General features: G+C 71.5%; 88 protein-coding genes. 34 read left to right on the top strand and 54 right to left on the bottom strand.

Annotation, left to right across the window (positions count from 1 at the left end; all coding sequences use genetic code 11):
* Nucleotides 1-69: 69 nt before the first annotated feature.
* Nucleotides 70-462, bottom strand: coding sequence for a universal stress protein (locus AC6CH6_RS17705; RefSeq protein WP_498256139.1), 393 nt, complete (start codon nt 460-462; stop codon nt 70-72).
* Between the two features lie 44 nt (nt 463-506).
* Entirely contained in the window at nt 507-1,496 is a 990-nt protein-coding gene (locus AC6CH6_RS17700) for a 2-hydroxyacid dehydrogenase (protein ID WP_498256138.1), read from the bottom strand.
* A gap of 285 nt (nt 1,497-1,781) precedes the next feature.
* On the opposite strand from AC6CH6_RS17700, the gene AC6CH6_RS17695 reads away from it, so the two are divergent.
* The 6 genes from AC6CH6_RS17695 to AC6CH6_RS17670 are packed head-to-tail and all read left to right on the top strand — an operon-like array spanning nt 1,782 to nt 8,326.
* Nucleotides 1,782-3,380 carry an ABC transporter substrate-binding protein gene (locus AC6CH6_RS17695; RefSeq protein ID WP_133411618.1) on the top strand — a complete coding sequence of 533 codons (1,599 nt, stop codon included), beginning with the start codon at nt 1,782-1,784 and terminating at the stop codon, nt 3,378-3,380.
* Nucleotides 3,381-3,439: 59 nt separating this feature from the next.
* The gene (locus AC6CH6_RS17690; RefSeq protein WP_133411619.1) at nt 3,440-4,453 is read left to right on the top strand and encodes an ABC transporter permease; all 1,014 of its coding nucleotides are present in this window, start codon (nt 3,440-3,442) and stop codon (nt 4,451-4,453) included.
* A 9-nt stretch (nt 4,454-4,462) separates the two neighbouring features.
* The gene (locus AC6CH6_RS17685; protein ID WP_498256137.1) at nt 4,463-5,476 is read left to right on the top strand and encodes an ABC transporter permease; all 1,014 of its coding nucleotides are present in this window, start codon (nt 4,463-4,465) and stop codon (nt 5,474-5,476) included.
* The gene (locus tag AC6CH6_RS17680) at nt 5,473-6,522 is read left to right on the top strand and encodes an ABC transporter ATP-binding protein (RefSeq protein ID WP_498256136.1); all 1,050 of its coding nucleotides are present in this window, start codon (nt 5,473-5,475) and stop codon (nt 6,520-6,522) included. The genes AC6CH6_RS17685 and AC6CH6_RS17680 overlap by 4 nt, the downstream gene beginning before the upstream one ends.
* The gene (locus AC6CH6_RS17675; RefSeq protein ID WP_498256135.1) at nt 6,519-7,610 is read left to right on the top strand and encodes an ABC transporter ATP-binding protein; all 1,092 of its coding nucleotides are present in this window, start codon (nt 6,519-6,521) and stop codon (nt 7,608-7,610) included. Before AC6CH6_RS17680 ends, AC6CH6_RS17675 begins: the two co-directional genes overlap by 4 nt.
* The gene (locus tag AC6CH6_RS17670; protein WP_133411622.1) at nt 7,607-8,326 is read left to right on the top strand and encodes a sulfite exporter TauE/SafE family protein; all 720 of its coding nucleotides are present in this window, start codon (nt 7,607-7,609) and stop codon (nt 8,324-8,326) included. The genes AC6CH6_RS17675 and AC6CH6_RS17670 overlap by 4 nt, the downstream gene beginning before the upstream one ends.
* On the opposite strand, the gene AC6CH6_RS17665 is transcribed toward AC6CH6_RS17670, so the two are convergent.
* On the bottom strand, nt 8,312-9,343 hold the full coding sequence (locus tag AC6CH6_RS17665; RefSeq protein WP_498256134.1) for a 2-hydroxyacid dehydrogenase: 1,032 nt from the start codon (nt 9,341-9,343) through the stop codon (nt 8,312-8,314). The two genes, AC6CH6_RS17670 and AC6CH6_RS17665, sit on opposite strands and share 15 nt — an antisense overlap.
* Nucleotides 9,337-10,656 carry a glucarate dehydratase family protein gene (locus AC6CH6_RS17660; RefSeq protein ID WP_498256133.1) on the bottom strand — a complete coding sequence of 440 codons (1,320 nt, stop codon included), beginning with the start codon at nt 10,654-10,656 and terminating at the stop codon, nt 9,337-9,339. Before AC6CH6_RS17660 ends, AC6CH6_RS17665 begins: the two co-directional genes overlap by 7 nt.
* 121 nt (nt 10,657-10,777) lie before the next feature.
* Between AC6CH6_RS17660 and AC6CH6_RS17655 the strand changes: the two genes are divergently transcribed.
* A complete protein-coding gene (locus tag AC6CH6_RS17655) occupies nt 10,778-11,728 on the top strand; it encodes a LysR family transcriptional regulator (RefSeq protein WP_498256132.1) in 951 nt (316 codons plus the stop codon).
* A 70-nt stretch (nt 11,729-11,798) separates the two neighbouring features.
* Entirely contained in the window at nt 11,799-12,899 is a 1,101-nt protein-coding gene (locus AC6CH6_RS17650; protein WP_498256131.1) for an alanine racemase, read from the top strand.
* Between the two features lie 81 nt (nt 12,900-12,980).
* On the opposite strand, the gene ulaA is transcribed toward AC6CH6_RS17650, so the two are convergent.
* Nucleotides 12,981-14,528, bottom strand: coding sequence for a PTS ascorbate transporter subunit IIC (gene ulaA, locus AC6CH6_RS17645; RefSeq protein WP_498256130.1), 1,548 nt, complete (start codon nt 14,526-14,528; stop codon nt 12,981-12,983).
* 14 nt (nt 14,529-14,542) lie between these two features.
* Nucleotides 14,543-15,364 carry a PTS sugar transporter subunit IIAB gene (locus AC6CH6_RS17640; protein WP_498256129.1) on the bottom strand — a complete coding sequence of 274 codons (822 nt, stop codon included), beginning with the start codon at nt 15,362-15,364 and terminating at the stop codon, nt 14,543-14,545.
* A gap of 185 nt (nt 15,365-15,549) precedes the next feature.
* Here AC6CH6_RS17640 and AC6CH6_RS17635 point away from each other — a divergent pair, with 185 nt between their 5' ends.
* Nucleotides 15,550-16,764 carry an MFS transporter gene (locus AC6CH6_RS17635; protein WP_498256128.1) on the top strand — a complete coding sequence of 405 codons (1,215 nt, stop codon included), beginning with the start codon at nt 15,550-15,552 and terminating at the stop codon, nt 16,762-16,764.
* Between the two features lie 208 nt (nt 16,765-16,972).
* Nucleotides 16,973-18,196 carry a chorismate-binding protein gene (locus AC6CH6_RS17630; protein ID WP_498256127.1) on the top strand — a complete coding sequence of 408 codons (1,224 nt, stop codon included), beginning with the start codon at nt 16,973-16,975 and terminating at the stop codon, nt 18,194-18,196.
* Between the two features lie 47 nt (nt 18,197-18,243).
* On the opposite strand, the gene AC6CH6_RS17625 is transcribed toward AC6CH6_RS17630, so the two are convergent.
* The 4 genes from AC6CH6_RS17625 to AC6CH6_RS17610 form a co-directional block, all read right to left on the bottom strand.
* Nucleotides 18,244-18,783 carry a hypothetical protein gene (locus tag AC6CH6_RS17625; protein WP_498256126.1) on the bottom strand — a complete coding sequence of 180 codons (540 nt, stop codon included), beginning with the start codon at nt 18,781-18,783 and terminating at the stop codon, nt 18,244-18,246.
* 109 nt (nt 18,784-18,892) lie between these two features.
* Nucleotides 18,893-19,927 (bottom strand): hemolysin family protein, encoded by a 1,035-nt coding sequence (locus AC6CH6_RS17620; RefSeq protein WP_498256125.1) that lies wholly within the window; start codon nt 19,925-19,927, stop codon nt 18,893-18,895.
* A complete protein-coding gene (locus AC6CH6_RS17615) occupies nt 19,924-21,342 on the bottom strand; it encodes a hemolysin family protein (protein ID WP_498256124.1) in 1,419 nt (472 codons plus the stop codon). Before AC6CH6_RS17615 ends, AC6CH6_RS17620 begins: the two co-directional genes overlap by 4 nt.
* Nucleotides 21,343-21,607: 265 nt before the next feature.
* On the bottom strand, nt 21,608-21,982 hold the full coding sequence (locus AC6CH6_RS17610) for a hypothetical protein (RefSeq protein WP_498256123.1): 375 nt from the start codon (nt 21,980-21,982) through the stop codon (nt 21,608-21,610).
* 218 nt (nt 21,983-22,200) lie between these two features.
* On the opposite strand from AC6CH6_RS17610, the gene AC6CH6_RS17605 reads away from it, so the two are divergent.
* Together AC6CH6_RS17605 and AC6CH6_RS17600 are read left to right on the top strand one after the other, a co-directional pair.
* Entirely contained in the window at nt 22,201-23,628 is a 1,428-nt protein-coding gene (locus AC6CH6_RS17605; RefSeq protein WP_498256122.1) for a hemolysin family protein, read from the top strand.
* Nucleotides 23,625-24,671, top strand: coding sequence for a hemolysin family protein (locus tag AC6CH6_RS17600; RefSeq protein ID WP_498256121.1), 1,047 nt, complete (start codon nt 23,625-23,627; stop codon nt 24,669-24,671). The genes AC6CH6_RS17605 and AC6CH6_RS17600 overlap by 4 nt, the downstream gene beginning before the upstream one ends.
* A gap of 82 nt (nt 24,672-24,753) precedes the next feature.
* On the opposite strand, the gene AC6CH6_RS17595 is transcribed toward AC6CH6_RS17600, so the two are convergent.
* The 10 genes from AC6CH6_RS17595 to AC6CH6_RS17550 all read right to left on the bottom strand — a co-directional run bounded on the left by AC6CH6_RS17595 (nt 24,754) and on the right by AC6CH6_RS17550 (nt 35,185).
* A complete protein-coding gene (locus AC6CH6_RS17595) occupies nt 24,754-25,878 on the bottom strand; it encodes a sensor histidine kinase (RefSeq protein WP_498256120.1) in 1,125 nt (374 codons plus the stop codon).
* 8 nt (nt 25,879-25,886) lie between these two features.
* Complete coding sequence (locus AC6CH6_RS17590; protein WP_498256119.1) at nt 25,887-26,606, bottom strand: response regulator; 720 nt, start codon at nt 26,604-26,606, stop codon at nt 25,887-25,889.
* Nucleotides 26,607-26,827: 221 nt separating this feature from the next.
* A complete protein-coding gene (locus AC6CH6_RS17585) occupies nt 26,828-27,847 on the bottom strand; it encodes a metal ABC transporter substrate-binding protein (protein ID WP_498256118.1) in 1,020 nt (339 codons plus the stop codon).
* Between the two features lie 59 nt (nt 27,848-27,906).
* Entirely contained in the window at nt 27,907-28,302 is a 396-nt protein-coding gene (locus AC6CH6_RS17580; RefSeq protein WP_498256117.1) for a Fur family transcriptional regulator, read from the bottom strand.
* Nucleotides 28,299-29,216 (bottom strand): metal ABC transporter permease, encoded by a 918-nt coding sequence (locus AC6CH6_RS17575; RefSeq protein WP_498256116.1) that lies wholly within the window; start codon nt 29,214-29,216, stop codon nt 28,299-28,301. Before AC6CH6_RS17575 ends, AC6CH6_RS17580 begins: the two co-directional genes overlap by 4 nt.
* The gene (locus AC6CH6_RS17570; RefSeq protein ID WP_498256115.1) at nt 29,213-30,034 is read right to left on the bottom strand and encodes a metal ABC transporter ATP-binding protein; all 822 of its coding nucleotides are present in this window, start codon (nt 30,032-30,034) and stop codon (nt 29,213-29,215) included. Before AC6CH6_RS17570 ends, AC6CH6_RS17575 begins: the two co-directional genes overlap by 4 nt.
* A gap of 74 nt (nt 30,035-30,108) precedes the next feature.
* Nucleotides 30,109-31,947, bottom strand: coding sequence for an ABC transporter permease subunit (locus AC6CH6_RS17565; RefSeq protein ID WP_498256114.1), 1,839 nt, complete (start codon nt 31,945-31,947; stop codon nt 30,109-30,111).
* 41 nt (nt 31,948-31,988) lie between these two features.
* A complete protein-coding gene (locus tag AC6CH6_RS17560; RefSeq protein ID WP_498256113.1) occupies nt 31,989-33,539 on the bottom strand; it encodes an ABC transporter substrate-binding protein in 1,551 nt (516 codons plus the stop codon).
* Between the two features lie 60 nt (nt 33,540-33,599).
* On the bottom strand, nt 33,600-34,373 hold the full coding sequence (locus AC6CH6_RS17555) for an ABC transporter ATP-binding protein (protein WP_498256112.1): 774 nt from the start codon (nt 34,371-34,373) through the stop codon (nt 33,600-33,602).
* The gene (locus AC6CH6_RS17550; RefSeq protein ID WP_498256111.1) at nt 34,370-35,185 is read right to left on the bottom strand and encodes an ATP-binding cassette domain-containing protein; all 816 of its coding nucleotides are present in this window, start codon (nt 35,183-35,185) and stop codon (nt 34,370-34,372) included. The genes AC6CH6_RS17555 and AC6CH6_RS17550 overlap by 4 nt, the downstream gene beginning before the upstream one ends.
* A 133-nt stretch (nt 35,186-35,318) precedes the next feature.
* Between AC6CH6_RS17550 and AC6CH6_RS17545 the strand changes: the two genes are divergently transcribed.
* From AC6CH6_RS17545 to AC6CH6_RS17535, 3 genes are all read left to right on the top strand, one after another.
* Complete coding sequence (locus tag AC6CH6_RS17545; protein ID WP_498256110.1) at nt 35,319-35,744, top strand: hypothetical protein; 426 nt, start codon at nt 35,319-35,321, stop codon at nt 35,742-35,744.
* A gap of 261 nt (nt 35,745-36,005) precedes the next feature.
* Nucleotides 36,006-36,413: a four-helix bundle copper-binding protein gene (locus tag AC6CH6_RS17540; protein ID WP_133409464.1), complete on the top strand. Its 408-nt coding sequence runs from the start codon at nt 36,006-36,008 to the stop codon at nt 36,411-36,413.
* Nucleotides 36,414-36,505: 92 nt separating this feature from the next.
* Complete coding sequence (locus AC6CH6_RS17535) at nt 36,506-37,135, top strand: DUF305 domain-containing protein (RefSeq protein WP_498256109.1); 630 nt, start codon at nt 36,506-36,508, stop codon at nt 37,133-37,135.
* 110 nt (nt 37,136-37,245) lie between these two features.
* Here the strand turns inward: AC6CH6_RS17535 and AC6CH6_RS17530 are convergent, their stop codons facing one another.
* The 6 genes from AC6CH6_RS17530 to AC6CH6_RS17505 all read right to left on the bottom strand — a co-directional run bounded on the left by AC6CH6_RS17530 (nt 37,246) and on the right by AC6CH6_RS17505 (nt 43,985).
* On the bottom strand, nt 37,246-38,727 hold the full coding sequence (locus AC6CH6_RS17530; RefSeq protein ID WP_498256108.1) for a multicopper oxidase family protein: 1,482 nt from the start codon (nt 38,725-38,727) through the stop codon (nt 37,246-37,248).
* Entirely contained in the window at nt 38,724-38,999 is a 276-nt protein-coding gene (locus tag AC6CH6_RS17525; RefSeq protein ID WP_498256107.1) for an SHOCT domain-containing protein, read from the bottom strand. The genes AC6CH6_RS17530 and AC6CH6_RS17525 overlap by 4 nt, the downstream gene beginning before the upstream one ends.
* Before the next feature lie 77 nt (nt 39,000-39,076).
* On the bottom strand, nt 39,077-39,748 hold the full coding sequence (locus AC6CH6_RS17520) for a DUF305 domain-containing protein (RefSeq protein ID WP_498256106.1): 672 nt from the start codon (nt 39,746-39,748) through the stop codon (nt 39,077-39,079).
* An 81-nt stretch (nt 39,749-39,829) separates the two neighbouring features.
* On the bottom strand, nt 39,830-42,043 hold the full coding sequence (locus AC6CH6_RS17515) for a heavy metal translocating P-type ATPase (RefSeq protein ID WP_498256105.1): 2,214 nt from the start codon (nt 42,041-42,043) through the stop codon (nt 39,830-39,832).
* A 98-nt stretch (nt 42,044-42,141) separates the two neighbouring features.
* Complete coding sequence (locus AC6CH6_RS17510) at nt 42,142-43,287, bottom strand: sensor histidine kinase (protein ID WP_498256104.1); 1,146 nt, start codon at nt 43,285-43,287, stop codon at nt 42,142-42,144.
* Nucleotides 43,284-43,985, bottom strand: coding sequence for a response regulator transcription factor (locus tag AC6CH6_RS17505; protein ID WP_498256103.1), 702 nt, complete (start codon nt 43,983-43,985; stop codon nt 43,284-43,286). Before AC6CH6_RS17505 ends, AC6CH6_RS17510 begins: the two co-directional genes overlap by 4 nt.
* Nucleotides 43,986-44,183: 198 nt before the next feature.
* On the opposite strand from AC6CH6_RS17505, the gene AC6CH6_RS17500 reads away from it, so the two are divergent.
* Entirely contained in the window at nt 44,184-45,149 is a 966-nt protein-coding gene (locus tag AC6CH6_RS17500) for a hypothetical protein (RefSeq protein ID WP_498256102.1), read from the top strand.
* A complete protein-coding gene (locus AC6CH6_RS17495; protein WP_498256101.1) occupies nt 45,149-45,595 on the top strand; it encodes a hypothetical protein in 447 nt (148 codons plus the stop codon). The genes AC6CH6_RS17500 and AC6CH6_RS17495 overlap by 1 nt, the downstream gene beginning before the upstream one ends.
* A gap of 87 nt (nt 45,596-45,682) precedes the next feature.
* Here AC6CH6_RS17495 and AC6CH6_RS17490 read toward each other — a convergent pair whose 3' ends face one another.
* Nucleotides 45,683-46,864 (bottom strand): MFS transporter, encoded by a 1,182-nt coding sequence (locus AC6CH6_RS17490; RefSeq protein ID WP_498256100.1) that lies wholly within the window; start codon nt 46,862-46,864, stop codon nt 45,683-45,685.
* A gap of 90 nt (nt 46,865-46,954) precedes the next feature.
* Here AC6CH6_RS17490 and AC6CH6_RS17485 point away from each other — a divergent pair, with 90 nt between their 5' ends.
* Nucleotides 46,955-47,536, top strand: coding sequence for a TetR/AcrR family transcriptional regulator (locus tag AC6CH6_RS17485; protein WP_498256099.1), 582 nt, complete (start codon nt 46,955-46,957; stop codon nt 47,534-47,536).
* Between the two features lie 78 nt (nt 47,537-47,614).
* Here AC6CH6_RS17485 and yczE read toward each other — a convergent pair whose 3' ends face one another.
* The 4 genes from yczE to AC6CH6_RS17465 form a co-directional block, all read right to left on the bottom strand.
* The gene (gene yczE / locus AC6CH6_RS17480; protein ID WP_498256098.1) at nt 47,615-48,253 is read right to left on the bottom strand and encodes a membrane protein YczE; all 639 of its coding nucleotides are present in this window, start codon (nt 48,251-48,253) and stop codon (nt 47,615-47,617) included.
* Between the two features lie 115 nt (nt 48,254-48,368).
* On the bottom strand, nt 48,369-49,130 hold the full coding sequence (locus AC6CH6_RS17475; protein ID WP_498256097.1) for an SDR family NAD(P)-dependent oxidoreductase: 762 nt from the start codon (nt 49,128-49,130) through the stop codon (nt 48,369-48,371).
* A gap of 189 nt (nt 49,131-49,319) precedes the next feature.
* On the bottom strand, nt 49,320-50,036 hold the full coding sequence (locus AC6CH6_RS17470) for an HNH endonuclease family protein (RefSeq protein ID WP_498256096.1): 717 nt from the start codon (nt 50,034-50,036) through the stop codon (nt 49,320-49,322).
* Nucleotides 50,037-50,178: 142 nt separating this feature from the next.
* Nucleotides 50,179-50,634 (bottom strand): Lrp/AsnC family transcriptional regulator, encoded by a 456-nt coding sequence (locus AC6CH6_RS17465; RefSeq protein ID WP_498256095.1) that lies wholly within the window; start codon nt 50,632-50,634, stop codon nt 50,179-50,181.
* Between the two features lie 123 nt (nt 50,635-50,757).
* Between AC6CH6_RS17465 and AC6CH6_RS17460 the strand changes: the two genes are divergently transcribed.
* From AC6CH6_RS17460 to AC6CH6_RS17450, 3 genes are read left to right on the top strand one after another with little or no spacing between them, the layout of a single operon-like run.
* On the top strand, nt 50,758-52,188 hold the full coding sequence (locus AC6CH6_RS17460) for a DUF6421 family protein (protein ID WP_498256094.1): 1,431 nt from the start codon (nt 50,758-50,760) through the stop codon (nt 52,186-52,188).
* A 3-nt stretch (nt 52,189-52,191) separates the two neighbouring features.
* Nucleotides 52,192-52,875 carry an SDR family NAD(P)-dependent oxidoreductase gene (locus AC6CH6_RS17455; protein ID WP_498256093.1) on the top strand — a complete coding sequence of 228 codons (684 nt, stop codon included), beginning with the start codon at nt 52,192-52,194 and terminating at the stop codon, nt 52,873-52,875.
* On the top strand, nt 52,872-53,945 hold the full coding sequence (locus tag AC6CH6_RS17450; protein WP_498256092.1) for a threonine aldolase family protein: 1,074 nt from the start codon (nt 52,872-52,874) through the stop codon (nt 53,943-53,945). The genes AC6CH6_RS17455 and AC6CH6_RS17450 overlap by 4 nt, the downstream gene beginning before the upstream one ends.
* Nucleotides 53,946-53,996: 51 nt before the next feature.
* Here the strand turns inward: AC6CH6_RS17450 and AC6CH6_RS17445 are convergent, their stop codons facing one another.
* The 4 genes from AC6CH6_RS17445 to AC6CH6_RS17430 all read right to left on the bottom strand — a co-directional run bounded on the left by AC6CH6_RS17445 (nt 53,997) and on the right by AC6CH6_RS17430 (nt 57,263).
* On the bottom strand, nt 53,997-54,533 hold the full coding sequence (locus tag AC6CH6_RS17445; protein ID WP_498256091.1) for a ferritin: 537 nt from the start codon (nt 54,531-54,533) through the stop codon (nt 53,997-53,999).
* 228 nt (nt 54,534-54,761) lie between these two features.
* Nucleotides 54,762-55,601: a ferredoxin family protein gene (locus AC6CH6_RS17440; RefSeq protein WP_498256140.1), complete on the bottom strand. Its 840-nt coding sequence runs from the start codon at nt 55,599-55,601 to the stop codon at nt 54,762-54,764.
* 67 nt (nt 55,602-55,668) lie between these two features.
* Entirely contained in the window at nt 55,669-56,874 is a 1,206-nt protein-coding gene (locus AC6CH6_RS17435) for a cupin domain-containing protein (RefSeq protein ID WP_498256090.1), read from the bottom strand.
* Between the two features lie 2 nt (nt 56,875-56,876).
* Entirely contained in the window at nt 56,877-57,263 is a 387-nt protein-coding gene (locus tag AC6CH6_RS17430) for a BatC protein (RefSeq protein WP_498256089.1), read from the bottom strand.
* A gap of 256 nt (nt 57,264-57,519) precedes the next feature.
* On the opposite strand from AC6CH6_RS17430, the gene AC6CH6_RS17425 reads away from it, so the two are divergent.
* On the top strand, nt 57,520-58,233 hold the full coding sequence (locus AC6CH6_RS17425; RefSeq protein ID WP_498256088.1) for a sulfite exporter TauE/SafE family protein: 714 nt from the start codon (nt 57,520-57,522) through the stop codon (nt 58,231-58,233).
* A gap of 31 nt (nt 58,234-58,264) precedes the next feature.
* On the opposite strand, the gene AC6CH6_RS17420 is transcribed toward AC6CH6_RS17425, so the two are convergent.
* The 4 genes from AC6CH6_RS17420 to AC6CH6_RS17405 all read right to left on the bottom strand — a co-directional run bounded on the left by AC6CH6_RS17420 (nt 58,265) and on the right by AC6CH6_RS17405 (nt 62,650).
* A complete protein-coding gene (locus AC6CH6_RS17420) occupies nt 58,265-59,167 on the bottom strand; it encodes a helix-turn-helix domain-containing protein (protein WP_498256087.1) in 903 nt (300 codons plus the stop codon).
* Between the two features lie 2 nt (nt 59,168-59,169).
* On the bottom strand, nt 59,170-60,285 hold the full coding sequence (locus AC6CH6_RS17415) for an NAD(P)-dependent alcohol dehydrogenase (protein WP_498256086.1): 1,116 nt from the start codon (nt 60,283-60,285) through the stop codon (nt 59,170-59,172).
* Between the two features lie 14 nt (nt 60,286-60,299).
* Nucleotides 60,300-61,580 carry an MFS transporter gene (locus tag AC6CH6_RS17410; protein ID WP_498256085.1) on the bottom strand — a complete coding sequence of 427 codons (1,281 nt, stop codon included), beginning with the start codon at nt 61,578-61,580 and terminating at the stop codon, nt 60,300-60,302.
* A 674-nt stretch (nt 61,581-62,254) separates the two neighbouring features.
* Nucleotides 62,255-62,650, bottom strand: a complete 396-nt coding sequence (locus tag AC6CH6_RS17405; protein WP_498256084.1) for a very short patch repair endonuclease — start codon at nt 62,648-62,650, stop codon at nt 62,255-62,257.
* Between the two features lie 290 nt (nt 62,651-62,940).
* On the opposite strand from AC6CH6_RS17405, the gene AC6CH6_RS17400 reads away from it, so the two are divergent.
* On the top strand, nt 62,941-64,110 hold the full coding sequence (locus AC6CH6_RS17400; protein WP_498256083.1) for a DNA cytosine methyltransferase: 1,170 nt from the start codon (nt 62,941-62,943) through the stop codon (nt 64,108-64,110).
* Here the strand turns inward: AC6CH6_RS17400 and AC6CH6_RS17395 are convergent.
* From AC6CH6_RS17395 to AC6CH6_RS17375, 5 genes are all read right to left on the bottom strand, one after another.
* Nucleotides 64,039-66,126: an AIPR family protein gene (locus tag AC6CH6_RS17395; protein ID WP_498256082.1), complete on the bottom strand. Its 2,088-nt coding sequence runs from the start codon at nt 66,124-66,126 to the stop codon at nt 64,039-64,041. The genes AC6CH6_RS17400 and AC6CH6_RS17395 overlap by 72 nt on opposite strands.
* A gap of 3 nt (nt 66,127-66,129) precedes the next feature.
* A complete protein-coding gene (locus AC6CH6_RS17390; RefSeq protein WP_498256081.1) occupies nt 66,130-67,119 on the bottom strand; it encodes a PD-(D/E)XK motif protein in 990 nt (329 codons plus the stop codon).
* Entirely contained in the window at nt 67,112-70,081 is a 2,970-nt protein-coding gene (locus AC6CH6_RS17385; protein WP_498256080.1) for a Z1 domain-containing protein, read from the bottom strand. Before AC6CH6_RS17385 ends, AC6CH6_RS17390 begins: the two co-directional genes overlap by 8 nt.
* Nucleotides 70,078-71,517, bottom strand: a complete 1,440-nt coding sequence (locus tag AC6CH6_RS17380) for an ATP-binding protein (RefSeq protein WP_498256079.1) — start codon at nt 71,515-71,517, stop codon at nt 70,078-70,080. Before AC6CH6_RS17380 ends, AC6CH6_RS17385 begins: the two co-directional genes overlap by 4 nt.
* A gap of 264 nt (nt 71,518-71,781) precedes the next feature.
* Entirely contained in the window at nt 71,782-72,888 is a 1,107-nt protein-coding gene (locus AC6CH6_RS17375) for a zinc-binding dehydrogenase (RefSeq protein ID WP_498256078.1), read from the bottom strand.
* Between the two features lie 223 nt (nt 72,889-73,111).
* On the opposite strand from AC6CH6_RS17375, the gene AC6CH6_RS17370 reads away from it, so the two are divergent.
* The 3 genes from AC6CH6_RS17370 (at nt 73,112) to AC6CH6_RS17360 (ending at nt 75,645) form a co-directional block, all read left to right on the top strand.
* Entirely contained in the window at nt 73,112-73,372 is a 261-nt protein-coding gene (locus tag AC6CH6_RS17370; protein WP_498256077.1) for a GlsB/YeaQ/YmgE family stress response membrane protein, read from the top strand.
* A 294-nt stretch (nt 73,373-73,666) separates the two neighbouring features.
* Entirely contained in the window at nt 73,667-75,223 is a 1,557-nt protein-coding gene (locus AC6CH6_RS17365) for a sulfatase-like hydrolase/transferase (RefSeq protein WP_498256076.1), read from the top strand.
* Between the two features lie 122 nt (nt 75,224-75,345).
* Nucleotides 75,346-75,645 carry an NIPSNAP family protein gene (locus tag AC6CH6_RS17360; RefSeq protein ID WP_498256075.1) on the top strand — a complete coding sequence of 100 codons (300 nt, stop codon included), beginning with the start codon at nt 75,346-75,348 and terminating at the stop codon, nt 75,643-75,645.
* A gap of 66 nt (nt 75,646-75,711) precedes the next feature.
* On the opposite strand, the gene AC6CH6_RS17355 is transcribed toward AC6CH6_RS17360, so the two are convergent.
* The 4 genes from AC6CH6_RS17355 to AC6CH6_RS17340 form a co-directional block, all read right to left on the bottom strand.
* On the bottom strand, nt 75,712-76,713 hold the full coding sequence (locus tag AC6CH6_RS17355; protein ID WP_498256074.1) for a CPBP family intramembrane glutamic endopeptidase: 1,002 nt from the start codon (nt 76,711-76,713) through the stop codon (nt 75,712-75,714).
* A 93-nt stretch (nt 76,714-76,806) separates the two neighbouring features.
* Entirely contained in the window at nt 76,807-77,883 is a 1,077-nt protein-coding gene (locus AC6CH6_RS17350; RefSeq protein ID WP_498256073.1) for an aldo/keto reductase, read from the bottom strand.
* 109 nt (nt 77,884-77,992) lie between these two features.
* Nucleotides 77,993-78,853: a class II fructose-bisphosphate aldolase gene (locus tag AC6CH6_RS17345; protein WP_498256072.1), complete on the bottom strand. Its 861-nt coding sequence runs from the start codon at nt 78,851-78,853 to the stop codon at nt 77,993-77,995.
* Between the two features lie 26 nt (nt 78,854-78,879).
* Nucleotides 78,880-79,599 carry a FadR/GntR family transcriptional regulator gene (locus tag AC6CH6_RS17340; protein ID WP_498256071.1) on the bottom strand — a complete coding sequence of 240 codons (720 nt, stop codon included), beginning with the start codon at nt 79,597-79,599 and terminating at the stop codon, nt 78,880-78,882.
* A gap of 257 nt (nt 79,600-79,856) precedes the next feature.
* On the opposite strand from AC6CH6_RS17340, the gene AC6CH6_RS17335 reads away from it, so the two are divergent.
* Both AC6CH6_RS17335 and AC6CH6_RS17330 read left to right on the top strand, forming a co-directional pair.
* Entirely contained in the window at nt 79,857-81,245 is a 1,389-nt protein-coding gene (locus tag AC6CH6_RS17335) for a four-carbon acid sugar kinase family protein (RefSeq protein ID WP_498256070.1), read from the top strand.
* Entirely contained in the window at nt 81,242-82,123 is an 882-nt protein-coding gene (locus AC6CH6_RS17330) for an NAD(P)-dependent oxidoreductase (protein WP_498256069.1), read from the top strand. The genes AC6CH6_RS17335 and AC6CH6_RS17330 overlap by 4 nt, the downstream gene beginning before the upstream one ends.
* A gap of 33 nt (nt 82,124-82,156) precedes the next feature.
* Here AC6CH6_RS17330 and AC6CH6_RS17325 read toward each other — a convergent pair whose 3' ends face one another.
* Entirely contained in the window at nt 82,157-83,071 is a 915-nt protein-coding gene (locus AC6CH6_RS17325; RefSeq protein ID WP_498256068.1) for a LysR family transcriptional regulator, read from the bottom strand.
* 177 nt (nt 83,072-83,248) lie between these two features.
* Here AC6CH6_RS17325 and AC6CH6_RS17320 point away from each other — a divergent pair, with 177 nt between their 5' ends.
* The 3 genes from AC6CH6_RS17320 to AC6CH6_RS17310 all read left to right on the top strand — a co-directional run bounded on the left by AC6CH6_RS17320 (nt 83,249) and on the right by AC6CH6_RS17310 (nt 87,283).
* Entirely contained in the window at nt 83,249-84,646 is a 1,398-nt protein-coding gene (locus AC6CH6_RS17320; RefSeq protein ID WP_498256067.1) for an MFS transporter, read from the top strand.
* Nucleotides 84,647-84,767: 121 nt separating this feature from the next.
* Nucleotides 84,768-85,688 carry a 3-hydroxyisobutyrate dehydrogenase gene (gene mmsB / locus AC6CH6_RS17315; RefSeq protein WP_498256066.1) on the top strand — a complete coding sequence of 307 codons (921 nt, stop codon included), beginning with the start codon at nt 84,768-84,770 and terminating at the stop codon, nt 85,686-85,688.
* Nucleotides 85,689-85,723: 35 nt separating this feature from the next.
* On the top strand, nt 85,724-87,283 hold the full coding sequence (locus AC6CH6_RS17310) for a CoA-acylating methylmalonate-semialdehyde dehydrogenase (RefSeq protein ID WP_498256065.1): 1,560 nt from the start codon (nt 85,724-85,726) through the stop codon (nt 87,281-87,283).
* A 72-nt stretch (nt 87,284-87,355) separates the two neighbouring features.
* Here the strand turns inward: AC6CH6_RS17310 and AC6CH6_RS17305 are convergent, their stop codons facing one another.
* Nucleotides 87,356-87,550 (bottom strand): CsbD family protein, encoded by a 195-nt coding sequence (locus tag AC6CH6_RS17305; RefSeq protein ID WP_498256064.1) that lies wholly within the window; start codon nt 87,548-87,550, stop codon nt 87,356-87,358.
* An 89-nt stretch (nt 87,551-87,639) separates the two neighbouring features.
* Nucleotides 87,640-88,191 (bottom strand): MarR family transcriptional regulator, encoded by a 552-nt coding sequence (locus tag AC6CH6_RS17300; protein WP_498256063.1) that lies wholly within the window; start codon nt 88,189-88,191, stop codon nt 87,640-87,642.
* 149 nt (nt 88,192-88,340) lie between these two features.
* On the opposite strand from AC6CH6_RS17300, the gene AC6CH6_RS17295 reads away from it, so the two are divergent.
* The gene (locus tag AC6CH6_RS17295; RefSeq protein ID WP_498256062.1) at nt 88,341-89,012 is read left to right on the top strand and encodes a hypothetical protein; all 672 of its coding nucleotides are present in this window, start codon (nt 88,341-88,343) and stop codon (nt 89,010-89,012) included.
* Nucleotides 89,013-89,085: 73 nt separating this feature from the next.
* On the top strand, nt 89,086-89,280 hold the full coding sequence (locus tag AC6CH6_RS17290) for a hypothetical protein (protein WP_498256061.1): 195 nt from the start codon (nt 89,086-89,088) through the stop codon (nt 89,278-89,280).
* Here AC6CH6_RS17290 and AC6CH6_RS17285 read toward each other — a convergent pair.
* From AC6CH6_RS17285 to AC6CH6_RS17275, 3 genes are all read right to left on the bottom strand, one after another.
* On the bottom strand, nt 89,259-89,717 hold the full coding sequence (locus tag AC6CH6_RS17285) for a DoxX family protein (protein WP_109243585.1): 459 nt from the start codon (nt 89,715-89,717) through the stop codon (nt 89,259-89,261). The two genes, AC6CH6_RS17290 and AC6CH6_RS17285, sit on opposite strands and share 22 nt — an antisense overlap.
* 33 nt (nt 89,718-89,750) lie before the next feature.
* Entirely contained in the window at nt 89,751-91,121 is a 1,371-nt protein-coding gene (locus AC6CH6_RS17280) for an acetamidase/formamidase family protein (protein ID WP_498256060.1), read from the bottom strand.
* 332 nt (nt 91,122-91,453) lie between these two features.
* Nucleotides 91,454-92,308: an acetamidase/formamidase family protein gene (locus AC6CH6_RS17275; RefSeq protein WP_498256059.1), complete on the bottom strand. Its 855-nt coding sequence runs from the start codon at nt 92,306-92,308 to the stop codon at nt 91,454-91,456.
* A 205-nt stretch (nt 92,309-92,513) separates the two neighbouring features.
* On the opposite strand from AC6CH6_RS17275, the gene AC6CH6_RS17270 reads away from it, so the two are divergent.
* Nucleotides 92,514-93,443, top strand: coding sequence for a LysR family transcriptional regulator (locus AC6CH6_RS17270; RefSeq protein ID WP_498256058.1), 930 nt, complete (start codon nt 92,514-92,516; stop codon nt 93,441-93,443).
* Nucleotides 93,444-93,489: the final 46 nt, after the last annotated feature.

The following is a 93,489-nucleotide window of genomic DNA, read 5'->3' as shown; positions in this document are numbered from 1 at the left end:
ACTGGTTCACGTGATGACTTCCTCTGCTCTGGCTCTTCGGGCGGTGGACGGCTTGCGAGGTGGGGGCGCTCAAGCCCGAGGGCCCACCCTGACCTTGACGGCGTGCACGGGGCATCCGGCCTCCAGCAGCACCCGCTGGGACAGGGATCCCAGGAGGAGCTTGCCGACGGGAGATCTGCGGCGGAGGCCGATGACCACCATCTGGGCGCCCGGCCGGTAGGACGCGTCGATGAGCGCATCGCCCAGGTCGTCGTCCTGACCCAGCGTGCGCAGCTCCAGGGCGATCCCGGATGCTTCGGCCTCGGCACGCAGGCCCGCCAGCACGTCCGCGTGCGGGACGGTGGCGTTCTCGGCCGGGACGAAGAGGGAGACGCCGGTGCGCCGGAGGACGGCTTCGGAGATGGCGGCACGGACCGCCGCCGATCCTTCAGGGGTGTTCGAGAAACCAACGGCGATGGCCATGGTCGACTTCCTTTCCCGGCCCCGGGAGGGCCGGAGCGCGGGACTCAGGAGATGGGCGTGAGGAGAGTGCCGCCGTCGAGAAAGCTGCGCAGATTGGCCAGCGTCAGCTCGGCCATGTCGCCCCTGGTCTCGACGGTTCCGCTGGCGAGGTGCGGCAGCAGGACCACGTTGTCCAGCTCCCGCAGGGCGGACGGCACGCGGGGCTCGTCGGCGAAGACATCGAGCCCCGCGCCGCCGAGGCGTCCGCCCAGGAGCGCCGCCACCAGGGCGTCCTCGTCCACGACCGAGCCGCGGGCGATGTTGATCAGGTAGCCCTCGGGTCCGAGGTTCGCCAGGACGGACGCGCCGACCAGCCCCACGGAGGCGGGGCCCCCGGCCGCGGCCACGATCAGGACGTCGACCGCCCCGGCCAGTTCCTCCGCGGAGTCCTGGTAGGCGTAGGTGGTTCCCTCGACCGGGCGGCGGTTGTGGTAGTGGATCTCGCACCCGAAGCCCTCGAGCCGGCGGGCGATGGCGCCGCCGATGCGACCGAGTCCCAGGATGCCCACTCTTCTTCCGGAGGCCCGCACGGCCAGCGGGAAGTTGCCCTTGGTCTCCCAGTCCCCGCGCCGGACGTAGCGGTCGGCCGCGGAGATCCGCCGCAGCACGTCCAGGTAGAGGGCCAGCGCGGTGTCGGCGACGCAGTCCGTGAGCACGTCGGGGGTGTTGCTGATCGGGATCCCGCGCGTCGCGGCCTGGTCGACGTCGGTCGCGTCGTAGCCGACGCCGAAGTTGACGATCGCGTCGAGGTTGCCGAGCCGGCGCATCAGATCGGTGTCGACTCCGACCTTGCCGGAGCAGACCGCGATCCGGACCTCGTCCGCGTGCTCCGCCAGGAACACCTCGCGCTCCCCCGGGGCGTCGGGCAGGCGCGCCGCCCCGAACTCGGAGGCCAGCACGGCCTGGACCGTGGGATTGACGGGGCCCACCTGGAGGATCCCGGCGCCGGCGCTCTGGACGGTGGACTCGGCCGCAGCCGGAGCGAAGTTGGTCATGAGTGCAACGTAAGGAGCGCATCGAATGCCGTCCAACACATAGATTGCATGGATCAATGCTGTTGAGGCATTGATTTGCCGTACGCCGCGGAATGTAGCGGAAGTCACATCCGGCGACCGCATCGAACTGCTCCTCCGCGGCCGTCCGGGGCGCCGTCACGGCCGTCCGGCTCCTTGACCGCCGTGTGGGCCGGTCCCACGCTGTCCATACGCCCGGCCGCCGGACAGCCCTCAAGGAGTCCGTCGAGGCCGGCATCCGCTCGATTCCCGTTCTCGGAGGACACCATGACGTTCGATCTGCCGCGCCCTGCCGCCACCACCATCGCGCCGAAGTCCGGCCGCCCCCGCCGACTGGTGTCCCTGTCGGCCGCCGCCCTCGGCACGGGGGTGCTGCTGAGCGGGTGCTCCGTCGCCAACTCCGAGAACGCCGCGGGATCCGGCGAAGCCTCGGACACCCTGCGCGTGGTCCTCCAGCAGGAGCCTCCGACGCTCGAGCCGTGCGAGGCGAACCTCACGAGCACGGGCGTGGTCGACCGTTCGACCATCACCGAGCCGCTCGTCGAGCGGAACCCGACCACGGGCGAGCTCGAGCCGAAGCTGGCCACCGAGTGGAGCTCCGAGGACGACCAGGCGTGGACCTTCACCCTCCAGGAAGGAGTCACCTTCCACGACGGGAGCGACTTCACCGCCGAGGACGCCGCGGCCACCATCGAGCGGGCCGTCAACTCCGACCTCGGCTGCAACGTCGAGGGCTACGTGTTCGGTGACGACGACCTCGAGGTGGAGGTCGTGGACGACACCACCCTGACGGTCACCGCGCCGCAGGCCGATCCGATCCTGCCCCTGCGGCTGTCCTTCCTCGAGGTGGTGCCCAGCGAGACCTCCATGACCGAGAAGGTGCGCGAGCCGATCGGCACCGGTCCCTATCAGCTGGACTCGTGGCAGCCGGGCCAGAACATCACCGTCTCGGCCTACGACGGCTACTGGGGCGAGCAGCCCGCCTATCAGAACGCCCGGTACGAGTGGCGGTCCGAGAGCAGCGTGCGCGCCGCGATGATCACCTCCGGCGAGGCCGACATCGCCACCGGGCTGAGCCCCGAGGACAACATCGGGGACCTCGGTGTCAGCTACCCCAACAACGAGACCATCGCCATCCGCATGCACGCCGACGAGGAGCCCTTCAGCGACCAGCGGATCCGCGAGGCCGTCAACTACGCCATCGACAAGGAGGGCATCGTCGCCAGCCTCTACGGCGGACGCGACCAGGTGGCCGCACAGCTCGTGCCGAAGGGCGTCGTCGGCCACAACGAGAGCCTCGAGGCGTGGCCCTACGACCCGGAGGAGGCCAAGAGCCTCGTCGCGGAGGCGAAGGCCGACGGCGTGAACACCGACGCCCCGATCAGCCTGGTGGTGCGTTCGGCACAGTTCCCGAAGATCGAGGAGCTGGGACAGGTGCTCCAGGAGCAGCTCAGCCAGGCCGGGCTCAACGTCAACCTCAAGATGCTCGAGACCAGCCAGCACCTCACCTACCAGGTCCGCCCGTTCGCCGAGGACGAGGGCAACATCGGCCTCCTGACGCAGCACGGCAACCAGGCCGGCGACGCCGCGTTCACCGTGGACCAGTACATGCTCTCCGACGGCGCCCAGAGCTCCTTCGGCACCCCGGAGCTGGACTCCATGATCGAGGAGGCGGGTGCCGCCACGGGCGAGGACCGGCAGGCCGCCTACGAGGAGATCTTCGAGTACCAGAACGAGAACGTCACGCAGTTCGCCCACATCGCGCACCAGACCGGCATGCTCGGCAAGTCCGCGGGCGTCGAGTACGAGCCCAACTCCTCGTCCGGCGACGAGCTGCGCCTCGCCGAGATGCGGCCCGCGCAGTAGCCGGCCGGCGCACGAGGACAGACGCCCGAGGACAGACACACGAGAACACAGGGGAAGTCATGCTGACCTATCTGCGCAAGAGGATCGTCTCCAGCGCCATCCCGCTGGCGGTCGTCATCGTCGGTGTCTTCGCGCTGGCCCGGCTCACCGGCAATCCGGCGAGCCTGTACCTGCCGCTGAACGCCACGCAGCAGATGCGTGACGACTTCGCGGCCCGCAACGGGCTGGACCAGCCGTTGCTGGTCCAGATGGCCGACTATTTCGGAGGGGTGCTGCAGCTCGACTTCGGCACCTCGCTCAGGACGGGGGAGTCCGCGGCGGCGATGGCGCTGCGGGCCTTCCCGGCCACCCTCCAGCTCGCCGCGATCACCATGGTCCTCGCCATCGTGCTCGCCGTGCTGGTGGGCAGCTGGGCCGCCCTGAAGCCCAACGGCGTCGCGGACCGGATCTCCAGCTTCATCTCCATGGCCGCGGCCTCCATCCCGGACTTCTGGCTCGCGATCGTCGGCATCTGGATCTTCGCCATCACCCTGGGGTGGGTTCCCACCTCCGGTGTGGGTGGAGCCGCCGCCTGGGTGCTGCCCATCGCCACGCTGGTCATGCGGCCGTTCGGGGCGCTGGTCCAGGTGGTGCGCGGCGCCATGGTCTCCGCGCTCTCCGAGCCCTACATCAAGCTGGCCCGGAGCAAGGGCGCCTCCCAGTCCCGGGTGGTCACCCGCCACGCGCTGCGCAACGCCGCGGCGCCCGCACTGACCGTCGCCGGAGACCTCACCGTGGGCCTGATCAACGGCGCGGTGGTCGTCGAGACGATCTTCGGCTGGCCCGGCATCGGCAAGCTCATGATCGACTCGATCCTGCAGCGGGACTTCGCCGTCCTGCAGGCCTGTGTGCTGCTGACCGCCATCGCGATCTTCGTCCTGAACATCGTCATCGACCTGGCCTACGCGCTGCTGGACCCCCGCGTCCGGCCGGCCTCCCCGGGGCCGAAGACCTCCAGGAAGCCCTCCGCCCCCACCGAGCCGCCGGCTCCCGCCGCCGTGGTCCCGGGCGCCCTGACCACCGCCAAGGCATAGGAGAAACCCATGAGTCAGCTCACCCAGGACGGACGGGCGGCGGACGGACCGCTGGATCCCGCGGAGATCGCGCCCCCGGAGTCCGCGCCCGCGGCGCCCCAGGACAGGAGTTCGGGGCACCCCAGCATGCTGCGCATGCTCCTGCGGGACAAGTTCGCCTGCACCGGTGCCGTCATCCTGGTCCTCGTCTTCCTGACGGCGATCTTCGGCCCGATGCTCATGGGCCCGCTGGACACCCGGCAGGACCTCATGTTCGCCAACAAGCCGCCGTTCGACCCCGCCAACGGCTGGGAGTACATCCTCGGCTCCGACTCGCTGGGGCGCTCCCTCCTGGCCCGCCTCGTCGTCGCCACCCGCACGACCCTGCTCGTGTCCGTGCCGGCGGTGCTGATCGCCATGCTCATCGGCTCCCTGTGGGGCGTGTGGGCCGGCTATCACCGGGGCTGGCGGGAGAGCGCCTCGATGCGGGTTGCCGACGTCATCATGAGCTTCCCCTCGCTGCTGCTCGCCGTCGTCGTGCTCTACGTCTTCAGCCCGTCGATCGCGAACATCGTGCTCATCCTGGCCATCACGCGCATCCCCATCTATCTGAGAACGGCACGTGCCGAGTCCGCCGAGCTCCAGAGCCGCACGTTCGTGGACGCCGCCAGGACCTTCGGGGCCCGGCCCAACACGATCATCCGCCGGCACGTGATCCCGGTGGTCATCCCCTCCATCCTGACGCTGGCCACGCTCGAGTTCTGCTACGTCATGCTCGCCGAGTCCTCGCTGAGCTTCCTCGGCATCGGCATCCAGCCGCCCGACATCAGCTGGGGCCTGCTCGTGGCGCAGGGGCGCCAGTACCTGCAGACGGCCTGGTGGCTGTCCATCTTCCCGGGTGTGGCGATCGTGGTCACCGCGATCTCGGCGAACATGCTGGCCGCCTGGCTGCGGATCGCCACGGATCCCTCCCAGCGCTGGCGGCTCACCCTGGCCAAGCGCAAGAAGTTCATCGTCCGGACCGATTCCCAGGAGTCCAAGTGATCACGAGCGCCCCCGTCGCCACCGAGCGCCGTACCGCCGTCGAGCACCCCGTGGTGCTCCGTGTCGACGGGCTCGACGTCGACATCCGCACCCCTGCCGGCACGGTCCGCGCCGTCAGCGACGCCGGCTTCGAGGTCCGGGCCGGCCGGACCCGCGCGCTGCTCGGGGAGTCGGGCTGCGGGAAGTCCATGACGGCCAAGGCCGTCGTCGGCCTCCTGGACCCCGTGGCCCACGTGGCCGGTGGCAGCATCCAGCTGAACGGCAAGGAACTGACGACCATGTCCCCGAAGCAGCGCCGCAAGGTCGCCGGAGCGGAGCTGGGCATCGTCTTCCAGGACGCGCTCACGGCCCTGAACCCGGTGTACCCGGTGGGGGTCCAGATCGGCGAGTCCTTCCGCATCCACCGCGGTCTCTCGGCGGCGCAGGCCCGGCAGGAGGCCATCGCGCTCATGCGCCGCGTGGGCATCCCCGAGGCCGAGCACCGGGTGGACGCCTATCCGCACCAGTTCTCCGGCGGGATGCGCCAGCGCATCCTCATCGCCGCCGCCGTGGCGCTCGGGCCGCGCGTGCTCATCGCCGACGAGCCCACGACCGCGCTGGACGTCACGGTCCAGGCCCAGATCATGGAGCTGCTGCGGTTGCTGCGCGAGGAGGAGGAGATGGCTGTCGTGCTCATCACCCACGACCTCGCCGTCGTCGCCGAGGAGGCCGACGACGTCACCGTGATGTACGCGGGCACCGTGGCCGAGAGCGGGCCCGTGGACGAGGTGTTCACCCGCCCCCGCCACCCCTACACCAAGGGCCTGCTCGAGTCGGTGCCGGTGGACGGGGAGCGCGGCGCCGCCCTGGCCTCGATCCCGGGCAGCCCGCCCGAGCTGAAGAACATCCCCCCCGGCTGCGTCTACCAGGACCGCTGCCCGCTGGTCTCCGCCCGCTGCCGCGCCGAACGCCCCGCCCTGCGCGAGATCGCCCCGGGCCACCGGGCGGCCTGCCACTACTCCGAGCTGCTCGCCACCGACACCGTTTCCGAGGGGATCGAGTCATGACCGCACTGCTGGATCGACCGCACTCCGACCACGGCGCCGCCCTGGAGGTCCGGGACGTCACCAAGACCTTCCACGTGGCCCGGAGCGCTTCGGGCCACAACCGTCTGCGCGCCCTGGACGGGATCGACCTGACCGTCGGCCGCGGCGAGACCCTGGGGCTCGTGGGCGAGTCCGGCTGCGGGAAGTCCACGCTCGCCCGGACCCTCATGCTGCTGGAGCGCCCCGACTCCGGGACCGTGTCCTTCGAGGGACAGGACCCCTTCGCGCTGAAGGGCAAGGAGCTCCTGGCCTGGCGGCGGCGCGTGCAGATGGTCTTCCAGGACCCCTTCGCCTCGCTGAACTCCCGGATGACGGCCGCGGAGATCATCTCCGAGCCGTGGACCACCCACCGGGACCTCTACCGCTCCGCCCGGGAGCGCTCCGCCCGGCTGCACGAGCTGCTCCAGCTGGTGGGTCTCCGGCCCTCCGACGCCAAGAAGTCCCCCCAGGAGTTCTCCGGGGGGCAGCGGCAGCGCATCGGCATCGCCCGGGCGCTGGCGCTGAACCCGGAACTGATCATCCTCGACGAGCCCGTCTCCGCGCTGGACCTCTCCGTCCAGGCCCAGGTGCTGAACCTGCTCAACGACCTGCAGCAGAAGCTCGGCGTCAGCTACCTCTTCATCTCCCACGACCTGTCCGTGGTCCGTCACGTGACGGACCGCGTGGCGGTGATGTACCTGGGCCGGATCGTCGAGACGGGCCGCACCGCGGACGTGTTCGAGCGCCCTCTGCACCCGTACACGGCCGCGCTGATGTCGGCCTCGCCGAAGCTGGATCCGGCGCAGCGTCCGGCGGAACGGATCGTCCTGCGCGGAGAGCTGCCCTCACCGCTGGACCCGCCCTCCGGCTGCCGCTTCCGGACCCGGTGCTGGCAGGCCCAGGACGTCTGCGCCACGGACGCACCGCCCCGGCAGGACGCCTCCTCGTCGGGCCGCACGACCCTGCCGATGCCGGGCCTGCGCGGCGACGTGGTGCACACGGCGGAGTGCTACTTCCCGATGGACGAGCCGGTCGCGGCCGGCTCCACCGCGCTGTCCGCCCGGGAATGAGTCTCGGCGTCTTCGCCGTCCTGGCGGCGACGTTCTTCGTCGCCGCCGCGCTGCAGGGGTCGATCGGGTTCGGCCTGGGGCTGGTGGCCGCCCCGGTCATCGCCCTGGTCGACCCCGCGCTGCTGCCCGCGCTCGTGATCATGCTGGCCACACTCGTGACGCTCCTGGTGGTGGTCCGCGAGCGCGCAGACCTGGACGTGCGCGGCGCCGGGTGGGCGCTGTCGGGGCGGATCCCCGGCAGCGTGCTCGGGGCCTGGCTGGTGGTCGTCATGCCGGCCACCGCCCTGGCGTGGCTCGTGGCCGGCAGCGTCCTGGTGGGCGTGGGCTCCGCGTTCCTGGGCTGGCGGCCCGGACCGCGCAGGCGGAACCTGGTGATGGCCGGAGCACTGTCCGGGGTGATGGGCACGGCGACGTCGATCGGCGGGGCGCCCATGGCGATCGTCTGGCAGGGACAGCCGCCCGCCCGGCTGCGGGGCACCATGAGCGCGTTCTTCCTCGTGGGGTCACTGGTGTCCATCGGACTGCTGACGGTGGCGGGGGCGGTCACCCCGGCCGTGCTGGCCGCGGTGCTCGGGCTCAGCCCCGCGGTGGTCGCCGGCTTCGTGCTCTCCCGGTGGGTGAACCGGCTGCTGGACGCCGCCCGGCTGCGGCTCCTGGCCCTGACGGCCTCGGCCGGCGGCGCGCTGCTGCTGGTGACCCGGCTACTGGTGGAGTGACCGTACGGGCGGGGTCCCGCGGCGCACCACGTTGCGGAGCTCCTCGCCGCGGGCGAGCCGGACGACGTTGTCGGCGATGTCGTCGGCGCGGCCCTCGAACGTGCTGCGGGCGTGCCCGGAGTGGTGCGGTGTGAGCAGCACGTTGTCCAGCTCCGCGAACGGCAGGTCGGCCGGTGGGGTGCGGCCCGGGGCAGGGGCGCCCCACCAGACGTCGATGGCGGCGCCGGCGATGTACCCCTGGACCAGCGACCGGTACAGGGCGTCCTCGTCCACCACCGGACCGCGCGCGACGTTGACGAGCACCGCCGTCGGGCGCATCGCGGCGAGCTCCGCCGCACCGATCATGCCCTCGGTGGCGGCCGTGAGCGGGACGGTGACGACGACGACGTCGGACTCCGCCAGCAGCCGGGGCAGGTCGGCCGGTCCGCCGACCCAGCGCGGGTGCACGCCGTCGGGCACCGGGGCGTCCGGGCGGTGCCGGACCGCGACCGTGGACATGCCGACGGCCTCGGCCAGGCGGACGGTCTCGAGACCGATGCTGCCGAGTCCGAGGACGCCGAGGGTCATCGTGTCCAGCGTCGGGTGCAGCGGGACGCCCGGGTCCGTCGCGATGGTGCGCCACGTGCCCGCCCGCAGCTCGCGGTCGGAAGGGAGCAGCCGCCGCGAGAGCGCCAGCACGGACATGAGCACGTGCTCGGCGATGGGGCGGGCGTGGTGGAAGGTGTTGGCCACCGACGCCTGCGCGGGCAGGGCCTGGACGGCGACGCGGTCCAGGCCGGCGCCGGTCACCTGCACCAGGCGGACCGCCAGCGCGGACGCCGCCTCCGCGGCCTCGAGACGGGAGCACACGAGGACATCGGCGCCGGCGACGGCCGCGGCCCTGTCGGCGGCGGAGGCGTCGGCCAGGAACCGCCACCGGTGCTCCGGGGCGGCCGCGGTGAGACGCTCCGCGAAGCGGCTGATGATCGGGTCCGTGACGACGACGTCCAGCACTTCGGGGGCCGGCGCGGTCACCACCGGGGGCTCGCGAGTTCGTAGCCGGGCTGGACGCGGCGCATGTAGCCGGTGTCGTCGCGCTCGCGGAGACCGCAGTCGAGGTACTGGCGGTGCAGGCGCTCGAGGCCGTCCGGGTCGATCTCGACACCGAGTCCCGGTCCCGCCGGCACGGCAACCGCACCGTGGGCGACGGACAGCACGCCCGGCTGGACGACGTCCTCGTCGTGGTCCTTCCACGGCCAGTGCGTGTCGCACGCGTAGTCCAGGTTCGGGGTGGCGGCGGCGAGGTGGACCATGGCCGCGAGGCTGATCCCCAGGTGGGAGTTCGAGTGCATCGACAGGCCCAGCCCGAAGGTCTCGGCGATCCCGGCGAGAGTCTGCGAACGGCGCAGACCGCCCCAGAAGTGGTGGTCGGAGAGCACGACGTCCACGGCACCGGCGGCGAGGGCGGGCGGCAGGTCCGCGAAGCTCACCACGCACATGTTGGTGGCCAGCGGCAGGTTCACCCGGTTCCGGACGGCGGCCATGCCCTGGATGCCGGGCGTCGGGTCCTCGAGGTACTCGAGGACCCCCTCCAGCCGGCGCCCGATGCGCACCGAGGTCTCGACCGTCCACGCCCCGTTGGGATCGATGCGCAGGGGCAGTGCGGGGAACTCCGCGCGCAGCGCCTCGACGGCCTCCGCCTCGGCGTCGGGCTCCACGACCCCGCCCTTGAGCTTGAGGGCCGTGAATCCGTAGTCGTCCACCATCCGGCGGGCCTGCGCCACGATGCCGTCCGGGTCGAGCGCCTCCCCCCAGGAGTCCTCGGCTCCGTCCGGGTGCCCGGCCCACTTGTAGAAGAGGTAGCCGCTGAACGGCACGGCGTCCCGGACCCGTCCGCCGAGGAGCTCGCTGACGGGCACCCCCAGGATCCGGCCCTGGATGTCCAGTGCCGCGACGTCGAAGGGCGAGAGCACACGGTCGGCGGTGGAGGAGCCCGTGACCATCCCGCTCATGCCGTGGCCGCCCGCGACGGTGTCCGCGGCGAGAGCACGGGTCACCCGGGCCCGCAGGTCGTTGGTGTTGAAGGGGTCCGCGCCCACGACGGCCTCGGCCGCCAGGCGCAGGCGCTGCAGGTGACCCGCGTCCCCGTAGGTCTCGCCCAGCCCCGTGACGCCGGCGTCGGTGGACACCTGCAGGACCGCCCGCAGCGCGAACGGTTCGTGCACGCCCACGGTGTTCAGCAGGGGCGGGTCGGTGAACGCCACGGGCGTCACGGTCACGCCCGTGATGACCGTCTGCCGGGAGTGGAGGGAGGGCTCCGCGACGTCGCGGTCTGCGTGGATGAAGGGCATCTCGGGTGGTCCTCTCCTGGGACGGCCGTGGAGACGGGCCGTCGGTCCTCTCCACGCTAGAGAGGCCCGGCCATGCCTGTCCAAGCTAAAATAGGCACTCAATCATTCAAGGAGTGGATTGATGTATTCCCTGATCCAGCTCGAGTCCTTCGTGGCCGTGGCGGAGGAGCTCCACTTCGGTGCCGCGGCGGCGCGGTTGAACATGACACAGCCTCCGCTGAGCCGGCAGATCCAGCTGCTGGAGCGTGAGCTCGACGCCCAGCTCTTCAAGCGCAGCAGCCGGAAGGTCCAGCTCACGGAGGCCGGTCAGACGCTGCTGCCGAGCGCCCGGCAGATCCTGGACCTGTGCGCCAAGACCGAGCTGGACGTCCGGCGGGTGGCCACGGGCGACGCCGGCTCCATCGTGATCGGCTACACCGCCATCGCCGGTCAGTCCAGCCTGCCGGGCATCCTGCGGCTCGCGCGGCAGCACATGGAGGGCGTGCACCTGGTGCTGCGGGAGGCCGTCTCCGTGGACCAGATGGACGCCCTCTCACGGGGCACCATCGACATCGGCCTCCTGCGGCCGATCGTCAACCGCTCCGGAGTGGTGACCCGGCCCCACATGGAGGACCGGCTCGTGGCCGCGCTCCCCGACGGGCACCTCCTCGCCACCGGTCACGGCGTGCGGATGCGCCAGCTCGACGGCCTGCCCCTGATGATGTACTCGACCTCCGAGGCCCGGTACTTCCACGACCTGGTCATGCGGCTGTACGAGAGCGCCGGAGCACATCCTGTGGTCACCCAGCTCGCCAGCCAGGTCCCCGCCCTGCTCGCGTTCGTGGCGGCCGGCCTGGGCGTGAGCCTGGTGCCCGCCTCGGCCATGGACTTCTCTCCCCCGGGGGTGGTCTTCGAGGAGCTGGCCGGTCCCGCCGGCCTGGCGGACCTGAACCGGGCCGATCTGCACGTGGCCTGGAACGAGACGAGCAACAACCGCGCGGTGGCCCGTCTGCTGAGCCTCATCCTGGAGGACGACGAGGCGGTCCGGGCCCTGGCCGATGACGACGGCCCCGGCGACGCACCGACCCCCTGACCGACGATTCACCGATCCACCGATCCACCGATCCACCGATCCACCGATCCAGGCACCGGCGAGGAGCCCCATGCACCGCATCCCCGAAGAGGTCGACACCCCGGACGTCCTGATCGACCGGGACGTGCTCGAGCGCAACATCGCGCGGATGGCCGCGGCCGTGCGCGAGCGGGGCTTGCTGCTGCGCCCGCACGCCAAGACGCACAAGGTCCCGGAGATCGCGGCGCTGCAGCTCGCCGCCGGCGCGGCCGGGCTGACCGTGGCCACGCTCGGGGAGGCCGAGGTCTTCGCCGCGCACGGGGCCGAGGACCTCTTCATCGCGTACCCGCTGTGGGTCGGCCCGCGCCAGGCGGAGCGCCTGCGCCGGCTGAGCGCCGCGGCCCGGATCAGCGTGGGGGTGGACTCCGCCGAGGCCGCCGCCGTCATGGGCGAGCAGCTGGGGGACGCGGCGGGGGACGTCGCCGTGGTCGTGGAGATCGACAGCGGCCACCACCGCAGCGGGGTCCGCCCGGAGGCCGCCGCGGACGTCGCCCGGGCCGCGGCCCGGGCCGGGCTGCGCGTCGAGGGCGTCTTCACCTTCCCGGGCCACGGCTACGCCCCGGGCATGCCGGTCGAGGCGGCCGCGCAGGAGCAGCAGGCCCTGGACCGGGCGGCCGGGCAGCTGGCGGCCGCGGGCTTCGAGGTGCTGCGCCGCAGCGGCGGCTCCACGCCCAGTGCGCTGCTGACCGACAGCGCCACGGCCACGGAGGTGCGGCCGGGGGTCTACGTCTTCGGCGACGCCCAGCAGCTGGAGCTCGGCCGGTGCGCTCTCGAGGACATCGCCCTCACCGTGGCCGCGACCGTGGTCAGCCGGCACGAGGGCGGGAACGGGGTGCCGCGGCGGACCGTCCTGGACGCCGGCAGCAAGGTCCTCGGCAGCGACCGACCCGCCTGGGCCACCGGCTGCGGGCGGTTGATGGACCACCCGGACGCCCGGATCACGGCCCTGTCCGAGCACCACGCCACCGTCGTCTGGCCGGAGGACGCCCCGCTGCCCACCCTCGGCGAGCGCCTGCGCGTCATCCCCAACCACGTGTGCCTGACCATGAACCTCGTCGACGACGTGGCCGTGGTGCGCGACGGCGCCCTGCTGGAGCGCTGGACCGTGGCCGCGCGGGGCCGCAACTCCTGACCCCGCGGCGCGCCGGGCGCCCGCAGAACGATCCCGGACCGGCGGATCGGCGCGAGGCGGCGGCGGAGCCGATCCGGCGGCTCAGCGCGGGGGCGGCGGCGGAGCGGGCGCGCCCTTCGGCGGCGCGATCTTGGGGAACGAGCGGGCAGCCCCCGGGGCCGCCGCGTCCTCGGTCTCCTGGGCGCCTGCGGTCCCGGGCCAGGCGCGGCCGGCGGCCGGGTCCCAGCGGGTGTCGACCACCTTGCGCTGCACCACGATCGCCAATACCAGCACCCCGAGCCCGATCAGGGAGATGACCGCGATGCCGCCGACGGACCCGATCTTGGCGGCGGAGCCCACCGCGATGCCGAACCAGCCGAAGTCGGCGTCGCCGAAGGTGGTGTTCTCCTCCCCGAAGGCGCCCAGGACGGAGAGCAGGAACGCGGGCAGGAACGTGATGATCAGGCCGTTGACGAAGCCGCCGGCGAGGGCTCCGCGACGCCCTCCGGTCGCGTTGCCGTAGACGCCGGCCGCGCCGCCGGTGAAGAAGTGGGGCACCAGGCCCGGCAGGATCAGGGCGAGGCCGATGGCGGGGTTGAGCCAGACGGAGAGGACGAGCAGCCCGATCAGGCCTCCCACGAAGCTGGAGATGAAGCCCAGCAGCACGGCGTTCTGCGCGTAGGGGAAGACGATCGGGGCGTCGAGGGCCGGGATGGCGCCGGGGACGACCTTGGCGGCGATGCCCTGGAAGGCCGGGACGAGCTCGCCCAGGATGGTGCGCACGCCGAAGAGGATGACCGCCACGGCCACGCCGAACTGCAGCCCCTGGGTGATCGACATCATGATGTAGTTGCCGATCCCGGTGGCGCCGCCCTCGAACGCGGTGAAAGCCTCTTCGGTCCCGGCCCGGGCGAGGAAGAGCACGGCGAGGACCACGTACATCAGTGCCATGGACAGGGCCGTGGCCACCATGGAGTCGCGGAGGAAGCGCAGCCCCTCCGGCAGCTTCGTGTCCTCGGTGGACCGGCTCTTCTTCCCCACGACCTGGCCCACGGCTCCGGCTGCGATGTAGCCGGCGGTGCCGAAGTGGCCGATGGCGACGCTGTCGTCGCCGGTGATCCTGCGGGTCCACGGGTGGGCGAGCGCCGGGAGGGAGACCATGAGGATGCCGAGGAGCACGGCGCCGAGCAGCACGGTCACCCAGCTGTCGTACCCGGCGGTGGCGAGGATGATGGTCAGCATCGTGGCCATGAACAGCACGTGGTGGCCGGTGAGGAAGACGTAGCGCAGCGGGGTGAAGCGGGCGAGCACGAGGCTCACGGCGAAGCCGAGGATCATCAGCCACGCGACCTGGGCCCCGTACTCGGCCTGGGCGATCCCGGCGATGGCCTCGTTGGTGGGGATCACGCCCTGGGCCCCGGTGGCGCCCAGGATCATGGCGCCCAGGGGTTCCAGGGAGGCGACGACGAGGGTGGCCCCGGCGCCGATCAGCAGGAAGCCGAGGGTCGCCTTGATGGCGCCGCCGATGATCTGGCCGGTGCTCTTGCGCAGGGCGGCCAGGCCCACGGCGGTGATGATGCCGATGAGGAACGCCGGGACGGCGAGGATCTCGCTGACCAGGAACTCGGGGATGCTGACGAGCCAGTTCACGGGAACACCTGCTTCTAGACGTCGTAGAGCTCACGCAGGGCGGCGTCGAGCTCGGTGGTGCTGGTGAAGTTCTCGATCACCTTCACGGGGACGCCGACGTCCCCGAGGGTGCGGGCGATCTCCCCGGAGGTGAGGATCAGGTCGGCCTCCTTGGCCTTGCCGCGGGCCGAGATGGTGTCGGTCGCCTCCACCGTGAGGTACTTGCCCCACCCCCAGTGGTCGAGCACTTGTTCCAGGGTGTTCTTGAGGAACAGGCTGGTGCCGAGCCCGTTGCCGCAGACGGTGAGGATCTTGTTCCGGCTGTCCGCGGCCGCCTCCGCCGCTGTCGTCGCCGGTTCTGCTGCCGGAGCCTCGTCCGTCGTCGACGGTCTTCCCGACGGCGCCGGGGCCTCCTCCGTCAGCACCGCGAGCACCTCCTCCGGGGTCCTCGCCTCGTCCAGGGCGGTCCGGGTCCTCGGCGAGCTCAGCAGCGTGGCCAGCGTCCGCATGGCCTGGAGGTGCTCCTTCTGGTCCTTCGCGGAGAGGGCGACGACGAGGGTCACGGGGTCGTTCGCCGCGTGCCCGAACTCTACCGGCCGGGCCAGCCGGACCCAGGACATCGCAGTGCGGTGGACCGCCTCCGAGGGCCGGGCGTGGGCGAAGGCGAAGCCCGGCGCCACCACGATGTACGGGCCGTTCTCCTCGACGCTGGTGATCATGGCCTGCGTGTACTCGGCGCTGATGGCACCCTGGCGCTCGAGGAGCCCACCGGCCAGCGCGATGGCGGCCCGCCAGTCCTCCGCCGGTTCGTCCAGGCAGATCGATCCGAGGTCCAGCAGCCGGCTGAGGTGAGACATACCTGACATGGTATCCCATTCCCGTCCGTTTATGTGATCCACATCACATTCATTTTGTCCGATCCGGCCGGCAGCAGGAGGGCCCGTCCCGAGGCCGGGCGCGGATCTGGCAGGCTGGCACCAGCACCTGCCCCGCCGGCAGGAGATCACTGCACCAGATCACCGCACTGTCGGGGAGGACCGAGATGAGCCAGCGTTCCGTGCCCGCGCACGCCCTGCCGTGGGTCGTCGTCGGCATCGTGCTCGTCGCGCTGAGCCTGCGCGGACCGATCATCGCCCCGACCCCGGTGATCACCGAGCTCCAGTCCGACCTCGGGCTCTCGGCGGCCACCGCGGGCCTGCTCACGGGCCTGCCGGTGCTGCTGTTCGCCCTGGCCACCCCGCTGGCCTCGAAGCTCATCGGCCGCGCCGGCCCGGAGGCCGCGGTCCTGGTGTGCCTGAGCGGCGTGCTGGCCGGGACCGTGATCCGCTCGGCCGGCCCCGCCCCGGTGGTCCTGGCCGGCACCGTGGTCATCGGTGCCGCGATCGCCGTGGGCAACATCGTGGTCCCGGTGATCATCCGCCGCGACGTCCCCTGGCGCCGGATCCCCACGGTCACCGCCGCCTACACCGCCGCCCTCAACCTCGGGTCGATGATCACCGCCCTGGGCACCGCCCCGCTCGCCGCGGTGATCGGCTGGCGGGCGGCACTGGCCTCCTGGGGCGTGCTGACGCTGGCGGCCCTGGTGTTCTGGCTGGTCGTGGCCCGCCGCCGGGCCGGCACACCGCACACCACCCCCGCCCCGGCCGAACCCGACACCGCCACCGGGGCGCTGCGCCAGGCCCGGGGCACCACGCAGATCCGGCGCATCGGCTGGTGGCTGACCCTGGCCTTCTGCGGGCAGGCCATCTCCTACTACTCCGTCACCGCGTGGCTGCCCACCCTGCTGGCCGACACCCGCGGGCTGAGCCTGGCCGCCTCCGGGGCCGGGGCCTCCCTGTTCCAGGTCGCCGCCATCGCCGGGGCCCTCGGGGTGCCCCTGCTGGCCACCCGCGCCCCGGCGTGGGCGCCGGTGGCCGTCATCGGGGCGCTGTGGATCACCCTGCCCGTCGGGCTGCTGATCGCCCCCGAGTACTACCTCGTGTGGTCCGCCGTCGGCGGCGTCGCCCAGGGCGGGGGCTTCACCACGATCTTCTCGATCGTCGCGCGCATCGTGCGCACCGACGCCGAGGCCGCCGCGACCTCCGCCCGCATCCAGGGCGCCGGCTACCTCGCCGCAACCGTCGGCCCGCCGCTGATCGGGGCCCTGAACACCGGCACCGGCGGGTGGACCGTCCCGCTGCTGGTCGTCCTGGCCGCCACCGTGGTGTTCCTGGTCGGGGGGCTCCTGGCGGTCACGGAGACCCGCCGCCGCCGATAGGGGCACCTCCCCCACGAGCAGCCCGCCGCCGGGCACCGCGGGACGCCGCGGCGGCACGGCCGCGCCACCGAGCACGCACCCCGGCGGCCGAATTGGGCATCGAATTAGAGCAGAGAAGTGTCAGCTATTCCGCGGACGGACTGCTACAGTCGAGCCACGAACCACTGAGGGTACCCTTACCCCGTCCGCTCGACCGAAGGCTCCGCCCATGCTCCGTGGCACGACGCCCCCCGCCGGCACGCCCGTTCCCCTGCCCCGGGGCGAGGCAGGGGGCGGCGCACAGGGCCTCGAGGGCGACTTCGCGTTCGCGGGCCGCCACGGGATCCTCCTCGCCCGCCGGGACCGGGAAATGTCCGCCGGACGGATCACGGACGGCGGCGTGGATCCGGTCCTGGCCCGCCTGGACGAGGTCACTCGCGCGGTGGCCGGCACCCGGCCCGGCGGGGGGACCCGGCCGGTGCTGTGCGGCACCATCCCCTTCGATCCGGACGAGCCGGCCGACCTGTTCCTCGCCGAGCGGCCCGTGTGGGCTCCCCGCCCGGCGCCCACGGCCCCGGTGCCCCTGGCGCGGCAGCTCGTGCCCACTGCCCCGGCACCGGACCCCGACCACCACGAGGCGCTCGCCGAGGCCCTGGACCGCATCGGCCGCGGCGCCGCCCCGCACCTGGTGCTGGCCCGCGCCCTGGAGCTGGAGCTCCCCGCACCCGCGGACCTGGACCGGCTGTGGGACGAGCTGGTGGCCCGCGCCCCCGGCGGCCACGCCTTCCTGGTGCGCCCCTGGGACGGCGGCACGGTCCTCGGTGCGGGCCCGGAGCTGACGGCCGAGGTGCGCCCGACCGGCTTCGCCGCCCATCCCCACACCGGCTGCGCCGCACGCCACCCCACGGTCTCGGGCGACGCGGCCGCCCAGCAGTCCCTGCTGCGCTCCCCCGCCGCCCGGCGGCGGCATCAGCACGTCGTCGAGCACCTGGCCCGCCGTCTGGCACCGCACGCCGCGTCCCTGCACGTACCCGGGCAGCCCAGCGTGCCGGGCACCGACGCCGCCTGGCACCTGGCGACCCGTCTCACCGGCAGGCTGCACCGGGGCACCAGCGCGCTGCACGCCGCGGTGGCGCTGCACCGTGCGTCCGCCGGCGCCCCGGACCGGGAGACCCTGTCCCTGATCCGTGAGCTGGAGCCGCGGCCCCGCGGGGTCTTCGCGGGTCTGGTGGGCTGGACCGACGCCGCCGGGCACGGCCAATGGGTGCCGGTCCTGCGCAGCGTCCACCTGCACGGCACGCGCGCCCGGCTGCACGCCGCCGCGGAGCTGGACGCCGCCTCCACCGTGGCCGGTGCGCTGGCGGAGACGGCGGCGAACTTCGGCACGGTGCGGGCGGCGCTCGCGGCCGCCGGCGCGCCGGCGCGGACCGGCGCGGTCCCGCACGCCGCCTGACCCGTCACGCCCGGGGGGCACCGGCCCCCGTCACCGGGGGCCAGCGGTCAGTCGAGCTCCACCACGGTGACCGGCAGGGGCAGGGACTCGGCGGTGAAGGTGGTCTGTTCGGAGAAGGGCACCCCCGCTTCGTCCCGGCCGAAGCACAGGGCGAGCACCTCCCCCGGCTCGGTGCCGGCCATGAGGGTCCAGTGCTGGCCGGTCGCGTCCACGGCGTGGGCCTGGTGGTCGAGGTCCGCCTCGCCCTCGACGTCGGCGAAGCGGGCCCGGTAGGCCTCCAGCTCCTCGGGGGTCTGGAGCACCCCGGCGGAGACGACCGCCTCCTCGTCGCCGGTGACAGCCGGGGCCACCGGATAGGCGATGCGGAACGGCGGCTCGAGGACCTCCAGCAGCTCCCGGGCGGGCGTGGCGTCGTCACCGCGCAGCCACAGACGGCCCGTGCCGTCGACGAAGCCCGTGTACTCCTCGTCGTTGGGGTAGAAGCAGAGGAACCCCGAGCCCGGGATGCGCGCGGCCAGCCCGGTGAGGTCCGCGGCGTGCTCCACGGTCAGGAAGCGGGTGAGGGGCTCCAGCAGCAGGGGTTCCACGGGCGATGTCTCCTAGCGGGGCGGCGGGGCGGTGGGACGACGACGGGGCGGTCGCGCCCGGACGCTCTACGCTACGCCGCCGCCCGGTCGTGGGACGACCCCGTCCTCCTCACCGGCCCGTGGGCCTGTCGGCGGCGAGCTCCCGGGGCAGGACCCGCCGCAGGACGTCGGAGAGGGTGATCACTCCCACGAAGCGGCCCTCGTGCACGACGGCCGCGAACTGCTCACCGGCCGCGCGGATCCGGGCCAGGGCCTCGTAGACCGGGGTGTCGGCGTCGAGCACGAACGCGGGGCGGGCCAGGTCCCGGACGGGCCGGTCCGGGGGCTCGAGCAGGGTGTCGCGCACGTGGACCACTCCGGGCGTGCCGGCGCCGGGGTCCTCCACGAGGATCCGCAGGTGCCCCGAGCGGGCGGCGGCCTCCTGCACGTCGGCCGCGGTGGCCCGGACCGGCACGGTGGTCGGCGTCGCGCCCGGTGCGACCAGGGCTTCGACGGTGAGCTGCTCGAGCTCGAGCACGCCGGAGAGCTGGGTGCGGAAGGACGGGTCGAGCGCGCCCACGGAGGCCGAGTGCTCCACGAGGTGCCGGATCGTGTCGACGTCCTGGCCGCCGACGGCCGCCCGGTCCACCGGGGTGACGCCGCTGGCCGCGACCAGCCGGTTGGCGATCGCGTTGACCCAGGTCAGCAGCGGCCGCACCAGCCAGATGAAGCCGCGTGAGGGCACGCCGATGAGCTTGGCCGAGGTCTCCGGGTAGGCGATCGCCCAGGACTTGGGCGCCATCTCCCCCACCACGAGGTGGAGGAACGTCACGAACAGCAGGGAGAGGCCGAAGGCGGCGCCGTCGGCCAGTCCCTCGGGCGCACCCCAGGAGGCGAACACGGGGCTGAGCCACGCGTCGACCGCCGGCTTGGTGACCGCACCGAGGGCGAAGGTGCAGGCGGTGATGCCCAGCTGCGCGCCGGCGAGCATGATGGTCAGCTCGTTGATGCCGCGCAGGGCGGCGCGGGCGGAGCGGTTGGTCGCGGCCTCGGCCTCGAGCCGGTGGCGGCGGGCGCCCAGCAGGGCGAACTCGACGATGACGAAGAACGCGCTGAGCACGATGAGCAGCACGGTCACGGCGGTGACGACCAGGGGATCGCTCATCGGCCCTCCTCCTTCTCGGCGCCGGTCCGGGCGGCGGCGTCCTGCACGGGGTCGGCGCCCTCGGCAGTGGTCTCGACGAGCCGCACGAGCAGCTCGCTGGGCACGTGCCGGGAGAGCTCCAGCACCTCGACGTCGAGCACCCGGTGGACGGGCCGGTCGAGGACGAGATCGCGGGGGTCGTCGAGCAGCTCGACCCGCACCACCTCCCCGGAGACCGGGAGCTCACCGCGCTGAGCGATGAGCAGGCCCGAGATGGTCTCGTAGTCGCCCTCGGGCAGCTCGTGGCCGACCGCGCGCTCGACCTCGTCGACGTGGATGTCACCGGTCATCCGCCAGGTGTCCCCGTGCTCGGGCGTGATGGTGGCGGGCGGCTCGTCGTCGTGCTCGTCGGTGAGCTCCCCGACCAGCTCCTCGGCCAGGTCCTCGACGGTCAGGATGCCGGCGAAGCCGCCGTACTCGTCGATGACGCAGGCGAGCTCGTTGCGCGACTCCGTCAGCTGCGCCAGGGCGTCGGGCAGCGACATGAGCGTCGGCAGCACCAGCGGGGGCGCCATCATGGTCGAGACCGCCGCGTCATCGGGCACGCCGCCGCGCAGCAGATCGGCGAGCTGGACGACGCCGAGGGGCTCCTCGGTCGCGGAGATCACCGGGTAGCGGGTGTGCTCCTGCGCCATGAGGACGCGCAGCTCGCCCACGGTGGTGTCCGGGGAGACCGTGCCGACCTGCGACCGGGGGATCATGGCGTGCTCCACGTCCTGATCGGGGAAGTCGATGATGCGGTCGATGAGCACCGAGAGCTCCTCGGGCAGGTCACCGCTCTCGCGGGAGTCGGCGACGATGCGCTCGAGGTCCTCCACGGTCGCGGTCGTGTCGACGTCGTGCACCGGCTCGATGCGGAACAGCCGGAGCAGCGCGTTGGCGGCGTGGTCGAACACGGTGATCAGCCACCCGAAGAGGCCGAGGTAGATCGTGGTGGAGCGGGCCAGCCCGCGGGCGAGCGGTTCGGCGTTGGCGATCGCCAGGTTCTTCGGGTACAGCTCCCCGAAGATCATCTGCACGACGGCGGCCACGACCAGCGCGCCCACCGTCCCCACCGAGATGCTCAGCGCGGCCGGCACCCCGGCGGCGCCGAGCAGCACGCCCACGGACTCCCCCACCATGGGCTCGGCCACGTAGCCGATGAGCAGGCCGGTGACGGTGATGCCCAGCTGGGCGCCGGAGAGCATGAACGACGTGCGGCGCGTGACCTTCAGGGCGCGCTGGGCGGCCTTGTCGCCGGCCTCGGCGCGCGCGCCGAGCTTGACGCGGTCGACCGACATGTAGGCGAACTCCTGGGCCACGAAGTACCCGTTGGCGGCGATGATCGCGAGGATCACGACGATGCCGAGGAGCAGGGTGAGGACTGCTCCGATCATCGGGGGCTCACCCCTGGTCCGGGGGAGCCGGGCCGGAGCCTGCGGCGGGGGTCAGCTGTTGCGGGGAAAGGACAACTGTCGCCCGGGTCGTCGGACGACCCGGGTCTCGCAGGCGATGGGCCCATCGTGCTGGTTCACACTCTCCGTGATCGGGGGTCTGAGACGTCCCACAGTCTATTGGCCGGCGCGCGCCCCGACGTGGGAGCGCACCACATTCGGGGCTGACGCACAGGTTCGGCGGTGCACGTGGGCATCGGGCCGGGGCCTACTGGAACAGCGGCATCAGCAGTCCCAGGAGCACCAGGCCCGCCCCGCAGACCGCCAGCACCCAGACCGGGCGGTGCGGGGTGCTCAGTCTCCACTGCTCGGGGTGCCGGGAGTGGAACCAGACGACCACCTCGGCCCCGGGAGCAGGGACGGGCACCGGCGGGTGGCGCCAGGGCTCCTCGTGGATCTCGTAGCGCGTGGTGTGCCAGCGCAGGCAGTGCGCCCCGTCCCGGAGGACGTGGATCGCCTCGGTCCGGTGCCACCGGACGTGCAGGCAGCGGATGATCACGGCCGCCGCCACCAGGGCCAGACCGGCGTTGGTCGCGGCGGCGCTGAGCACCTCGAGCAGGGCCGCTCCACTGAGTCCGGTCACGGCCCGAGCCTACTGGCGGGTTGCGCCGGTTCTCCTGCGCCTCTCATCTTTCCCAGCCTTCTCCCGGCTGGGGTTGCTAGATTTCCTGGTTCCTGTGGCCTGATGCTGGGCCGCCCTGTGCACGAGTGAGATACGGAGATCATGAGCGCCCACTGCGACGCGCCCTGTGACAGACCCTGGCCTTCGGGCCATGCAGATGTGACGAGGTGGTGGGGCTGATGGAAGTCCTGTCGATCCTCGTAGGGGCGGCGCTGATCGCCGCCTGCGGCGCCTTCGTGGCCGCCGAGTTCTCGCTGATCACCGTCAACCGCAACGACGTCGAGGCCGCCGCGGCCACGGGTGACCGCCGTTCGGGCGGGGTGCTGCGGGCGATGAAGACCCTGTCCACGCAGCTCTCCGGGGCGCAGCTGGGCATCACCGTGACGAACCTGGGCATCGGCTTCCTGGCCGAGCCGGCCATCGCCGCCCTGATCGTGGGCCCGCTCACCGACGCCGGGCTGTCCCCGGTGGCGGCCCGCTCCAGCTCCATCGTGCTGGCGCTGGTGCTGGCGACCGGCCTGACCATGATCTTCGGGGAGCTCGTGCCCAAGAACCTGGCCATCTCCAGGCCGCTGGCCACCGCCCGTGCGGTGAGCGGGTTCCAGCGCGGTTTCACCGGAGCCCTGGCCTGGCCGATCCGGCTGTTCAACGGCAACGCCAACCGCATCGTGCGCGCCCTCGGGGTGGAGCCGCAGGAGGAGCTGGCCTCGACCCGCTCCCCCGAGGAGCTCGCCGGGCTGGTGCGCCACTCCGCCGAGCGGGGGGCGCTGGCCGCGGCCACCGCCGAGCTGGTCGAGCGCTCCTTCGCCTTCGGCGACCGCCGCGCCCACGACGTGATGACCCCCCGGGGTCAGATGACCACCCTGGCCCCGGACGCGTCCGTGCACGAGCTGCTGGCCGCGGCCAAGGCCTCGGGGCACTCCCGCTTCCCCGTCCTCGACGCGGACGAGGGCGCGGTCCTGGGCCAGGTGCACGTGCGCCACGGCCTGGCCGTGCCCTACCGCGAGCGGAACGCCGTCACCGTGGGAGCGGTCATGGACGAGGTGACCTTCGTCCCGGACACGGTGGAGCTGGACGAGCTGATGGACACCCTGCGCGCCGGGGGCCTGCAGATGGCGGTGCTGATCGACGAGTTCGGCGACACCGCCGGGCTGGTCACCCTGGAGGACCTGGTCGAGGAGCTCGTCGGAGAGGTGCGCGACGAGCACGACCCCGAGCCGGAGCCCGTCACGGTGGAGCCGGACGGGTCGTGGGACCTCTCCGCGGCGCTGCGCCCGGACGAGGCGGCCGAGCACCTCGGCGCGGCGGTCCCCGAGCACGAGGACTACGAGACGCTCGCCGGTCTCGTGACCCTGCACCTGGGCCGTCTGGCCGAGGTCGGGGACCGGGTCACGGTGGCGGCCGCCCCCGCGCCCGGTGAACCGGAGGCCACGATCACCTTCGAGGTCACCGCCCTGGACGTCCACCGCATCACCGCGGTGCACGCCCGTGTCCACCGCCCCGGTGACGGGACGGCACCCGAGGACGGCGCGGAGGACCGCGCCGAGGACCGCGCCGAGGACCGCGCCGTGGAAGTGCCCGCCCACCAGAAGGAGTCCGTCCGATGAGCGAGGTCACCGGTCTGATCCTGACCGTGGTGCTCCTGGGCGCCAACGCGTTCTTCGTCGGCGCGGAGTTCGCCCTGATCTCCGCCCGCCGCACCATCATCGAGCCCAGGGCGCTGTCCGGGTCCTGGGCCGCGAAGGTGACCCTGGGGGCCATGGAGAACGTCTCGCTGATGATGGCCGGCGCGCAGCTGGGCATCACCATCTGCTCCCTGGCCCTGGGCTACATCAGCGAACCGGCCATCGCCCACCTGCTGGAGGTGCCCTTCGCCGCGATCGGCGTCCCGGAGGCCTTCGTGCACCCGATCGCCTTCGCGATCGCCCTGTCCCTGGTGACCTACCTGCACGTGGTGTTCGGGGAGATGGTGCCCAAGAACATCGCCCTGGCCGGCCCGGAGCGCATGGCCGTGGTCCTGGCCCCCGTCCTGGTGGGCATCGTCACCGCCCTGCGCCCGCTGCTGTGGCTGCTCAACGGCGTCGCCAACGTGATCCTGCGGCTGCTGAAGGTGGAGCCCAAGGACGAGGTCACCTCGGTGTTCACCCGTGACGAGGTCGCGGCCCTGGTCGAGGAGTCCCGCCACGGCGGCCTGCTGGAGGCCAACGACGAGCGGCTGCTGCTCGGGGCCCTGACCTTCGAGCAGCGCAGCGTGACCGGCATCGTGATCCCGCTGGACGGGGTCACCACCCTGCCCGCCGGGGTCACCCCCGCCCAGGCCGAGACGGTGGCCGCCGGAGGGTTCTCCCGGTTCCCCATCTTCGACGTCTTCGGGGAGCTCGCCGGGTACGTGCACATCAAGGACCTGATCGAGATCGACGAGGACGCCCGGGACACCCCGATCGACCCGTCCCTGATCCGAGCGCTGCCCACGATCGACCGGGACATGCCCCTGCGCCGGGCCCTGGCCCTGATGCAGAACTCCGGGGCCCACCTCGGTCTCGTGCTCGACGAGCGCGGCAGGACCGAGGGCATCGTCACCCTGGAGGACATGCTCGAGGAGCTCGTCGGGCAGATCCGCGACGACAGCCGCACGCTCAGGACCGTCTGAGCCCGCGGGCGGAGGCACCAGGCCCACGCGCAGTCCCCGAGAGGCCGGCGGCGGGTCCGGAGGTCGCCGGCGTCCGGCGGGCTCAGCCGGCGGGGCGACGGCGGGGCAGGTGGATCCGGAAGCTGGCGCCGCGGCCGGGCCCGTCGCTGGTGGCCTCCAGGGTTCCGCCCTGGGCCTCGACGAGGGCCCTGCTGATCGCCAGGCCCAGCCCCGAGCCTCCGCGGTGGGCCTCCCGGCCGGTGTTCGCGCGGTAGAAGCGCTCGAAGACGTGCGGGAGGCTCTCCGCGCTGATGCCCTCCCCGGTGTCGGTGACGGTGTAGGTGACCGCCTCGGCGGTGTGGTCGGTGCGCAGGACGATGGTGCCCCCGGTCGGGGTGTGGCGCAGGGCGTTCTCCAGCAGGTTGCTCAGCACCTGGCCCATCCGTTCCGGGTCCAGCGGCACCGGGGCGGTCTCCGGGCCGGTGCTCACCGAGGTGATCGACACGCCCTTGCCGGCGGCGTCGGGCTCGATGGCCGCGACCGCCTGGTCCGCCAGGTGCCGGGGGTCCTGAAGGGTGAGCTGCGGCCGGGTCATGCCCTCTTCGGCGGCGGTGAGCTGACGGATGTCGCGGGCCAGGCGCTCCAGGCGGGTGATCTGGGCGTTGAGGATCCCGGTGGTGTGCTCGTCGAGGGCGACCACCCCGTCCTCGATGCCCTCCAGATGGCCCTTGAGGCTGGCCAGCGGGGTGCGCATCTCGTGCGCCAGATCGGCGAGCATCCGGCGCCGCGTGGCGTCCACCGCACTGAGCTTGGCCGCCATCTCGTTGAAGGAGCCGGCCAGGGCGTCGAACTCCGGCCCCAGCTCGGCGGAGGTGACGCGCACGTCGTAGTTGCCCACGGCCACTTCTCCGGCCGCCGTGCTGAAGGAGGCCAGGGACCGCCCGATGGTGCGGTAGAGGTAGAAGCTGAGCAGCCCGGCGATGCCGAGGGCCGGGAGCACGCCGATGGCCAGGGCCGTGAAGCTCACCCAGCGGAAGATGTCCTCCAGGTGCACCAGCCCCTCGGCCTCGTCGGCGTGACCGACGTCGATGAGCTCCTCGTAGAACATGTTCGGCCCGATCAGCACCGCGGTCACGACGACGATGAGCAGACCCACGGCCAGCACCGCGGTCTGGGCCAGCATGAGGCGCACGGTCAGCAGCCCCCAGGCCCGCGTGCGGCGGGGCACGGCGGGGCTCATCGCCCCGTGCCCATCCGGTAGCCGACCCCTCGGATGGTGTGGATGAACCTCGGGCCGGCGGCCTCGTCGCCGAGCTTCTTGCGGATCCGACCGATGTGCACGTCCACCAGGTGCGCGTCCCCGGTCCAGGCGGTGTCCCAGACCATCTCCACCAGCTGCCGGCGCGAGAGCGCCAGGTGCGGGTGGGCCGCCAGGGCGGCCAGCAGATCGAACTCGATCCGGGTCAGCGCCACCGGCTCCCCGCCCACGCGGACCTCCCGGGCGGCCTCGTCCACCACCAGGTCACCGATCACCAGCTCCTGGGCCTGCCCCGCCGACGGCGGGGCGGGTGCGGGGCGGGTGTGCGCCCGGCGCAGCATGGCCTGGACCCGCGCCACGAGCTCGCGCGGGCTGAACGGCTTGGTCACGTAGTCGTCGGCTCCCACCGACAGGCCCACGATCTTGTCGACCTCGTCGTCGCGGGCGGTGAGCATCAGGACGTGGCAGTCCGAGAAGGTCCGCACCTGACGGCACACCTCGATCCCGTCGATCCCCGGCAGCCCGAGGTCGAGCACCAGCACGTCCGGGACGTATTCCCGCACCGCGGCCACCGCCTCCGTGCCGTCGTGGCGCATCACGACCTCCAGCCCGGCCTTGCGCAGATAGCCCGCGACCAGCTGCGCGAGGTCGACCTCGTCGTCGATCACCAGCACACGACCCGCGGGAGGTGAGGACATCGTGGCTCCTTCGTCAGCGGCGCCCGCTCAGGACCGGGCGAGGCCCGGGTCCACCGCGTCATGGTGCGGAGAGGCGGCGGCCACGGCGGTCCCCGTCGTCCTGTTCACGGTTCCCATTCTCCCCCACCGCGCCCGTGCGCGGTGGGGACCGCCGGATCCGTCTCGGGACGGTCCGTCACCCCGCGGGCGTCCCCGGGCCCGGCGGAGGCGGCTGCGCAGCCCTAGGCGCAGTCCAGCGCGGTGCGCAGCGCCTCGAGGTTGTTGCGCATGACCTGCTGGTAGTCGGCGCTCTCGTCGGACTGGTTCTCCACCGGGTCCAGGACCGCCGTCTCGATCCCGTGCTCGGCCGCCAGGGTCTCGGCGACCTTCGGGTTGACCAGGGACTCCGAGAACACGGTGGTGACGCCCTCGGCCTCGACCACCTCGCCGATCTCCGCGAGCCGGGCCGGGGAGGGCTCGGTGTCGGGGTCGAGCCCGGCGATGGCCACCTGCTCGAGGTCGTACTTGTCCGCCAGGTACCCGTAGGCGTCGTGCGAGACCACGATGGTGTCCCGCTCGCAGGTGGCCAGTCCCTCGGTGAACTCCTCGTCCAGGGCGGCCAGCTCCGTGGTGAGCTCCTCGGCGTTGGACTCGTAGGCCGCGGCGTTGTCCGGGTCGACCTCGGCCAGCTCGTGGGCGACCTCCGTGGCGACCGCGGCCAACCGGTCCGGGTCCAGCCAGAAGTGCGGGTCCTCACCGTCGTGGCCGTGGCCGTCGTCACCGGCGGCGCCCTCGGCCTCCTGCTCCCCGGCGGGGGCCTCGTCGCCGTGGGCCTCTTCGGTGTGGGACTCCTCCGCGGCCCCGTGCTCCTCGGCGGAGTGGGCCTCCTCGCCCTCCACCCCGGCGTGCACCGCGTCGAGGGCGTGCTCGGGGGCGGCCTGGGCCACGGCGTCGTCGACCGCCGGCTGGAACCCGGAGAGGTACACCACGGCGTCCGCGGTGCGCAGTCCGTCGACGGCGGCCGGGGACAGCTCCAGGTCGTGCGGCTCGGCCCCGGCGGGGGTCAACGACTCCACCTGCACGAGGTCCCCGCCGACGCGTTCGGTGACGTACTGCAGCGGGTAGAAGGAGGCCTGCACGCTCAGGGTCCCGCCCGATCCCCCGTCGGCGGTCGACGGGTCGCCCGCGCCGGAGGCGCAGGAGGACAGGGCGAGAGCGGCGGTCAGGGACAGCGGGACGGCGAGAGCACGCGACAGGGTCATGAGAACAATTCTCAGTCAACCTGAGAATCATTGTCAAAACAGGCGCGGCGGGCCGACCCTCAGGCGTCCTGCCGGCAGGTCTCGCAGGTCCCGTGGAGCTCGATGGCGTGGGAGACGTCCGTGAACCCGTGCCGGCGGGCGGTCTGGGCGGCCCACCGTTCGACCGCGGTCTCGGCCACCTCCACGGTGCGGCCGCAGCGGCGGCACACCAGGTGGTGGTGGTGCTCGGTGCGCCGGCACCGGCGGTACCGGGTCTCCCCGCCGGGGGCGGCGAGCGCGTCGACCTCCCCGGCCTCGGCCAGGGCGCCGAGGTTGCGGTAGACGGTGGCGAGGGAGACGGACTCCCCCTGCTCCCCCAGCATGGCGTGGAGCTGCTGGGCGGAGCGGAACTCCGGGGTGCGTTCGAGCAGCTCGGCCAGGGCGGAGCGCTGCCGGGTGGTCCGGGACACGTTCACGCTCCTCGCAGCTGGAGGTCGTCCTCGACGTCGTGGAGGCGGTCCGGTCCGCCGTGGCGCCGGGTGCGCCCCAGGAGGGGGCGGAGGAGCAGCGCCAGCACGTAGCAGGCGATGGCCAGCACCACGATCGTGGCCCCGGGGGACAGCGGGTGGAAGTAGGTGATGGACAGGCCGGTGACGCAGACCCCGACCCCGACGGCCATGGCCGTCCCCATGGTCCCGGCGAAGGAGCGGGTGACCAGCTGGGCCACGGCCACCGGGACGATCATCACGGCGGAGACCAGGAGGACGCCGACCACGCGCATCGACACGGAGACGGTCAGGGCGGCCATGACGGCCACCATGATGTTCAGCGCCCGCACCGGCAGACCGGTGGCGAGGGCGAACTCCTCGTCGTGGCACAGGGAGAACAGCGCCGGGCGCAGGCCGAGCCCGAGGCCGAGGACCACCGCGGCCAGCCCGGCGGTGAGCCAGACGTCCAGGGGGGTGACGGTGGCGATGGACCCGAAGAGGTAGCCGGTGAGGTTCGCCGACGTGCCGCCGGCCAGCCCGATGAGCAGCACGCCGCCGGCGATGCCGCCGTAGAACAGCAGGGCCAGCGCCACGTCGCCGCTGGTGCGCCCCTTGGTGCGCATCACCTCGATGAGCACCGCGCCGATGATGGCCGCGACCACCGCCCCGGGCACGGCCAGGGCGTCGTGCGGGGTGAGCCCGGCCGCGGAGCCGGCGAGCCAGCCCATGGCCACCCCGGTCAGGGCGACGTGGCCGATGCCGTCGCCGAGCAGGGCCAGGCGCCGCTGGACGAGGTAGGTGCCGATGACCGGCGCGGAGACGCCCACGAGGGCGGCGATCAGCAGGCCGCGCTGCATCAGCGGACTGGCCAGCATGGCGGCGAGGGTCTCGAGCATGGTCACTGGGGCTTTCCGTGGAGATCGGGGGCTGTCGGGACGGCGGAGTGCTCGTCCCCGTGGGGGTGCAGGTGCTCGTGATCGGGGGCGTCGTGCCCGGGGGCCGGCAGCGGAGGGCTGCCGTCGTGGACGATGCGCCCGTGGCGCAGCACCACGGCGCGGTCCAGCAGGGGGGCCAGCTCGCCCAGCTCGTGCAGCACCACCAGGAGCGTGGTGCCGTCGGCCTGCAGCTGCGCCAGGATGCGGGCCATGGCCTCCTTGGAGACCTGGTCCACCCCGGACAGGGGCTCGTCCAGCAGCAGCAGCCGGGGCCGCCGCACCAGCGCCCGGGCGATCAGCACCCGCTGCTGCTGGCCGCCGGAGAAGATCGCCACGCTCTCGCGCGCCCGGTCGGCCAGTCCCACCTGCTCCAGGGCGTCGAGGCACGCGCGCCGCGCCCCGGGGCCGGGGCGGAGGCGCCGATGTCCCGTCAGCCCCGAGGCGACCACCTCGAGCGCGGTGGCCGGCACCCCGGCGCCGACGCCGACGCGCTGGGGGACGTAGCCGATGCGCGACCACGGCACGGTCCGGCGCGCGCCGGTGACGTCGGCGCCGAACAGCCGGGCCTCGCCGGATTCGACGGGCACGATGCCGAGCAGGGACTTGATGAGGGTCGACTTCCCGGAGCCGTTGCCGCCCATCAGGGCCACGGCCTCGCCCTCGGCCACGGCGAGGTCCACCCCGCGCAGCACCGGGGCGGCGCCGAGGACCACGGTGAGGTCCTCCGTGCGGATCGCCGAGCGGTCCGCGGGAGCCGGTGCCTCCGGCGTGGATCGAAGTTTCATGAGAGCCATTCTCAAGAAAATGAGAACGATGGTCAATTCGGAACCGGTTCCGCGGTGGATCGGCGCCGCCGGGATCAGCGCCGCGCCGGCTGCACGGCGGGCCGCATGGCGTCCTCCCCGCGGCGCGGAACGGACAGCGCGGCAGGAGACGCCGTGGCGGCAGGTCCCGTCTCGGCAGGTCCCGCCTCGGTAGGCCCCCGCCCGGGACGGGCCGTCCGCCGCGCGACGTCGGCGCTGGAGAGGGAGACCGCCAGGACGGAGGCGAGCACCAGGGCCCCCGCGGGGCCGAGCACGGTCCAGGGGGCGCGTTCGACGTAGCCGATGCCCTCGGCCAGCAGCAGGCCCCACTCCGGGGCCGGCGGCTGCTGCCCCAGGCCCAGGAAGCCGAGGCCGGCGATGGCGAGGGCGGTGCCGGGCAGGCGCAGGACCGCGTGCCGGGTCACCTCCGGCAGCAGGGTGGGCAGGACGGTCCCGGCCAGGACGCGGGTCCGGCCCACGCCGAGCAGGGGCAGCACCCGGACGTAGGGCCGGGCCGAGATCTCGGCCACGAGGGCGGCGGTGTGGGCGGCCAGCGGTGCCCAGCTCACCAGGGTGACGGCCAGGGCGGCTCCGGCCGCGGAGGGGCCGGCCACCGCCACGACGAGGATGCCGGCGATGATCGGCGGTGCCGCGTTGGTGACCTCGACCGGCCCGGTGGACCACGTCCCGGTCATCCCGACGGCCAGACCGATGACCAGGCAGGCGGCGACCACGACGAGGGCCAGGCCCAGGGTGTCCAGGGCGCCGTGGCCCACGCGCGCCAGCACGTCGCGGCCGGACGCGTCGGCCCCCAGCGGGAGCGCCCAGGAGGGCGCTTCGAGCCGCCCGTGGGCGGCGGCGTAGGGGTCCCGGAGCAGCCCGGCGACGACGATCCCCAGCAGCAGGGCCCCCGAGACGGCCGGCACCGTCCACCAGGTCCGGCGCCGCCCCGGCGGGGGCCCGGGGACGGGCAGGTCCCCGGAGCGGGCGGCCGGCCCCAGCAGCGCCCGGCGGGCCAGGGCGGCCAGGGCCCCGCACAGCGCGGCGAGCACGAGCACGAGCAGGATCCCCGCCTGCAGGGCGGGGATGTCCTGGGCCGCCGCGGCCCCGAGCAGGGTCCGGCCCAGGCCGGGGATCGCGAAGACCTCCTCGACCGGCACCGCTCCGCCGGTGAGCCCGACGACGACGAGGGCGATCTGCCCGATCACCCCGGGCAGGGCCCGGTGCAGCGCCGCGAGCGCGATCCGTGGCCGGGAGTGGCCGGCCACGGCCCAGGTGTGCACCCAGCGCTCGGTGAAGGCGCCGGCCAGGGCGGTCGAGAGCAGCCGGCCGATCAGCCCGCCCCCGGGCAGGCCGAGCGCCAGGGCCGGGAGCACCACGTGCTCCGGCCCCTGCCATCCGTAGGGCGGGAACCAGCCCGCCCAGACGGCCACGACGATCAGCAGCACCGCCGCCAGCAGGAACTCGGGCAACGCGGTCAGCGCGGCGGCCGCCGCCCCGGCCCCGCGGGCGGGGCGCCCGGCGAGCCCGCTGCGGACTGTGGGCACGCAGATCAGGGCGGCCACGAGCAGGGCGACGAGCAGGGCCGCGCCCATCAGCGTCAGGGACACCCCCATGGCCTCCAGGACGCCGGGCAGGACCGGGCGCCCGCTGATCCAGGAGGTGCCGAGGTCCCCGGTGAGGACGCCGGACGCCCAGTCGGCGAAGACGCCCACCGGGCCGCCGTCCAGACCCAGCTCGGTCCGGATCTGGGCCAGCACCTCCGGGGTGGCCGGCCGGTCCGCGTAGCGGGCGCGCAGCACCGTGTACTCCGGGCTGTTGCCCGAGAGCCACGGCAGGGCCCCGATCAGCACGACGACGGCGGCGAAGGCCGCGGCGCGGGAGATCAGGGCCACAGCCCCTCCCCGTCCCCTCACTCGACTCGTCACTCGGTCCGTCACTCGGAGACGGCGGTCTCGGCCGTGATCAGCTCGCGCTCGCGCGGATCGCGGACCGCGCCCTCCACGCCGTCCTGCTCACCCTGGATGACGCGCTCGTGGAGCATCGGGATCGCCGCGTCCTCGGCCAGGATCGCCGCTTCGGCGGCCATGATCGCCTCCTGGCGCTCCTCGCCGGGAGCGGCCTGCTCCGCGGCGGTCAGGGCGTCGTCGACGGTCCCGGAGCAGAACCGGGAGAGGTTGAACGAGCCCTCGCAGCCGAAGTCGCTGACCATGTAGGCCACCGGGTCGCCCGAGTCGAGCACCGTGGCGCGGGAGAGGATGAAGGCGTCGAAGTCGCCGTCCAGGGCGTCGGCCTCGATGTACTGGTACTCGCGCACCTCGAGCTCGACCTCGAAGCCGGCGGACTCGAGCTGCTGCTGGAGCTGGACGGCGACCTCGGGCAGCTCGGCCCGATCGGTGAAGGTGCCGATGGTGATCTTCTGCCCGGCCGGGTCCCCGGCCTCGGCGCGGTCGGCCAGCGCCTCGCGGTAGGCGTCGGTGTCCCGCCCCTCCGCGGCGTAGGGGATCGCCGGGCCCAGCAGTCCCGCGGCCACGTCGGCCCGGCCCTCGTAGACCCCGTCCACGATGCGCTGCGGGTCCAGGGCCTCCCGGGCGGCGGCGCGCAAGGCGGGGTCGGCGAACGGTCCGTCCTCGGTGTTGAGGTAGAGCGTGTTGGTGCGCGGCATCGGCACCTCCTCGAGGAGGTCCTCCTCGACCTGGGCGGCCTGGCCCACGGGCACGGCCTCGACGACGTCGGCCTCGCCGGTGCGCAGCGCGGCGGCCCGGGTAGCGCCGTCGGGCACGAAGGACACGTCGATGCCGGCCGCCGCCGCGGCGCCGGCCCAGTGGTCGTCGTAGCGCTCCAGGGTGGCACCGGAGGTGCCGTCCACGGCGGTGAGCTCGAACGGGCCCGTGCCGTGGCCCACCGGTGTCACGACGGTGCCCTCGTAGGCGGCCGGGGCCAGGACGGACAGCTGCGGGCTGGACAGCCGCTGCGGGACCAGCGGGTCGGTCTCGGCGGTGGTGACCCGCACGGTGTCGCCCTCGGCCGCCACGCTCATCTCCACCCCGTCGAGGATGCGCGGGGCCGGCTCCGCCTCCACCGCCCGGGCCAGGGAGGCGGCGGCGTTCTCCGCGGTGAGCTCGGTGCCGTCGTGGAAGGTGACGCCGTCCCGGATCGTGAAGGACCAGGTGGTGTCGTCGAGCTGCTCCCACTCGGTGGCCAGCATCGGCTGGGCGTCCCCGGCCTCGTCCAGCCGGACCAGGGTCTCGGCGGTGGACCAGCGGGAGAGCTTGAAGGCGTCGTCGCTCAGCGGGGACAGCCCCGAGCGCGGCGGCTGCAGCATGGCGAGCTCGATCCGGGCGTCGGTCGAGCCGTCGGCTCCCCCGGCGGAGGAGGTGCCGGAGCCCTCGGAGAAGCAGCCGGTGAGCAGCAGCAGGCTGACCGCGGCGAGGCCGAGGCCGGTGCGGCGCGGGGCGGGACGGGAAGCGGAGGGGCGAGGTGGCATCAGGAGGCCCTTTCGGTGTGGTGATCGGTGGTGGGTGACAGGGACGGTGCGGCCGCCGGCTCAGGGGGCCAGGTGCGGAACCGCATCCACCAGCTCCTGCGTCGTCGGGTGGCGCGGCGTCTCGAGCAGCCGGTCGACGGGACCCTCCTCCACCACCTGCCCGTGGTCGAGCACCAGCGCGCGGTGGCACAGGAAGCGGACCGCGGTGAGATCGTGGGAGACGAACAGCAGCCCCAGTCCTTCCTGGACGTGCTGCTCCTGGAGCAGGTCCAGCACCTGGTGGCGCAGCGGCAGGTCGAGGCCGCTGACCGCCTCGTCGGCCAGGAGGATCCGCGGCCGGGTCACCAGGGCCCGGGCGATGGCCACGCGCTGGGCCTGACCGCCGGAGAGCTCGTGGGCGCGCCGGCCCAGGTGCTCGGCGCCGAGGCCGGCCCGCCCCAGGGCGTCCCGGACCATTCGGGCGTGGTCGCCCGCGATGCGGAAGCGGCGCAGGGGTTCCCGCAGCTGGCGTTCGACGCTGCGCCGCGGGTCCAGGCTGGACGCGGGGTCCTGCGGGACGTACTGCACGGCCTGCCTGGCCCGCCGCATCTGCTCCCGGCCGGTCACGGGAACGCCGTCGAAGAGGACCTCGCCCCGGTCCGGGCGCTCGACGCCCAGCAGCAGGGACAGCAGCGTGGACTTGCCCGATCCGGAGGGGCCCACCAGGCCCAGCGACTCCCCCTCGCGCACCGCGAGATCGACACCGCGCACCGCGGCCCCGCCGCCGGAGCGCGTGCCGTAGCTCCTGCTGAGCCCGACACCGTGCAGTGCGGCGGGTTCCGCCGCCCGGCTCACGAGGCCACGCCCAGCGGGGCCGCAGCCGGCGGAACCGCGGCGGACCGGAGACCGGTGCGGGCGGCCTCGACCAGGGCGGCCGTGAAGGGCGCCTGCGGCGATCGGACCACCTGCTGGATCGGGCCGGACTCGACCACCCGTCCCCGGTCCAGGACGACGACGTCGTCGCACAGGTCGGCGGCGACCGCCAGGTCGTGGGTGACGAACAGCAGCCCGCCGCGGCCTGCGCCGGTGCACCGGCGCAGGGCCTCGACCACGTGGCGCTGGCTGATCATGTCCAGCGCCGTGGTCGGCTCGTCGGCCACCAGCAGGTCCGGGGCGGCGGCCATGGCGAGCGCCAGGCACACCCGCTGCCGCTGCCCGCCCGACAGCTGGGAGGGGTGGGCCCGCAGGATCCGCGCCGGGTCCTCGAAGCCGACCTCGCGGAGCAGATCCGCCACGACCCGGCCGGCGGCCGCCGCACCGAGCCGGCGCCGGCGGGCCACGGCGGGCAGCAGCTGCCGGTCCAGGCGCACCACGGGGTTCAGCGCGGCCAGGGAGTCCTGGAAGACCGCCGCCATTCCCGGACGCCGCCCGGGAGCCTGCCGCCACGGCAGCTCACGGCCGGCGACCCGCAGGGAGCCCCGCACGTCGAATCGGTGCCCGAGCAGACCCAGCAGGGCCAGCACCGTCAGGGACTTCCCCGAGCCCGAGGCGCCGAGCAGGGCCACCCGCCGGCCGGGCGGCACCTGGAAGCCCACACCCTGCAGCAGCGGCCGTCCGGCCAGGGCGACCTCGAGCCCCCGCACGTCCACTCCGGTCGCACCGCGCATGCTTCTCCCTTGCCAAAACCGGTCTCAACAAGCTCTCATGGTAATGAGTTTCATTCTCAGCAACAAAACCGGCGGCCCCCTGTTCGGGAGCCGCCGGTCCGCCACCTCGTTCGCCGACCCAGGAGGGCATCCCATGACCCGCAAGAGCGCCCCGCGCAGGACCAGCACCGACGCCAGCGGTCCCCTGGTCGCGGTCTGCCAGGGTCACCGGTGCGCCGGCCTGCGCCGGATGACCGGGACCGCCGAGCAGGCGAAGGACCTCCAGGAGGTGGTCAGGGGCACGGCCGGGGCCGTCCTGATCTCGTCCCCGTGCCTGGGACGGTGCGAGATGGCCGCACTGGTCGCGGTCGCACGACGGGACGGGCCCAGCGGGCACGTGGGTCCCACCGTGTGGCTGAGCGGGCTCGAGGACGTGCAGCGGGCGGAGGCGCTGAACCGCTGGGTCGCCTCCGGCGGTCCGCAGCGGATCCACCAGCCCGAGCACGGCGCGCCGCCGTCCTTGCGGGACGCCGTGCGCGGCTTCGGCCCGCCGCCCGCGGTGTCCCGCCGCACCCGCTGAGCCGTCAGCGCGGCGGAGGCGGGAAGCTCGGCTCAGCGAGGCCGGAGTGCGCGCCGGAGACCGGGAGACGGCCCCGGCGTGACCGGCGGTGGCGGCCGGCGCCGACCGGTTCGCCCGCCACCCTCCGTGGCCAGGGATTTCTTCACGGAATCTTCAACGCCCAGGGCTTCACTCCGCCGGATCGGCAGTTTACTGTCGGTTGCACGGCGGTCCGGTTCCGACCGGTCCGCACCACGGCAGTACGGACGAAGGAGCGAGACCATGACCCACGTGACCTCGATGCTCGAGACCTACCCGAAGGACCTGGGGAACATCGACCGGCAGAAGCTGGCCGAGTGCATCGCGGCGTGCTTCGAGTGCGCCCAGACCTGCACCGCCTGCGCCGACGCCTGTCTGGCCGAGGACATGGTCGCGGAGCTGACCGAGTGCATCCGCAAGAACCTGGACTGCGCCGACGTCTGCGCCGCCACCGGCAAGGCGCTCTCCCGTCAGACCGGCAACAACGCCGAGGTCGGCCGGGCCCTGCTCGAGGCGTGCCGCACCGCGTGCAAGGCCTGCGGGGACGAATGCGCCGAGCACGCCGAGATGCACGAGCACTGCAAGGTCTGCGCCGAGGCCTGCCGCCGCTGCGAGCAGGCCTGCGCGGATCTGCTCGCCTCGCTGGGCTGAGCCCGGCGGAGCACTGAACGACCCCCCGCGGCAGCGGCTGCTCCGCCGCGGCGGGGGTCCTCGGACCGGACCACGGAGATCGGAGGAGTGCCGTGTCGAACACAGGAGACGACAGGAGCGACGGACGTCAGCACGGTGGGAGCCGGCCGGACGGGGACTCGCACGAGGAGCACCGGTCCCACGACGCCCCGAAGATGTACCTGCGCTTCGGCGCGATGATCCTGACGGCCATGGTGGTGATGTACGCCGCCATGTTCATCGGCTCCTGGGAGTGGGGCCACGTGCGCTGGAGCGAGAGCCGTCTGTTCATGACCCTGACCATGGGCGGGACCATGGGCCTGATCATGCTCGCCTGGATGCTGAACATGTACAAGAACACCAAGGCGAACGTGGCCATCGTGGTGGTCAGTCTCCTGCTGTTCGGCACGGGAGCGTTCCTGGACCGCAGCCAGACCACGGTGCAGGACACGTCGTTCATGAGCGGGATGATCCCGCACCACTCCTTGGCCATCACCCGGTCCGAGCGCGCCGAGCTGTCCGACGTGCGGGTGTGCGAACTGGCGGTCGAGATCAGTGAGGCCCAGCGGCGGGAGATCTTCGAGATGGACTGGCTGATCGAGGACATCGAGCGCAACGGCGTGGCCGCCACGGCCCAGGAGGCGGAGTCCCGGCCGGTCCCCGACCACGAGGAGCCGGCCGAGCGTCAGTGTCCCGCGGAATGACCTGACCCTGCCTCGGAAGAGCGCCTCGGGCCACCGGGTTCCGGCCCGCGCTCCGGCGCCACGCCCTGCACGGGGTCGGACCGACAGGCCTCAGCGGGCCTCAGCGGGCCTCAGCGGGCCTCGAGGGTGCCCATCATGCCGAGGTCCTCGTGGTCGAGGATGTGGCAGTGGTAGACGGTGCGGCCGGCGAAGTCGTCGAAGGCCACCCGGACCCTCACCTCCCCGAAGGCCGGGACGTTGACCACGTCCTGCCACCGCGGTCCGGAGACCTCGCGGCCCGCCTCGGCCACGACCTGCATGGGCCACACGTGCAGGTGCACCGGGTGGTCCATGGGGCTGGAGTTGGTCAGGGTCCACTCCTCCACGGTGCCCACCCGGACCCGCTGGTCGGTGCGCCCGGCGTCGAACTCCCGGCCGTCGATCGTGAAGGACATCATCTGCCCGGGGCCGCGCATACCGCCCATCATCCCGCCCATCCCCCCCATGCCCATGGCGAAGTCCAGGGTGCGCCGGGCCTCGACCGGCTCCTCGCGCAGGTCCCGCAGCGCCGGCCCCGCGGGCACGGGCCCGGCCTGCTCGACCGGGTCCCCGGCGACCTCCAGGGTGAGCAGCTCGACCGGACCGCCGGAGCCGGGACGCTCCCCGCCCGGGCCCGTCATGCCGTCCATGCTGCCGCGGTCCACCGGGGTGGCCACCAGGGTGGAGGTGCCCGCCCGGGCGTCCACCAGCAGCTCCACCCGGTTGCCCGGCGCCAGGGTCACCTCGGTGACCTCGAGCGCCTCGGGCAGCCGGCCGAGGTCACGGCCGGAGAGCCGCAGGCCCTGCCCGTCCAGGCTCAGGCGCAGGAACCGGGCCGGGCAGGCGTTGACGACCCGCCACAGCTCCCGCTCCCCGGGTGCGGCGGTGGCCCCGGGGCGGACCTGACCGTTGACCAGCACGCTCTGTCCCTCCCGGCCCATCATCCGCTCGGGCGGGGAGACCTCGGCCGGCTCCCCGGAGGCGTCCAGGGTGAGGTCGGAGATCACCAGCACCCGCTCCCGGGCCACCGGGACGGGGTCGCGGTCCTCGACCACGATGGCCCCGTAGAGCCCGGCGGCGAGCTGGTCGGCCACGTGCCCGTGGTGGTGCGGGTGGTACCAGTAGGTGCCCGGCGGGTGGTCGTCCGGAAGGGTGAACTCGTAGTCGAAGGAGTCCCCGGGGGCGATGCTCACGAAGGGGTTGTCCCCGTTGTCCTCCGGGGAGACGTGCAGACCGTGCACGTGCAGGTTCGTCGGGTCGTCCAGGCCGTTGGTCATCGCCACCCGGAGCGTGTCGCCGGGGCGGACCCGCAGGGTGGGCCCCGGCAGGGAGCCGTTGAACGCCTGCACGTGCGCGGTGCGCGCCCCGATCCGCACCCGGGCGGGGGCTGCCTCCAGGGCCAGGTCCAGGGCACCGTCCCTGCTGGACAGCACCTCGGGCTGCAGCAGCTCCCGGCCGCCGCCGAGGGCCTCGCCCCCGCCGCCGGTCCACCACAGCCCCGCCCCGCCCACGGCCGCGGCGCCGGCCCCGGCGGTGCCCAGGGCCAGCAGCTGCCGGCGGGTCAGCGGGCTCACCGGTCGCCCTCCTCCAGGGTCCGCAGCCGCTCGCGGTACTCCTCGGTGCTGATCTCCCCGCGGGCGTAGCGCTCCTCGAGGATCTCCCGGGACCGGCGCGGACCCGCGCCCGTCGGCGGCGGGGCGCTCCCGCCCTGCCGGGTCCCGCCGCCCGAGTTCCCGGTCAGCAGCTTCACGAGCACGACGACCAGTACGACCGTGCCCACGACGAGCAGCAGCCAGAACAACCACATCCAGCCCATGCCCCCTCCCATGCCGTCGCCCCACATCATCGCGGTCCTCCTTCGATCGGGTTGGTCGACTTCCGCCGGCGGCCGCCCGTGGGCGACGACGCCGGTCACCGGGACGGTCAGGAACCGTCCGGCAGCTCCTGGAGCATCCGCTCCATCTCGGTGATCTCCGCCTCCTGGTCCTCGACCACCTGGCGGGCGAGCTCGACGGCCTGCGGGTTCTGTCCCTGCTCGATCTGCTCCTGGGCCATCTCGACCGCGCCCTCGTGGTGGACGGTCATCTGCTCCAGGTACAGCTGGGCGGCCCCGGTGCCCCGGGCGTCCTCGAGGGCGGACATGTCCTCCTCGCTCATCATCCCGCTCATGCCCGCCCCGGAGCCGTGGTCCATGCCGTCCATGTCCTCGGCGTCGGTCAGCGGCTCTGCCTCCCAGGCGGTGAGCATGTCGTTCATGCGCTCGATCTCCGGGCCCTGGGCGTCGATGACTCCCTGGGCGAAGTCGGCGACCTCGGCCGGGACATCGTCCTTGGCCAGCAGCATCTCGCTCATCTCCACGGCCTGCTCGTGGTGCGGGAGCATCATCTGGGCGAACATCACGTCCGCGTCGTCGTGCTCGGCGGCGATCGGCTCGCCGGAGGCCGCACCGGTGCTGGTGGCCGCAGGGGCGGAGGCCGCGGGGGCAGCGGTCTCCGCGTCCGCGCCGGCGCCCTCCTGGGCGCCGCTGGTGCCGCAGCCGGCCAGGGCGAGGGCCGAGGCCAGGGCGAGGGTGGTGAGGGTGGTGGAACGCTTCACGATGGGTGTCCTTCTCTTCTCTTCGGTTCGGGGGTCGAGGGGTCGGGGGTCGGGGGTCGGGGGTCGGGGGGTCAGGGTGGCTCAGCGGACGGGGACGGTGTCGGCCTGCTCGGGGGCCGGGCGGTCCTCGGTGCCGACGGCGGCCAGATGGGCCGGGGCGAGGTCGAGGCGGCGCAGCAGCTGGGCGTTGAGCGCCACCACGATGGTGGACGCCGACATCAGCACCGCGCCCACGGCCGGGGACAGCACGATCCCGATCGGGGCGAGCACCCCGGCGGCCAGGGGCACGGCGACCACGTTGTAGCCGGCGGCCCAGACCAGGTTCTGGATCATCTTCCGGTAGCTGGCCCGCGACAGCTCGATCATCGACAGCACGGACCGGGGGTCGTTGCCGGCCAGGACCACCCCGGCCGACTCCATGGCCACGTCGGTGCCGGCGCCGATGGCGATGCCGACCTCCGCCCGGGCCAGGGCGGGGGCGTCGTTGACGCCGTCGCCGACCATCGCCACCGTCATCCCCCGGGACTGGAGCTCGACGACCTTGGTGTCCTTGTCCTGCGGGAGGACCTCGGCGAAGACCTCGTCGATGCCCAGCTCGGCGCCCACGGCCTCGGCGACCTGCCGGGCGTCGCCGGTGATCATCGCCACGCGCACCCCCCTGTCCTGCAGGGCGGCCACGGCGGCGCGGGACTCGGGACGGACCTTGTCCTCCAGGGCCAGGGCACCGATGACCGCTCCGTCCCGGAGGACGTGGAGCACCCCGGCGCCGCGCGCCACCCACTCACGGGTGGTCCCGGCGATCGTCGCCGGCGTGGACAGGCCGAGCTCGCGCAGCATGTTGGGTCCGCCGACCGTGATCTCGGCGCCGTCGACCGTGGCGCGGACGCCGCGGCCGGTGGCCGACCGGAGGTCGGTGCCGCGCAGGCCCAGCCGCTGCGCCTCGGGGTCCTGGGTGGCCGCGGTGACGATGGCGCGGGCCACGGGGTGCTCGCTGTCGGCCTCGGCCGCCGCCGCCAGCGCCAGGAGCTCACCCTTCGAGGTGCCGGGGACCGGGGCGGCGCCGGTCACGGCGTGGGCGCCCTCGGTAAGGGTGCCGGTCTTGTCGAAGAGCACCACGTCGATGGTGCGCATCCGCTCCAGGGCCAGCCGGTCCTTGATCAGCACCCCGGCCTTCGCCGCGCGCTCGGTGGAGATCGCGATGACCAGCGGGATCGCCAGGCCCAGGGCGTGCGGGCAGGCGATGACCAGCACGGTCACGGTGCGGATCACCGCGTCGTCCGGGCTGCCCAGCAGCGTCCAGGCGATGGCGGTGAGGATGCCGGCGGCCAGGGCGAACCAGAACAGCAGCGCGGCGGCACGGTCGGCCAGGGCCTGGGCCCGGGAGGAGGACTCCTGGGCGGCCTCGACCATCCGCTGGATCCCGGCCAGGGCGGTGTCGGCGCCGACGGCCTCCACCCGCACGCGCACGGTGGTGTCGGTGGCCACGGTCCCGGCGACCACCGTCTCGCCGGGTGCCCGGCTGACGGCCTTGGACTCGCCGGTGATCATGGACTCGTCGAACTCGGCCGTCCCCGCGACGATCTCCCCGTCGGCCGGGACCCGGGCCCCGGGGCGGATGAGCACGACGTCGCCCACGGCCAGCTCGGCGACGGGCACGGTGACGGTGTCGCCGTCGACGACCTTCTCGGCCTCGTCGGGCAGCAGCGCGGCCAGGGCGTCCAGGGCGGAGGACGCCGCCCCGAGGGCGCGCATCTCCATCCAGTGGCCCAGCAGCATGATGACCACCAGCAGGGCCAGCTCCCACCAGAAGTCGAGGTCGAACCCGCCGATCCCCAGGGTGGTGACCCAGGAGGCGACGAAGGCGACGGTGATGGCCATGGCGATCAGTAGCATCATCCCCGGCTGCCGGCTCTTCAGCTCGGTGAGTCCGCCCTTCAGGAACGGGGCCCCGCCGTAGACGAAGATCACGGTGCCCAACACCGGGGGGATCCAGGCGGAGCCGGGGAACTCGGGGACGGAGTAGCCCAGCAGGTGCCCGACCATCGGGCTGAAGAGCACCACGGGAATCGCCAGCACGAGACTGAGCCAGAACTTGTTCCTGAACATCGCCGTGGAGTGCCCGGCGTGCTCGCCGTGGGTGTGGACCTGGTGGTCCTCGTCCACCGCCGAGTGGGCGTGGGCGTGCGGCATGGCCTGCCCGTGGGTGTCGGCATCGGCGTGCTGTTCGTGGCCGTGGGCGTCCGCGGACTGCTCCGGGGCGGCGGGGCGGCCGTGGTCCTGGTGCGGGGAGCTCATGATCTTCCTCCTGCGAGAACTGGTGTCCGCTCGGTGGGGACCGAGGTGGTCCTGCTCCTTCTAGGTATATACCCCCAGGGGGTATAAGGCAAGGTGTGTCATCGGCTGATCCCGACCGGCTCCGGCCCCGCCCGCTGACGGGAGGGCAGCTCCACGGTGAAGGCCGTCCCGGCGCCGGGCCCGGGGGACGTGACGGTCAGCGTGCCGCCGTGGGCCTCGACCAGGGCCCGGGAGATGGTCAGGCCGATCCCGGAGCCGCCGTGGTCGCGGTCCCGGGCGCTGTCCCCGCGCCAGAAGCGCTCGAACACCCGGGGCAGGTGCTCGGCGGCGATGCCGTCGCCGGTGTCGGCGACGGTGACGGCCACCTGCCCCGGACCCCGCCGGGCGACGCCGAGGGAGACCTGCCCGCCGGGCGGTGTGTGGCGCAGGGCGTTGGTGAGCAGGTTGCCCAGCACCTGCCCCATCCGCTGCCGGTCCACGTCCACCACCCCGGCGTCGTCGTCGACGTCCAGGACGAGCCGCACGCCCTTGGCGGCGTACGCCTCCCGGTGGGCCTCCGCGGCGGAGCGGGCCAGGTCGCCGGCCGGCTGCGAGGCGCGGTCCAGGTCGATCCGGCCCTCCTCGGCCCGGGAGACGTCGTGGATGTCCTCGACCAGCCGGGTGAGGCGTCCGAGCTGGTCGGTCACGAGCTCGCCGGTGGCCTCGTCCCACTGCGCCACCCCGTCCTGCAGCGCCTCGCAGTAGACCGTGAGCACCGAGATCGGTGTGCGCATCTCGTGGGCCAGGTCCGAGAGCATCCGCCGCCGGAGCTCCTCGGTGCGCTCCAGCCGCTCGGCCATGGTGTTGAACGAGGCCGCCACCGCGTCCACCTCGACGCCGGCGCCGAGGGCCGGGACCCGGGTGTCGTAGCGGCCGCGGGACATGCCCCGGGCCGCCTCGGTGAGCGCGGCGAGGGGCCGCCGGAGGCGGCGGGTGAAGAGCCAGGTCACCGCCGCGGCGCAGATCACGGCGGTGCCCAGGGCCACGCCCAGGACGATGAGACCGGCGTCCCGGTAGGCCCGCTCCACGTGGAGCAGCTCGGGGGAGTTCTCGGCGTGCCCGGCCATGATCAGGTGCTCGTGGAAGATCGCGGGTCCGGCCAGGGAGGCGACCGCCACGGCGGCGAGGATGCTGGCGGCCACCACGATGGCCTGGGCCAGGAAGAACCGGGAGGCCAGGCCGCGGGGGTGTCGTCGTCGAGTCATCGGGCCACCATCCGGTAGCCGACCCCGCGCACGGTGTCGACGAAGGCGGCTTGGTCCTCCCCGAGCTTCCGGCGCAGGTGCCCGATGTGCACGTCCACGATCCGCTCGTCGCCCACCCAGGAGGGGCCCCATACGGTGTCGATGAGCCGGCGGCGGGTCAGCGCCTCGTGCGGCCGGGCCGTCAGGGCGGCCAGCAGCTCGAACTCGGTGCGGGTCAGCGCCACCGCCTCCCCGCCCACCCGCGCCTCGTGGGCCGCGAGGTCGACGGTCAGCTCGCCGAACTCCCGGGCGGACTCGACCGGGGCCAGCGTGGTGCGGGGTCGGCGCAGCACCGCGGCCACCCGGGCGACGAGCTCGCGGACGCTGAAGGGCTTCGTGATGTAGTCGTCGGCCCCGGCCGCCAGCCCGGCCAGCTTGTCCTCCTCGTCCCCGCGGGCGGTGAGCATCAGCACGTAGCACTCGGAGAAGCCCCGGATCCTGCGGCACACCTCGATGCCGCCCATCCCCGGCAGCCCCAGGTCCAGCACCACCACGTCCGGGCTCCGGTCGCGGGCGGCTTCCACGGCGTCGGGGCCGGTGTGGACGGTGGCGACCTCGTAGCCGCCGCGGGCCAGGTAGGTGGCGACCATCTGCGCCAGGGGCTTCTCGTCGTCCACCACCAGCACCCGCCCGGCCGCCGCATCAGTGCCAGGATTCATGACTTCAGTGTCCTCCCCCGCCGCGGCGCGGCGGCACCCGGGGGCGGTCAGCGCGGGAATCTTCGCCAAACCTTCACGGACCACGCCGCGGGCCGGGGCGCCTTGGCCGACTGCCGTCCGTCCGGAGAACCGGTGACCGATTCCGTCACCTGCCCGGCGGCCCTGTCTCCCCCGGCGCCGGATTCCTAGAGTCGTGCCATGGGGACAGGACGGACCACGGCGGCGGACGCCCGGGGGACCAGCGCGGCGTGGGTGTGGTGGGACGCCCGCCGGGCCCACCGGAAGGGTCCGGAGGCGCTCCGCCGGCGGCAGCGGGAGCGGCTGGCCGAGCTCGTGGCCTTCGCGCGGGAGCACTCCGCCTACTACCGGCGGCTCTACCAGGGCCTGCCGGAGCGGGTCGAGGACGTCACCTCCCTGCCGGTGACGGACAAGCGGCAGCTGATGGCCCACTTCGACGAGGTCGCCACGGACCCGGCCGTGACCCTGGCGGCGGTCCAGGAGTTCGTGGCGGACCCGGCCCGGATCGGGGAGCGGTTCGCCGGGAGGTACCTGGTGGCCAGCACCGCCGGCACCACCGGCACCCGGGGCCTCTTCGTGCTCGACGACCGGTACCGGGCGGTGACCTCGGGGATGATGGCCCGGCTGTCCGCGGGCTGGCTGTCCGGGCGGGACCTGGTGCGGCTCACGGTGCGCGGGGGCCGGTTCGCCGCGGTCGTGGCCACCGGCGGGCACTTCCTGGCCGTGGCCACCAGCACCCGGGAGATGCGGGAGCGACCGCGGCGCCACCGCCGGCTCAGGATCCTCTCGATCCACCGGCCGCTGCCCGAGCTGGTGGCCGAGCTCAACGCCTTCGGCCCGCTCATGCTCGGCGCCTACGCCAGTGTGCTGCGTCTGCTGGCCTCCGAGCAGGAGGCCGGGCGGCTGCGCCTGCGCCCGGTGCTGGTGCTCAGCACGCCGAGGGCCTGCCGCCGGACGAGCGCACCCGGATCGAGCGGGCCTTCGGGGCGCCCGTGCGGGAGGTCTACGGGTGCACCGAGACCGGCTACGCGGCCTCGAGCTGCGCCCGGGGCTGGCTGCACCTGGTCGAGGACTGGGTCGTCCTCGAACCGGTCGACGCCGAGCACCGTCCCGTCCCGCCCGGGACCGTCTCGCACACGGTGCTGATGACGAACCTGGCCAACCGGGTCCAGCCGATCATCCGCTACGACGTCGGCGACCGGGTCCTGATGAAGCCGGACCCGTGCGGGTGCGGGAACCCGGCCCCGGCCCTGCGCGTGCAGGGCCGGGCCTCGGACGTCCTCGCCTTCCCCGACGACGACGGGCGGGGCCTGGTCGCGGTGCCCCCGCTCGCGCTGGGGACCGTCATCGACCGCGTCCCGGGCGTGGAGCTGTTCCAGGTCGCCCAGACCGCCCCTGCCGGCCTGCGGGTCCGGCTGCTCCCGGCGGCCGGCGAGGACCCCGAGCAGGTGTGGGCCGCCGTGCTGAGCGGCGTCACGGGCCTGCTCGGCGACCTGGGCCTGGGCCACGTCGCCGTTGAACGGGCCCGAGAGGCACCGCAGCAGAGCACCGGCGGCAAGTACCGCACCGTCATCCCGCTCCCCGCACCATGACGGATCCGCCGGACGGCTGGCGGGCTTCGCGGGACGGACAGGGATCGAGCTGCCCGGTGCCCGTCGTGGTGGCCCGCGTGCGCTGGATCAGGTCCGCGTACTGCCGGCCCCCGCGGGGTGCGGTGCCGGGGTGGTGCGGGAGGACCGCGCCCCGGACCGGCCGCTCAGGGCCGGCAGCACCGCGAGGATCCCGAGCGCACCGGCCACGGCGAAGGCCAGGACCGGGGCGGCGGGATCGAACAGGACGCCCAGCAGGACCGAGCCGGCCGCCTGACCGACGGCGAGAGCGATGAACAGCACGGCGGTGCCCTCGGACACGCGATCGGGAACCACCCGCGCGGCCCAGACGATGAGGACGCCGGACAGGGCGGTGTAGCCGACCCCGAACACGGCCGCGGAGACGAACGCGGCGAGAGGCGCCCCCGGCGCCGCGCCCAGGACGACGGTCGCGCCGGCCATGGCCACCGCGGTCGAGACCCACGCCGTCCGCAGGCTCCAGACCTGGACGATCCTCCCGGCGGCGGCGCCCAGCACGCCGAACGCCCCCAGGACCATCCAGGCCGCAATGGAATAGGACTCCTCGCCCGTGCCGGACTCGGCCATGGCCGTGCGCCCGAAGGTCCAGATCGCGGCGCTCGAGGCGCCGGCGAGCGCCGCCGCGGCGATGGGCCGGGCCAGCGGCACCAGATCACGGACCCGCACCCGTGCGGGCCGCTCCGCGGCCGGAGACCGGTGCGCGGACCGGTCCGCACGGAGGGTGGCCACGGTGGCCGCTGCCACCAGGACGGCGATGGCCGCCCATCCCAGGCGCCACTGGTCGATCGTGAGGAGCATGAGGAGGCCCGCGACGACGATGCCCGCTCCGGTGCCGGCGTTGACGACCGTCTGGGCACTCTCCTGGCGCGCCGGTGCGAGATTGCGCTCGATGAGCGTGACCAGGCCCGGGGTGGCGAACCCGGCGCCGGCACCGGCGAGCACCACACTCACCGCGAGGACGACCGCGGTGGGCGAGGCCGCCACGCCTGCCGTGCCCAGCGTGGCCGTCGCCCCCGCGCACACCACGACCAGGCGCGGGCGGGCGGCCAGGCGCGAGGCGAGCACCGCGGCGAGGCAGAAGGAGAGGAAGCTCCCGGCCTGGATGAGCCCGGAGACGGCCGAGCCCATCTGGAAGGTCTCGGTGAACCGGGGCAGGAAGAGCCCGTAGCCGAAGCGCGCCAGCCCGTAGGTCGCCGCGATCAGTGCCATCCCGCTGATCACCAGAGCTCGCATCGGACTCCCTCTCGCACGTCGCTGACCAGAACGATCGTAACGCTACACCAAAACGCTCGTTCTGGAACCAGGGGTCGATACAGTGGTGGGGTGACCACCGTCCCGCGACTCCCCGCGCGCACCCGGCTGCTGCAGGCGGCCGACCGGGTGCTGTTCGACCGCGGCATCCGGGCCACGCCCGTCGACGAGCTGCTGCGCGAGGCGGAGGTCTCGGCAGCCACCCTGTACACGCACTTCGGCAGCAAGGACGCCCTGGTGGCCGAGGCGCTGCGGGTCCGGCTGGCGGACTGGCGGTCGGTCTGGGACCAGCACGTGGTCGCGGCCGCCGACGACACGGCGCGGCTGCTCGCGGTGTTCGACGCCCTGGCCTCCTACCGGCGGGACCAGCCCCACCCGGCGCGCTGGTGCGCCTTCCTGGCCGCGGCCACCGAGCTTCCCGAGGCCACGGACGAGATCGGCGCCGTCCTGGCCGCGGACACCGCCCTCCTCACCGAGCGGCTCCTGCACCTCTCCCGGCCCCTCGCCGGGGAACGCGCCCAGGACCTGGCCGACGAGGTCCTCCTGGCCTACGGCGGGACCCTGGCCGCCTTCCTCCGCGGCACCCCCCGGTCACCGATCGACGTCGGCCGCCGCCTGGCCTCCGCCGCGGTCCGAGCCCACCGCCGCGACTGAACCCCCAGCGGCGGGCGGCTCCGGGGCTCGATCCCGGCGAGGCCACCTCGCTGCGGGCGTGCAGATCGAGGCCTGGCGTCAGCGGTGGAGGCGGACGCTCAGCCGGGGCAGCAGGACCTGGACCAGCGGGCCGATGGCCAGGGCGTAGAGCACCGTGCCCAGCCCCACGGTGCCGCCGAGCACCCACCCGGCGAGCACCACGACCACCTCGATCGAGGTGCGGACCACGCGCACCGACCCCCCGGTCCGTCTGACCAGGCCCGTCATCAGCCCGTCCCGCGGGCCGGCGCCCAGGTGCACCCCGATGTAGGCGGCGGTCGCCACGGCGTTGAGGAGCACGCCCGCGAGCACGAGCAGCACCCGCAGCGGCAAGGACTCGACCGGAGGCAGCACCGCCAGGGTCGCGTCGAGCACCAGCCCGACCACCACCGCGTTGCTGAGGGTGCCCAGCCCGGGCCGCTCGCGCAGCGGGATCCAGAGGAGGAGGAGCAGCACGCTGACAACGATGACCACCGTGCCCATGCTCAGCCCGAACTGCCGGGACAGCCCCTGGTGCAGCACGTCCCACGGGATGACACCGAGCTCCGCCCGCACGAGCATCCCCATGGTGATGCCGTAGAGCACCAGCCCGGCACAGAGCTGCACGAGCCGCCGGGGCAGTCTGCGCGAGTCCGGCCCGTCGATCGAGCGGGCCAGGGCGCGCGGACTCCAGTTCATGCGGATCATCTTCGCACCGGCGGGGCGCTCCCTGCGCACGGGTCGGCCTCGCCGGCGAGGTCGCGGCCCGCTCGACACGTCGTCGGCCCTCCGCGCGGCCGGGATCCGACCGGGTTCAGATCCGCCTGGTGCTGGTGATGCCGCCGTCCACGTGGATCTCGGCGCCGTGGAGGTAGGCGGCTTCGTCGGAGACGATCCAGGCGACGGCGGCGGCGACCTCCTCCGGGGTCCCGGGACGCCCGGCGGGAGTGGCGGCCGTGAGCCGGGCGATGACGTCGTCGGCCGGGGCGTTGATCGGGGACCGCGTCGCTCCGGGAGAGACGGTGTTGACCCGCACACCGTGCGACCCGAACTCCGCCGCCCAGCTGCGCGCGAGCTGGATCTGCGCCGCCTTCGTCGCCGAGTACAGCCCCACGATGGGGCTGCCGACGTGGGCCATCCACGAGCCGATGACGACGATCGCCCCGCTACCGTTCTCGACCATCCCCGGCGCCAGGGCGGCCGTGAGCACGTGCGGGGCACGCACGTTGACGGCGAGCGCGGCCTCGAGATCCGCATCGGTGAGGGAGAGGGTGTCCACGGCGGGGCACACGGCGGCGTTGTGGACCAGGGTGTCGACGTGACCGCCCAGGGTCTGCGTGGCGGCGCGGGCGAAGGTCCGCAGGTCGTCCGCGGGGGCGGTGAGCTCGGAGGCGATGAAGTCCGCCCGCCCTCCGCGGTCGCGGATCTCGGTCACCACGCCGCCCCCGCGGGCGCGGTCACGGCCCGTGACGCCGACGTGCCACCCTCGAGCGGCCAGTGTCCGTGCGGTGGCGGCACCGATGCCGCTGGTGGAGCCGGTGACCAGAGCGGTGCGGGTTCGTCCCAGTGATGTCATGACCCCATGCTCGCCGGAGCGAGCCCGGATGGCCACAGCCGGCTCGAGCAGGGGCGGGCAGCACGCCGTTCCCGACAACGTCGTCGTGGCGCTGCGGCGCCCGCTGCACCCGGGCAGGATCGAAGCAGCCCCTCTGCACGGCCCGGCCGCCCCTCCGCGCCGCGCCCGCCCGGGAGCCGTCCGCCCGGCTCAGGCCTTCCTGACGGTGAGGGTGACGTTGGGGCAGGAGGCGGCGATCCGGGTCAGGGCGGCCTTCTCCGTGCTGTCGACCTTGAGGCCCCAGCGGATCTTCACCGCCACCCACTCCCCGACGTAGCCGCAGCGGTTCCGCGGCGGCATCCAGGCCTCGGGGCCCCGGGCCTGCTTGGCCGAGTTCAGCGCGGAGGTCTGGGCGCTGAGCGTGCGGTGGTCCCCGAGGTCGTTGTAGAAGGCCACGCGCTTGGTCTTCGTCCAGTACCGCGCCCCGGAGCCCCAGGCCTCGTGGACGGGCACCGTGTGGTCGATCTGCACCGCGGTGGCCGAGGTGTGCACCCTCCCGTCCCAGGTGGTGATCCAGCGCCCGCCCTTGACGGTGCAGCGCTTGCTGGTGGTGAAGCTGATGCTCGCCCTGGACTCGTTCTGCAGCACCTCGGCGCGGGTGTTCTGACAGTCGCGGTTGGCGTCGTTCCAGTCGCCGAACTGCCTGGTCCGGTCGTAGCCGGCGTTGTTCTCCCCGGCCACGGGCAGGGACTTCACGGCGGTGCGCAATGAGGCGCTGTAGGTCGTCGCCGCCTCGGCGGGCATCGCGCCACCGACGAGGACCAGACCGGCCACGACCACCGAGGCCGCGGCGGTCCGGAGCGGGCCGCCGGCAGTGGGCGAGCCGTCACCGGAAGGGCGGGCACGGAAGAGCATGCTGAGGAACATCGGGGGCCTCCAGGATGGGGGGGGTGAGGCGCCGGCGCGGGCGTCCCTCCATCCTGGCATCGCTATTGCAAATACATGCAACGTGTTGTGGTCACACTTCTGGGGACGGCTCCCGGGACAGGGAGGACCTCCGGGAGCTGCGTCAGGCGTCGACAGGGGAGAGCATCGGCCGGTGCTCGTAGAAGGTCTGCAGCACCACGGTGGTGCGGGTGTTCACGGAGGCCGCGTGACGCACCTCGTTGACGAGGGCCTCGAGCGCCTTCGGCGAGGCCACCCGGACGAACAGCATGTAGGCGGAGTCCCCGGCCACCGAGTGGCAGGCCTCGATCGCCGTGATCGACTGCAGGAGCTCGGGGGCGTTGTCGGGCTGGCGGGGATCGAGGGGCGTGATCTCGATGAAGGCCGCGAGCGGCTTGCCGATGGCCTCGGGGTCGAGGATCGCCTGGTACCCGACGATCACACCGCTGCTCTCGAGCTTGCGCAGGCGCGCCTGCACGGCCGAGACCGAGAGACCGACCCGCTCGGACAGCTGAGCGAGGGTGGCGCGGGGGTCGTGGGACACCTCGGTTGCCAGTCGCACATCCATCGGGTCGTCCATGGGCCGAACGCTACCAGCTGATCGCGCCGAAAAGGTTGACAGCCCCGCGACCACATGTGAATCTTCCTGTATGTGATCAGTCTCACCGGAAAATTTCCGCTGATCTACGACGGGAGGGTTTCAATGTCCACGTCTCTGCAGGCGGTGCAGGCCATCATCGGCGAACCCGAGGTCGTGGAGGATGCCCGCACCGTGGAGTCGAGCCGGGCCTGGCTCCGGCTCCGGTCGGCGGCCACCGCCCTGCAGGCCCTGCAGGTCAAGGACGGGTCGATCCCCGAGCTCGCCGACCACCCGACGGCGCGCGAGCACGTCGAGGTGATCGTGGCGTCGATCGCCGAGCTCGCCCCGCTGTTCCCGCACGACGCGGCGTACCTGGCGGCCCTGCCGCGCGACTTCGCACGCTGGGCGGACGGCGGCTTCGGGGAGCCGGACTTCCTCGACTCCCTCGTCGAGTTCCAGCCGCAGCAGCACCGCGTGGACGGCATCCGGCACCTCGTCGTGTTCCCCATGTACACCCAGAACGGCTCGGCGAACCGGCACGTCGAGGCTCTGATCGTCGAGGCGATCTGGCCGGAGTTCATCGCCGAGCTCGAGGCCGGGCACCACGGCAACCAGCTGTTCGTGTCCCTGCGGCTGATCGACTTCACCCCGGGCTACGACTCGAACTCCGCGGTCCTCTTCCCCGAGACGGTCGCCGTGCGGGAGATCCCGACCTTCACCTGGGGCGCCATCTTCCAGGACCGCGAGGCGGCACGCTACCGCCGAGTGGTCACCGCGGCCGCCGGCATCACGAAGCTGGACCTGCCCGAGGACGCCGCGGCCCTGCTCGCCGATCAGGATCTCGCCGAGAAGACCTTCGTGCTGTGGGACATCATCCACGACCGCACGCACATGCGCGGCGACCTGCCGTTCGACCCGTTCATGATCAAGCAGCGGATGCCGTTCTTCCTGTACTCCCTGGAGGAGCTGCGCTGCGATCTGACGGCGTTCCGGGAGTCGGTGACGATCGAGCGTGCGCTCACGGCGCGGCGAGCGGCCGGCGAAGAACTCACCGAGATCGAGGAGCAGACCCGCCGGCACGGGAAGCTCGTGCAGTACGCGGTGATCTTCGACCGGATCTTCCGTTTCGCCATCACCGGTTCGCGGGTGCGCAACTACGACGGCCTGGGCGGGCAGCTGCTGTTCGCCTGGCTCCACCGGAAGCACGTCCTGCAGTGGCGTGACGTGCAGCTCAGCTTCGACTGGGACCGGGTCGCCGACGCGGTCGTCGAGCTCGGCGAGGCCATCGACCAGCTGTACTGGGAGTCGATCGACCGGCCGAAGACGGTGCACTGGCTGAAGGCGTACGAGCTCATCGCCTCCGTGGTGCCACCGCATCCCGCCTCGGTGTGGGCCAAGGGGCTCCCCCGCGAGGTGCTGGCCGGGCCGCCGCGGGGCTACACGGACCTGGTGCTGGACGACGAGTTCCCGCTGTCGATGTTCTTCGAGGCGCTCGAGAAGAAGATGAAGAGCGTCATCGAGTCGACGACCGGCATCCGCGCCACGGACGATTGAGCCATGACCGACCTGACCGGCCGCACCGTGCTGATCGCGGGCGCCACCAGTGCGTCCGGCCTGGCGGCGACGCGGACCCTGACCGTGGCCGGGGCCCGCGTCGTCGCCACGGGGCGCCACGCGGAGAAGCTCGCTCCCCTCGCAGCCCTGGGGGCGCACACGGAGACGGTGGACCTCGCCGTCGAGCGCGCCGTGCTCGACCTCTCCCGCCGGCTGCACGACCGCGGCTGGTCGATCGACGGGATCCTCCACCTCGTCGGCGGCTGGCGCGGCGGCGGTGGGCTCGCCGGGCAGACGGAGGAGGACTACCGGGCGCTGGAGACCTCCTTCTCCGCGCTGCGCCACCTGAGCCGGGCCTTCGACGACGACCTCCGGACCTCGCCGGCGGGCCGGCTGGCGATCGTGTCCTCGACAGCGGTGAACCGTCCGCTGGCGGGCGGCGCCAACTACGCCGCGGTGAAGGCCGCGAGCGAGGCGTGGACCCGGGCTGTGGCGCAGGGATATGCGAAGGGCGCCCGCGAGGCCGGCGAGCCGCTGCGCGCCGCCGCCGTGATCTTCCGGGTGAAGGCCCTGGCCGGTCTGGAGGACCGGCTCGCGAACGCCTACGCCGGGCTCTGGGACGCCGAGGCCCCGGAACTGAACGACTCGACCATCGAACTCCAGGAGAAAGGACCAGGCACCACATGAAGAGGTCCCACGACGCCGAGCTGAGGGGATTCGCCTCGGACAACTACTCCGGGGTCCATCCGGAGGTGCTGGACGCCCTGGTCGAGGCCAACGGCGGGCACCAGATCGCCTACGGCGAGGACGAGTACACGGCACGGCTGCAGGACGTGATCGGGCAGCACTTCGGCGAGGGCGCCTCGGTGTGGCCGATGTTCAACGGCACGGGCGCCAACGTCGTCGGGCTCCAGTCGATGCTCCCCCGGTGGGGCGCGGTGATCTGCGCGGACACGGCGCACATCCACGTCGACGAGGGCGGCGCGCCCGAGAAGTCCGCCGGCCTCAAGCTCCTGCCCGTCCCCACGGGCGACGGCAAGCTCACGCCCGAGCTGATCGCGGCGGAGGCCTGGGGCTGGGGGGACGAGCACCGGGCCCAGCCGCTCGTCGTGTACCTCACCCAGTCCACCGAGCTCGGCACCCTGTACACACCGGACGAGATCCGGGCCGTCACGGACTACGCGCACGCCCACGGCATGTCCGTCTACCTGGACGGGGCCCGGCTCTCGAACGCGGCGGCCGCCCTGGGGCTGCCCCTGCGCGCCTTCACCACCGACGTCGGCGTCGACGTGCTCTCCTTCGGCGGCACCAAGAACGGGGCCCTCGGCGCCGAGGCCCTGGTGGTCCTGAACGAGGCCGCGTCCCAGGGCCTGGTCTACCTGCGGAAGAACCAGATGCAGCTGGCCTCGAAGATGCGGTTCGTCTCGGCCCAGCTGCTCGCGCTCCTGGACGGCGACCTGTACCTGCGCAACGCGGGCCGTGCGAATGCGATGGCCCGGCGCCTGCGCGACGGCATCGAGGCGGGCATCGCCGACGGGTCGATGCCCGGCGTCGCCTTCACGCAGGAGACCCAGGTGAACGCCGTCTTCGCCACCCTGCCCGCCGGCATCGCGGACCGCCTGCGCCGGCGGTTCCGGTTCTACGACTGGGACGCCGCGACGGGCGAGGTCCGCTGGGTGTGCAGCTTCGACACCACGCCGGAGGACGTCGACGCCTTCCTGGCCGCCCTCCGCTCGGAGCTCGTCCCGGTCGGCTGACCCCGGCGACCCGGCCCACCGCCCCAGGCGGGCACGGGGACTGCTGCCGGGTCAGGCGGCTCCACCGGCGGCCTGCGGCGCCCCCGAGCCATGACCGTGCCCGCCGTCGCCGACGTGCTCCCGGGCCACGAAGTTCTCCAGGTCGAAGAGGTTCTCGGCCCGGCGCGCGACGTTCACCAGGGTGGTCATCGAGGCGACCTCCTCGACCTGCTCCTTCAGGAACCAGAGCATGAACTGCTCCCCCAGCGCGTCACCCTCGGCCCGGGCGGCGGCGAACAGCGCCTTGATCTGCTCGGTGACCTCCTGCTCCTGGGACAGCGCCAGGGCCAGGGGCTCACGGACGTCGGTGAAGTCGTTGCGCACCTCCCCCACCCCGGGAATGGTCAGGGGCAGGTCCCGGTCCAGGATGTACTGGACGATCATCATGGCGTGGTTGCGCTCCTCCAGCGACTGCCGGTAGAAGTGCCGGGCCAGCTGCGGAAGGTCCTGGCTGTCGAACCAGACCGCCACGGCGATGTACTGGTGGGAGGCGGCGAACTCGTGGCCCACCTGGCGGGTGAGCAGTTCGTCGAAGGTCGCGGGGGCCATCAGGATCTCCTGGCATCGGTGGGTCCCCAGGGCGGACGACGCCCCGGCCGCTCCACCGGTGCGAGCCCGGGGCGGGGCCGGCAGGAATCGTCGCTCGGGTCTGGAGTTCGAGCGTAGCGCGGTGGCACGGCCGGGTGTAGGCCGGTCACCGGAAACTTCCCCCCGACACGGCGCTCCGCATCCTCCTCGGTCGCGGCCGGAGGACCCTGCTCCCGGTCGCCCTGTCCCTCAGACGACGCGCACCGCGGTGAGCTCGTAGACCCTGGCCGAGCTCGTGGCCGGTCCGTGGCAGGTCAGCTGATGCGGCGGGGCGGTGTGGGACCGCAGTTCGACGTCGACGAGGCCCGGCCGGGGTGGGCGGCCGGTGAGACGGATCCGCCAGCGGTCGCCGTCGCGAGCCGACTCGGTGACCGTCCAGTCGTGGCGGCCGGCCGGGCCGAAGCGTTCGAGCGCGGCCGCGACAGCGGCCTGCTGCGGCGGGAAGAGATCGGTGTACCCGCGCAGATGCTCCGCGTGCACACGGCCGGCGAGGTGCCCCTCGACCGTGGTGACGGCGGACTCCGCGTCGAGCCCTCCGTAGTAGACGCCATCGGGGACGACGACGACGTTGGCGGCGAACCGGTCACCGCCGACGTGCGAGCACTCCCAGACCAGCTCCGGCCAGCGCTCGCTCAGGGCACGTCCCACGGGCCGTCCGCGCACCGCGCAGCAGGGATCGTGCTGACCGTGGGCGCAGACCAGGAGGACCGGTGGGTGGCCGGTCTCACCGGGGACCCCGAGGGCCGTGGCGATCTCCGCGAGGTCCTCGTCGCGGCTCCACGTGCCCCAGTGCTGACGGCCGTCGCCGGAGTCGTCGTGGCGCAGCACGGCCCACCGACTGGGGCCCTCACGGCTGCGGCGGCCGTGTCGCCGGACCAGAAGCACTCGCGCCCGCGCTGCCTGGGCGGCGGAGAACACGAGGGCCTTGGTCTCCGGCTCCAGATCCAGGCCGTCGAAACCGTTGACCGGCCATGCGCCTCGGTACTCGATGAGGATCCAGGCCGCGCCGCGCGGCGCGGTGCCCGCCATCGGGTCGCCGCGCCCCCGGGCTCCGTCGGCGCACCAGAAGCGGCACGAGGCATTCACGGTCGCGGGGTCACTGGTCACAGGGAACAAGAACCCCCGCCCGCAGCAGTCGTTCGGCGAGCTCGACGCCGAGCTCGCCCGCGGTGTGGACCTCGCCGTCGAGCAGGCACGAGACGGAGGGCAGATCGGTGTCCGGGAAGTCGAGCCACCCCACGCGCGTGCTCAGCCGCGGGCCCTCCAGCCGTGCCTCCAGGGCACCGCGCAGCCGCACGGGGGTCCCTGCGCCCAGACCCTGGACGGCCGCCAGCTGGGCCAGCGGCCCCAGCGGGGCCGGGCGCCCCTGTCCTCGCCGGGTGCGGTGGAACCGCGGCGTGGGATCGGTCTCGGCGAGCGCGGCGACCAGGCGCTCCCGGACGGTGTCGAGTTCCCCGCCCGGTCGGTCGACGCCCAGGGGCAGGGACCCGCGCATCTCCGGGTCCTCGGCCAGCAGCGCCAGCGCCTCCTGGGCGAGCTGCTCGGCCAGGCCGTGGCGGGTCCAGGTGTGGATCCCGAGCGTGAGGTGGATGGAGACCGCTCCCTGCGCCTGGGCCGCGTGCAGCCAGCCGCGCGGCAGGTAGAGGGCGTCGCCGGGTTCGAGCACCACGTCGAGATGGGCCTCGCCCTTCGCTGCCTCGGCCACGGCGGAGCGGCGGTCGGTCCAGGGCTGGTCGCGCAGCGGGTCCGGGTGCACCGGCTCGTGCAGCACCCAGCGCTTGGTCCCCTCGATCTGCAGGACGAAGACGTCGTGGACGTCGTAGTGGTCGTCGAACCCGCGGTTCTGCGGCGGGGTGATGTAGGCGTTGGCCTGCACGGGGTGCCCGAGCTCGCCGCTCAGGGCGGCGCTGAGGTCCGCGACCGGCTCCCAGGTGCGGTGCAGTGCCTGCAGCACCAGCGTGGCGCCGTCGGCGAACTTCCGCCACAGCGCGGTGTCGTCGAGCTGGTCCGCGATGGTGGCGCCGACGCCGGCGGGGGACGTGAAGGACGAGTCGGGGAACGTCGACCCGTCCTTGGCGACGCGCAGGAAGGGCGTGCGCAGCCCGCGGCGCGAGATCAGCTCGTCGACGGCGTCGGCGGAGAACAGGTCGGTGAAGCCGTCCGCCCGGCGGGTGAGCAGCGGTGCCCGGCCCCAGACGTCACGGGCGAACCGCTCCCGGCCGATGTCGATCAGGCGGGTCTCCAGGACCCCGGCGCCACTCCGGGCGCCGGGGTCCTGCCCGTCAGTGCGGACGGCGTCCACGCTCAGAGGCCTCGCGCTCCGGCTCCTCCGTCGGCGCCGCCATCGGCACCACCGTCAGCGCCGCCGTCGTGGACACCCGGGGTGCCGGCCGCTCCACCGTCAGCGGGGCCCTCGGCTCCGCCGTCAGCGCCACCGTCCTGAACACCCGGAGTGCCGGCGGCTCCGCCGTCGGCCGGGCCCTCGGCCCCATTGTCAGCACCGCCGTCGGCACCGCCGTCCGCGCCACCGTCGTGCACGCCCGGGGTGCCGGCCGCTCCGCCGTCGGCCGGGCCCTCGGCGCCGCTGTCGGCGCCGCCATCGGCGCCGCCGTCCTGAACACCCGGAGCACCGAAGGCTCCACCGTCGGCGGGGCCTTCCGTCTGGTTCGGATCCTGCTGTGCATCAGTCATGTTGACCTCCCAGTTTCGAGTGACCGGGCCGTCGCGGCACCGGGTCACCAGGACAGGCGGTGCGTGAGCAGCACCGCCCATGTCGAGGCTATCCGGGTAGGGCGGGCGAGGGAACAGCCCTCACGCCCGCCGCCCTCGGGGAACCCGGACGAGGAGCGGCACGACGTGCGCGGTCCTCGCCGGGGGCACGATCTCCGGACGGCCTCCGGAGGTGGAACAATTCACCCATCCCCTGCTCGCGACCGGGAGGTGCTGGATGACCGGCCTGGAGCTCGCCGTCGTCGCCCTCGTGGTGAGCATCGCGTCCTGTCTGCAGGGCGCGATCGGCTTCGGCGTGGCCCTGCTCTCCGCTCCCGTGATCGCCCTGTTCGACCCCACCCTGCTGCCCGGTTCCCTCCTCCTGGTGGTCACCGGGCTCACCGCGCTCGGCGTGCTGCGGGACCGCGCCGCCGTGGACGTCAAGGACGCGGGCTGGGCCGTGGCGGGGCAGATCCCCGGCACCGTGGCGGGAGCGCTGCTGGTGGCCACCCTGTCCGCCCGGACGCTGGCCTTCGTCCTGGCGAGCACCGTGCTGCTGGCCGTGCTGCTCAGTGTGTGCGGTTGGCGGCCGCGGCCCCGGCCAGCGGTCGTCGTCGTCGCGGGGGCGGCCTCCGGGCTCCTGGGGACGGCCACGTCCATCGGCGGTCCGCCCATGGCGCTCGTGTGGCACGGGTCCTCGCGGGCCCGGATGCGCGGCACGATGAGCGCCTTCTTCCTGATCGGCGCCGTGATGGCCCTCGTTGCGCTGACCGCGGTGGGGTCGATCGACCGCCGGACCGTGCTCTTCGCGGCAGCTCTCCTGCCGGCCATGGTCCTGGGCTTCGCGGTGTCCGGAGCGGTCAACGCGCGGATCAACCGGCGCATCGTCCGGCGGGTGGGCCTCGGCGCCTCCGCGCTGGGCGCCGCGCTGGTCCTGCTGCAGGCGCTCTGAAGCACGCCCTGCCGGGCCCCTCCGGCCGGCCTCAGAGCTGGTCGATCCGCCGGTAGCGGGACGGCGTGGTGCCGGTGGTGGCCCGGAAGTGCCGGTTGAAGTTGGAGAGGTTGGTGAAGCCCACCCGGTAGCAGATGTCGGAGACCGGCAGGTCGGTGCCGCGCAGCAGCCGGCAGGCCTCGGTGAGCCGCATCCGGGTGACCGTGCGGTTGAAGCCCACGCCGGTGGCCTTGGCGAACAGCCGGGAGAACGCGTCTCGGCTCAGACCCACGGCCTCGGCCACCTCTGGCACGAGCATCCGGCCGTCCAGGTGCTCGGTGATGTAGCCCAGCGCCCGGTTGAAGACCTCGGCCTCGGCGGCGTCCAGCCGGTAGGAGCCGCCGTGGCTGTCCAGGTAGCGGCGCTCGCTCTCCGGGGACTCGGCGAGGACGGCCAGCAGCTCGGCCACGGCGGCCAGCCGCCGGAGACCGAACGTGCCGTTCACCGCCTCCATCGCCTCCGCCCCCTTAACGGCGGTGCGGCCGGTGAACTCGATGCCCCGGGCCGCGGCCTCCAGGAGCGGGCGCAGGGCCTCGAGCTCGGGCAGCGTCCCGGCGGCGGCGAAGAACCGCTCCTGGTCGAACTGGAGCACGGCGTCCCGGTTGCGGACCACGGCGCTGTCGTCGCGGTGGGAGATCCAGTTGTGCGGCAGGAAGGAGCCCATGAGGCTGAGGTGCCCGGGGCCGAAGGGCCCGGCCCAGTCGCCGGCCATCACCGTCCCGGAGGACTCCCGGATCAGGTGCACCTCCACCTCGGGGTGGTAGTGCCAGCGGGCCAGGGGGTGGGGCCAGTCGTGCTCGTGCCACCGCACGGAGCTCGACGGGTCCGGGATCACCAGCTCCCGGACCGGGGAGGTGGGATCCTCCGGCGTCGTGCTCCGTGCGGCGGCAGCCACGGTCAGGCTCCGGCCACGCGGATCTGGATCTTCGTGTCGGTGGGCCGGCCCTCGGCGCCGCGCTCGAACGCGGCCACGGCGTCCTCGAACGGATAGGTGGCGCTGATCAGAGCCCCCAGGTCCACGGCCGGGGACGCGGCGAGCTCGATGGCCCGCTGGTAGGAGTTGGCGTAGCGGAACACCGTCTCGATCCGCAGCTCGCGAGCCTGCGCGGCGGCGACGTCCAGCGGCACCGGGTCCACGGGGATGCCGACCAGGACCACGGTCCCGCCGGGCGCGGGGATCTCCCACAGGTTCCCGAAGACGTGCGGACTGCCGCTGGCCTCGAAGACCACGTCCGCGCCCCAGCCGCCGGTGGCCTCCCGCACCGCCTCGCCGAGGTCCTGGCGGGAGACGTCCACGGCGTGGATGGTCGGATAGGCCTCGATCTTGGCGAACTTCTCCGGCGCCACGTCCGAGATGTACACCCGGGACGCCCCGCTCGCGGCGGCCGCTATGGCGGTGAGCACCCCGATGGTGCCGGCGCCCACCACCACCGCGACGTCGCCCGGCGCCAGGCCGGCCTTGGTCACCGCGTGCACCGCCACGGCGAAGGGCTCGATCAGGGCGCCCTCCTCCAGGGACAGCTGCTCGGGCAGCTTGTAGGTGAAGTCGGCGGGGTGGATGATCTCGGGCTGCAGGCAGCCGTCCACCGGGGGCGTGGCCCAGAACTGCACGTCCGGGTCCACGTTGTACATGCCCAGTCGCGCGGCCCGGGAGCGCGGGTTGGGGATGCCCGGCTCCATGCAGACCCGGTCCCCCACGGCCAGGTGGTCCACGCCCTCCCCCACCTCCAGTACCGTGCCGGAGGCCTCGTGGCCGAGGACCATGGGGTTCTCGACGACGTAGGGGCCGATCCGACCGTGCGTGAAGTAGTGGACGTCGCTGCCGCAGATGCCCACGGTGTGCACGCCGATGCGCACCTCGCCGGGGCCCACCGGGCGCAGCCCGGGGACGGGCCGGACCTGGATCTCGTGCTGGCGTTCGAGGACGACGGCGTCCATGGTGCTCTCCTGGGTGCTCGGGGGCTTCGCGGCGGTGGTGGTGGGGTTCGGGGTGGTGAGCGTGGTGGGGTTCATGATCTCAGGTCCTTTCAGGCGGCCATGGCGAGGCGGTCGCGGCGCGGGAGCATCCGGCCGTCCTCGGTGGTGATACCGGGCTGGGGCGGGTGGATGAAGAAGGTGGTGAGGGTGCCGAGGAGCATCAGGGCCGCGAAGACCCAGCACACCCCGATCGGGCCGAGGACGGGCAGCAGCAGGGTGGCGATGCCGGGGCCGAGGAACGTGGTCAGCCCGGAGGCGAGGTTGTGGGCGGAGATCGCCGCCCCGCGGTGCTCGGGGGCCAGGGCCGGGAAGATCGCGCCCATCGGGACGAACGCGGTGACGGACAGGGCGAAGAGCACGGCGGCCCCGACCATCGCCGGGAAGCTGGGGCCGAACCACACCGGGACGTAGGCGAAGGCGAGGACCGCGAGGGCCATGCCGCCGAAGCCGAACCAGCGCATCTGCCGCATCCAGCCGTAGCGGTCGCCGAGCCGGCCCCAGACGATGTTGGCGCCGATGGTGATGGTGTTCATGATCGCCCAGAGCATCATCCACTCGGGCAGGGTGAACCAGGACTCGCCGCCGATCTCGCCGGTGGTCAGGTACAGCGGCATCATCATCGGGAACGCGTAGAGGGTGAGGTTGCACAGCACCCGGATGACCACGGAGAGGGCGATCTGCCGGTTCTCCACCAGGATCGTCACCCCGCGCAGCAGCTCGCGGGTGCGCTCGGCGCCGTGCAGCTTCTGGGAGAGGTCGGTCTCGGGCGGGGCGCCGGGGACGAGGAAGGCGCACATCAGGGTGCCGGCCGCCACGAAAGGCAGGGACGCCCAGAGGGTGGCGTACTCGCCGATGACGGGGACCAGGAGGCTGGGCACGTAGGCGCCCATCACCCCGATGCCCAGCGAGAAGGAGGCCCAGAACCAGCCCATGGCCGAGGCCAGGCGGCTGGGGTGCACCGACTGCGCGATGAGCACCACGAAGGAGTACATGAACAGCGGGTAGGCGACCCCGCGCAGGGCGTAGATCAGGATCGTCCCGACCACGCTCTCCAGCCCCACGGTGAGGAACAGGACGTGCAGCACCATCCAGAGCACGCCGCCGAGGACCATGAGGCGCTTGGCGCCGACGACCTCGGCGAGCACGCCGGTGGTCCACGCCGAGATGGCGACCACCAGGCCGTAGACGGTGAAGACGAGGCCGGCCTGGGTGGGCGTGAAGCCGTTCTCGACGAGGAAGCGGGACAGGAACGTAAGCTCAAAACCATCACCGGTCATGAAGATGGCGAGGGCGAGATAGCCGAAGAGCAGGCGGCGGGGCATGCCGAACATGCGGGTACTCCTTCATGGACACCAAGGGGAAGGCACCTGGCGGGCAGAAGAGCGGTCAGCCGGTGCGCGATGCCTTCAACGCTACGGAGGTGTGACGCGGGCCACTAGCCGATTAATCCGGCGCGCGCTGATACTTCTGTGCATGCCCATCATGGGGCAGAGGAACGAAGCTGATGGACGCCTGCACCACAGAGGGCTCATGGGCTCCTTAAGCAAACCCATCGGTCCGAACCCGTAGCGCGACCCGTTCGCACACCTCTCGTGACCCGAGCACCAATTGCTCTGCTCAGCCACCGCGCCGCTGACAATCGAAAGCTATCTTGCTGAGAAGATAGTCCGATGCGCATCAATTGGAGTCGTGCAGAGCTCATCCTGGTCTGCGATTTGGTGGCACGAAACGGCTGGAGGGAACTTCGGCCGAACGACGAGAACCTAATCGCATTATCGGCCTTACTGCGAAACCGACAAGAACACCCACAAAGCCTCAGAAGCCCGGACTTCCGCAATGTCAACAGCCTGAGTCGAAAATCAGCTGACATCATGACAGCGCACCCAAGCTACCCGCACCAGCCCACCAAGGGCGGACAGCTCACACATGAAGTCGTCCAGGATTTCATACAAGATCCCCTCAAAATGCATGCGCGGGCTCTTGCACTTCGTCGACATCCAGACGCTCAAGCTTGAGGTCGAATTTGCATGCGCCTCTCATAGATGACGGCTTGTACCGACTGCGCAGCTACATGCATGTCCTCATGCTCCCAAAACCGGAGCACCTGCCAGCCCTGAGCTCTCAATGAAGCGTCTGTCTCGCGGTCCCGTTGCACGTTTCGTCCCAGCTTGGTGGACCACCACTCGGCGTTGGCCTTGGGAGCCACACCATGCTCAGGACAGCAGTGCCAGAAACATCCATCAACGAAGACTGCAACTTTCCATCGCGTGAAAAGCACGTCCGCGCGCCGACGCGGCATTCCCGGCAACGGGGCGTCCACCCGATAACGGAGGCCGGACCGGTGAAGATGCCGGCGCAACAGCAGCTCAGGATTGGTGTCCCTCGCCAGCTGCCTCTTCATCCTCGCCGTCACCGCCTCCGATGACGCTGCTCCGACTGGGAACGGGGGCACCCCGCCCACTTTCGACTCCAAGTCCGTCATGGCTGACAGCTTGACGGTTCTGCGCCCCCGCCTCCACCCCAACAAGACCCGCACGGCACCGCATCGCCCAACAGGGCACCCAACTGCTGCTAGGCTGCTCCTGACACCCTGAGGGCTTAGAATGAATGTTCGAGGGACCTGTCACCACGAGCCGCGCGTCATGCATCCATGACACACCCAACCCCGGAGGCCAGTTGAGAACGTTCAAAATGGGAGAGCTGTTCTGCGGCCCGGGCGGCCTCGCGCGAGGCGCTGAGCGAAGCAACCAGTTGGCCGCGAGTATCGGACTGAATGCCAGAATCGATCACGCATGGGCCAACGACTACGATCGTGACACGTGCAACACCTACAAGCGCAACGTCCTGGGCGCATCCGACGCCACTGTTTTCTGCGCCGATGTGCGGGGGCTGGATCTCGACAAAGTTCCTGAGTATGACGCGCTCACTTTTGGTTTTCCCTGCAACGACTTCTCCATGGTTGGCCTACGTCAAGGATTCCAGGGTGAGTACGGACCGCTCTTCACATATGGAATCCAAGCCCTGAAAAAGCACAAACCTAGATGGTTCCTGGCTGAGAACGTTGGTGGCCTACGGGGCACACAGGGCGGGGATGAGTTGCGTGAAATTCTTCGGCGCATGTCGCAAGCGGGCTACAATGTCACCCCTCACCTCTACAAGTTCGAAGAGTACGGCGTCCCACAAGCTCGTCACCGAATTATCATCATCGGCATTCGCCGCGATGAGGGCTTGAGATTTAAAGTGCCTGCGCCAACCCACTCGCGAGACACCTTTGTAACTTGTCAGACTGCTTTGGAAAAGTCCTATGAACCCGGAACTGCAAATAGAGAAAAAGCCAAAATGTCCCCGAAGGTGGTTAGTCGCCTAGAGCGCACGCGCCCGGGAGAGAACGTATTCCAAATGCAAGCTCGACTGGGGGACGAAGTCCCAGAAGAGATCCGCCTGAACGTCAAAGGTGCAACCTTAAGCCAAATCTACAAGAAACTGGATCCAAATCGTCCTGCGTACACGATCACTGGCTCCGGGGGCGGAGGCACCCACGTTTACCACTGGTCGGAAAATCGAGCCCTGACGAACAGGGAAAGAGCAAGGCTGCAGACCTTTCCCGACGACCATGTCTTTGAAGGCAAGAGAGAGAGCGTGCGCCGGCAGGTTGGAATGGCGGTTCCACCCGAAGGCGTTGCCCCGATCTTTTTGGCGGTTATGAAGACCTTCGCAGGAACCTCCTATGACAGCGTCCCAGCCAACATTGTGATGCCGCAGGAGTCCGATCTCCTGGACGGCTGGTTCTCATCCCACAACCAGACCGTTCTTCTCAGCTCGATTGAGCGCCCTCGAGAGCACATCAGCCTGAGCCTCTGAGACGAGGCCCTTGTGCAAAAGGGTCCTGAGGATGCTCGACTCCTTCTCGGTGAGAAGACCAATCTCGTTCGAAAAATCAGCCAGCTCCATCCACACCTGCTTGTCCATGGTGACAATGTCAATGTAGGTCCGGGCCTTTGTCTCCAGCACCTGCTCAGAGGTAGCCTCGGACTTTTCCTTCATCACTTCGCTCTTCGGAATGACAATTTCGTAGGCAGACGTGTAGTACTCGAGAGGGGCGTCCCGGAGCATCTCCCAGCACCGTGCCTGCTTGGCCCACTGCGTCACGTTGGCCACTGGCCGATTTGGGTCCTGGAGATGCTCCATCGCCGCACGACAGGCCAATTCCAAGTTCTCCAGCACCAACTCGTCGCACTCCTGCTGCGCCCAAATCTTCCGAAGATTGAGCTCGTGCCCCGGAGAGATGTCCTCGAGGTCGTCCAGCAACTTGGACACACCATAGGCCACGATGTTTGCGAGGTACCCCTTTCCCCACCAGGCAGAGCCCATTACCATTTTTCTGGCGGTTTGGGTGACGAGAATTTTTGCGACGAGGTCCTTGAAGTATTTGTCGTTCACAGACTCCGGGTTGGATTCCCACAGCTCACCCGCGGTCTTTGAGAACTCGACGAAGCTGCTCTGGGCACCTCGGCTGACGACATCGGGGCGTCGCCCCCAAACGTTCTCCACCCGGGCGACGTCGATCTTGTCAAACTTCTGTGCTTTCGGGTGTGCGAGCATGAACTTCTTAGCCGCAGTAGGAGCCAACTTCGCTTTTTCATTGTCGAAGGCGCCCCGCGTTCGCTCGTAGAACCAGCGGGTCTCGTACTGCAACCCTTCCTGGGCCGGAGCCAGCACCTTGCGGCTGAGGGTCTCCAACCGCTTGTGGTACGGGCTGTTGGAGAAAAAGTCAGAACCGCTGACCTTGTTCTGGCTGTTTGCAAAGCGGGCGATGTCGGGAACGATCTCAGACGCGCGCTCAGGATCAACAACGACAAGCTTGACCTGCACATGGGCAGTGTCCAGATTTGCCAGTTTGTCCTTGCGCCGCGCCTTGTTCTTGTTGAGGAAGTACCACATCGAGGCCGTCGTCTGACCCCCGTTGACGATCTGCCAATCGGTCAGTGCTTTAAGCTGAGAAGCGCCTTCACTGTGTTCTATTTCGGCATGGGTGGCTGTGGTCGTAAGTCCGTTATTGTATGCGAGAAACATCTCTGGGCTGTGGTCCAGGGTCCACTGAATCCCTTTGTTCACTTTTCCCCGAATGCTCAAGAAGCCGCGGACGTTTGACTCCAGGACGCGGGATCCGTGCAGATCGTAGATGTCAGCGAGCTGCCGGCCGGTCAGTGTGAAGAGGTAGCTGGTCGCTCCCGAGACCGTGCCGCCGCCGGCCACACAAGGAACACCATGACCGTCAGGCCCAATGAGCTCCACCCGGATGGGTTCGTGACCAGTTGGGGACTGCACCGCTCGGTAGAGGCGTTCAAGATCCCAAACCGCAAACGACACCGGAGTTCCCAGCAATTCGTCGTCCTCCAGCCTGGCCAGCCTCGAAGTCGTAGTTCCATTAGACACAAGAACGATCTTCATCTTCGAAATGCTCTGCACGCGGTGACGGAAGTACTCCGCCAGGTCGTACTCTGGTGAACTTTCCTCTAGACGTTCCTGCAACCAGCCCTCGGCGCCCGCCTCCACATACACTCGTGCGCCCTCAAAAGCGCGGGTGATGTCGCTCATCGTCAAGGTCTGATCGGGCGACTCGAAAAACTTGCCCACGATGATGCTCATGCTGTCATCAGCGGCGTCCTCACCTACTGCCATGACAGAAAGCGCCTTATTGCGAGGGCCACGGCATTCAGCATGAAACTCCTGAAGATCCGTAGCAATTTCCAGGTCACCCACCTGCCGCACCATCACGTGACCGAATGCTTCAGGGAAGGAGAGGGCTTCGCTCTCTGCTGCGACGTGCGCTTCCTGGACCAGTTGGGAATTAAACTCGAGAACTGCAACGTCCATCTGTCATAGGCCTTTCATCAGCTCGGCCTCCTGCATCTGCAGGCTCTTGAGGTCGGCAAGGTTGATCCGGTAGGTGACGTGAGAAACCCCAGGACGTAGATCGTTCGGCACGATACGGGGGGCGCGTTGGTCGATCTCGTAGTACTCGACGGAGTACACCCGGAAATGATGGTCCTCGTATCGCTGGTCGAGAACATTGAGTCCCGCCCGAATCACCAGATCGGCAAACAGACCTTTGGCGCCATCTCCGGCAAGCCCTTCTGCAATCTCCGCGACCATGTCAGGCAGAGTTCTGGTCGCGGACGAAGGCTTAGGCACCATTTCCACGCCGACACGAGCCAGGTACAAGAGCTTGTCCTTGGACTCAAGCTGGTGCTCGTTGGAAATGTGCAGCTTTTCAGTCGCCGGCCCTGAGGCTTTTACCTCGATCTGGAACAGCCCTGGCAGATCGAAGTCATGATCTGCGGAGCCTGGTCCCTGCCACCAGCCCAGAACATGCTCAGCGGTGTGGACCCGCGCGTTTCTCAGGAGGCGTGCCAGGACCTGGAGTTCTCCGGCTAGCCCGAGCATCTGGTCACGCGTCAGATCACCCCGGTCCAGCGCAAAAGCCTTGCTCCATTCCTTCAGGACGGACTTCACCGTGCTTACTGCCTGGTCGGAACTGCCAGCCGATTCCAGCTTGCGACAGAGATCCACATAGAACGGCACCAAGCGTTCCTGACTCGGCTGCCGTTCTGCCACGTGCAACCACCAGCCGTTGCCGTCCTGGCTGACTGCACACTCGACAAGCTGGAGAGACGGCACTCCCAAAGGCTTGGTGTCGCACCGGATGGAAAGGCTGGCTCGTCGATCATCGAGCATCTGCAACCGGACGCGAAGACGCTGCCGAGGCAAGACGAACCCCTTGCCGGCTCCTTGGGGTCGCAGACGCGACAACCGGTGCTTGAGCGATTCGTAGGTCACTTCCTCCCACGGGGACAGAGAGTCAAGCATCGACGTCCTCTCCTTCGTCCTCAGAGGCGCGCACTTCTTCCGCGAGTCCACTCTTTTCCATCCAGACTTTGTTCACCACGTACTCAACAGAACGACCCGTCGAGAACTCACCCGTGATTCCGTCTCTGTGCGCGGGGAAGGCCACTTTCACGCCAAGTATGTGCTGGTCGACGGCCACATCCTTAATGATCTTGTTTGGCGGACCTTCCTTCTTCGCATCGTTTCGCTTGTCATTAATTTCGCGGTCGGTGACTACTCGGTAGACCATCAGCACGGGCCGCTTCATCGACGTCATGATCTCTTTCTCAGAACGACGCTTGGTGTTTCCCTCCGGATGCCGAGCATGCGCCTTCTGCCACTCCTGACGCCGTCCCGGATCCACGTTGCCGGCCACGGTCACCACCTGCTCAAGGTTCCCCGCGGTGGCGACGCGCCTATTGGCGAACTCGAAGTGAGGGGTCGGCGTCTCATGCCACCGCATGGCATTGCGAACGGATGCCCTGAGAACCACCGGGGAAAGCCCCTCCCGGTCCTTTTCCAGCAAGTCGCCCCACGCATCGAACTCGTGTCCCTGGCCCGAAATGAACCCCACGTCCCAAGACGACATCTGATCGGTTTCGATGCCCTTGGCGAACTTCGACACCCACGATCCGGCCTCGGCTCCATTGCCATGAGCAAAATTGGCGTCCCCGGCACCGGGCACGAATGACTCCAAGAACCGCTCGACAACAGTTCTTTCCACCCCGCTGAAGACGAGGTGGGGAATTTCCAACCGGTTTTCGTCTGCCCTTGGTCCTGGGCCGAACATATTTGTCGCACTGTTGGAATCCGTTGCAAGCGCCACGGAGCTGCTAAGTAAGTTCCGATAAGCAGAGAAGTTTTTTTCCACTTCATTGGGGGCATCCGTGGCACTTATCGACTCGACCGTCTGCCTGTAGAAGGAAACGTCCACCGTGGCGCTCTCCGCATGGCGCATCTTGTTGGCAGCTGTCACCTTGAGCGCTTCAGGATGCCTTCTCACCTTCAGCCCAAAGTCCTTCGGCGTCAGGTTAGCCTGTTTCATCGTGACGACTTCGTCGCGGATGTCCTGCAACGCTCTGCCGGTGAACACAAACCAGTCCATGACGTCCTCCGGCAACCACAAGCGGACTAAGTGACGATAGCCGTCGCGATAACCGAACCAGCGTCCCATCTGAAGCAGGGTGTCCGAAAGTTGTGTCCGCTGATGGAAGTAGCTGACCATCAGACCGTCCAAGGTCAGTCCTCGAGACAGGATTGCCCCGCCCACCGCAATGCGACGCCTCTTCTTCGCAGTTCCGTACTGTTGGTGCCTCCGCTCGATCTCTTTCCGTTGCTTGTCCGTGTCACCGTTGACGAGTTCGATCTCGATGTCGCGGACAGCCTCCGGCAAGGCAGCTCTGACGTCGAGCCAGCTGTGCCTCAGGTGGGAGTACTCGGCCTGCCACCTGGCATGCAGACGCTCTACCACCTCATTGCCGTTGTCGGACGATCCTTTCAGCGCCGGAACGGACTCCTGGACGACTGCTCGAGTGGAGTCGACGTACTCGCGCACCAGGTCATATACCTGCTTCTGCACGGCCTTGAAACGACTGACGTTGATCAGCATCGACCGAGGCGTGGGAGACGCACCGTCCAGGTCACGGATGGCATTCGCCACCAGGAACGTGTCAAGAGCGCGGTGCAGGCTGCCAGGAAGAGCCTTGACTGCAAGACTCGATTGATGCTTGAAAGGGAAATGCTTGCCGGCATCATCTACGTCGTTACGGACTCCGTTGGCGCTGGGGTCCTCTACGTCGAAGTACTGCAGGGCCCCCAGGTAGTTGTCGGGCGCGTAGAGGGAATAAACGTAGTCCTTGGGAAACAGCCCTGCGGCGTTCGCCGGGTCCATCAGCACATTGGCGAAGGGAGTCGCTGTGAAGCCGATATAGCTGTTCCTGGCGCTCGTATCAAGCAGATCGGTGATGGCCTTGTTGACCGCGGTCGGGTCATCTTCTTCCTTGCTGGTGTCCACGGATGCGTAGTCGGATTCGTCATCGATGACGAGCATGGGCAAAGACAGCTTCTCGTTCTTGGTCTGGTCCCCCAGCCATCCTGCAAGGTTGCGCAGAATTCGAGCGTTCTTCTTGACCACAAGGATGAGAGGCACCCTGAAGCTGTTGTCGATGTGGCCCTTGACCACAGAAGCACTGGATGAGCTGAAGTCTTGTGACACGCCGGTGAGAGCAATGGGGCGGTCCAGCTTGGGGGCAATTTCTCCTACCCCAATCAGCTTTCCTATGGCCGCGCTGCGTTTCAGATCCGCATCCGCCGTGCTCTTCCCGAGGAATCCTTCGTCGATCCGCTCTTGGGTCTGTTGCCGCAGATCCTCAGTGTGGCCGCCGATGATGATGAACAGGCGATATCCAGCGTCGGCTGCCATGTTCAGCAGACCGATGTAGTTGGAAGTTTTGCCCGACTGCACATCGCCGATCACCAAGCCCCTGCGGTCCCACCATCCTTCAGCAGTGGGATCCCCCACCATGTCGAGAATGCGCTTGACATCAGCTTCAAGAGTGTTTACCACACCAATGGGGCGTTTATTGCGCAACAGGAACCGCCGGTAGGCGTCCCAGTATGCCCATTCGGTACTCCCCCACCGATCCTCCACCCACGGAGTGTACGTGCCCACCTCATTGCCGATCGGAACATTTGTCACGATGGCCAACTTGACGTCCTGTGCAACCTTGTCGGCAAATTCCAACAATGTTGCAACTTCTAAGTCCTCGAGCTGATCCACTACTCCCGCGATCTTGGGAGCCTTCTTGTCGACCATCTCCTCGGTGACGTCAAAGGTGTTGTCCGCCCATGCGATCAGCTGGTTGTACAGGGGTGTGTATCCGGGATGATGACGGTACGACTGGTCTTGGTTCAACTCAAGTTTCTCGGTCTCTTGAACAGTCATTCCGTCTCCTTGTAATACTGCTGTGCCATGTCGATGATCGAGTCGAGGTCACGCCGGCCAAGAAATGGCTCCACGCTGCCGAGGACGTCATGGATGCGCTGTTTGTCGTCGAATGAGAGGTCCATGACGTCGACCAGTCGACAAGCTCGAGCCGCCATCTTGAGAAGGTCCTCTTCCTGTTGCGGACGCTTGCTCTCCACGGACATGCGTTTGTGGATGTCGGCAAACGGAAGGAATGCCGCCAGGTCGTCGACTGCTTTGCGGAGCACTTTTTGGCCCTGCGGGTCCAGTCTGAGCAGTGCATCCTCCAACAATGGATGATCCAGGTTTGGCTCGTACCGAAAATTTCCCCGGTCCTCGACATAGTTCCAGACGTATTGAATGTCGTCGCTGACCTTCTTGCGGCCCCTGTACGCGATGATCCGGGCACTTTTCGTCTGCCCGTTCCTCAGGAACCGCTCCAGAGCGGGCCTGAGCTCCTGCGGTGGCTTCAGGTGTTCCTTCTTGATGTCGAGATGCCACAGGTCGTCGAGGGAGTTGGGGAGATCCACCTGCACTCTGCTGAATTTTAGAGAGTCGGATCTTCTTGCCAGTTGAGCCCAGCCTCCGTGACTGATGAGTCGACGGTTGCGGTAGAAATAGAACCCTTGGTTCTCGAATAGGCCCGCATTGAGGTCTTCTCGGACAGCTTCCTGCGCACTGTACTTTGATGCGTGTGGAAGCACATGACTAACTATTTCGACAGAGGAGTCATGCACAGGCACCCTTTCGGGTGTTGTCGACTGGGTTGCCGGATTGGAGCGCATAAATGGATCGACTGCGTCGACCGGGGTCCCGTTGATGACGAGAGTCAGGCGGGATGACTTCGGGCCGTCGAGAAAGCGGTGAAATGTGAGGGAAAGGTGCCGCCGAATCTCCTGCGAAAGCTGCGCCATGCGCTGGGTCGGAACTCGCGCGTCCTGAAGGAGACGGTCGAGCTTGCGCCACAGGACCAGCGTTCCCGTAGTCAATTGGTCAAGCTCGTCAAAGCCCGGCAGGGTCCGGGTTGTTGCATCATCCAGCCGGGACACTTCCCATTCGCCTGACTGCAGAGCATCGTCCAAATCCCACAGCAGAGATGCGGTGCCTTCTGAGGTTCTGCTCACGACTGTCAGCGAACGCGCTTGCGAGAAGCTCGCCGTCTTCAGGCCCAGACCGAATCGCCCCAGATCCTCAGCATCCCTGGCGTCGACACTGGACACCTCGCCGAGCGTGAGCGCATCCACCATCTGCTCGAGCGTCATGCCGCGGCCGTCGTCAAGGATCCAGAAGTACGCGGGGGACTCGCTGATGTCCGCCCTCACCTCGATGGTTCGAGCTTCTGCAGTGATGCTGTTGTCGATGACGTCCGCTACAGCTACCTCAGGGTCATATCCGAGCGCTCGCATCGACTCCATGAGTCGCGTGCTCGGAGGAATGGGTATGGCAGCTCCCGACAACTGTCACCTACTTCCATGTGTTTGTCTCTTCTGAACCGAGAGTATCGGTGTGACCCGTTGCACATGAAAATCCTTAGGCGAAAGTTACGCCGCAGTATCCTGAACTTGCCCCTGCTGTGGGCGACTACGACTGAAGAGCGGCGCGACACCACGTCCAGGCGACGTCTTGTGGATGCAGAGGCCAGCGAGTGTCCCCTCTACGAGGGGCTCACAATCGAGCAGTTAGAACTCAATCACCTGCCGCACCGCCCGCCCCGCATCCAGTTCGTCCATCGCCTCGTTGATCTGGTCCAGCGTGATGTGGGAGGTGATCAGCTTCTCCAGCGGTAGCTTTCCGTCCCGCCACATCTGCTCGTACTTGGGGATGTCCACCGCCGGCACGGCGGAGCCGAGGTAGCTGCCGATGATTTGGCGGGCCTCGGCGGTGATCTTCAGCGGCTCGATCTGGGACATCGCACCCGGTGCCGGCAGGCCCACGGTGACGGTCACCCCACCCACGGCGGTGGCGTTGAACGCGGTCTCGAAGGCCCGGGGGTGCCCGGCGGCCTCGATGACCACGCGCGGCTTGTCCTTGAGCGCCACGAGCTCGTCCGGGGTGAGCGCCTCGTCCGCGCCGAACTCCTTGGCGAGCTCCAGCTTCTCGGCCAGCGCGTCCACGGCGATCACTCGGCGGCAGCCCACGGCCTTGGCGACCAGCACCGCGGCGAGTCCCACGCCGCCGAGTCCGACCACGGCCACGGCGTCGTCGGCGGTGGCCTGCGCCGCGTTGATCACGGCCCCTCCCCCGGTGAGCACCGCGCAGCCCATGACGGCCGCGATCGCGGCCGGGACGTCCTCGCCCACGGGCACCACGGAGCGCCGGTCCACCACGGCGTGGGTGGCGAACCCGGAGACCCCCAGGTGGTGATAGACGTTCCCGCGGGTCTCGGAGCGCAGGTGCATCGAGCCTTCGATGAGGGTGCCGGAGGCGTTGGCCTTCGAACCGACCGTGCACGGCAGCAGCCCCTCGGTCCTGCACGCGGCGCACTCGCCGCAGCGCGGCAGGAACGCCATGACCACGTGCTGACCCACGGCCAGGTCGGTGACCTCGGCGCCCACGTGCTCCACGACGCCCGCCGCCTCGTGCCCCAGCAGCATCGGCAGGGGCCGCGGCCGGTTGCCGTTGACCACGGAGAGGTCGGAGTGGCACACCCCGGCGGCGGTGATCCGCACGCGCAGCTCGGTGGGCCCGGGCTCGCCGAGCTCGAGCTCTTCGACGCTCAGCGGCTGCGACTCGGCGTACGGGGCGGAGGCCTCCATGGTCTCCAGGACGGCTCCACGAATCTTCACGACGACCTCCGGAATCGGTGCACGGGTGTGACGCCGTTCACCGTACCGCCCGACTCTCCGATGATCGAGGACGTGCGCCCGTTCGCCCCGCCTCGGACGCGGCTCTCGAGGGCCAGTTCGACAGTCGGCTGAGTATGCGTAGGATCGATGGGCGACATTGCCCCGAGAACCCTCCCCCCGTCCCGTCCTCATCGGGAACCACGACAGAGAAGAGACATCACCCATGATCGGATTCATCGTTGCCGGCCTCGTCATCGGCGCCCTCGCCCGCCTGATCAAGCCCGGCAAGCAGAACCTCAGCCTGATCGCCACGCTGCTGCTCGGCCTGGCCGGCTCGGTGATCGGCGGCGTCATCGCCAGTGCGCTGGGCACCGGGGACATCTTCGAGCTGAACGTCCTGGGCTTCATCGTGGCCGTCGTCGCCGCGGTGCTGCTGATCGGCGTGGCCGAGGGCGTGGCCGGGCACAGCAAGGCCGTGCGCTGACCGCTCACCGGACAGTCCGGTAGCGTCCACGGACTTCTCCGAGACGGCCCGCGAGCCGGCCGTGCCCCTCCCGGGCACCGGCCGGATCGCGGGCCGTCTCGGAAAAGTCCGCGAAGCCTGCCTCCCCTGAACGGACGGCCGTGCGGTGCATGCGGAGGTGAACTGTTCCGCGCTCCCAGGTGAATCACTGTTGAACAGGTTACGAATCGGTACTAGGGTTCTATGCACCCGAGAACGGTTTGATGTCAAGGGCGTTCGGCCACCACGCGCGCACCTGGAACGCGAGGTGCTGCCATGTCCGATCGAAATCTTTACGTGATCCGCCGGGTCGGCGCTGTCCTGGGACACGTCCTGGTCTACGTCCTCATCTGGGCGGGGCTCGCGCTGCTCATCGCCGCCGCCGGTATCCGCTACTACTGGGGCGAGATCTCCGTGGGCCAGATGCTCCTGAACCTCGTCTCCGTGGAGATGGACGGCGGGGGCGGAGCCATCGTCTGGATGGGCATCCTGGGGATCGGCGTGGTGCCCCTGCTCCTCACCGCCGGGATCGCCCTGTGGCAGCACGTCAGGCGCCGCAGGCGCCACCACCACGGCCACGACCCGCGTCCTCGTCGCACACGGTGGATCATGCGCACCCTCACCACCGCTGTGGTGGGCACGCTGGTCATCGGCGGCACCACGGCCTTCGCCACCACGGTGGGCGTGCGGGACTACATCAGGGCGGGGAACTCCGAGTTCGACCTCGGCGACTACTACACGGCGCCGGCCGTCACCGGCGACCAGGACCGGCGCAATCTGGTGCTGATCTACCTCGAGTCCGGCGAGCAGACCCTCGCCAACGACGAGCACTTCGAGAAGGACGCGTTCGCCCCGCTCAAGGAGGTCACCGAGGCCTCGGACGGCTGGCAGAGCGTGGCGGACTTCCAGCAGTACCGGGGCGGGGGCTGGACCATGGCCGGTCTCACCGCCACGCAGTGCGGCATCCCGCTGAAGGGCATGGGCTCCGCCGCGGACAGCGGCGCCCTCAACGAGCTCGGCGGCGACGTCCGGACCTACCTGGGCGGCACCACCTGCCTGGGCGACGTCCTGGACGAGCACGGCTACCAGAGCGTCTTCCTGGGCGGCGCCAACGCCTCCTTCGCCGCGAAGGACACCTTCCTGAGCAGCCACGGCTATGACGAGGTCAAGGACCTCTCCGACTGGCGCGCCGCCGGTGACCCGGAGGAGAGCTTCCGCGGCGACTGGGGCCTGAGCGACGGACGCCTCATGGCCCACGCCGCGGACGAGATCGACGAGCTGCACGCCGAGGCGGAGGAGACCGGCCGGCCGTTCAACCTCTCCGTGCTGACGCTGGACACCCACGAGCCGGTGCACATCTACGACTACTGCACCGTGGACACGCAGAACGAGGTCACCTCCGCGTTCTTCTGCTCCATGACCCAGGTGGCCGGCTTCGTCCAGCACATGGAGGAGCAGGGCTACCTCGAGGACACCGCCGTGGTGATCATGGGCGATCACCTCAAGCACATGAGCGCCGGCGACGCCTTCCACGAGCAGTTGGATCACCACGACAACCGGACCATCTTCAACCGGATCTGGGTCCCGGGTGCGGACGGGGGCAGCACGCCGCGCCCCGGCGTGGACCAGCTGAGCATGTACCCCACGCTCCTGGAGGCCGCCGGCCTGACCCTGCGGGACCGCGCGGCCGGGCTGGGCGTGTCCGCGTTCGCCCCGACGGTCCCGGAGGACTCGGCGCAGGCCATGGAGCCGCAGCTCTACGCCGAGCTGCTGGACTCCCGCTCCGCGCCGTTCTACGCGGAGGCCTGGGCCGGCGAGACCGCCGCCGAGTAGCGCTGTCCGCCCCCTGTCCGGCCACGGAGGTCGGCTCCGTCATCTGCCCGCCGCCCTGGGTGGCCCGCCCGCCCCGGCCTAGACTGGTGGCCCGGGGCGGGGTCGCATTCCAAGGAGCGTGCATGATGGCCTTCATCCAGCTGATCGAATACACCACCTCGAGGCCGGAGGAGGTGGCCGAGGTCGTCGCGGAGTGGGAGCGGGCCTCGCAGGGCACCCGCACGGCCCGCCGTGTCCTGCTGACGCAGGACCGCAAGGACCCAAACCGCTACTACGAGATCGTCTCCTTCGACTCCTACGAGTCCGCCATGGAGAACTCCGAGCTCCCGCAGACCCAGGAGTACGCCGGGAAGATGCGCGAGCTCATGGACGGGGAGCCGACGTTCCGCGACCTCGACGTCGTGGAGGACCGCGAGCTCTGAGTCCCCGCACCGGGACCGGTGGGCATCGTCCACCGGTCCTGCCCTTTCACGGCCGGCGGAACGGACTCAGGCGGTCGCCGGCGGCACGGCCCGGCGCTGCAGTCCCCGCCGCCGGCCGAGCAGGATCAGCACGGCCGCGACGGCGGCGATGACGAGCATCGGCGCCAGCATGAACGGGCCGCCCACACCGGCGGAGCGGTCGACCGCCTCGCCCATCTGCCCCGTGAGCGTGGACACGAGGAACAGCACCACGTTGTTCGCCGCGTGCACGAGCGAGGCCGCCTCGAGCCCGCCCGTGAAGTGGGTCAGCAGCGACATCGCGACCCCGAAGACGAAGTAGTACGCGATGAGCCACCCGTCCGAGGCGAAGTGCGCGAGCGAGAAGGCCGCCGCGCTCACGAGGGTGCCGAGGACGAGGGACGGGACCGCCCCGGAGACCCACGAGCCCGCCGCGCGCTGGATCACCCCGCGGAAGATGTACTCCTCGGCCGCCGCCTGCAGGGGCGTGGTCAGCAGGACGATCGCGAGGAAGGCCCACGCGGTCGCGTCCAGGACCAGCGGCCCCGGGGCCTCGAGGAGCGCCACCACCGCCGCGTAGCCCACGAACAGGGGGACGACGACGACGGCCGCCCGTCCCAGCCAGCCCCACCGGAAGCGACCCTCCACCGCGTGCAGGGTGCCGACCGGCTGCCGGTGCAGGTACCGGTGCAGGACCACCGCGACGGCGGCCGAGGCGATCAGCGCCAGGTTGGTGGCCAGCAGCAGCACCGGGGTCAGGGCGATCTGTCCGCTCGCGATCTCCTCCGTGCTCATGGTGCCCCGCAGGAGCTCGATCGCCACGGCGCCGAAGGACACCACGACCGAGATCAGCAGGATCGCCGCGCTCACGGTCAGGATGCTGACGAGGCCCTTCCACCAGCGGTTGCGGGGCGTCCGGTAGAACTCCGAGTGGGTGAGCGGCGCCGTCGTCGGACCACCGGGTCGCGGAACCGGAGGCCCGCCGCCCGGGCGGGCGGACGGGGCACCGGTCTGCCAGGGCGCCGGCCGGGGCGGAGGGTACGAGGTCATGTCCACAGGGTAGTTCTCGGGCCGTCCCGGGGAATCCACCCCGAGGTGGAAGCCGGGGCGCCCATCACCGTGGACGTGGGGGCCGCCCCGGGATCAGGCCTGCTCCTCCCCGAAGACGTGGCTCCGCTGCTCGGCGTAGAACTCCGCCTCCGCGGGCTCGGGCCGGTCCTGGCCGTTGAGCAGCCGGTGCCAGAGCGGGTAGTAGGCGGGCAGCTGCGACGCCGTGGTGATGCGGTCCCGGGCCTCCTGCGGCAGCGTCAGCTCGGCGGCGTCGAGGTCCTCCGTGAGGTGCTCGAACCTGCGCGCGGCGATCACGGTGCCGTCGATGCCCGGGCGGCCCAGGATCCAGGAGATCACCACCTGGGGGATCGTCCAGCCGAGCTCCCCGGCGATCTCGTCGAAGAGTTCGATCAGGTCGTAGGCGCGGTCCCGGTCCACCACGTGGGGCTCCGGCCAGCCGGTGCCCTGGCGGGTGTCGGCCGGGGTCTCGGCGCCGCGGCGGACCCGGCCGTTGAGCAGCCCCTCGCCCAGCGGGCTCCAGCCGAAGGTCGCGATCCCGAGGTCCCGGGCGGCCGGGACGATCTCGTACTCGATCTCCCGGGCCTCCGGCGTGTAGTACGCCTGGTGCGCGATCGGGCCTTGCAGCCCCGCCGCCCGGGCCTCGTAGACCGTCTTGGCCAGCTGCCACCCGTTGTAGTTGGACACGCCCCAGTACCGGATCTTCCCGGCCCGGATCAGCTCGTCGGCGGTGGCGATGGTCTCGGTGATCGGGGTCTGCCCGTCCCACTGGTGGATGTAGAGCAGGTCGAGGTGGTCGGTCCGCAGCCGCTTCAGGCTGTCCTCGACCGCGCGGGTCAGGTGAATGCGGCTGGCGCCGCCGTCGTTCGGGCCGTCCCCGGTGGGGGTCCGCGCCTTGGAGGTGAGGACGACGTCGTCCCGCCGGCTGCCCAGGATCTCGCCCAGGACGCGCTCCGAGTCCCCGGCGGAGTACAGGTTGGCGGTGTCGATGAAGTTCACGCCGCGGTCCAGGGCCTCGTCGACCTGGCGGCGGGCCTCGTCCGGGCCGAGCCCCGCGATCTTCTCGAACCCTCCGCCGGAGCCGAAGGGGATGGTGCCCAGGGCCAGCCGGGAGACGTAGAGGCCGGAACTGCCGAGTCGGGTGTACTCCATGGGGGAACTCCTCTGGTCGTGATCGGTGCTGGTGGATCCAGCCGGTGCTCCGGAGGCGGCTGGCGGACCGGGCCCCGGGGCACGGTAGGCGACAACGACGAACCGGTGCTCAGGAATTCCTGGAGCGGGCCTCGGCGGTGGTCAGCCCGTGGGCCAGCGCGGTGAACTCGCGCACCGCCCCGGTCCAGTCGCCCAGGAGCGCCCAGAGGTCCAGGCCCTCGTGCCGGCGCTCCTCGAGCCGGTCCGCCAGGGCGGCGAGGACCGCCGAGCGCAGCTCGGTGTTGATGTTGATCTTGCCGATGCCCGCCAGGGGAGCGCGGACCAGCATGGTCTCGGGGATTCCGGAGGCGCCGTGCAGCACGAGGGGGGTGCGGTCGGCGGCCTCGCAGATCTGCTCGAGGCGGCTCCAGTGCAGGCGCGGGGTGCCCTGGTAGTGCCCGTGCACGTTGCCCACGTTCACGGCCAGCAGGTCCGCCCCGGACGCGGCCAGGAAGGCGGGGACCGCATCGGGGTCGGTCATGCCGCCGGCCGCGGAGGTCCGGGCCGTGTCCTCGTCGCCGGGGAGGCTGCCGAGCTCTGCCTCGACCACCACGCCGGGGCCCGCCAGCTCGCGGGCGCGGGCGACGAACGCGGCGTTCTCGGCGTGGGGCAGGGCGGAGCCGTCGGCCAGGACGGCGTCGGCGCCGGCCGCCACGGCCTGCTCGACGAGCCCCAGGTCGACGGCGTGGTCCAGCTGCACGCACACGGGGGTGGCGGCGTCGTCGGCCAGGTGGCGCAGGGCGGTGACGAGGCGCCGGCCGCCGGTCCCGGCGGCCGCCTTGGGCGGGACCAGGAGGATCACGGGGCGGTCCGCGCGCTCGCTGGCGGCCACCACGGCCTGGGCCGTGGTGAAGTCGTAGGTGCTCAGCGCCGGCACGGCGGTGCGGGCGTCGAGGGCGGAGGTGACGACGTCGAGCAGGTTGGCGCGCACGGGCACAGTCCTTCGTCAGGTGTCGTTCAGCGGTCGGCCGGGGAGAGGTCCCCGAGCACGTAGGTCTTCAGGTCGGCGAGCGTCTGCTGCATGTGCTCGTCCATGGCCTGGCGGGCCCGCACGGGGTCGGCGGAGCCCAGGGCGGCGACGATCCTGCGGTGCTCGGCGATGGCGTGGGCCTGGATCTCGGGCACCCGGGAGGTCTGGGCCCGCCGCTCCTCCAGCACCCGGTGCAGCGGTGCGAACAGGACCGCGATGAACACGTTGCCGGAGGCCTGCAGGATCCGCTCGTGGAAGCGCAGATCGGCGGTCACGAAGGCCGCCACGTCCTGGGCGCGGTGGGCGTCCTCCATGGCGTCGGCGTCCCGGGCCAGCCCGGCCAGCTCCGCGGCGGACAGCCGTCCGGCCGCCAGCTCGCAGGCGCCGGCCTCCAGGAAGCGGCGCAGCTCGATCAGCTGCACGGCGGCCGCCGCGTCGTCCTGCCCCTCGGAGACCGCCCGGATGACGGCGTCCAGGGACGCCCACTGGGCCACGGGGTTCACGAAGGTCCCGCGTCCGCGCTCCACCCGGAGGATGCGCTGGGCGCCCAGGGTCTTGACGGCCTCCCGCACCGTCATGCGGCTGACCTGGTGCTCCGCGCTGAGGTCGATCTCGCCGGGCACCACCGAGCCCGGGGGGAGGTCCCCGGCGACGATCCGGTCGAGGAGGGCGTCGGCGACCTGGTCGACCAGGGACGGGCGGGCCATGGTGCTCCTCTGCGGTGAGGTGGACGGCGGAGGGCAGCTCCTGCGTGCTCCGCCCGTGACAGGGGATCCTATCAACCAGAAAATGTCAGATGTCCGAGCTGTCGAGGGACGACTCCCCGGCCGCGCGCGGCATCCCTGCCGTTGACCACGTGTCCCACGACACATAGCATGTCTGACATCTTACAGGTGGAGTGTCGGTGCGGAACCGGCCAGGACCTGAGGACCGTCCTGACCGCTCCCCGAGAGGAAGTCCCCGCATGACCGCTCCCCGGACCCTGCTCGTGCTCGACGACGACCCCACCGGCTCCCAGTGCGTCCACGACGTCGACGTCGTCCTCGAGCTCGACCCCGCCCCCGTCCTCGACGTCGTCCGGCACCCCGGGCGCACCTGCTTCGTGCTCACCAACAGCCGGGCCCGGCCCGAGGCCGAGGCCGTGGCGATCAACACCGAGCTCGTCTCCGCGGTGCTGGAGGCCCTCACCGCCGAGCACCTGCCCCTGCCCCACCTCGTCTCCCGCAGCGACTCCACGCTGCGCGGGCACGTCATCGCCGAGCCCACGGCCCTCGCCGACGTCCTCGCCCGGCACGGGGTGGCCGTCGACGGGTTCCTCCTCGCCCCGGCCATGCTCGAGGCCGGCCGCTACACCGAGGACGACATCCACTACGCGGTCCTGCAGGGCCGCCCGATGCCTGTCGGGGAGACCGACTTCGCCGCGGACGCCACCTTCGGCTACTCCTCCTCCGACCTCAAGGACTTCCTCGTGGAGCGCTCCGGCGGGACGCTGGACCGGGACGCGATCCTCTCCATCGGCCTGACGGACATCCGCTCCGGGGGCGTGGACGCGGTCGCGGGCATCCTGCGCCGGGCCCGGGGCCGGGCCTGGGTGGTCGTCAACGCCACGGAGTACGCGGACCTCGACACCGTGGCGCAGGCCCTCGCCGTCCTCGAGGCCGAGGGCCGCACGTTCGTCACCCGGTGCGGCCCGTCCTTCGTGCGGCCCCTGGCCGGGCTGACCGGCTCGCGCGAGCTCGGCCCCGAGGACATCGTGGTGGGCCCCGGGCGCCTCCCGCACGGACTCGTGGCCGTCGGATCCCACGTGGGGCTCACCAACCGCCAGCTCGCCGAGCTGCGGACGCGCCGCGACCTCTTCGAGGTGGAGCTCCACGTGCCCACCCTGCTCGACGACGACGCCCGCCCGGGCTACGTGGCCGACGCCGTCGCGCGGATCACCGAGGCGCTGGGGACCAGCGACGCGGTCGTGTGGACGAGCCGCGAGCTCGTGCGCACGGAGGACCCCGACGAGTCGCTGGCCATCGCCCGGTCGGTCTCCGACGCGCTCGTGGAGGTCGTGCACGGAGTGGCGCAGGCCCGCCCGGCGTGGGTCGTGGCCAAGGGCGGGATCACCTCCCACGAGGTGGCCCACCGCGGTCTCGGCATCCGCCGGGCCACCGTGGCCGGCCAGTTCTTCCCCGGCCAGATCTCCATGTTCCAGCCCACCGACGCCCCGGACACCACCCGGGGCGGGCCCTACGTGGTCTTCCCCGGCAACGTGGGCGCCGAGAGCGCCCTCGCCGACGTCGTGGAGGTCCTCGACCGGGCGGCCGCACACACCCGCACCTCTGACTCCCAGGAGAACCCGTCATGAGCACACCCCTGTCCGTCGGCTTCCTGGGTCTGGGCGCCATGGGCGCCCCCATGGCCCTCACCCTGGCCCGCGCCGGCTTCCCCGTCCGCGGCTTCGACGTCTCCCCCCGCGCCGGAGAGGTCGTGGGCGACGCCCTGGAGCTGCTGGCCGATCCCCGGCAGGCGGCGGCCGGAGCCGATGTCGTCGTCGTCATGGTCGCGACCGGGGCGCAGCTGCACGACGTCCTGTTCGGCGAGCGCGGCATCGCCGACGCCCTGGACCCGGACACGGTCCTGCTCGTGATGGCGACCGTCGGCCCCCAGGCCGTGGAGTCCGCCGCGCAGGGCCTGGAGAGCCGCGGCATCCGGCGGGTCGTCGACGCCCCGGTGTCCGGCGGCACGGCGCGCGCCGCCACCGGGGACCTGCTCGTCATGGTCGGCGGCGCGGACGAGGACGTCGCCGCGGTCCGGCCGCTGCTGGACGCGATGGCCGCCAACGCCCCGCTCGTCGGCCCCCGGGTGGGCGACGGGCAGCGGTTCAAGGTGGTCAACCAGCTGCTGTGCGGGGTGCACATCGCCGTGGCGGGCGAGGCGCTCGCCCTGGCGGACTCCATGGGCCTGGACCCGGCGCAGTGCCTGGATGTCCTCTCGACCGGGGCCGCCACGTCCTTCATGTTCGAGGACCGCGGGCCGCGGATGCTGCAGGGCGAGCAGGCCGAGGTCCGCTCCGCCCTGGACATCTTCGTCAAGGACATGGGCCTGGTCACCGACGCCGCCCGGGCGGTCGCCCAGCCGGTGCCGCTGGCCTCGGCGGCCGAGCAGCTCTACGTGCGCGGCCGCCGCGAGGGCCACGGCCGGCACGACGACTCCTCGGTCTTCGACATCCTCCGCTCCCGCTAGGGCGCACCCCGCAGGGACGGCGGGCGGCGCGGTTCAATCCATGTCCGCCGCCGGGGCGGCGATGAGCTCCTCCGTCATGTCGGCCACGGCCGCGCGGATCGCGGTCATGACCGCCTGCACGGCCGGCCGGCGCAACAGGTCGGCGCGGGAGACCACCCAGTACTCCACGGGGAACCACAGCTCCTGGGGGAAGAGCCGGACCAGGTCCCCGGCCCGCTCGGCGAGATAGCAGGGCAGCAGCCCGACCCCGGCGCCCGCCCGGGTGAGTTCCACGTGCACCACCGAGGACGTCGCCCCCACGCCCTGGCGCATCCGCGGGAACCGCCGGCGCGGGATGTCCAGCTCCGCGACGTCCTGCATGGAGTCCACGAAGTAGATGAGCGGGTGCTCCTGCACCTGGTCGGGCGTGCGGATGGCCGGGTGGGCGGCCAGGTAGTCCCGGGAGGCGTAGACGCCCAGGGAGTAGTCGGCCAGGTGGAAGGCCTCCTTGCGGGAGACCTCCGGGCGCCCGACGACCACCTCCAGGTCGATGCCCACCGGATTCGTCTGCGCCCGCCGTGCCGCGTTGATCATCTCCAGCCGCACCCCGGGGTGCTCCTCGATCAGCCGCCGCATGGCCGCGCCCATCACCACGCCGCCGAAGCCGTCCGGGGCCAACGCCCGCACCACGCCGTTGACGGTGTTGCCGCGCCCGCCCGCGCCGAGCGGGAGGGACCCCAGCGCGGCCTCGATCTCCTCGCCGGCGGCCACGAACTTCCGGCCCAGCTCACTGGGCTCCCACATCTCCCCCGTGCGCACGAGCAGCCGGGCGCCCACGGTCTTCTCGAGCGCGGCCATCCGCCGCGACACGGTCGTGTGACTGAGCCCGAGGTCCGCGGCGGCGCCGGCATAGGAGCCGTGGCGGACCACCGCGAGCAGCAGCAGGAGGTCGTCGGCACCGTGCGACAAGGGGATTCTCCTCCCGGGGGCTGGACCGGCCCGGGGGAACGCACACGACCGGGCGGCATGTGCATTTTTGCACAGGCGCCGCGAGCGCATGGTCATTGTGAAGCGCACCACATATCCGCACACTGTAGGCAAACATTGTGACCACCGTCACCGTTTCCCCAGCAGGAGGAGAATCCCATGAGCACCGAGGACAGGGTCGCCGCGTCGGCGGACCCGAACGACTCCCCCGAGAACCGGGGCGGGCTGAAGAAGGTCGTGGCGGCCTCGATGGCCGGCACGGTCGTGGAGTGGTACGAGTTCTTCCTTTTCGCCACCGCGTCCACCCTGGTCTTCGGCCAGCTCTTCTTCGTGGACACCGGCAACCCGCTGGACGGCATCCTCAAGGCGTTCCTGATCTACGCGGTCGGCTTCATCGCCCGCCCGCTGGGCGGCATCGTCTTCGGCCACTTCGGCGACAAGTACGGGCGCAAGCACCTGCTGCAGATCTCGATCGTCATGGTCGGCGCCGCCACCTTCCTCATGGGCTGCCTGCCCGGCTACGACCAGATCGGGTACTGGGCCGCGGCCATGCTCGTGGTGCTGCGCTTCGTGCAGGGCTTCGCGGTGGGCGGCGAGTGGGGCGGGGCCGTCCTGCTCGTGGCCGAGCACTCCCCCAACAAGGAGCGCGGCTTTTGGTCCAGTTTTCCGCAGGCCGCTGTGCCGCTGGGCAACCTGCTGGCCACCGTCGTGCTGCTCACCCTGTCCTTCACCCTCTCCGAGGAGGCCTTCCTCGCCTGGGGCTGGCGCGTGGGCTTCTGGCTCTCGGTCGTCATCGTGGCCATCGGCTACTACATCCGCACCCACGTGACGGACGCCGCGATCTTCAAGGAGGCCCAGAAGGAGGTCCTCGAGGAAAAGTCCGCCGCCTACGGCGTGGGCGAGGTCTTCCGCCGGTACCCCCGCGGCGTCTTCGGCGCCATGGGCCTGCGCTTCGCGGAGAACATCCTCTACTACGTGGTGGTCACCTTCTCGATCACCTACCTGTCCACCCAGCGTGACGTGGACACCAGCCGGATCCTCCTCCTGCTGCTGATCGCCCACGTGATCCACGCGATCTGCGTGCCGCTCGTCGGCCGGGCCACCGACAAGGTGGGCCGCCGCCCGATGTACGCCGCGGGCGCCTTCCTCGGCATCTTCTGGGCGTTCATCGCCTTCCCGATGTTCAACACGGACAACAGCTTCATCATCCTGGCGGCCATCACCATCGGCCTGATGATCCACGCGCTCATGTACGCCGGGCAGCCTGCCATCATGGCCGAGATGTTCCCCACCCGGATGCGCTACTCGGGGGTCTCCCTCGGCTACCAGGTGACCTCGATCGTGGCCGGCTCGCTGGCCCCGATCATCGCGACCGCCCTGCTGCGCGAGTTCAACTCCTGGGTGCCGATCGCCATCTACATCGCCATCGCCTGCCTCATCACCCTGTTCTCGGTGTGGACGCTGCGCGAGACCAAGGGCATCTCCCTCCAGGACGTCGACGCCGAGGACCGGCGCCGGCTCTCCGAGGAGAAGGCCGTCCGGGACCGGACCTCCTGATTCCCGCCATCAGCACCCACTTGCGCCCAGCGGCGGACCGGCTCCCCGGTCCGCCGCTGGGCGCGCTGTGCATGACCCCCACCTCCCGACACTCCCGACACCTTGCAGAAGGGACTCCCCGATGACCACCATCACCTGGATCGGCCTCGGCCACATGGGCAACCCGATGTCCGCCAACCTCGCGAAAGCGGGCCACGACGTCCGCGGCCACGACGTCAGCGCCGACGCCATGGCGGCAGCCCGCGACAAGGGGGTGCAGACCTTCGACACCATGGAGGAGGCGCTGCAGGGCGCGGAGGTCGTCTTCACGATGCTCCCCAAGGGCGAGCACGCCCGCGCCGTCTACCTCGGCGACAGCGGCGTCATCGCGCTCGCCCCGAAGGACGCGCTGCTGATCGACAGCTCCACCATCGACGTGGAGACCGCGGAGGAGCTCCACCGGGCCGCCGAGGACGCCGGCTTCCGCTTCGTGGACGCGCCGGTCTCCGGCGGGATCAGCGGCGCGGCCGCGGCCACCCTGACCTTCATGGTCGGCGGGAAGCCCGACGTCGTGGAGCAGGCCCGGACGTTCATCGAGCCCATGGCCCGCAAGATCGTGGCCACGGGCCACGCCGGCACGGGCCAGGCCGCCAAGATCGTCAACAACATGATGCTGTTCATCTGCCTCGAGGCCTGCGCCGAGGGCTCCGTGCTCGCCGACCGGCTGGGCCTGGACCCCCAGGTGTTCTGGGACATCGCCTCGGTGTCCTCCGGCAACTCGTGGGCGCTGCAGACCTGGTACCCGGTGCCCGGGATCGTGGACTCCGCCGCGGCGAACAAGAACTTCGAGGCCACCTTCAGCGCCGCGCTCGCCGCCAAGGACGCCGGCCTGGCGCTCATGGCGGGCGAGCAGACCGGCGTGGAGCTGCCCGCCGCGAAGCTCGTGGCCGAGAGGCTCCAGCAGCTCATCGACGAGGGACTCGGGGACAAGGACTGCTCCCTCATCACCAAGTACGCCGCGCCGGACGGGAAGATCCCGGGCTGGGACCCGGACCGGGCCTGAACGGCGCCGAGACCACCACGACCGAGGAGGACACCATGCAGAACACCAAGCAGGACGCCGAGGCCCGCGCGCAGCAGGACGCCGCGCGGGGCGCCCAGGACCCCCGGACCACCGGCGCGGTCATCGAGCACTTCATCGACGGGAAGCGCCACGGCGGGTCCGGGCGCACCGCGGACGTCTACAACCCCGCGACCGGGCAGGTGGCCAAGCAGGTGCTGCTGGCCTCCGCCGAGGAGGTCGCCACCGCGGTGGAGGCCGCCGAGCTCGCCCTGCCCGGCTGGCGGGCCACCGGGATGTCGAAGCGCTCGGCGATCATGTTCAAGGTCGAGAACATCATCCGGGAGCGCACCCCGGAGCTGGCCGCCATCATCACCGCCGAGCACGGCAAGGTCCTCTCGGACGCGGCCGGCGAGGTCGCCCGCGGGCTGGAGAACGTGCAGTTCTGCGCGGGACTGATGCACCACATGAAGGGCGAGTTCCTCGAGCAGGCCGCCACCGGGGTGGACGTGCACCAGACCCGCCAGCCGGTGGGCGTGGTCGCCTGCATCACCCCGTTCAACTTCCCCGCCATGGTCCCCCTGTGGATGATCACCACCGCGATCGCCGCCGGCAACACCGTGATCCTCAAGCCCTCCGAGCGGGACCCCTCGGCGGCGGTGTGGATCGCCGAGGCCTTCGCCGAGGCCGGGCTACCCCCGGGGGTGCTCAACGTGGTGCACGGGGACAAGGAGGCCGTGGACGAGCTGCTGACCAACCCGCTGGTCAAGGCCGTGTCCTTCGTGGGCTCCACCCCCATCGCCAGGTACATCTACGAGACCTCGGCGCAGCACGGCAAGCGCGTCCAGGCGCTGGGCGGGGCGAAGAACCACATGGTGGTCATGCCGGACGCGGACCTGGACGGGGCCGCCGACGCCGCCATCTCGGCCGCCTACGGCTCCGCCGGGGAGCGCTGCATGGCGGTCTCGGTGCTCGTCACCGTGGGGGACGTGGCCGACCCGCTCATCGAGCGGCTGAAGGAGCGGATCGCGAAGCTGACCATCGGCGACGGCACCGACCCGGCCTCGGAGATGGGACCGCTCATCACGAGGGCGGCCCTGGACCGGGTCAACGGCTACGTGACCGGGGCCGAGGCCGAGGGGGCGACCGTCGTCGTCGACGGCACGCAGCAGGAGTTCGACGGCGAGGGGTTCTTCACCGGCGTCTCGCTGCTGGACCACGTGAAGCCCGGCATGAAGGCCTACGACGAGGAGATCTTCGGCCCGGTCCTGTCCGTGGTGCGGGTGGACACCTACGAGGAGGCCGTGCGGCTGATCAACACCAACCAGTTCGCCAACGGGGTGGCGGTGTTCACCCGCGACGGCAAGACGGCCCGGCAGTTCGAGTTCGAGATCGAGGTCGGCATGGTCGGGGTCAACGTCCCCATCCCGGTGCCGATCGGCGCGTTCTCGTTCGGCGGCTGGAAGAACTCCCTGTTCGGCGACACCCACATGTACGGGCCGGAGGCGTTCAACTTCTACACCCGCCGCAAGCTCGTGACCACGCGCTGGCCCGAGCCCTCGGAGTCCCAGGTCAACCTAGGCTTCCCGACCCACTGAGGACGGGTCCGCACGGGTGCGCCCCCGCCCTCTCCCGGGCGGGGGCGCACCCGTCGGACCAGCTCTGTCGGATCAGCTCTTCAGGCCGTCGCCGACGTTCCGGGCGGCGTCCTTGAGATGCTCACCGGCCTGCCGCGTGCTCCCGGCGGTCTTCTGCACCCTGCCCTCGGCCCGGAGGTCGCGGTTGTCGGTGGCGTCACCGACCGCCTCCTTGGCCGAGCCGACCGCCTTGTCGGTCGCGTTGCGGATCTTGTCGTCGAGTCCCATCGGGATCTCCTCTCGTGCCCCGGCGTCCTCCGCCGGGGGTCTCGCGCCCGGGCCTCGGTGCGCGGCGCCGTGCCGGTGCGGTGCCCGGCTCAGGCGGCCCCGTGGCCCGGATGCCGGCAGTCCTCGACCCGCTCCCTGAGCTGGGTCTCGTCGGCGGACCCGACCGCCTCGGCCATCGCCTGCAGGAAGGCGGTCACGGTGGCGGCCTCCGCCGCGGTCAGCTCCCGCGCGGCGCGCATCATCCGCTCGTGCATGGCGCCGAGGGTGGAGCGGACCTCGCAGTGGGCCTCCTCGGTGGCCACGATCACCAGTGCCCGCCGGTCCGTGGGGTGCGGGCGGCGCGCCACGTGGCCGCTGCGGGACAGCCGGTCCAGCAGCGTGGTGGTGGAGGCCGAGGAGATGCCCAGCTTGCGCGCCAGGTCCCGGGGGCTCAACGGGGTCCCGGCGCGATCCGCCTCCAGCAGGTAGCGCAGGGCCAGCACGTCCTTCTCCCCCATGCCCATGGACTCACGGGTCCGGAGGCGCATGGCCGACTCGGCCGTGCGGTAGGCCCGCAGCGCCTCGAGCACCTGCAGCGCCGGCGGACGCTCACCCTCGGCGGCGTACCAGTAGCCGGACGAGGTCTTGGGGTGTGCACTCATGCTCATAGTGTAAGTGATCTACAAATACGGTGAACTGATAACTAGACAATCTAGTAATACTGCTGTTCGATGGGGATCGTGCGGTTCCCCCGGGGAGCGCAGGCAGTCGCAGCGGAACGCAGCAGGGTACGTGAGGAAGAGGACGAGACATGAGCCAGCAGCAGCACTCCGGGTCCACCGACGAGAAGGCCGTCCCCTCCCCCCTCAGGGCGGTCCGGAACGCTCCCGGGAACACCCCCGCCGCCCCCGTGCACTGCGGCAGGCCCATGCCGGTGCGCACCCTGGACTTCGCCGAGGTGCAGGACCGGATCAACCACACGGTGGCGCAGGCGGCGCTCGACGGCCGGCAGGTGCACGCGTGCGCCTGCGGCTTCCTGCAGGAGGCGCCGCTGGCCGAGGGCGCGGCGGCGTCGATCGTCCCCGACGGCGAGACCATGCTGTTCCGCCCCTTCTTCACCCGGCGGGTGCTGGCCGCGGCCGGGCGGGTCGAGACCGCCGAGTGGTCCTTCGACCAGGCCCTGGCGGACGCCGGGCCCCTCGCCGCCCCGGACGCCCAGGAGCAGGCCCGGCGCCTCTGCGCCTTCGAGGCCGGTCTCGAGGCCGAGCGCTGGCGGCTGGACCAGGCCCTCGAGTCCCTGCGCGACGAGCTCCGCCTGGCCGTGCGCCACGGCGTGCCGATCACCCTCCTGGCCCGCGAGGCCGCCCTCGACGAGGCCGACGTGGTGGACCTGCTGCACCTGGGCGACATCCCCGCGACGTCGCCCGTGACACCGACATCCCCCGCGGCCGGCACCGGCCCCGCGCTCGCCGCGGCCTGCTGAGGACCGGGCTCCCCGCCGACCGGCCGCTACGCTGGAGGGGCCCGAGCCCCCCGCGCACCCCGGAAGGACGCCCGTGAAGTCGATCGTCGCGACCCTGCTCGTCCTGGCCCTGGTCCTGACCTCGGCCGGGGCGCTGCTGACCACCGTGGACGCCCAGGAGTGGCTGCCCGTCGTGGTGCTCGCGGCCCTCGCCTACCTCGGGACGTTCACCCTGTACCGGCGTGTGCGGGACCGCTGGGCCGACCGTTACGCCGACCGCCGGGACTGATCCCGGCGGGAGCGGCGCCACGACCGCCACGCCCCGGTGGACCACAGGGCCCACAGCACGAGCAGCGGCTGGAACAGCAGCCGCACGGCCCGGGCGCGGTCGGTGTCCAGACCGAAGGCGTCCGTGCGCGTGAGGTACTGCGAGACGTTGCCCGGGAACACGGCCACGAAGAACGCCGCGGCGAGCCACCCGAGCAGCACCCGCCGCCGGGGCAGGACCACCAGCGCGGCGCCGAGGACGATCTCCACCACCCCGGAGCCGAGCACCACGGCGTCGTCGGGCACGGGCAGCCACTCGGGCACCTGGGCCGTGAACTCCTGGCGGGCCACCGTGAGGTGGCTGATCCCGGCGCCGAGCAGGGCGAGCCCGAGGAGCACCCGGGCGATCGTGCGCGGCAGGGAGGCGGCCGGTGCTGCCGGCCGGGCGGAGGAGGTCATGCCCGCAGATTAACGCAGATCGACAGGGAGGGCTCAGGAGCGGTCGAAGTCCGCCTTGCGGATCAGCCCGTGCACCCCCACGGTGCGGTCCACCACCTGGGAGATGGCGAAGTCCGCGGCGGCCGAGAGGTAGGCGTAGGCCACGGCCCGGTCCATCCCCCTGTCCTGCTCCAGGAAGTCCAGGGCGTTGACCACGGCCCGGCGCATCGCCACGTCCAGGTCGGAGTTCTGCTCCCCGCCGGCCGCGCCGTCCGGGTCGGAGAGCCCGATCGGGATCCAGTGCTCGTCCGTCTCCGCGAACGGGTAGGAGTGGGCCACGGAGGGTGCGTCCCCCTCCCCGGCCTTGCAGACCGTGAGCCGGAACGTGCCGCGCAGCGATCCCTCCATCGCGGTGAGCGCCACCTCGCCGTCGCCCATGGCCATGTGCGGGTCCCCCACGTAGAACAGGGCGCCGTCCGTCTGCACGGGCAGGTAGAAGGTGGAGCCCACGCCGAGGTGGCGGATGTCGATGTTGCCGCCGCCCAGCGTCGGCGGGATCGAGTTGAGCAGGTCGTCGGTGGGCCCGGAGCCCTGCTGGTATGCGACGCCCATCATGCCCATGAACGGGCGCAGCGGGAAGCGGACCCGGCCGCCGCCCATCACGCCCTGGCCCTTCTCGACCGGGGTGAAGACCGAGACGTTGCCGTAGTCCTCCGGTTCGCCCGTGGCGCGGCCGTCCGCGGCGACCGGGGGCATGACCTCGTCGAGCTCGATCCCCGCGGGGGCGCCGCCGTCCGCGGCCCGGGGCAGCGCGCCCTTGCCGTGGCGGCTCGAGACCACCCCGTACGGCACGCGCAGGTCGGCGTGCAGGGTCTCGATCTTCAGGACGTCCCCGGGACGCGCCTCCTCGACGAACACCGGACCGGTCACCACGTGCGGGCCGTCCCGGTCGAAGTCCCGCTCGGTGCGGTCGTAGTCGCGGGCGATCTCCACCGCGTCGTCCAGGACCCGGGCGCGGGAGACCCCCTGCGCGCCGAAGAACTCCACCGGGTCCCGGCCCTGGTCCTCGAGGATCCCCTCGTGGGAGACGGCGTCGATGGTGACCGTGCGCCCCGAGCGCATGCGCAGCGAGGGCTCGGCGCCCACGGACGGGACGTAGCCCCACAGCACGCTGTCCACCTCCGAGGGCAGGTAGTGGTCCCCGGGGATCCTGCCCTTCCCGGGCTGCAGGACGGAGCCCCGGAAGCCGGGGCGGCCGCCCCCCGGGTGCTGGGCGCCCATCGGGACGGCCGCGGAGGCCGCGCCCACCCCGGTGCCGGTGACCGCGCCGGCGGCGGCCACGGCGGTGGCCGCCTGGAAGAAGGTGCGCCGTCCCAGACCCCGCTGGAGTTCGTCGGCGGCGCGGCGGGCGAAGTGCTCACTCATGGGTGTCTCCTGAGGTCAGGGGCGGCTTTGTCGAACGCCTACGACCATAGGGAGAGCGTGTTTCCGGTTCGGGGTCCCCGTGTTTCCGCGCCGTGACGACGAGCACGGAGGGCGGGAGCGGGGGTTGGACAGGTCACCGGGCGCCCCGGCCGTGGTGCTACCGGCGGCGACAGCCCGACCTCGTTGTCGGGACCGCGCACGGACGCCCGCGTGACCTGCGTCACCCACAGTAGGGGGTTACCGAGGGGTCCGGCATATCCCATGCGAAATATGACGGTTACGAATGCACATCAATCGGGGCGGGGCGGAGGAGCCCGTGGCGAGGGGCTCGTTCAGCGGAAGTCGGCCTTGCGGATCCGGCCGTGGGCGCCCGCGGAGCTGTCCTCCAGGCGGGTGACGGCGAACTCCGCGGCGCTGGAGAGATAGGCGTGGGCGATGGGCCGGTCCATGCCGCGGTCCCGGGCCAGGAAGTCCACCCCGGCCCGCACGGCCTGCTGCATGGCCGCGGTCAGGCAGAACGTCTGCTCGTCGGCGTCCTCCGTCCCCGAGCGCCCGACGACGATCCAGTGCTCGTCGGTCTCGGCGAACGGCTGCCGGTGCGCCACGGCGGGCACGTCCTGGGCGCCGGTCCGGCACACGGTCACCCGGAAGGTGCCGCGCAGGGGCTGCCCGGCCGCTCCGAGCGCCTGGTGGAGCTCCCGGGGGCAGAAGGCGGCCCCGTCCGCACGGACCGGCAGGTAGGCGGTGCACCCGGTCCCGAGCGGACCGTCGGACGCCCCGGGGTCCGCGACCTGGAGCACCTCGACCTTGAGCGCGTCGCCGGAGCGGGCGGCCGGCAGGAGCACCGCGCCCGTGACCACGTGCGGGCCGAGCCCGTCGAGGGCGGGGACGTCGTGGGCGGGGACGTCGCGCCCCTCCTCCGCCCGGGGTGCCGCGGGGGTCTCGGCCGCCGGACGTCCGTCCTGCGCGGGACCCGCCGGCTGCGGGCGCTGGAAGCCCGGCACGCCCAGTCCGGACGAGGGGTGGGCGGCCCGCGCGGCCGCGGCGCGGGCGGCGTCCGGGTCCGGCTCGGCGCGGAGGGGCTCGGGGCGGGCGGGTGCGACAGCGGTGCCGCCGACCACCCGGAGGACCGGCCGCCGGGCGTGCGGCACCACGGGCGCGGGTCCTGGTCCGGCGTGCTCGGTCATGGGCTGCTCCTTGGGGGCGGGGCGAGCGGTTCAGCTCCGACGGTAGGAAGTGCGTGTTACTGCATCGGGCACGTCGTGTTTCCGGAGCATGACGATCCTCATAACGAGACGAAGCATGCCACGGACGGGCGGGCAAGCCCCACAAATGACAATTGCGACGCCGGCGCTCCCGTGCTGCCCCTCGCGCACGACCTAGTCTGGCCGGATGGAAGTCCACAAGGCCCAGGCGTTCCTCGCCGTCGCGGAGGAGCTGCACTTCGGCCGCGCGGCGAAGCGCCTGCACATGGCGCAGCCGCCCCTCAGCCGCCTGATCCGGCAGCTGGAGTCCGAGCTGGGCGCCACCCTGTTCGAGCGCAACACCCGCCACGTGACCCTGACGCCGCAGGGCGAGGCCCTGCTCGAGCCGGCCCGGGAGCTGGTCATGCTCGCGCAGCGGATCAAGGACGTGGTTCGCAAGTCCCAGGCGGGCGAGATCGGGCGGGTGCGGCTCGGCTTCGCCGGGGCCTCCGTGAACCAGTCGGTGGGCGAGCTGGCGCGCCAGGTCCGGCGCCGTCGCCCCGGGATCAGCCTGGAGCTCTACAGCTCGCAGTTCTCCTACCTGGGCCTGGAGAAGGTCCTGGACGACTCCCTCGACATCGTGATCGGCCGGTGGGACTTCCTGCCCGCGGAGATCAGCTCCCGGCTGGTCGCTCTCGAGGAGCTGCTCATCGCCCTCCCGGAGAGCCACCCGCTGGCCGACCGCGAGACGGTCGACGTCGAGGACCTCGCCGGGGAGGCGTGGATCGTGCTGCCCGGCGGGGCGGGGGCCACGCTGCCCAACCGGCTCAACACCCTGGCGATGAACGCGGGGTTCGTCCCGCGCATCGTCCAGGTGGCCCCGGACTCCTGGACGCTCGTGGTCCTCGTGGGCGCCGGGATGGGCATCTCCCTCATCCTCTCCAGCGTCCGGGACAACGTGCCGTCCCGCGGCGTGGTCTACAAGCCGCTGACGCAGGAGCAGAAGCCGGTCGAGGTCCGCCTCCTCTGGCGCCGCGGGGACGCCAACCCGGCGCTGCAGTCCGTCATCGAGATCTCCGAGACGGTGTTCCCCGCGCCCGAGGGCCCGCTGCCCGCCCCGGCGCCCGGCACTCCGTGACCCCCGCCCTCTCGCCGAAGGGGGTGCTCAGCTGAAGGCCGAGATC

The organism is Kocuria sp. GQ42 (genome assembly GCF_059758435.1).
Note: the sequence above shows the minus strand (reverse complement) of the source record. Positions and strands in the feature narration are given on the sequence as shown.

Excerpts from the sequence above, each read along its gene's own strand:
- AC6CH6_RS17655 (WP_498256132.1), top strand. The coding sequence starts at position 10,778 with ATGTATTCCCTGATCCAGCTCGAGTCCTTCGTGGCCGTGGCGGAGGAG.
- AC6CH6_RS17335 (WP_498256070.1), top strand. The coding sequence starts at position 79,857 with ATGACCGCTCCCCGGACCCTGCTCGTGCTCGACGACGACCCCACCGGC.
- AC6CH6_RS17585 (WP_498256118.1), bottom strand. The coding sequence starts at position 27,847 with ATGACCCTGTCGCGTGCTCTCGCCGTCCCGCTGTCCCTGACCGCCGCT.
- AC6CH6_RS17280 (WP_498256060.1), bottom strand. The coding sequence starts at position 91,121 with ATGAGTGAGCACTTCGCCCGCCGCGCCGCCGACGAACTCCAGCGGGGT.
- AC6CH6_RS17660 (WP_498256133.1), bottom strand. The coding sequence starts at position 10,656 with ATGCCCTTCATCCACGCAGACCGCGACGTCGCGGAGCCCTCCCTCCAC.
- AC6CH6_RS17630 (WP_498256127.1), top strand. The coding sequence starts at position 16,973 with ATGCTCCGTGGCACGACGCCCCCCGCCGGCACGCCCGTTCCCCTGCCC.
- AC6CH6_RS17330 (WP_498256069.1), top strand. The coding sequence starts at position 81,242 with ATGAGCACACCCCTGTCCGTCGGCTTCCTGGGTCTGGGCGCCATGGGC.
- AC6CH6_RS17635 (WP_498256128.1), top strand. The coding sequence starts at position 15,550 with ATGAGCCAGCGTTCCGTGCCCGCGCACGCCCTGCCGTGGGTCGTCGTC.
- AC6CH6_RS17305 (WP_498256064.1), bottom strand. The coding sequence starts at position 87,550 with ATGGGACTCGACGACAAGATCCGCAACGCGACCGACAAGGCGGTCGGC.
- AC6CH6_RS17445 (WP_498256091.1), bottom strand. The coding sequence starts at position 54,533 with ATGGCCCCCGCGACCTTCGACGAACTGCTCACCCGCCAGGTGGGCCAC.
- AC6CH6_RS17350 (WP_498256073.1), bottom strand. The coding sequence starts at position 77,883 with ATGGAGTACACCCGACTCGGCAGTTCCGGCCTCTACGTCTCCCGGCTG.
- AC6CH6_RS17285 (WP_109243585.1), bottom strand. The coding sequence starts at position 89,717 with ATGACCTCCTCCGCCCGGCCGGCAGCACCGGCCGCCTCCCTGCCGCGC.
- AC6CH6_RS17295 (WP_498256062.1), top strand. The coding sequence starts at position 88,341 with ATGAGCCAGCAGCAGCACTCCGGGTCCACCGACGAGAAGGCCGTCCCC.
- AC6CH6_RS17705 (WP_498256139.1), bottom strand. The coding sequence starts at position 462 with ATGGCCATCGCCGTTGGTTTCTCGAACACCCCTGAAGGATCGGCGGCG.
- AC6CH6_RS17300 (WP_498256063.1), bottom strand. The coding sequence starts at position 88,191 with ATGAGTGCACACCCCAAGACCTCGTCCGGCTACTGGTACGCCGCCGAG.
- AC6CH6_RS17470 (WP_498256096.1), bottom strand. The coding sequence starts at position 50,036 with ATGTTCCTCAGCATGCTCTTCCGTGCCCGCCCTTCCGGTGACGGCTCG.
- AC6CH6_RS17425 (WP_498256088.1), top strand. The coding sequence starts at position 57,520 with ATGACCGGCCTGGAGCTCGCCGTCGTCGCCCTCGTGGTGAGCATCGCG.
- AC6CH6_RS17340 (WP_498256071.1), bottom strand. The coding sequence starts at position 79,599 with ATGGCCCGCCCGTCCCTGGTCGACCAGGTCGCCGACGCCCTCCTCGAC.
- AC6CH6_RS17440 (WP_498256140.1), bottom strand. The coding sequence starts at position 55,601 with ATGGCGGGCACCGCGCCGCGCGGCGCGGCCTGGATCCTCATCGAGTAC.
- mmsB (WP_498256066.1), top strand. The coding sequence starts at position 84,768 with ATGACCACCATCACCTGGATCGGCCTCGGCCACATGGGCAACCCGATG.
- AC6CH6_RS17455 (WP_498256093.1), top strand. The coding sequence starts at position 52,192 with ATGACCGACCTGACCGGCCGCACCGTGCTGATCGCGGGCGCCACCAGT.
- AC6CH6_RS17620 (WP_498256125.1), bottom strand. The coding sequence starts at position 19,927 with ATGAGCGATCCCCTGGTCGTCACCGCCGTGACCGTGCTGCTCATCGTG.
- AC6CH6_RS17615 (WP_498256124.1), bottom strand. The coding sequence starts at position 21,342 with ATGATCGGAGCAGTCCTCACCCTGCTCCTCGGCATCGTCGTGATCCTC.
- AC6CH6_RS17525 (WP_498256107.1), bottom strand. The coding sequence starts at position 38,999 with ATGATGTGGGGCGACGGCATGGGAGGGGGCATGGGCTGGATGTGGTTG.
- AC6CH6_RS17675 (WP_498256135.1), top strand. The coding sequence starts at position 6,519 with ATGACCGCACTGCTGGATCGACCGCACTCCGACCACGGCGCCGCCCTG.
- AC6CH6_RS17510 (WP_498256104.1), bottom strand. The coding sequence starts at position 43,287 with ATGACTCGACGACGACACCCCCGCGGCCTGGCCTCCCGGTTCTTCCTG.
- AC6CH6_RS17395 (WP_498256082.1), bottom strand. The coding sequence starts at position 66,126 with ATGGACGTTGCAGTTCTCGAGTTTAATTCCCAACTGGTCCAGGAAGCG.
- AC6CH6_RS17410 (WP_498256085.1), bottom strand. The coding sequence starts at position 61,580 with ATGTTCGGCATGCCCCGCCGCCTGCTCTTCGGCTATCTCGCCCTCGCC.
- AC6CH6_RS17365 (WP_498256076.1), top strand. The coding sequence starts at position 73,667 with ATGTCCGATCGAAATCTTTACGTGATCCGCCGGGTCGGCGCTGTCCTG.
- AC6CH6_RS17640 (WP_498256129.1), bottom strand. The coding sequence starts at position 15,364 with ATGTCTCACCTCAGCCGGCTGCTGGACCTCGGATCGATCTGCCTGGAC.
- AC6CH6_RS17650 (WP_498256131.1), top strand. The coding sequence starts at position 11,799 with ATGCACCGCATCCCCGAAGAGGTCGACACCCCGGACGTCCTGATCGAC.
- AC6CH6_RS17465 (WP_498256095.1), bottom strand. The coding sequence starts at position 50,634 with ATGGACGACCCGATGGATGTGCGACTGGCAACCGAGGTGTCCCACGAC.
- AC6CH6_RS17540 (WP_133409464.1), top strand. The coding sequence starts at position 36,006 with ATGACCCACGTGACCTCGATGCTCGAGACCTACCCGAAGGACCTGGGG.
- AC6CH6_RS17495 (WP_498256101.1), top strand. The coding sequence starts at position 45,149 with ATGACGAACCTGGCCAACCGGGTCCAGCCGATCATCCGCTACGACGTC.
- AC6CH6_RS17700 (WP_498256138.1), bottom strand. The coding sequence starts at position 1,496 with ATGACCAACTTCGCTCCGGCTGCGGCCGAGTCCACCGTCCAGAGCGCC.
- AC6CH6_RS17550 (WP_498256111.1), bottom strand. The coding sequence starts at position 35,185 with ATGCGCGGTGCGACCGGAGTGGACGTGCGGGGGCTCGAGGTCGCCCTG.
- AC6CH6_RS17400 (WP_498256083.1), top strand. The coding sequence starts at position 62,941 with ATGGGAGAGCTGTTCTGCGGCCCGGGCGGCCTCGCGCGAGGCGCTGAG.
- AC6CH6_RS17690 (WP_133411619.1), top strand. The coding sequence starts at position 3,440 with ATGCTGACCTATCTGCGCAAGAGGATCGTCTCCAGCGCCATCCCGCTG.
- AC6CH6_RS17450 (WP_498256092.1), top strand. The coding sequence starts at position 52,872 with ATGAAGAGGTCCCACGACGCCGAGCTGAGGGGATTCGCCTCGGACAAC.
- AC6CH6_RS17360 (WP_498256075.1), top strand. The coding sequence starts at position 75,346 with ATGATGGCCTTCATCCAGCTGATCGAATACACCACCTCGAGGCCGGAG.
- AC6CH6_RS17460 (WP_498256094.1), top strand. The coding sequence starts at position 50,758 with ATGTCCACGTCTCTGCAGGCGGTGCAGGCCATCATCGGCGAACCCGAG.
- AC6CH6_RS17505 (WP_498256103.1), bottom strand. The coding sequence starts at position 43,985 with ATGAATCCTGGCACTGATGCGGCGGCCGGGCGGGTGCTGGTGGTGGAC.
- AC6CH6_RS17370 (WP_498256077.1), top strand. The coding sequence starts at position 73,112 with ATGATCGGATTCATCGTTGCCGGCCTCGTCATCGGCGCCCTCGCCCGC.
- AC6CH6_RS17515 (WP_498256105.1), bottom strand. The coding sequence starts at position 42,043 with ATGAGCTCCCCGCACCAGGACCACGGCCGCCCCGCCGCCCCGGAGCAG.
- AC6CH6_RS17415 (WP_498256086.1), bottom strand. The coding sequence starts at position 60,285 with ATGAACCCCACCACGCTCACCACCCCGAACCCCACCACCACCGCCGCG.
- AC6CH6_RS17385 (WP_498256080.1), bottom strand. The coding sequence starts at position 70,081 with ATGACTGTTCAAGAGACCGAGAAACTTGAGTTGAACCAAGACCAGTCG.
- AC6CH6_RS17475 (WP_498256097.1), bottom strand. The coding sequence starts at position 49,130 with ATGACATCACTGGGACGAACCCGCACCGCTCTGGTCACCGGCTCCACC.
- AC6CH6_RS17545 (WP_498256110.1), top strand. The coding sequence starts at position 35,319 with ATGACCCGCAAGAGCGCCCCGCGCAGGACCAGCACCGACGCCAGCGGT.
- AC6CH6_RS17570 (WP_498256115.1), bottom strand. The coding sequence starts at position 30,034 with ATGAAACTTCGATCCACGCCGGAGGCACCGGCTCCCGCGGACCGCTCG.
- AC6CH6_RS17500 (WP_498256102.1), top strand. The coding sequence starts at position 44,184 with ATGGGGACAGGACGGACCACGGCGGCGGACGCCCGGGGGACCAGCGCG.
- AC6CH6_RS17355 (WP_498256074.1), bottom strand. The coding sequence starts at position 76,713 with ATGACCTCGTACCCTCCGCCCCGGCCGGCGCCCTGGCAGACCGGTGCC.
- AC6CH6_RS17380 (WP_498256079.1), bottom strand. The coding sequence starts at position 71,517 with ATGGAGTCGATGCGAGCGCTCGGATATGACCCTGAGGTAGCTGTAGCG.
- AC6CH6_RS17685 (WP_498256137.1), top strand. The coding sequence starts at position 4,463 with ATGAGTCAGCTCACCCAGGACGGACGGGCGGCGGACGGACCGCTGGAT.
- AC6CH6_RS17430 (WP_498256089.1), bottom strand. The coding sequence starts at position 57,263 with ATGACTGATGCACAGCAGGATCCGAACCAGACGGAAGGCCCCGCCGAC.
- AC6CH6_RS17605 (WP_498256122.1), top strand. The coding sequence starts at position 22,201 with ATGGAAGTCCTGTCGATCCTCGTAGGGGCGGCGCTGATCGCCGCCTGC.
- AC6CH6_RS17560 (WP_498256113.1), bottom strand. The coding sequence starts at position 33,539 with ATGCCACCTCGCCCCTCCGCTTCCCGTCCCGCCCCGCGCCGCACCGGC.
- AC6CH6_RS17390 (WP_498256081.1), bottom strand. The coding sequence starts at position 67,119 with ATGCTTGACTCTCTGTCCCCGTGGGAGGAAGTGACCTACGAATCGCTC.
- AC6CH6_RS17275 (WP_498256059.1), bottom strand. The coding sequence starts at position 92,308 with ATGACCGAGCACGCCGGACCAGGACCCGCGCCCGTGGTGCCGCACGCC.
- AC6CH6_RS17490 (WP_498256100.1), bottom strand. The coding sequence starts at position 46,864 with ATGCGAGCTCTGGTGATCAGCGGGATGGCACTGATCGCGGCGACCTAC.
- AC6CH6_RS17405 (WP_498256084.1), bottom strand. The coding sequence starts at position 62,650 with ATGAAGAGGCAGCTGGCGAGGGACACCAATCCTGAGCTGCTGTTGCGC.
- AC6CH6_RS17310 (WP_498256065.1), top strand. The coding sequence starts at position 85,724 with ATGCAGAACACCAAGCAGGACGCCGAGGCCCGCGCGCAGCAGGACGCC.
- AC6CH6_RS17670 (WP_133411622.1), top strand. The coding sequence starts at position 7,607 with ATGAGTCTCGGCGTCTTCGCCGTCCTGGCGGCGACGTTCTTCGTCGCC.
- AC6CH6_RS17590 (WP_498256119.1), bottom strand. The coding sequence starts at position 26,606 with ATGTCCTCACCTCCCGCGGGTCGTGTGCTGGTGATCGACGACGAGGTC.
- AC6CH6_RS17600 (WP_498256121.1), top strand. The coding sequence starts at position 23,625 with ATGAGCGAGGTCACCGGTCTGATCCTGACCGTGGTGCTCCTGGGCGCC.
- yczE (WP_498256098.1), bottom strand. The coding sequence starts at position 48,253 with ATGAACTGGAGTCCGCGCGCCCTGGCCCGCTCGATCGACGGGCCGGAC.
- AC6CH6_RS17320 (WP_498256067.1), top strand. The coding sequence starts at position 83,249 with ATGAGCACCGAGGACAGGGTCGCCGCGTCGGCGGACCCGAACGACTCC.
- AC6CH6_RS17695 (WP_133411618.1), top strand. The coding sequence starts at position 1,782 with ATGACGTTCGATCTGCCGCGCCCTGCCGCCACCACCATCGCGCCGAAG.
- AC6CH6_RS17270 (WP_498256058.1), top strand. The coding sequence starts at position 92,514 with ATGGAAGTCCACAAGGCCCAGGCGTTCCTCGCCGTCGCGGAGGAGCTG.